Genomic DNA, 115,343 nt, shown 5'->3' with positions numbered 1-115,343 from the left:
ATGTGCCCTCAACGCTCTACAGCTACTCCTTCACGCCGGATGCCGCCTGGAGCAGGGTCTTCGCCGGACAGCAGGAGATCCTCGCCTATCTGCGGGCGACGGCCGAGCGGTTCCGGCTCGGTGACGTGCTGCGCTGCGGCGTCGAGGTGCTGGGGGCACGATGGGACGGGCCGGCCGGCCGCTGGCTGCTGGAGACCAGCGACGGGCCCTACAGCGCGGCGGTACTGGTCCTGGCCACGGGCCCGTGGCACGTCCCGCGCCGCCTTGAGGTGCCCGGCATCGAGGACTTCGACGGTCCCGTGTTCCACAGCGCCCGGTGGGATCACAGCGTCGACCTGACCGGGCGGCGGGTGACCGTCGTGGGCGGCGGCGCCTCCGCCGTCCAGATCGTCCCGGCCATCGAAGCCCGGGCCGCGACCGTCAACCTCGTCCAGCGCACACCCCAGTGGGTGCTGCCCAAGCCCGATCTGCCGTTACCCGCCGCCTTCAACCGGCTTGTGGACGGCGTCCCAGGCGCTCGCGGTGTCCTGCGCGCCGGTCAGTACGCCCTGCAGGAGGGCTTCGGCTATGCCTTCCGTCACCCGCAGGCCGCCCGTCTCCTCGAGGCGGGGGCCCGCGCACACCTGCGCCTCGCCGTCCGTGACCGGCAGCTGCGGCGGCACCTGACGCCTGACTACCGGCTGGGCTGCAAGCGCCTGCTGACGTCGAGCACCTTCTACCCGGCCCTGTCCCAGCCGCACGTGCGTCTGCGTCCGACCGCCGTGAGCGCCGTACGCGGCAACGAGGTCGTCGGCGCAGACGGCACCACCGTCCACACCGACGTGCTCATCGAGGCAACGGGCTTCCGCGTCGGCGAGCTGCCGCTGGCCAAGACTCTGTACGGCATGAACGGTCAGACACTCGACGAAGCATGGGGCGACGAACCGCAGGCGTACCTGGGCACCACCGTGAGCGGCTTCCCCAACCTCTTCCTGCTGCTGGGACCCAACCTGCTCGGCGGCTCCACGTCCGCGATCACCATTCTGGAAGCACAACTGACGTACCTGGTCGCCGCCCTGGCCCACCTCGACCGAGGCGGCCATCGCGCCCTGAACGTCAGGCCGGCCGCACAGGCCGCGCACAACGACGCCGTGCAGGAGGCGCTCGAGAGCACGGTCTACAACACGGGCGGCTGCACCAGCTACTACTTCACCTCCACCGGGCACAACACCTTCGCCTGGCCGTGGTCAACCGGGCAACTCGTACGCAGCCTGAGCCATTTCGACGCCGACGCCTACACCGCCGACGCACCGGACCGCCGGCTTCCCCTCCCCGCTCAGTCGAGGCCGCAGCCTGGAGACCGTACGGCAGCCGCGAACGCGGAGCAGCCATGACGCGGAGGCGAGCGGCACGGGCCGACCCTCGCCGTCCGGCTTGGTGTCTGAAGTCGTAGGCGCGGCCGAGATGGCCGTCCTCGGTCAGGAAGCCCACTTCGGGTCGGTGCGGACCTTGCCGAGAACGCGTGTGTGCGCTGATGTTGAAACGGGTTCGTTGGATCTTCACGAACGAGTGACCTGCGGCGGCGGGTCTGAGCGGACAAGTCCCAGGAGATTTACCAGAGTTGACGGTGATACGTTCATGGACATGCCGATGGGATACCTGGCGACGACCGCGCTCTTCACCTGGTGCACTTTCTTCGCCGTTGTCGCGCCACGCCGGCCCCGGCCACTGGCGACCCTGAGTTTCTGGTTCGGCCTGGGCCTCAACGAGGTGCCGTTCGTGGGCATCTACGTCTTGGTGGCCTCCACGGCACTGGCCGCCGCCCAAGGCGATCTGAATTCGGCGGGCGCCAGGGTGACGGCCGTGGTGGCCGCCGTCGCCGCCGTCGGCCTCGCTGTCTCCGCCTGGCGGGGCCTGCGCACAGATCAGGTGGTCGGGCGCGCTCTTGAGCAGGGCCTCGGGGCCGGCTGGCGGGATCGTGTGCGCGTACCGCTGCGCCGCCATCGGCCCTGGGCCCGCATCCTGCTGCTGCCGGGCCCGATGCGGCGGCGTGACGTGCAGCGGATCCCCAACATCCGCTACGGGGACGCCGGGCGCCGGAATCTGCTCGACATCTACCGCCGCCGCGACGCACCGCAGAACGGGCCGGTCCTGATCTACTTCCACGGCGGCGGCTACACCGGCGGAGCGAAGAACCGCGAGGCCCGGCCCCTGCTCTACCAGCTCGCCGGCCAGGGGTGGGTGTGCATCAGCGCCAACTACCGGCTGCGGCCCCAGACCACTTTCCCCGGCCACCAGATCGACGCCAAGAAGGTCATCGCCTGGGTCCGCGAGCACGCCCCCGAGTACGGCGCCGATCCGTCGAGGCTGTTCGTGGCGGGCAGCTCCGCCGGCTCCAACCTGGCGTCCCTGTGCGCGCTCACGCCGAACGACCCGAAGTTCCAGCCCGGATTCGAGTCGACCGACACCTCGGTCACCGCGGCGATCTGCCTCTACGGCTACTACGGCCACTACTTCGGCGATCCTCCGGACGAGCCGCCGCCCCCGCTCCAACCACAGGGATACATCCACCCCGGTGCGCCGCCGTTCCTCATCGCCCACGGCACCAAGGACGCGCTGGCGACCGTCGAGGGCGCCCGGAACTTCGTCGACCAGCTGCGCCGCACCTCCGGCAGCCCCGTCGTCTACGCCGAACTGCCCGGCGGGCAGCACGCGTTCGACGTCTTCCACTCCCCGCGCTTCGAGGCAGTCGTGGACGGCGTCGAAGCCTTCGCCGCCTGGGTCCTGGCCGCCTCGCAGCGCACTCCCGACTCAACCCGCTAGGTCGTTTCTGATGGCTCTTGCCGGGTGCTGGCCGGCGCCGCAGGCGGAATCCAGCTCCGGGGAGGAGATCAGCAACAGCCGGCCGGCTCCCTCGGACGCCGTGCGCACCGTCGCCGGCGCATCGGCGAGCGTCGCGATCCGCGGCCCCGCCGGGATGACGCACCGCGCCCACGACACGGTCGGCGGGGTACCGGGCCGGCAGCCGGTCGACGACCAGCCGTCCGAAAGCCCCGGAAGCGGCCGACACGACAATCATGCACAACTCCCTCACCGCGCGGCAGCGCCCGCCGGCATGGCGGTTCGCGCCCTCCCGCCCGAACGTCCGGCCCACCATCGGCGACCGGCGAAACACGCGTCAGAGCCTTTTCGGCCCCCGCCCCGGCCCCGGCCCCGCCCTGGCCTCCTCCTCCGTCTTCGAGGTCGATGCAGATGCCGATGTCGAAGGGGTTGGGACTCGGCTCAGCCCCCGGACCTAGGTCGGTGACCCGATGTGCGCGCGGCCGGAAACATGTTTGGCTGCTGCCATGACCGAATTCAGCGCGACCGAGCGCGCGTACCTGATGTCGCAGCGGCTGGGGCGCCTCGCGACGGTCGACCCGTCGGGGCAGCCGCAGGCCAATCCCGTGGGGTTCTTCCTGCAGGAAGACGGCACGATCCTGATCGGCGGGTTCGCCATGGGGCAGACGAAGAAGTGGCGCAATCTCCGCAAGAACCCGAAGGCCGCACTCGTCGTGGACGACGTCGTGAGCCTGCGGCCCTGGACCGTGCGCGGCGTGGACATCCGAGGAGAGGCCGAACTCCTCACCGGCCCGCACGAGCTGGGTCCGCACTTCAGCGAGGAGGTGATCCGCATCCACCCCAGGCGGATCCACAGCTGGGGCCTCGAGAACTAGGACTTGTCCGGTCGATCATGTGCGGAGCCAGATGGTGAGGGCTGCGGCGGTTGAGGTGCCGAGGTAGACGTAGCGGCGCTTGTCGTACCGGGTGGCGACGGCCCGGTGCTGCTTGAGGCGGTTGATGGCCCGTTCGATGGTGTTGCGTTTCTTGTAGCGCTCTTCGTCGAAGGCCGGCGGCCGTCCGCCGCGTGAGCCTTTGCGCAGACGGGCGGCCTGACTGTCGGCTTTCTCGGGGATGGTGTGCCGGATGCCGCGGCTTTGCAGGTACTGGCGGCAGGGCCTGTTGCTGTAGGCCTTGTCGGCTGCGACGCTGTCCGGCTTCTTGCGGGGCCTTCCCGGCCCCGGCTTCGGGACGTGAATCTTCTCCAGGACCGACTTGAACTGGGTGCAGTCCGCTCGCTGGCCTGGTGTGACGACCAGCGAGAGCGGGCGGCATCGGCCGTCGGCGCTCAGGTGGAGTTTGGTGGTGAACCCGCCGCGCGAGCGGCCCAGGCCCTCATCTCCAGCACCACCTCCACCAAGCGGGCGACGAGGCTCTGCCACGGCGTTTCGCCCTGGTGTTCTGGGACTCCGTCCCCCTTTGAAGCGGGGGCCGGCGGCGGGTCGGTGCGGGCGCCGGCCGCGTGCTGATGAGCCCGCACGATGGTGGAGTCGACCGAGATGTCCCAGTCGATCTCACCCGCCGCGTCAGCTGCGGCCTGGACCTTCTGGAGCAGGCGCTCCCATGTCCCGTCACCCGACCACAGTCGGTGGCGTTCATAGACGGTCTTCCACGGCCCGAACCTTTCGGGCAGGTCACGCCACTGCACGCCTGTCCGAACCCGGTGCAGAATGCCGTCGATCACCTGCCGATGGTCCCGCCACCTGCCACAACGCCTGTTGCTTACCGGCAGGAACGGCCGCAGCCGTTCCCACTCGGCATCCGTCAGATCACCCCGGCCCATGTCTACATCAACGACCCGGACAAGGAAGTAGTCACATGATCGACCGGACAAGTCCTAGCCGCACCCCCCTCCTGAGGCACGGGTACCGCTCGTGTGATGCTGGCGCAATGACCGATCAACCCGAGGTTGTCATCGTCCGCTGGCCAGGTCAGGGCCCTGCATCGACCCGGCCGGCCGAGCTGCTGGCGGCCTACCACCTGCGGACGCAGGCCGAGAAGGGCGCCGCGGTCGTCGATGTGGACGCGCTGCCGGACCGCTACCGGACAGAAATCCGCGACCCGCGGGCCGCGTTCGCCGACGACACCGTGCTGATCGCGCTGAGCGGCGACACAGCAGTGGGCTGCGTGGTGCTGACCGCCCCCGCCGACGGACGCTCAGAGATCAAAAGACTCTGGACGGACCCGGCGTTCCGCGGCCGCGGCATCGCGTCCGCCCTGATCGGCGCCGCGCTCGCGCACGCCGCGGGGAATGGCGTCGGTACGGTACGGCTGTCGGTATGGGAATGGCGGACGGATGCCATCGCCCTGTACGAACGGCTCGGCTTCACCGTCGCCGAGTCATGGGAGACCCGGGACCGGCTGTTCTGCATGGAGCGCACCGTGTGAGAGACGACTGCCGCAGGGCGCCCCTTGCCACCGGCACACCGGACGCCGCCACCCGCACCGAACGCGCAAGACCGCGCCGCCCGTCGCGCAGGTCGCGCAGCGCCTGACGCATCCGTACGCCCGCCCGGCAGGGAAGACGACTGCAGGGCTCCCGTTTCGTGCATCCCCCGAACCGGGACGGGAGCCCGCCCGGTCGGTGAAGGGGGCGGGAATGCCGGCCCGGTCGGCTGTGTTGTGCAGGACGTGGTCGTGAAGGGGGAAGGGGACAGTGTCCCCGGGCCTCACCTATTGCCTGCGGGGACGATCGTCCGGCTGAAGCCCCGCAGAGCCTTTCGCCGCGCAGGCGACCGCCCCTTCACGACCGCACCCTTCGTCCCGGCCCCGGCAAGTCGCCTCCTGGCAACGGACATTGACGGGTGTGAGCAGGCTGCGCGTCTACTACAGGGCGGTGTGGGCCTTGACTGGCGCTGAGGTGGAGCACCACCGGGGAGCGGTCTGACACGTCGTTGCCGTGCGCGTGAGTGCTCAGCACGGGCAACCGGCTGCAGGTGACCTGCTCGCCCAGGCGCAGCGCGGGGAGAAGATCGACCCCCGCGCCTCCGCTGCCGCGAGATCACCCGGCCGACCTGCACCACGGACGCCACCGCCCGCAGACCGTCCCTGCACGCTCCCGGAGCGTGACCGGCACCGCATGACCGGCACCGTATGACCCACCCCCGGAGCCGGTGTGACGGAGGCCATAATTCCTGTTGGCCGATCTTGGAATGCGTGGGCATGTGCCACCGCTGCACTGCTTGTGGGCCTTCCCTGCCTTGGGGGGCGTACCGGGCAACGGTGGCCGGCGCGAATGGCCACAGGAGCAGGACATCTCGTGGTCCCGCCTGCTCCGCCACGATCCGGACCGCCGCCCGCGAAAGGTACTTCCGCTCCATGCCTCTGGCCCTGCTGGCCCTTGCCCTCGTCGCGTTCGGTATCGGTACGACCGAGTTCGCCACGATGGGGCTGCTGCCCCAGATCGCCGACGGGGTCGGCGTGTCCGTGCCGCACGCCGGCAACATCGTCTCCGCCTACGCGCTCGGTGTCGTCGTCGGGGCCCCGCTCCTGACGGGCGTCGGCGCGCGCATCGCCCACAAACGACTCCTGCTCCTGCTGTCCGCCCTGTTCGTGATCGGCAACGTCGCGTCCGCCCTCGCACCCGGCTTCGGCCTGCTGTTCGCCGCACGCTTCCTGGCGGGCCTGCCCCACGGAGCACTGTTCGGCGTGGGCGCCGTCGTGGCCTCCCGGCTGGTCGCCCCCGAACGAGCCGGGCGGGCCGTGTCCAGGATGTTCCTCGGACTCACCATCGCCAACATCATCGGCGTCCCGGCCGGCACGGCTCTCGGACAGCAGCTGGGCTGGCGCTACGCCTACTGCGCCGTCGCCGTCATCGGCCTCGTCGCGCTGGCCGCGCTGGCCGCCTTCGTCCCCCATCAGCCCCGCAGCAACCAGGCCGGCATCCGGCACGAACTGCGCGCCATGGGCAACAGACAGGTCGCCCTCGGTCTGGCCACCGCCGTCGTGGGATTCGGCGGCTTCTTCGCCGTCTACAGCTACCTGGTGCCGATCCTGACCCACCTGACGGGCCTCTCCGACTCCTCGACCACCTGGGTCCTCGCCCTCTACGGCACCGGAATGACGCTGGGCACGCTCATCGCGGGCCCGCTGACCGACCGCGCCCTGCGCCCGACTCTGTACGGGGGACTGGCCCTGCTCGGCGCGTCGCTCGTGACGTTCTACTTCACGGTCCACAGCACCGTTCCCGCCCTGGTGACACTCGCCTTCATGGGCGCGATGGGCGCCCTCGTCACCACACCCGTGCAGATGCTGCTCATGGCCAAGGCGAAGAACGCCCCGACGATGGCGGCGGCCTCCAACCACTCCGCCTTCAACCTGGCCAACGCCGGCGGCGCCTGGCTCGGCGGCCTGGCCATCTCGGCCGGGTGGGGCTGGGCCTCGCCCGCCCTGGTCGGCGCGACCCTCGCCGCCGCCGGCCTCGCCCTCGCCCTCCTCGCAGGCTTCACCGACCGCGGGACCGGACCCTCCGAAATGGTCACTTCATCGGCAGCCGAGACCCCGACCGAAAATCCGACCGAGGCGCGCCAGATCCCGACGGCCTGACAACGCGTGCACGGTGGCGCGGCACCGGGCCAGGAGGCCACAACGAGTCCTGGCCCACGGGGCCGTGGGGCAAGAGGTCCGCACAGCAGAGGGACCCCGGCGCAGGAGCCCCCGGATCGAAGAAGCCGAGATCAGCCACGGGCACCGAGCCGGTCACGGGGATCCGGTCAGAGCACCGACAGCAGGGTGGCCACCATGGTGACAACCGCGCAGACCGTGAGGGTCAGGCCCAGACAGCGGAGCCGCAGTTGCCGGTAGCGGTGTTCGTACTCGGCACGCAGCGCCAGGCTTCGGGCGGCGATGCGCTCGAGGTCCCGTCGGGCGCGTCGCAGCCGGTCGGCAGCGTAGTGGCCTTCGATCTCCGTGCGCTGCGACGTCGTCAGCCACTCCATCGGCCGGACGAACTCTCGCGCACGCTGCTCCGCTTCCGAGATCTGGGCCTGCCACAGCAGGTATCCCTCCACCGTGTTGCCTAGTTCGCTTGCGGCTCTCCGCTTCGGCAGGCCGTTCACCGGGTGCCTCGGCCGGTCAAGCGCGGACGCCGTGGGCCTCGGCCTCGGCGATCGCGATATCGGGGTGGTGCAGGTCGAACGCCGGGGATTCACTGCGGATCCGCGGCAGGGTGAGGAAGTTGTGGCGCGGCGGCGGGCAGGAGGTGGCCCACTCCAGGGAGCGGCCGTAGCCCCACGGGTCGTCGACGCCGACCGGCTTGCCGTACCTGGCGGTCTTCCACACGTTGTAGAAGAACGGCAGCATCGACAGGCCCAGGACGAACGAGCTGATCGTCGAGATCGTGTTCAGGGCGGTGAAGCCGTCGACGGCCAGGTAGTCGGCGTACCGGCGCGGCATGCCCTCGGCGCCCAGCCAGTGCTGGACGAGGAAGGTGCCGTGGAAGCCGACGAACAGCGTCCAGAAGGTGATCTTGCCGAGGCGCTCGTCGAGCATCTTGCCGGTGAACTTCGGCCACCAGAAGTGGAAACCGGCGAACATCGCGAAGACGACCGTGCCGAAGACGACGTAGTGGAAGTGCGCCACCACGAAGTACGAGTCGGACACATGGAAGTCCATCGGCGGCGAGGCCAGGATGACGCCGGTCAGACCACCGAAGAGGAACGTGACGAGGAAGCCCGTCGCCCACAGCATCGGTGTCTCGAAGGACAGTGAGCCCTTCCACATCGTTCCGATCCAGTTGAAGAACTTCACGCCCGTCGGCACGGCGATGAGGAACGTCATGAAGGAGAAGAACGGCAGCAGCACCCCGCCGGTGACGTACATGTGGTGCGCCCACACCGTCACGGACAGACCGGCGATCGAGATGGTCGCGGCGACCAGACCCATGTAGCCGAAGACCGGCTTGCGGGAGAAGACCGGGATGATCTCGGTGACGATCCCGAAGAACGGCAGGGCGATGATGTAGACCTCTGGATGGCCGAAGAACCAGAAGAGGTGCTGCCACAGCAGGGGCCCGCCGTTGGCCGCGTCGAAGACATGGGCGCCGAACTTGCGGTCCGCCTCCAGGGCGAACAGCGCGGCCGCCAGGACCGGGAAGGCCAGCAGGACCAGGACACCGGTCAGCAGGACGTTCCAGGTGAAGATCGGCATCCGGAACATCGTCATGCCGGGCGCGCGCATGCAGATGATCGTGGTGATGAAGTTGACCGAGCCGAGGATGGTGCCGAAGCCGGAGAAGGCCAGACCCATGATCCACATGTCGGCGCCGAGACCCGGGCTGCGGATCGCGTCCGACAGCGGGGAGTAGGCGAACCAGCCGAAGTCGGCCGCGCCCTGCGGGGTGAGGAAACCGGCGACGGCGATCAGCGAGCCGAACAGGTAGAGCCAGTAGGCGAACATGTTCAGCCGCGGGAAGGCGACGTCCGGCGCGCCGATCTGGAGCGGCATGATCCAGTTCGTGAAGCCGGCGAACAGCGGCGTCGCGAACATCAGCAGCATGACCGTGCCGTGCATCGTGAACGCCTGGTTGTACTGCTCGTTCGACATGATCTGGATGCCCGGCCGGGCGAGCTCGGCGCGCATGAGGAGCGCCATGACGCCACCGATCAGGAAGAACGCGAACGACGTGGTCAGATACAGCGTGCCGATGGTCTTGTGGTCGGTGGTCGTCAGCCACTTCACCACGATGTTGCCGGGCTGCCTACGCCTGACCGGTAGTTCGTTCTCGTACGAGTCCTCAGCTGCCTTGGCACCGTGGGGTTGGGGTTCGTCGAGGATGCTCACAGGTCGTCCGTCTCTCGATGCGCGCGGTCCGCTCACGCCATGCCGTCAGTCACGCGCCATCCTTGCCGGACGAGGGGCGGCGTCCACGCCCGGAGCAGTCAACGGGCGGCCGATCGTGTGACCGAGACACCCGGACGGAGCAACCATCCCTCCGCGCGACCGTCGAAGAACGCGTCGACGCCGTCCGGACCTGCTCGGACGCAGGCCGGTGCGGGCGCGATGACACGCAGCCGACCGCTCGGCTCCGGGTCGAGCCACACCTGGCCCGCAGTTCACCGCCACGCGTCCTGGCGCCCCCGCTCCCACGCCGCGACAGGGCTCCTGGACAGCTCCGGCTGGCAATTACTGGCTTCGGGCCCGCTTGAACGTCATGGGCACTCGTGCCGGCGGTTCCGCCTGACGCTGATCTACTGGGGGAATGCGCCGGCGAGGCGACGGCAGTTCACGGTGTATCGCCGGCATCGCGTTCGGGTTGGTCCGCGCGGGTGTGGGCGTGGGCCGCATCGCGCCGGCGTACCACCGCGAGCACCAGGAACGGGTCGTGTCGGCGTGTATCGCCGAACACGGTGTCGAGCACTGTCCGCCTGTGCGGACCGCCGCCGTCACCAAAACAGCCGAGCGGCAGGGAATGTTCGGGCACATGCTGAACATGTATCTCGACGGGCTTCGGAACCGGCGTTCGAGATCTGGCCGGACTGGAGTGAGCGGCACAGCTCGGAGGCCGTCGTTGCCGACGCGCAGGGCGAGGTGTGGGCCTGGCAGGAGAGCGTGCACCACCGGTGGAACGAGCTGTACGACTCATCGGTGCGCTGGACACTCGTCCATGTCGGACTGATCCTGGTCGGCGGCTGGTTCGTACTGCACTTCGGGAGCGAGTTGCTGATCGAGGGGCCCAGTCGGTACACCGAACCGGCCGAGCGGTTGGTCGCCACGTACGGCGGGGTGCGCATGGCAGGGATGGCGGGGATGGCGAGTTCACCGGTTCGCCCACCCTGAAGATCCGCCCTCGCGGGCGAGCCGTGAATCCACCGACCGTGGTGTTCCCGGCCGCCGGCCCGCGCTGCGCCGCTCCGGCGGCCCATTCCACGACGGATTGCGCGAACTCCTCCGGCACCTGCTGGGCAGCCGGCGAAGATCCACCGATGAGTTCCGCCGGCAGCGCCGGTCTACCACGACGTACGCCACCGAGACGCCGACTGGAGACCCACCATGACGAATCCCGCGCACCCCGGCCGCATGCTGTTCGTGAACATCCCCGTAGCGGACCTCGAACGCAGCAAGGCGTTCTTCGCTGAACTCGGGTTCAGTTTCCACCCGAACTTCACGGACGAGACCGCCGCCTGCATGCTGGTCGGCGAGCAGGCCTTCGTCATGCTGCTCAGCCGTGAGAAGTTCGCGCAGTTCACGAAACTGCCGATGGCCGATCCCGCCACGCACACGCTGGCGCTGTACTGCTTCAGCGTGTCGTCCCGGGATGAGGTCGACACGGTCAGCGCCGCAGCACTCGCGGCGGGCGGCTCCGAGGCGGATGGCGCCGAGGACTACGGCTTCATGTACTCGCGCAGCTTCTTCGACCTCGACGGCCACGGCTGGCAGGTCATGTGGATGGACCCGGCGGCGGTGGAGCAGGGCCCCGAGGCGTTCGCGGCCGCCACGCAGGACGCCGACGCCGACGCACACGCCTGACCTACCACCGCGTAAGGCACGTGGTGGGGCGGCATGCTGCGGACGGCGGATCGGCTCACGCTCCTGGTACTCGGCACAGTGGCTGTCGGCGGGCCGCCCCTCCCCGGGGAGCAGGGCTGCACATGACGATGTTGATCATTGCGCCCAGTCGAGGCCAGAGGTCGGCCGAGTGGGTTTGTAGGTGAGAGTTGAGGCCAGATGTTGTTGGGTTCTGACTCAAGTGCTGTCGGCGACAGTTGATGTCGGTGAGTTTTGACTCCACCGGGGGGCCTTGCGGTGGGAGTATCTCGGAGTGCATCAGCTAGCCCTGGGTGGCTCAAGTGCCGCTTTAGGGGGTCGAGTTGTACGCGGCGATCCGCCATGGCGCTCGGTTCGAAGGGCTGTCCAGCAGGGCTTTGTCGGCCAAGTACGGGGTGGGCCGCAGGACGGTCGCGATGGAGCTGGAGTCGGTGTGGCCGGCGCCTCGCAAGCAGAATCCACCCCGGATCTCGCGCCTGGATCCGTTCAAGGCGACGATCGACCAGATCCTGCGGGATGACCTGGACGCGCCGCGCAAGCAGCGGCACACCGTCAAGCGGGTCTTCGACCGGCCGATCGACGAGCACGACGCCCGGGGCGTGACCTACTCGATGGACGGCGCCTACATCGCCGTGCGGCGTCCGGAGATCCGGGTGGAGGAGGGTCGGGGGCCGCCGCAGGCGTTCGTGCCGCAGACCCACCGCCCAACATCATCGAAGCCGGCACCGACTCCTACCGTCTGGCCGCCACCCGCGCCCGCGCCGAACAGCAGGCCGCCCGGCCGCCGCGGGCGGACGAAGGCGGCGCCGTCCTACGGGGTCGGGCACGTCGGCGCCCTTTTGCCCGTCCAGGTGAGCCCAAGGCTTCGGCTGACGAGTCCGCGGCGCCGTCCCGAGAGACGCAACCGCTCAGATCGCCTCCTATGCGACGGGAATAGGGCGGCGGTAGGTACGCTCGCGCCATTGCTTCGCCTCCGGATCCCACGTGAAGGCGACACGGTATCCGTCTTCACGTACCGTCGCGGCGATCCAGTAGCCGTCGTGGTCCCAGCGGATCGTCGCGGTCGTGCCGGGGCGCCGATCGGACTCGGTGAGCGGTGCATCCGCGGCGCACAGCTCTGGAAGCTGAGCAAGCGCCTCGGGTTCGACGGCTACCTTCATCTCGACCAGCCACCCGTCCTCGGTACGCAGGTGGATGAGATCCACGACGTCGGCAGGATCGTCGAGACTCGCTCGCGCCTGTCGATGAATGAACCGGTGCATGATTTCACGCGTCCCCGAGCCCATCCCCTTGGCCAGAGCGTTCCCGAAGTAGGTGGAGATCGCCTGCAGGAACGGCGTTGCTGTCATCGTCGCGACGATGAGCACGATGTCCGACAACTCGGCAGCGGGTGATGCGGGTTGGTCGCTGCCGGGTCTGTCCTCGGGAAGTTCTGGTGGCTCGTAGGTGCGTTCGCTGCTCATGATCCCCTGCTTGATCGCCGACACTTGTCACTCGTCGAGCACCCAGGGTATTCAGGGCCGTCTCCGATGCCTCGCGCTCACGCGAAGTGTTACCGCCTCACGGTGCTCGAACTCGCCCTGCCCGGGATGCGACTGCGTCAGATCAGTCACAACGTATCTCTGTCGTCGGGCCGTTCGGCGCAGACCGGCGCGATGCCCCCGGCCGGTGCAGGGCCATCTTCAGGGGCCGGCACATCAGCGCGCCGAGGAGGCTGATGCTGACCAGCACGAGACCTGTGAGCGGGGCACCTCCTGTGGTGAGGCTCCAAGTGGCGAGCAGTGGGGCGGCGGCCGCCGGGTACACCCACCTCAACCTCGACGGCACCGTGATCCGCACCGACCGCGCGGCCGCCTCCGGCCCAACAAAGCTGACCTCTGGTGGTCCGGCAAGCACAAGCAACATGGCGGGAACGTGCAGGTCATCGCCGCTCCGGACGGCTGGCCGCTGTGGGTCTCCCCGGTCCGGCCGGGCCGTGAACACGACACTGCCTGCGCCCGTGCCCACGGCCTGGTCGACGCCCTGAACCGGCTCGCCGCCACCCTGGGCATCCCCACCCTGGCCGACCCCGGCTACGAGAACGCTGCCGACGGCCTCCGCCATCCCGTCAAGAAGCCCAAGGGCGGCGAACTCATCGAAGATCAGCGCACGTTCAACGTCGCCATCCGCGTCATCCACGGCGTGGCCGAGCGCGCCAACGCCCTGCTCAAGGTCACCTTCAAGGCCCTGCGCCGGGTCAGCCTCGACCCCAAGGCGATCACCCGGATCGCCCGAGCCGCCCTTGTCCTGCTCCAACTCGAACACGGCCGTACCGCATGAAAGTTGATCACAATCTGTCACGAGGCGTTTCCGAGAAGGGTTCATTGTGCTGCACAGCCTGGACACCCGAGGGGCGATCCGGCTGCGCTGCCCAGCGGCCGGGCGTCGCCCTCGGTGAACTGTTCGCGCCGCGGCCGACTCTGCCCCCCCACACCACGTCGCTCCGGACCACCGCCCGCTGTGATCAACCTTGCCGACAGCCGCACACGCGCCCCGCACCTCAGCCGACCCCGCGGATTTCGCCCCATGGCTTACCCGACGCATCACCTGCGGACGGGATGCACTCGCGAGTTCCAGAGTTCAGAAACACGATCTGCCCCGGCACGGGCTCAATCCGTCGCAGCGGGCCCGCCAGGAGAGCGACACCACTGACCAGCAGCATCACGAAACTGCGGACAGAGCCTTGAATTCCCCCGCTCTGGCGTCGGCCAGACCTGCTCGCCCGGTTCCCCCTGTCGATGCCGACGGCAGCCCGCCCTGCTGCCGGCCGGCGAATGGACGGCTTGGTTGGATGACCCCATGACGGATTGGTCGCAGTTGAAACACGCGTACGGCACCGCCGAGGACATTCCGAAGCTGTTCGAACGGCTTGGCACCGAGCCCAACGACGAGGCCTGGAACGACCTGTGGTCACGGCTGTGCCATCAGGGGAGTGTCTACTCGGCGAGCTTTGCTGCCCTCGCTCTCCTTGCCGATCTGGGAGGCGAGACGGACAAGGACGGCGACAACGCACTGCTCCTGGCCGGAGCGATCGCCGCTGCTGCCGATGAGGAGACCCTCGATCGGCACGACACCCTGATCGAGCGACTGCGGACTCTGGCCCACGCCCGGATCCGCCGCCCCGCGGAGCCCGCCTCCTACGTCTATCTGCTGCAGACCGTTATGGCGCTTGACGCTGTTCCCGTCTGGTCCTCGGCCCTGGAGGGCTTGGTCGACGGGACGATCGCGGTGTTCTGCCCCGCATGCGAGAGGGGGGTGTTCGTCTCCCTCTGCGAGGCCGGATACTTCTCCGCCGTCGGCGACTGGGAGCCCGGCGATCCGGATGGCTCGCCGCTTCGCGCAGCCGAGCCGGACGACTTGTCGGGCCCAGCGCGCGTGCTGTACGACGCGGCCGGCGAGGCCGGTGTCGACACGGTCGCGCTCGCCCTCACCTACCTGTTCGGTGAGGGAACGTGCGGTGAGTGCGGCGCCGAGTTCTCGATCGCCGAGCAAGTCGCCGAGCAGTACTGACACGCCTCGCGAGCAGGCGGGCCAGCGATCGCCGCCTGCCCGGCGCCCGCCCCGGGGAAGAGAGCGACCCACCGGCTCTGGTCGGCGGATCCCGACGCGCTGCGCTCCGGGATGCTTCCCGACGACGACGCATGCCGTGGTCTGGAAGCCGAGTGGCACGACAGCGTCGAGGTGGTCGACTGTGGTACCAACCTGGAAAGGATCTCCTGCCCACAGTGCGTTTCGCAGCTCACCACAAGATGGTGGGTGGCGGCCGTCTCGGAACGCTACGACGAGGGCTTCGCGACGCCGCTGGGGTTGGTTCCCTGTTGTGGTGTCGAAACGTCGCTCAACGAGCTGGTGTACGACTGGCCGATGGGGTTCGCGCGATTCAGGATCGAGGTCTTGTATCCCGACCGGGGACGGCTGACCGACAAGGAACTGGCCTCCCTCACCACCGCGCTCGGGCATCCCCTACGACAGATCCTCATCCATATCCAGGGAATTGCTGCCTGGCGTACAGGCGGCACCGGAGCTCCTGGCCGTGGGGAAGGCATCGCGCACCGGGGGAGTGGGAGCGGCGGCGGGAGGCCCCCGCCTGCTCCCGCAGTACTTCGGCGTCCTCCCGGCGCACCGCGGCCTCGGGTACGGCCGGGCCCTGTGGCGCGCGGCGATGCACTGGGGGTACCGCCACGGCGCCGCGTACCAGCTGCTCCAGACCGAGGTGGGCGGCACCTCCGACCGCCTGTGCGCGGGCGAGGGGTTGACGTCCCTCGGAGTCGTGAACCAGCAGGACGCGTAGGCGGCTTCCCTGGCGGGCCACGTCTTCGGCATCTTGCGACGGCCAGGTCCCCGGCTACTCCAGCCGGGACTACACCGACAGCACCGGCCGGCGCGGCAGCTCCGCCTCCATCATGATCAGGTTCAGTCCTGCGGGGTGAGCAGGACGATCGGGATTTCGCGGTCGGTCTTCCGTGCGTACTCGTCGTACAGCGGGAAGATGCGCGCCATCTGGAGCCAGAGGGATTCACGCTCGGCCGGGGTCGCGACCCGGGCGCGAGCGGTGAACCGACGGCCGCCGACCTGCACCCCGACACTCGGGTCCGCCCGGAGGTTCTTGAACCACGCCGGATCCTCGTCGGCACCACCCTTGGAGGCGACGACGACGAAGTCCTCGCCTGCGGTGCCGTAGATCAGGCACGTGCGGCGCGGAATGCCGCTCCTGCGTCCGGTCGTGGCGAGCACGAGCGTGTAGACGCCGTTCGACTCGTGTCCCTCGGTGCCACCCGAGGCCAGATACGTACGAGTCTGCTCGGCGACCCAGTCCCATTGCGAGTCGGTGGCGTGGTCAAGGTCATCGGCGACAGCCATGACGGACGGTCCTTTCTGGAGCGGAGGCCTGGTAGGGATCGTGCTGACTGGTGATGAAATGCAGTTGAGCCTCTCCACCGGCCCGATGATGATGCGGTCGGGGCCGCGGACGTAGCAGTACCGGCAGATGTCTCCGTACTACGCCACCTCGCCCACGGGTTCGGCGCCGTGGGAGCGCAGGCGAGCGGGCGGCTGCGCTTCACTCGGGGCTGGACCGCGGTGGGGGCCTTCGGTGACGTTCACTTCGGCTGCGTCAACTGTGGTAGATCATCTTTCCCCCCGTGTCATGCGGCCCGTCGTGGCCGCTCGTGCCCCTGGGACGGAGCCGGCACGGTGTTCTCGACATCACCACGTCCGTGATGGGGGGGCAGGTGTCCTCGCGGAGGTCGGGGCGGCGAGGGACAGCACATGGAGGGCGGGCACGGCGGCGATGCGGGACAGGTTCCGCGTGTCGGGGACTGCTGCTGTCCTCTGGCGGCGATCTGGGAATCGACCTTGTCCAAGCGGTTCGGTCGGTAACCGGGCTGAGCGCATGGCGAGGCAATCAGCTCCTTGAAGTCGCCCCGACGACGGTCGTCGACCGGACATGGTTCGAGGATGCAACGGAAGCGGTGAGGCGCCTCACCGCAGCGGGTGCTGGAGCTCAGTTGCAGTGCAGGTGGTGTGAGTGGGTGATGTCTCCCGAGTCCAGTTACCCGCAATCAGGTGCCCGCGATCCGGAAGAACGTGCAAGGGGACGCGCTCGCGGCGCTCGCTTCGATCCGATGGACCGCCGGTGCCGAGAGGCCGGTTACTGCCGAACCGTACTTGTGGTCACGATGTCGATGGCCACTTGAAGCGGAGTCTCCGCTGTCCCCAGCAGAGCCCGGGTGAGGGCGATCGCCTGGATGATGCTCACGCCGCGCTCGGCCAGCAAGGCCTGGACAGCCTCCATCCCGTCATTTTCGAGGACCGGTCGGGACTGCTCGACCAGCGTGACCCAGCGTGCGGCCTCCTCGGGGCGTAGTCCGGCGACGTGGTCGAACATGGCCTCTTCTTCCCGTGCTGAGTCGATGGGATGACTCACGTGCCGTCAGAGCTGATCGCCGCACTCAGGACTTGCACGAGCGTCACCGAAGTGAAGGTGGTCGAACTGGAACAGACCGATCCCTGATCTGATCCGCTGAAAGATACTCGGCGCGGGGTTCGGAGCAGCTGATCGAACGGCTGCTCCGAACCCCGGGCCGGTCAGTTGACGGTCAGGACCGCCGTGTTGTTCGTGAGGTCCGGGTCGAAGTCGAAGGGGGGCTGGCCGAACTCGCCGAACGAGGGGTGGATGCTCACGGCGCCGGTCGCACCGGGCACCACGGTGTCGACGCGCACGGAGAACGCGAACGTGCGCTGTGTGTCCTCCAGCACCCAGTACCGCAGGTCGCAGTCGTAGCGCGGGGCGCCCGTCTGCTTCGGGTAGTAGCCGCCGGCGAGGGTGCGCGGGTAGCAGCCGGACGGCACGCCGGTGACCTTGGTGCCCTCGGGCACGATCAGCCGGACCTCGGCGACCGGGTCACCGGAGCCGAGGTGTGCGAACCAGGCCGGGCCGTTGTTCTTGAACGTGAGCTCGGCCGTGGCAGTCTCGCCCGCCGCACCGGAGATGGAGTCACCGGTCACGGAGAAGTCCGCGGTGTTCTCCGCGCCGATCTGGAGGGCCACGTAGTCGTTCCCGGAGTCGATGTCCTGGGCGCCGTCGCCCGGCTCGACGTCGATGTCGAGCCGCTCGTTCAGCGCGCGCGGGGCGAGTCGCACCGTCAGCGGCTCGGGCAGCTCGAAGGAGTCGCCCGGCGCCAGCACCCGGTCGAACGTGCAGATCGCCATGCTCGACGGTGGGTAGTCGTTGCCGTCCGTCACGGTGTAGGTGCAGGTGTCGTACCGGGTCAGATCCGTCAGGCCGTACGAGGCGTACAGCTTGACGGTGAACCCGTTCGCGCTCTCGTTGCCGTTGTTGGTGATCTTCAACGGGATCGTCCGCTCGTCGCCGGGCTGACCGCCCTCGATGTCGGCGATGGGATCGATGGTGAGGTCGGGCCCGGTGCCGACGGTGAGCGTGGTTTCGGAGCTCTCGTGCGGCGCGGTGAGCGTGCCGTCGGGGCCGCCGGTGGCCGTCGCCTCGTAGGTGATCCTGCCCTGTGCGCCGACTGCGGCGCCGTCGGCCGCGCGCACCGTCAGGAACACCTGGTTCTCGTAATCCCCATCGATCACGGGCACCACGGGAACGTCGCACACCGCACTCGTGCCGCTCGGCGTGCAGTTGTCAGGCCAGGTGACCTCGGCGACCCCCGCGAGGCCGGAGACGTCGATGGTGAGCCTGCCGTCGGTCACCGTGAAGTTCGCGTTGTCGTGGTAGATGCCGACGCCGAGGGGGCGGGACTGCGGCTGACCGCCGTCGATGCCGAGCGGCAGCGTCTGCTCGTACGGCTCGTCGATCGACAACTGGTCGGTCTGCGGCGGGTCGTCGTCAGCGAACGCGGGCGCGGCAAGGCCGGCAGTCAACAGGCCGACCGCCACCGCCACGGCGGCGCCGGATCTCAGGCGTAACGGGCGTCCAGCAGCGAACAGTCTCATTGCTACCCCCAAGGGTGTGATCACGCGACTGACGCGCCGACAGCCCCGGCGCGCACCGGCAGGATCATCACATGCCACGGCAGCCCGCCGCGCCCGGGTTTTCCGGCCCTGTCGGAGAACGGAGCCGGGACGGGGAGCTTCAGAGGTGGTGCCTCGAGCGGTGCTCGCCATGACAAGCTGTGCTTTCCACTGCCCAGTCCCAGGAGGTCACCATGGCCGCAGAGTCTGCATTGCCCGAGGGCTCGGAGCCGGTTGACGGCGAGAGCCGTGCCCTCTCGCCCGACGACGACGGTCAGTACGACTTGAAGCGCAAGTTCCGGGAGGCCCTGGAGCGCAAGCGGGGTAAGCAGGCGGACGCCGCCGACGTCGCTGCGAACACCGACACGTCGAAGATCCACGGCGCGCACGGCCCGGCCGCGAGTCAGCGGTCGTTCCGTCGAAAGAGCGGTGGCTGAGTCCCCAAAGGGCGGTGGCTGAGTCCCAACGGTCCATAGACGGAACTCGGCAGGTTCAGGCGACGGCTGCGAGGTTATGGGGCCGAGTCCCGCTGGGCTTCGACGCCGCCGTGCTCAACGCCGCCGTGTTCCACGCCCACACACCGCTTCAGCCGAATTTCGCCGGGGCGACCGCGTCCGCGCTGCCCTCCCCGTCCCGGGCAGCCCGGCCGGCCTCGCCGCCGAACCGACCGTGTACGTACGCGATGCACCTGGGCACAGTCACCTGCGGCGACAAAGGGAGACGGGCGGGTCCGGCGACGGTGGCACCGTTCGGGGTCGATGACATGGCGCCGATGACACGGCGCCGATGACCTGGTGCTGCTCGCGCCGGTCACTTCCGTTCCAGCGCGGCCAACCGCAGTTCAAGTTGGTCGACCCGGTGACGTAGCAGGGTGACCTGCGCTTCCAGGCTGACTTCCCGCTCCGCCCTGCGCTGAATGCGCGGTGACGCGGCGGCGCGCTCGATCACCGCGTCCAACTGGACCAGGCGTTGCGGCCCGTTGGGGCCGTCCACCAGCCGGGACCGGATCTCGCCATTGCGATACCAGGACCGCAGGGCGGAGCGGGAAACGCCGGTCTCCGCTTCCGCCTTGGCCAGTGTGACCCAGGGTGTCTCGTCCAGCCGCTCGAACAGCTCCAGCTCGTTCTGCCAGCGCGCGAGCCGGCCCTCCCAGTCCGACGGTGTCTCCATCGCACCCTCCCTTCAGCATGGTGACCCTATCAATAGCAGTGTATTGACAGGGTTGAGACCATAGAACCATGTCATTTGAAAGGTTCACGGTGGAAGCCCGCAAGGTGGTCGTCACGGCTCAGGAGGAGGCGAGGCTGCTCAGGCACCACTACATCGACACGGAGCACATCCTGCTGGGGCTGCTCGACGCGCCCGACAGCACGGCGGCGAAGGTCCTGCACCAGCTCGGGTACGACAAGGAGACGGCGCAGGTAGATATCGCCGCGGTGGTCAAGCCCGGCACGCAGCAGCTGAGCGGCCATATCCCGTTCGCGCCGCGCGCGAAGAAGACGCTGGACCTCGCCCTGCGCGAGGCGCTGCAACTGCACCACACCTCCATCGGTACGGAACACATCCTGCTTGCCCTGGTCACGGAAGGTGAGGGGGTCGGCGCGAAGGTGCTTGCCGAGCGGATCGATCCGATCAGCAAGATCCGTGCCGCGGTGCTGGCGTCTTCGCAGGGATCGCAGGGATCGCAGGACGTCGCGGCCGGCCCATGGCCGACGGGTACGGCTGCCACCGAGGACACCGTGTCAGCCGCCAGCGCGCTGGCCGGTGGCGCACCGGTCGGCAGCCATCACCTGCTGGAGGCGATGCTGCGGGCGGAGAACAGTATGGCGGCCAAGGTGCTGCGCGAACTCGGGGTCGACCCGGACGCGGTCGCCGCCAAGATCGACGAGCTGGATCCCGAGACGACCACCGACGCGAACCCGGAGGAGGCCGCGGCGCGCAAGATGGAAATCCGGCTGGTCGACGACGAGGTGCACGTGATCCTGAGGGACCCGACGACGGTCACGATCGCCAAGAAGGTCACCGAGCTGTCCAACGGCCCGATCCAGGGCGTCGGGCCGGTGGCCGGCATGTTCGTCCCGCTCTGGCGGTCGACCAACCAGCTGCTGCTGCAGATCCGGCGTGTGCTGGAACCGGAGCCCGGAGAAGAGGACGGATCCGCCGCGAACAACGTGGCCAAAGTCGTGCGCACGGTCCTCGCGCCCCGGCTCCGCCGTTGAACCGGCTGAACAGCGGGCCGGAACCTGTCGATGGGACAGGCGAGAACGGGGGCGTGGTGAGCGACGACGCGACGGCACCGTTCTCGCCGGCGACCAGGGCGTCTTCTCATGCGCTTTCGCCGCGCCCACCGAGGCGCAGCCGACCGGGCGATCGGCAAGTCGGGGACGGCGTTCGGTGCCCCGCCGGGGGTGGCCCTCGCGCACGGGTCGCACTCTCGCGAGTAGTCCATGCCGTGAAGAGGAGACGATCATGACCAGCACCATCACCATCGTCGGAGCAGGCTTGGGGGGCCTGGCCCTTGCCCGTGTGCTGCACGTGCACGGCATCGACGCCGTCGTGTACGAACGGGAATCGTCGCGCCGAGCGCGCGGCCAGGGCGGCATGCTCGATCTGCACTCCGGGACCGGGCAGCGGGCGTTACGCGAGGCCGGTCTGATCGACGGGTTCCACGCGATCGCCCGTCGTGAAGGCCAGGACCTGCGCCTTCTCGAGCCGGACGGCACCCTGCTGCTGCAGGAGGACACGCCCGACGACGCCCCGCTCGAGCGACCCGAGGTCGACCGCGCCGATCTGCGCAACCTGCTCCTGGACTCCCTCCCCGAACACGCGGTGCGCTGGGGGCACACGGTGGAGTCCGCCGACCACGGCCTGCTGCGCTTCGCCGACGGCAGCAGTGCGACGTACGACCTGCTGGTCGGCGCAGACGGCGCGAACTCCCGGGTCCGCGCGCTGCTCACCGAGGCCCGACCGGCCCACACCGGCCAGAACGTCGTTGAACTCGGCATTGCCGACGTCGACCGCACCCACCCCGACCTCGCGGCGATGGTCGGGCGCGGCAACTACTGGGTGCTCGGCAACGGACAGTCCCTGTCGGCGCAGCGCAACGGCGACGGCCGCGTATGCATCGGCCTCAGCTTCTACACCGCCGAGGACTGGTTCGCCACCAGCGGGATCCCGTTCGACGACCCAGCCGCCGCTCGGGAGCGGCTGATCGACCTGTTCACGGGCTGGGACCCACGGTTCACCGCACTGATCGCCGCCTGCGACGACACGGTCCTGCCGCGGTCGATCACCACGCTCCCGGTCGGTCTGACCTGGCCGTCGATGCCAGACGTCACGCTGCTCGGCGATGCCGCGCACCTGATGCCGCCGGTCGGGCAGGGCGCCAACATGGCGCTGCTCGATGGCGCGCTGCTCGGCCTCGCGCTGGCCGCGCACCCGGACGACTTTCCGACCGCCGTCAGGGAATACGAGAGCGAGATGTTCGAGCGCACCAGTGCCGCCGGTCGGCTGTCCGCGTACGTTCAGGAAATCCTGGAGTCGCCGGACGCCAGCCAGAAGATGCTCGCGTTCTTCCAACCGGGCTGACATGCGTCCCAGTGGCGGACAGAAGTCAGAGGCCGGCCCGCGGGGGAGCTGGGATGTTCTCGTTGGTCCGGGACGACCGCAAGGATCTTCAGGCGGCTGCCGCCGGCGCAGGTCGTCCTTCGGCTCGCGCCGAACAGGTCACGCTCGCCGTGTGGTGGGTGGTCCTGGTAGGAAGTTCCTATGGGGGATCATCTCGCGGGAACGGTACGGCGGTTGCGGTTACGTGCGGGGCTGACGCAGGAGGCTCTGGCGGAGCGCTCGGGTGTTTCGGTCAGCACGATCCGCGGCGTGGAGACCGGTAAGCGCCGTAATCCGCAGCTCGCGTCGGTGCGTCAGCTGGCGGCGGCACTGGATCTGGGACCGGCCGAACTCGATGAGTTGCTGGCTGCGGCGGCGGGCACGACGGAGCCCTCGGCGGTTCCGGTACCGCGTCAGTTGCCCGCCCCGCCCGGGCCGTTCGTGGGCCGTGAGGACGAGCTGGGCCGACTGGATGCGGTGGTGCGGGCGGGTTCGGGCACGGCGGGCACGGTGGTCGTCTCCGCCATTGCCGGTGCCGGCGGGGTGGGCAAGTCGTGGCTGGTGCTGCACTGGGCGCACCGTAACGCCGACCGGTTCCCCGACGGCCAGCTCTTCGTCGATCTGCGGGGCTTCAGTCCGGACAGTGATCCGATGGAACCGGCGGTCGCGGTGCGCGGATTCCTCGACGCGTTGGGTGTCGAGCCCGGCCGCATCCCCGTCGCCGCGCATGCGCAGGCGGCGTTGTTGCGCAGCCTCGTTGCGGACAAGCGGATGCTGCTGGTGCTCGACAACGCCGCCGACACCGCACAGGTCACCTCTTTGCTGCCGGGCGGCAGCACCTGCACCGTGGTGGTCACCAGCCGCAACCGTCTGTCCGGTCTGGTCACGGGCCACGGCGCCCACCATCTGTCGGTGGACACGCTCACCGACACCGAGGCCCGCACGCTGCTCGCCGCCCGGCTCGGCACGGCACGCATCGAGGCCGAGCCTGCGGCGGTGGATGAACTGGTCGGCCGGTGCGGCGGGTTTCCGCTGGCGCTGAGCATCGTCGCCGGCCGCGCTCACACCGATCCGCACCTGTCGCTGACCGACCTGGCCGACGACCTGCGCGACGGCGCACTCGATGTACTCGACGACGCCGACCCGGCGGCGAGCCTGCCCGCGGTGCTCTCGCTCTCGCACCGCGCGTTGAGTGATGACGAAGCCGAGGTGTTCGGGCTGCTGTCGATCGCGCCCGGACCCGACATCGGCCTTGCTGCCGCCGTCAGCCTCACCGGCCGTGGCCGAAGCCGGACCAGGGCTCTGCTGCGCCGGCTGGAACAGGCATCGCTGATCGGCAAGGACGCGTCCGGTCGTTACCGTATGCACGACCTGATCCGCCGTCACGCCGCCACCGACCACCACCTGGCCGACGGCACACGCACCGCGGCGCTGCGACGGGTGCTGGACTTCTACACCCACACCGCGTACGCCGCCGACCGTCTCCTGGAATTCCACCGCGACCCCATCGAGCTCGCCGCGCCGGTGCCCGGCTGCCACCCCCAGGCGCTCTCCGACATCCCGGCGGCGATGGACTGGTTCGCGGCCGAGCACCAGAACCTGCTCGCCGCCCAACGCACGGCCGCCGCACACGCGTTGCACAGCACGGCCTGGCAACTGGCCTGGGCGCTGAACAACTTCCACTACCGGCGAGGACACCGCCACGATCAGCTCGCCGTGTGGAGGCTTGCGGTCGACTCCGCGGGCCGACTGCCCGATCCGGGCGCCCAGATCCTCACCCACCGGCTCCTGGGCCGCGCCCATGTCGTGCTCGGGCACCACCAGGAGGCGATCGAAGCCCTCGACGAGGCTCTCGCGCTGAGCAAGCAGCAGGACGACCCCGCCCTGCAGGCACAGGCGCACTACACGCTGGCATCGATCTGGCCGGACGGCCGGCGGGCGTTGGAACATGCCCGACGCGCACTGCACCTCTACCAGGGTCTCGATCAGCCCATCGCGGAAGCCAACGCGCGTAACGCCGTGGGCTGGTACGCCGCGCGTGTGGGTGAGTACGACACCGGCCGTGAAGACTGCCAGGCCGCCCTCGCCCTCTTCGAGGACCACCAGGACGTGGACGGTCAGGCGCAGACCCTGGACAGCCTCGGCTACATCGACCACCACAGCGGACGCCACCATGACGCCATCCGGCACTACCGCCAGGCCATCAGCCTCTACCGCGACCTCGACAACGCCTACGAAACCGCCGACACCCTCGACAGACTCGGTCATCCCCACACCGCCCTGGGTCACACCGACCAGGCCGTCGCGGTGTGGCGGGAGGCGCTGGAGCTGTACCGGCAGCAAGGGCGGGATCAGGAAGCCGAGCAGGTGGAGCGACAGCTCGACGCCCTCGGCCAACAGGACACCCCTGACAGCGCTCGCTGACAGCACGTGCAGTCGCACGCCCACGCAAGCGATCAACCGCAGCGCGGGACGGCTGCCGCCGCGCACACCACCACCAGCAGCCCGAGCAACGCTGGGCCGGGGACCGGCCTCGGGTCGCCCGGGGGCCGACGCGACCCTTGGCGGCGAGGTCGGGAAGCCGGCCCCCGGCCTTGACCCTCATCTCCAAGTTGCCGGGTCACCGCCGATGAAGCCGCGACCGCACGGCGAGTGGGTGACGAAGTCGATGCCGACCTGCTTCATTCCCTCGCTCGATTTCAGCTACGTGCCCGGGGCGGCGTTGTCCCGGGATCGGTGCCCGCCGGATTCGTCAGGATCGCGCTCGCGACGACGTCGAAGAGGTGGTCGGCGCGTGGGGCGAGGGAGGGTTGATCGCTGAGCCACGCGAGCCCTGCCACCAGAGCGAACAGATCGGTGCCGTCAATGTCGGTCCGCGCTGCGCCCGACGCCTGGGCACGGGCAAGGAGCCGGGCACCGGCCGCGCGCAACGTGACGCACGAAGCGTGGAGCGCGGAGTCGGTGTCCTCGATGGCTGCTGTCATCAGCGCGGTCACTCCCTGGTACTCGGTCGTCCATGCGACGCAGTCGCGTAGCCACGAAACGAGGGCATCCTCGGGAGAGCTCGACGTCTCGAGCTCTCCTGCCTTTGCCGTCAGCCCGTTGAAGCTCGTGCGGAGCAAGGCCTCGAGCAGCGCCTCGCGCGTCGGGAAGTGACGCAGCAGCGTCGCGAGTCCGACGTCGGCCCGGCGCGCGATGTCGCGCATGGACACGTCCGATCCTTGCTCGGTGATGGCGGTTCCCGCGACTGCGAGCACGTGGTCGCGGTTCTTCCTGGCGTCGGCCCGCATCTGTCCCTCTTGACTATCCGGATCAGTGGTCCATATATTCGGATCAGTGGTCCACTTATATGGAGCGCTGATCCGGATAAGCCTATCCCGCGGCGCGGGCAGGAGAAAATGATGCCGATACACACGATGAGGGCGGTCCGGCTGCATGAGCACGGCGGTCCGGAGGTTCTGCGCTACGACGAGGTGCCGATTCCCGAGCCGGGGCCCGGTGAGGGGCTCGTTCGCGTTCACGCGGCCGGCGTCAATCCTCCCGACCGGTACCTGGGCGGCGGGCTGACCAGGATGCCCGGGGAGACGGCATCGACGGTCAGACTGCCGGTGATTCCGGGGACGGACGTGTCGGGCGTCGTCGAGGCCGTCGCCGCGGACGTAGACGGCCTCGCCGTAGGTGATGAGGTCTTCGGCCTTCTGCGATTTCCCGGCTTCGACGGCAGCGCATACGCCGAGTACGTGGCCGCGCCTGCGGCGGACCTCGCACGCAAGCCGACCGGCATCGACCACGTGCAGGCCGCCGGGGCACCCATGGCCGGGCTGACGGCATGGCAGTTCCTGATCGAGGTCGGACATGGTCACCCCTCGCCCTTCCAGGAGGCGCCGCATCGCCCGACGGCGCTCGACGCCGACACGACGGTGCTCATCAACGGTGCCGCGGGCGGCGTGGGGCATTTCGCGCTACAGCTGGCGAAGTGGAAGGGCGCACATGTCATAGCGGTGGCATCGGGCGCGCATGAATCGTTCCTGAGGGAACTCGGCGTCGACCGCTTCATCGACTACACCAAGCATCGTCCTGAGGAACTCGTGCACGACGTCGACCTCGTTCTCGACACCGTCGGCGGACCCGAGAGCAAGCGATTCCTGCGCACGCTGAAGCGCGGTGGCGCCCAGTTCCCCGTGCTCCCCGGGGACTTCGACGAAGACGAGACCGCGAAGCTGGGCGTCACGGTCTCGAGCGCCCAGGTTCGCTCGAACGGCGCGCAGCTTGCGGAACTGGGGCGTCTGCTCGACGAGGGCGGGGTCCGTGTCGCGATCGACAGCACGTTCGCGCTCGCGGATGCCCGAGCAGCGCACGAGCGCGCCGCCCGGGGGCACATCCAGGGCAAGATCGTGCTCACCACCGCATACGACCGCTGACCCAATGAGCGGCACGGGCCCTGATTGCCCAGTCCGGATGGGTGGTTGAGCGGGTGTGCGCCGGCCGACGTCACCGTCGGCAGAGACGCCCCGACAGCACATCCCGCGAGCAACGTTTCCCGCACGCTCGTCGTTGGCGCTCACGCGATGGGTGCTGGGGTGTGCCTTCCGGTAGCGCCTCGTGCGAGTGCCTGTTCTGCCTGCGCGAGTCTGCGGATCGCCCGGACCAGTTGACTCGGAGGAAGCGTGTACGGCAGGCGGATGTTGCGCTCGAACGCACCCCCGATCCCGAATCGAGGTCCGGCCGCGATGGTCACTCCGTGGTCGGGCGCGATGGCTGCCAGCCGTGAGCTGACGGGCTCGGGGAAGGTTGCCCACAGCGTCACACCGCCGGCCGGTTGCAGGACGTGGACGTCCGGTAGGTGCTCGGTGAGTGCCTGTCGCAGGACGTCACGTTGCGACCTGAGTTGCTGGAGCGTGTCCGGCCGCTGGGTCTGGTGCTCGTTCAGGAGGACGGCTGTGGCGAGCTGTTCGACGACGGGGGTGCCGAGATCTGTCGTGGGACGGGCCTTTTCGACGCGTTCCAGGAGGGAGGGCAGCGCGCGGATCCAGCCTGTGCGCAGGCCGCCCCAGACGCTCTTGGACACAGAGCCGATGCTGATGACGGCCGGCATGTGCAGCGCGAGGGGCTCGGGGCCCGGAACGTCCAGAGCCAGATCGGCCATGGTCTCGTCGACGACAGTAGGACACGCGAGACCGAGCCGTTCGCGCACGCGAGTGGGCATGCACATCCCGGTCGGGTTGTGAAAGTCGGGTATCAGGTACGCCAGGTGCGCGGCTTGCCCTGCTGCTTGGAGTTGCTCGGTGTCCCAGCCGGAAGACGTCACGGCGACGGGGAGGAGTCGGGCGCGCGCTTGAGTGAATGTCGTGATCGCGTGCGGGTAGGTCGGATGGTCGATGAGGACCTTGTCGCGTGGCGACAGGAGTACGCGCGTCAGAAGAGCGAGCGCGTGCTGTGCGCCGTTGGTGATCAGGACGTGATCGGGCCGGGTGGGCAGTCCTCGCCGCACATACCAGTGGGCGACTGCTTCGCGCAGCTCCGCGGTGCCGTACCGGTCGTAGCCGTGCCGCTCGAAGTGTCGTGGCAGCTGTTCGAGAGCGCTCGCGAACGCGGCGTGGAGGATTTCCACGGGCGCGGCCGGCGCGGCAAAGGACAGGTCGAGGGTCTCCGTGTCCGTGCCGACCGGGGGCTCGGACGTGGTGCTGTCGGGAAGCCGTACCGTCGCCCTGGTGCGCGGCTGTGTGGCGAGGTATCCGTGCTCGACCAGCGTGCGAAACGCGGTGCCGACGGTGGTCCTGCTGGTGCCGAGCGCGGCGGCCAGGTCACGCTCGCTCGGCACGGCGACACCGAGAGGGAGGCGTCCGTCCAGGATGAGCAGACGCAGCCTGTCGGACAGACGTTGATGCGCCGGCCCCGGCCCCTCCTGCCAGGCCCCCAGCATCCGCGCTACCGCGTGTGAGCTGATTTTCACCGAACCAGCCTAACCAATCTGGCTATGGAATCCAGTGCCAGATCACCCGCAGGCTCGCCCCATGGCACCTCGTCCTTCCACGGCACGCACCTCCGTCCCGGCTCGTCACGACCCACCCGTGCTACCGCGCATGAACGCATTCGCCCAGGTCCGGGCGGCCCGAAAGGCACGTCGGATCGCTCAGCTCCTGCTCGGCCTGACGGGATACGGAGCCGCCGTCATGCTGCTTGTCCGGTCCGGGCTCGGCGCGGCCGGTTGGAACGTGCTCACAGAAGGCACCGCCACATCCCTCGACATCTCGTTCGGTTGGGCCACGAACCCGATCTCGCTGGTTGTGCTTGTCGCTTGGATCCCTCTGCGAGAACTGCCCGGGCTGGGCACGCTCCTCAACGTTGCGATCGTCGGCTTCGCCGCGGATGCCACCGCGACTGTGCTCCCCAACCCAGAGGGGCCACTCGCCGAGATCGGCTATCTCGCCCTCGGCCTTGTCGCTCTGGCATTCTTCGACGCGCTCTACCTCGGCGCGCAGTTCGGGTCGGGACCTCGTGACGGCATCATGACCGGACTCGTTCGGCTCACCCGCCTACCCGTAGCCCTGGTTCGCACCGGCATCGAAGTCGCTGTTGCCTGCGCCGGCTGGCTTCTGGGTGGGACGGTGGGAGTCGGCACCGTGCTGATCGCACTGTGCATGGGGCCCCTCGTCGGCTGCTTCCTGCCACGGGTGGCGGTTCGCCTTCCTGTCGTCTCCGCACCCTGAAGGCTGAGGTGGCCTCGTCGAACGCTGTCGGTTCCGCCCGATTGGACCGAGTGCACCACCATGAGCGGACTCAGGATCGTCGGGGCTTGTGGGAACGGTCGGGGGCAGCCCACCTGGGCTGCCCCCGACCGTTCCCACACGACTACCAGGGAACTTCCCCGTTTTCGTCCTGGAACGTTCCCGTCGGACCGGCCGCGTCGAGCGTGGCGAGACGCACGACGACCCTGGCACTCTCCTCAGGCGTCCTTCCGATTCCGAATGCCGCGGTCAGGTCGGTCGCGGTGGTACCGGGCTCGACCGCGTTGAACTTGATGCCAGGCTGGGACTTGGCGTACTGGACCGTGAGCATGGTGGCTGCGGACTTCGACGCGGAGTAGAGCGCCAACGGCAGGTTGAACTCCGGCCGGTCCGGATTGGTCACGGCCCAGAAGGACCCGGCACTGCTGGAAACCGTGACCACGGTGGGGTTCGAGGACTTGCGGAGCAGCGGAAGCGCCGCTTCCGTGACGCGCACGATTCCCACCGCGTTGGTGTCGAAGGCCCGGAGTGCCGTGGGGCCGTCGGCGGCCCCGTGCCCCAGGATGCCCGCGTTGTTCACCAGGACGTCGAGCCGGCCCTCGGCCGAGTCGATCGTCGCCAGCGCGCTGCTCACCGATGCGTCGTCGGTCACGTCGAGCTGCACGAATCGTGCGCCGAGCGCCGCTGCTGCCTTCTCGCCTCGTCCGACATCCCGCGCGCCGATGTACACAGCGTGTCCCGACGCCAGAAGCTGTCTGGCTGTCTCGAAGCCGATGCCCTTGTTGGCTCCGGTGATCAGTGTGATGGGCATGCGTTTCCTCACGAGTTATGTGGCTCAAGTGGGCCGTTGGTGATGGACGGACTGCTCTTTGATTCGCTGAAAACGGCGTACTCGACGATCTCGAACGAGGCGCCGGTGGGAGTCACGCCGAGCCATGTACGTGGTTGCGCCTGTCAGATCCGGTTCAGCCCGCCGTCGACGTACAGGCTCGAACCGGTGATGAAGCTGCTCTGCTCGGAGGCGAGGAAGGCCACGGCGGCGGCGATCTCCTCCGGGCGCCCGACCCGACCCGGCGGCATGCGCGTCGCCAGGGCGAGGTAATCCCACGTGAGCGCTCCTTCGACTTCTGTAGCGATCACTGCGGAAGTCGAACGTTAGCACTTCTGCAGCGATCGCTGCGGAAGGTAGGCTGTGGAGGTGGAGACGAAACAGAGCGGCCCTGTCGGCCGGCCGCGAGGATTCGACGCTGACGAAGCTCTCGAGCGCGCCATGCTGGTTTTCTGGAAGCACGGCTACGAGGGGGCCAGCACGGCCTGCCTGACGAACGCGATGGGCATCTCCACCACCAGCATGTACGCAGCCTTCGGCAACAAGGAGAAGCTGTTCCGCAAGGTCCTGGAGCGCTACAGCGAAGGCCCGAGCGCATACCTGGCACGAGCGTTGGAGGAGCCGACCGCCCTCGGCGTCGCCACCGCGATCCTGGCCGGCACCGTTCGAACCACCACCCGCCCGGCCCAGCCCCACGGATGCCTGGGCGTCCAGAGCGCCTTGGCCACCAGCGACTCCGGGCAGGAAGTCCATGACCTCCTGGTCGCCTGGCGCGCCAACGGCTACTCCTGTATCCGGGAGCGGTTCCAGCGTGCCGTCGACGACGGCGACCTGCCTCCGCAGACCGATCCGGGGCTACTGGCCCGCTGCCTCACCACCTTCGGCTACGGCCTCGCCGTGCAGGCCGCGAGCGGTGTCCGCCGCGACGAACTTCAGGAGATGGCCGACGCCCTCCTACGTAACTGGCCACTCACCTGAGGGCCGGCGGGCATACGTCTTTCGGCCGTGGTCGGAGGGCCACCTGCACTCGTCTGACTGCCGAAGGGCGGCCGTCCCGATGGTGCTTGAAGAGCGCCCCGATCCACTGAAGCCGTGACAGTCACGGCTGCCTGGCGAGCCGCGCCGCCCGCGCGCAGATTCCGGAAGCCCGGTGTGTCGTCTCGGGCCCGTCGAGGCCGGGCGGTGGGAGACGGCGGCGAGTGCTTCTCCCTCAGATCCACGCCGCCGAATCGGTGTTGCTGATCGCGCGACGGCTGGAAGTCGCCGGATCGAACCGGTCGCAGATCCCGGTGGCAGCCGGGCGGAGGCTCTCAGCATCCACGCCGGGGCAGCCGCATGCCTCCCGTGGGGAGCCGGGAGGCGCGGCGGGCCCTGTCATCCGTGGCAGACGGCAGGGCCCAGCAAAGGGATTCTCGCCCCGGGGGAGGCGGAACCCGCACCTCACCATGCACCACAAACCAGCCAGTGGCATAGATCGCGGCCGGAACTGGATGTACGGCTGCTCAAACGGGCCTCGGCCGGCGGCTTGGGGCAGCGACGAGGTCACAGACACCGATCGGGCCTGGGTTGCCACCCGACGGCGCCCGCCGGCCCAGGTACCCGGCGGGCGTACGGCCGTCGTATGCCACCGGCCGCGTGTGCTGTCTGTGTGCGTGTTACTCCACCGGTTGGGGTTCCGGTTCGTTCTCGGTCTGTGCCTCGCCCGCGGGGGGTTCGTCGTCGACCGGGGTCTTGACGGATTCCAGGAGGAGCTGGGAGACGTCGACGACCTGGATGGATTCCTTGGCCTTGCCTTCGTTCTTCTTGCCGTTGACGGAGTCGGTGAGCATGACGAGGCAGAACGGGCAGGCGGTGGAGACGATGTCGGGGTTGAGGGAGAGGGCTTCGTCGACGCGCTCGTTGTTGATGCGCTTGCCGATCCGCTCCTCCATCCACATCCGTGCGCCGCCGGCGCCGCAGCAGAAGCCGCGTTCCTTGTGGCGGTGCATCTCCTCGTTGCGCAGGCCGGGGACGTTGGCGATGATCTCGCGCGGGGGCGTGTAGATCTTGTTGTGCCGGCCCAGGTAGCAGGGGTCGTGGTAGGTGATGAGGCCCTCGACCGGGGTGACGGGGATGAGCTTGCCCTCGTCGATGAGGTGCTGGAGCAGCTGGGTGTGGTGGATGACCTCGTAGTCGCCGCCGAGCTGCGGGTATTCGTTGCCGAGGGTGTTGAGGCAGTGCGGGCAGGTCGCGACGATCTTCTTCGCCGACTTCGGCTTGCGTGACTCCTCGGTGACGTTGCCGTCGTCGTCCGTCTCCTCGCCGAACGCGGCGTTGAGGGACATGACGTTCTCCATGCCGAGTTCCTGGAAGAGGGGCTCGTTGCCGAGGCGGCGGGCGGAGTCGCCGGTGCACTTCTCGTCGCCGCCCATGATCGCGAACTTGACGCCCGCGATGTGCAGGAGTTCGGCGAAGGCCTTGGTGGTCTTCTTCGCGCGGTCCTCCAGGGCGCCGGCGCAGCCGACCCAGTACAGGTACTCGACCTCGCCGAGGTCCTCGATGTCACGGCCGACGACGGGGATGTCGAAGTCGACCTCCTTGAGCCATTCCAGGCGCTGCTTCTTCGCCAGGCCCCAGGGGTTGCCCTTCTTCTCCAGGTTCTTGAGCATCGTGCCCGCCTCGGACGGGAACGCGGACTCGATCATCACCTGGTAGCGGCGCATGTCGACGATGTGGTCGACGTGTTCGATGTCGACGGGGCACTGCTCGACGCAGGCGCCGCAGGTGGTGCACGACCACAGCACGTCCGGGTCGATGACACCGTTCTCTTCGGCGGTGCCGATCAGCGGGCGTTCGGCCTCGGCGAGCGCGGCGGCCGGCACCCCGGCCAGCTGCTCGGCGGAGGCCTTCTCCTCGCCTTCCACGGTCTTGCCGCCGCCGGCCAGGAGGTAGGGGGCCTTGGCGTGCGCGTGGTCGCGCAGCGACATGATCAGGAGTTTGGGGGAGAGCGGCTTGCCGGTGTTCCAGGCGGGGCACTGCGACTGGCAGCGGCCGCACTCGGTGCAGGTGGAGAAGTCGAGCAGGCCCTTCCAGGAGAACTGCTCGACCTGGGAGACGCCGAAGACGTCGTCGTCGCCGGGGTCGGCGAAGTCGATCGGCTTGCCGCCCGACGTCATCGGCAGCAGACCGCCCAGCGCGGTGGCACCGTCGGCGTTGCGCTTGAACCAGATGTTCGGGAACGCCAGGAAACGGTGCCAGGCCACACCCATGTTGGTGTTCAGCGAGACCACGATCATCCAGATGAACGACGTCGCGATCTTCAGGCCGGCGAAGAAGTAGGTGAGGGTGTGCAGGGTGGAGGTGCTCATCCCCTCGAACCAGGCGAGCAGCGGGTAGGAGACGAAGAACGAGGCCTCGTAGTGCTCGACGTGGTGCTGGGCGCCTTCCAGGGCGTGCAGCACCACGATGCACACGCCGACCGTGAGGATGACGTACTCGACGAAGTAGGCCTGACCGGTCTTGGAGCCCGCGAAGCGGGACTTGCCGCCCGCGCGGCCGGCCCGGCTCAGCTGCCGGACGGCGATCAGGGTCAAGATGCCCAGCGCCGTCATCGTGCCGAGGAACTCGACGAAGACGTTGTAGGGGGTCCAGTCGCCGATGACCGGCAGGAGCCAGTCGGGCTCGAAGAGCTGGCCGGTGGCGTTGACGATGGTGAGCAGCAGTGTGTAGAAGCCGACAGCCACGAACCAGTGCGCCACCCCGATGACACCCCAGCGGTTCATCCGGCTGTGGCCGAGAAACTCCCGGACCACGGTGAGGGTGCGTGCGAGGGGGCGGTCCGTTCGGGTCTGGGCGGCGACGGGCTGGCCGAGCCGTATGAAGCGGTAGATCGCCAGGACGGCCTGGCCGAACAGCGCTACACCGACCACGATGAGGACCAGCGACACGATGATCGCGGCGAGTTGCATGGGCGGACTCCTCGAACTGCGAAAACGGAACTACTAAGCGGTAACTTAGGTGGTTCGGTCTGAGACTACCCACTTCCCGCGCCGCGCTGTAGCCGGGGGGTGTGGTGATCTGCGTCGCTCAGCGGCCCGCCCCGCGCGCATAACGCACCTGCTGTCGGCGGGAGTTGGCGCGGCGGATCGGGCGGGCGCCCGCGGCCGGCTTGTCAGCGTTCCCGGCCCGTTCGCCGCGCGCCTGACCCCCGGCGGCGGACGCCTGTGCCTGTGCCTGTGTCTGCGGATATCAGCGAGGTCACGGCCCGCTGTGAATGAGGCCGGCCCACAAGTCGGGGCGGTTGGGATGCTCGGCACGCAGCTGGCGGATCACGCGGTGCAGGGCCAGGGCGGCGTCATCGGCGGTCGTGCCGTCGGGCAGATGCTGGTAAAAGGCACGCGCGGCTCCCGCGGCGATGGTGTCGTTGAGGGGCCAGAGGGTGGCGACGACGTGCCGGAAGCCGGCCAGATGGAACGCGGAGGCGAGATTGATCGATTCGTTGGCACCCAGTCCTCGATCTGCTGTCGAACAGGCGGAGAGGTAGGCGAGTTCGGCGCTCCGGAGCCGGAGGCGGCTGATGTCGGTGACGGTGATCACGCCGTCTTCAAGGTGGATTGCGCCGCCGGCCGGCGCGTTGAAATCGGAGACCGCATGGCAGGCGAAGTGAGCCCAGGTGGTTGCAGGCAGCGCGGCGCGTACGGCAGCGACGGTGGCGGCGGAGTCGACGAGCATGTGCGGGCCGGGCCGGGAGGCGTGCAGGTGCGCTGCCTCGGCCACAGTGCCCGGGAGCCGGGGCAGGCCCGGTGTGTGTTCCAGCGCGACGGTGAGCTGCCGTCGGGTGCTCGCGACAGGTCGGCTGTGGGCGTGGGCGAGCACCCGCAAGGTCGGCGCGTACGACGAGACTGCGAGGTCGAGGCTGCCCGGCCGGCCGGGCAGGCCCGCGGCGTGCCAGGGGAAGAGACCTAGCAGGCCGGTGGGCACCCACCACACCCGGTGGGCTTCGGGACCGGGCGGGCCGAGGGCCTCGAAGACCCGTTCGGCCGTGGTGGTCCACAGCCAGGCGAGGAGGTCGCGCAGGACCCGGCGCCGGCGCAGTGCGCCGGCGAGTGACGGCGGGTCGCTGATCACGCCGAGGAGTGAGGCGACCCAAAACAGTACGCCGTCGTTGCGCAGGCCGGGCAGGGCGACGACGATCGGCTCGGCGTCGCCGGTGACGATGATGGCATCGCTGCGGTGCTTCCCCGAGTTGATCAGGACCGCTGCTCCAGCCGGCACGGATGATCGCAGGTCGGTGAAGCGGGGCGGTTGCAGGAAGCGCTCGAATCCCGCCGTCGTCCGGATCTGTTCCAGCAGCCGCTGATGGTCGGCCCACGTTCCCGGCCGGCTCGCTGCCCCGACGGCGTCGAACTGCCGCCGACTCCGGTCGAACGCGCGGGCCAGGCCCGGTTGAGCCGCGGCGAGGTCGGTCAGGTCGGACCTGGTGTCGAGCGCCGACGAGAGCAGTACACCCCGGCCGGCCTCGGCGATCTCGACGGCGCCCCGGGGATCCGATCCGGTGATGTGGGCCGCTACGGCTTCCTCGGTGAGGCCGAAGTGGTTGCGGAGCCGTGGTTCGTTGTCGTACCAGTCGTTGGCCCGGGGGGCGGTGGTGGGCAGCAGGGCGACTGCCGCGTCGAGCAGTTCCACCGCGATGTCATGGTCACCCATGGCGTGGGTGAGGGAGCCGAGGGCGAATCCCGCGTACATCCGCTCGGCAGGTTCGCCCGTCTGCCCGGACCGCCATTGCTCGGCCAGGGCAGCCACCCGGCCGTGGTCCACCTCGCCCGCGGCGGTGTCGTGGAGATCCTGGTATGCCTGGGCCAGGTTGGCCAGCCACCGCAACCGCAGCCGATCGGCTACCGGGCCGCTCCCGGTGGCCAGGGCCTGTTCGGTGGCCCGGACGGCCTTGCGCAGGTCGTAGGCATTGCCGGTGACATCGAACCTGGCGTGCCAGGCGGAGCCCTGCGCGGCGACGATCGGAGCCCGGGCGGGATCGTCGTGGGCGAGCAGCCGAAGAGCCCCGTCGGTGAGGTCGATCGCCGAGGCGATGTCTTCCGGCGTGCCGGTCAACCGGGCGCGGCTCACGAGCGCTGTCGCGAGGTTGGACTTGACCGCCGCCCGGTCGTGATCGGTGAGTGCATCCGCGGCATCGGCCAGGACGCGTTCGAGCACCTCGATCGCCGAGTCCAGGTGGGCGGGCCGGCGGCCGGATTCCGAGGCGGTGATATGGATTCCGGCGGTCTCTGCCGTCAGCCAGGCGTGCTGCGGATGGTCGGCGGTCAACCCCGCAAGTACCTGATCAGCGTGGCGGAGCGCCGAGTCGAGGTCCCGCGTGACGCCGGTCTGCAGGAAACGCCAGGCGTAGGTCGAGGCCAACTTGGATCGGACAGTCCGCGAAGGCCGAACTTCCAGGATTCGCTCACCGAATTCGATCGCCATGCCGATGGTGTCGGAGTCGGTGGCGGCTGTGTCGACGCATTTCGCGAATTGCGTGAGGATGAAATCCGGAAGCCGGCTGTTCTCCGGAGTTGCCCGAAGGGCCTGTTCGCTCAACTCGATGGCCCGCCGCAGATCCTCGGCGGCTCCAGTACAGTCGAACAACACCCAGCCGGCCATGCTGAGCTGCAACAACAGCGAAGTCTGCTCGGGCCATCCGGCAGGTGCCGCGCCGACAACGCGCAGACCGATCTCGATGCTACCGGCCAGTTCGGCGTGGTCTCTCGTCGCTCCGAACAGCGTTTGGCGGACGTAGCACAGCTTGAGCCCCAGTGTGCCGAGCAGTTCCGTGTCGTCGGGGAAGGCCGCGAGTGCCCGGTCGGCGCTACTCGCGCACGCGTGCAGGTAGGTCAACTCGCCGGTGTGTTCGTACGCGTCATCGTAGGCAGTCGACAGGTCGGCAAGCATGTCGTCCCGCTCCGGATGCACCGCGTTCGTGGCGCTCTCGCCCAGTTCGATGGCTCGGCGCAGATCCTCCCAGTCCCTGTGTGTCCCGAACCGCAAGCGGTAGGCGACGGCGAGATTGCCCACCGCGGGGACGTAGCGCGGATCGTCGGGACGAAGGGCAGTGAGCAACAGTTCACCCCCTTCGACCGCGAGGTGTAGATCCTCGGGGTCCTCCTCGCCGGCCGCCGTATGCTGGAACCGCAGCCGATGAGCGACGGCGAGCAGGCCGACGAGCTGGACCTCCTCCTCCGGATTCGTCTCGCCGTGCGACGAACAGATCACGATCGCCGCCTCCACGGCGGTCAGGTCACCGCTGTCCTGGACGCTGCGAAGCAGTCCGGCAGCGACCGAAGCCTGCACGCGGGGATCGGCCCGATGACCGGGAAGTATCGTGAGCAGATCTGCGGGAACGGTCCACTCCTCGAAAGGGAATTCGGCCAAATAGACGATCGCGCGGGCTAGTTCGCCGGGATCGGACACCTCGAACGGGGCGTGCTCGTAGCGCAGAAAATGCCACCACCCCAGGAGATAGCACGCGTTGCGGAAACGCGATGACTCCTCATTCGTCGGAGAACACGAATCGGTGGGTTGGGCGCCCAGCCATACTCGTTCGGCCACAACACAGGCAGCCTGTTCGAGAATGTCGTCCTGGTTACCGAGGGAGCGATAGCGCTCGATCCGCTGAGTCAGATCGGTGGCGTCGCGCCAGAAATCCATCGTCCTCCGGTCGTCGACGGCTGGTCGAATCCGACGTCAGGTCCCGTCAGGATACGGTCGTGAGGCCGCGCTGAAAGGGGAATTGGCAGGTTTTCCGCAACGCCGCCGCGGCGGTGGGCGAGGGTCATACGATGGAACATCGCCGAGGGAAGCGGGGTGCCGGTGGAGGCAGCGGAGCGGGATGCCCTGAGCGCCTTGTGTGCCGAGTTGCCGGAACTGCGCGCTGAATGCTCTCAGTTGTCCGAGGAGCAACGACTGCTGCTCAGGCGCATCGAGGACCAGGCGCGGGCACGGCGCCCGGTTCTTCCCCTCCTGAGAATTCTGCTGGGAGCCGATCCGGATGAGACCAGGCAGGCGTTGAGCAGCGGGCTGCCTGCCGCCGGTCCGGGACAGGCCGCCGAGGAGCGGTTCGAGTGCCCCGACGGGGCTTGCGCACGTGTGGCGTTCAGCCCGTACCCGGCCGGTCCGGTTCCCCGATGCCTGCTTACCGGCCGGCCGATGCGCGGGCAGTAGGGCCGGTGGAGAACTTCTTTCAGGAGCTGGGCAAGAAGCTGGCCGAAAAGTGGGTGAGCCTGCTGCTCCTTCCCGGTCTGCTGTTCGTCGCTGCGGCACGAGCGGGAGCCGCCCTTTCCCAACGAGACGCCGTGGACCACGAACTCCTGCTTCGCACGGCGTCCGACACGATGGCTGCGCTCGCCCGGATGCCGGTGACGAGCCGGGTCGTCGCAGCTGTCGGCTTGCTGCTCGCGGCTGCCGGCGTGGGTCTGGCGGTCCAGGCACTGGCCGGAGTGACCCAGCGGATCTGGCTCGGCGCATGGCCACGCCCGTTCGCGCCGGTGCGGCGCCGACTGGTCGCCCGAAGATTCCGGCGTTGGCACCAAGAGGTGGCACGCAGGCGGGAGCTGGAACGGTCGCATCCCGGTGAGTCGCGAAGCAGGGAACAGCAGAGCCGGATCAACGCGGCGGCCGACCGAATCAATCGGCTGGCACTGGCCGAACCTGCCCGGCCCACCTGGATGGGGGACCGGATCCAGGCCGTCGAGCAGGTCGCACTTCACCGTTCGGGCCTTGACCTGGCGTTCGCCTGGCCCCGGCTCTGGCTGGTGCTGCCCGACACGGTGCGGGGCGAGATCACGGCCGCCCACGCCGGGTTCGCGCGCGCTGCCGCCATCGGGTCCTGGGCGTGGCCCTACTTCTTCCTGGGGGCTGTGTGGTGGCCCGCCGCTCTCATCGGCGCGGTGATCGGAACCACAGGCTGGGCCCGGGCCCGCGCGGCTGTCTCGGACCTGTCCGCCCTGTCCGAGGCCGCGGTCGACCTGCACGCCCGAACACTGGCCACCGCTCTTGGTATCAGCGCGGACGCAACCGGCCCGATCACGATCGCCGAGGGCGAGCGGATTACCGCGCTGGTGCGCAAGGGGCGCTGAGCCGATAAGTGGGACCAGTGATCGCCCGGACAGGTCCCAGTAGCTGTCGTAGCTGGGCCTACCGTTCGGCCGGAGACGCCGACGATGGTGCCGCCCTTCGTCGTCGAAACGCTGACCGGCTCCAGCGCAGCGGGGATCGCTCCGTCGGCGAACAGTCGCTTGCCGGTGCCGATGATCACCGGATGGATGGTCAGCCGGTACTCGTCGACGAGGCCGTGCCGCACGAGAGTCGGGCCGCCCCGCACGACGACGACCTGCGTGCGGCCGCGGTGGACTCCACCGCGGGCACCGGCGTTGAGGCAATATGACCTTGTGGCTCACATATCCGAAACCCATGACGGCGCCGCCGACCGGGTACGGACCCGTCTGGTGGCGTTCGGCGCCGCGATGGTGACCGTCGCCGCGGGGCTGGGACTCAGGGCGGGGGTGTCCGGGGACGTGGCCAAGTACGGTGGAGACGCGCTGTACACCGTCCTGCTTCTCACCCTTGTCGTTCTGGTGGCGCCGCGAGTCACGCGACTGAAGGCCGCTGGAGGCGCGCTGGCCGTCAGTTGCGCAGTCGAGTTCCTGCAGCTCAGCCAGGTGCCGGCAGAACTCGCGCAGAGAAGCACCCTTGCCCGCCTGGTGCTCGGTTCCACCTTCAACGCAATCGACCTGTTCTGGTACGCGGTCGGCGCAGTCATGGGCTGCCTCATCCACGCCACGGTGGGTTCCCTCTCCTCACGCCGAGGGCGCGGGCATGCGAGGCGAGGGTACTCAGGACGATGCGCGGGGCGGGTCCGTCGTCGTCCTGCGGATCCATCACGGCCTGCGGACTTCAGCCGTGGCGAGAAGCGCGGCCGCCGAAACACATATCGGTGACCTTCTTCACTGACACAGAGACTCCTGTCGTCCGTATTCGTTGACAGGACAGCGGCCAGGCACGCTGGACGAAGGTGAGTGCCTGGCGGAACACAGGAGAGCAGGCGCGCATGAACCCCAGTGCTCACATCGAGGCCGTCTACGCACAGGTCTGCCGGCGCAACGCCGGTGAGACCGAGTTTCACCAGGCGGTGGGAGAGGTGCTGCACACGCTGGCGCCGGCCTTGCAGGCGCATCCGGAGTACGTCGACGCGTTGATCCCCGAGCGGCTGTGCGAGCCCGAGCGACAGCTGATCTTCCGGGTGCCGTGGGTGGACGACGCCGGGCGGGTACAGGTCAACCGCGGCATTCGGGTGGAGTTCAGCAGCGCCCTCGGCCCCTACAAGGGCGGTCTTCGCTTCCATCCGAGCGTGAACCTCGGCATCGTGAAATTCCTGGGCTTCGAGCAGATTTTCAAGAACGCGCTGACCGGGCTGGCGATCGGCGGCGGCAAGGGCGGCTCGGACTTTGATCCCAAGGGTCGCAGCGACCATGAGGTCATGCGTTTCTGCCAGGCGTTCATGACCGAGCTGTACCGGCACCTGGGCGAGCACACCGACGTCCCCGCCGGGGACATCGGTGTGGGCGGGCGCGAGATCGGCTACCTCTTCGGCCAGTACAAGCGGATCACCAACCGCTTCGAGGCGGGAGTGCTGACCGGCAAGGGCGTCACCTGGGGCGGCTCCCAGGCCAGGACCGAGGCCACCGGCTACGGCGCGGTGTACTTCGCGCAGGAGATGCTGGCCACGCGTGGACAGGGTCTCGACGGCCGCAAGGCCGTGGTCTCCGGGTCGGGGAACGTGGCGGTCTACGCGATCGAAAAGGTGCACGCGCTGGGCGGGTCCGTAGTGGCCTGTTCGGACTCCTCCGGCTATCTGGTCGACGCGGACGGCATTGACCTGGAGCTGCTGAAGACGGTCAAGGAGGTACGGCGGGCGCGCCTGTCGGCCTATGCGGAGGCCAAGCCCACGGCACGGTTCTCCGACCGGGGCTCGGTCTTCGACGTGCCCTGCGACATCGCGCTGCCGTGTGCCACGCAGAACGAACTGGGCGGCCAGGAAGCGGGGGTGCTGGTGAAGAACGGCGTTCTGGCCGTCGCCGAGGGCGCCAACATGCCGTGCACCCCGGAGGCGATCGAGGTCTTCCGTGAGGCGGGCGTCCTGTTCGGTCCCGGCAAGGCCGCCAACGCGGGCGGCGTGGCCACCTCCGCGCTGGAGATGCAGCAGAACGCCTCCCGCGACGTGTGGACCTTCGAGCAGACCGAGACCCGTCTGGCAGCCGTCATGCGGGGTGTCCACGACCAGTGCCGCACCACCGCCGAGATGTACGGAGGCACCCCCGACGACTACGTCCTGGGCGCCAACATCGCGGGCTTCCTGCGGGTGGCGGAAGCGATGACGGCCCAGGGCGTCGTGTAGCGCGGGCCGTCGCGCGGTACGCCGTGCGCAGCGCGCATGAGGCGCGCGGCGTACCGAACGGCACCCAGTGATCACGGTGAGCCTCTCTGTTCGACAGTGACCTCCGGGACGGCGCCTGGAACCGCGCGGCCGTCCTGTTTCCCGCACCATCGTGCTGGCGTGCCGTAGGGGAGAACAGCTCACGAACCGTTCACGTGTGACCGGTTCCCATACCGTTCGGCGCGGGAGCCCACCCGGCGTGCCGGCGTGCCGGCCAACTCGTCGGGGAGAGGACGGGAGTGGGGCCGCGGCGACACTTTTGTCAGGTCAGTGGCGGAGGGGTGGTCAACTCGCTGACGAGTTGACGGAATTCGGTGCGCTGCCGGGAGGTCCTGAACGCGGGCCTGGTCGACGAGTTCTCGATCACGCTGTCACCGGTGCTCTTCGGCGTCGGCACCCGCCTGTTCGACGGCGTGGACGCGTCCGGGGTGGCGCTGGAGCCGGTCCGTTCGCAGCCGTCGTCGCGGGTGACGCACCTGACCTACGCCGTGCACCCACGGTAGCCGAACACCCGGCTGCACCGCGGCGACCCGAGCGGGCTGCGGTACTGTCCACACCGTCGGATCACCGGGAATGATGCGCACGCCCGGCGGGAACCGGAGGCAGGCCGCGGAGAGTTACCCGGGCTCCTCCTGCGGGAGAGCGCGGCTGTTGATCGCGTCGGCGATGGCGTAGGCGGTGCGGACGAAGGACTCTGCCTGCTGCTCCGACAGGTTCCGCGCGGAGGTCTCCTCCAGGGCCCGCCACATGGCTGCCAGGGGCTCGCGCATGGCACGGCCCTTGTCGGTGAGGTGGACCACCATGACGCGCCGGTCGTGTTCGGCCGGCTCGCGGACGAGCAGGCCGGCGTCCTGCATGCGGCGTAGGGACTTGGAGACGGTGGAGTGGTCCAGGCCGACGCTTTCGAGCAGCTCGGACTGCGTCTGGCCATCCCGGTCGAGGAGCTGCATCAGCAGCAGTTCCTGTCCGGGATGCAGGTCCATCTCGCGGAGCATGGCGCCGGCGCGAGCCCGATGAGCGCGCGCGAGCTGGAAGATCGCGTAGCTCATCGGCCCCTCGCTGGCCGTAGTGGGGTTGCGGGGTGTCGGGGCGGGCACGGGCATGAGTTCGTTCCTCAGACGGTGTGGGTGGGGTAGTCGGTATAGCCGGCCACTCCGCCGCCGTAGAAGGTCGCCGGGTCGGGGGTGTTCAGCGGCGCGTCAGAGCGTAGCCGCTCGACCAGGTCCGGGTTGGCGAGCGCGAGGGCGCCGACGGAGACAAGGTCGGCCGTGCCGTTGTCGACGTCCTTGGCGCGGGTCGGCAGGTCGGTGCCGGCCCGGTTGAGGATCAGCGTGGTCGGCCACAGCGCGCGCAGGGTACCCAGCAGCTCCTCGTCACCCGCGTGCAACACGTGGAGGTAGGCGAGGCCCAGCGGGCTGGGGGCGCGCAGGAGAGCCGGATACAGCTCGGCGGTGTCGGACTCGGCGATGTCGTTGTAGGGGTTGCCGGGGGAGATGCGCAGGCCGGTGCGGTCGGTGCCGATCTCGCCGGCCACGGCAGCGGCGACCTCGACGGCGAAGCGGATGCGGTTGTCGAGGGAACCGCCGTAGCGGTCGGTGCGCTGATTGGTGTTGTCGGACAGGAACTGGTGCACCAGGTAGCCGTTGGCGCCGTGGATCTCCACGCCGTCGGCGCCTGCCGCGACGGCAGCCGCCGCGGCGCGGCGGAAGTCGTCGACGGTCGCCGCGACCTCCTGCGTCGACAGAGCACGGGGTTCCGGCATCTCCTGGGGCCCGGACGCGGTGAACATCGCGCCCTGCGGCCGGATCGCCGAAGGGGCCACCGGCTGGCGCCCGTGGGGGGTGTTGTCGGGGTGGGCGATGCGTCCGGTGTGCATCAGCTGGATGACGATCCGGCCGGCGGCCGCGTGCACGGCGTCGGTGACCTTGCGCCACCCGGCGATCTGCTCGTCATTGTGGATGCCGGGGGTGAGGAGGTAGCCCTGGCCGTCGGCGGAGGGCTGGGTCCCCTCCGTGATGATGAGCGCGTGTGAGGCCCTCTGGGCGTAGTACTCGGCGTTCAGCTCGGTCGGTACGCCTTCAGGTGTGGAGCGGTCACGGGTCATGGGGGCCATGACCAGGCGGTGCGGCAGGGAGATGTCGCCGACGGTGGTCGGTGTCCACAGGGAATTCAGCATGCGAGGTCCTTCGGTGCGGCGATGGCCAGGTGGTCATCGGGATGGCGACGGGTGTGGTGGGTGCCGTGACGGGCGTGATCAGCCGAGGGTGAGGACGAGCTTGCCCCGGACGTGTCCGGCGTCGCTGACCTGCTGGGCCGTGGCGGCCTCGGCGAGCGGGTAGGTGCTGACGGTGGTGACGACCTTGCCGGTCGCGGCATCCTGCGCCAGGGCGGCCAGGCGGGTGGCCGAGCGGTCCTGGGTACCGCTGGCGAAGGTGATGCCGAGCTGGTGCGCGCGGAAGTCGGCGATGGTGACGATGCGCTCCGTGCCGCCGCGCAGGGTGATGGAGTCCTCCAGGGCCCCCTTCCCGGCCAGGTCGAACACCGCGTCCACGCCGTCGGGGGCGAGCGCCCGGACCCGCTCGACCAAGCCCTCGCCGTAGAGGGTCGCGGTGGCGCCGAGCGAGGTGAGGTAGTCCTGGTTGGCAGGGCCGGCGGTGCCGATGACACGCGCTCCGCGGGCCGTGGCGAGCTGGACCGCCAGGGTGCCGACCGCTCCGGCCGCGCCGTGCATCAGCACGGTCTCCCCGGCGGTGACGTCCAGCAGGTCCAGGACCCGCTCGGCCGTCTCGCCCGCCACCGGCAGCGCGACCGCGTGCTGCCAGTCGAGGCCGGCGGGCTTGAGGGCCACGGTGGTGGCCAGCGCGTACTCGGCATACGAGCCGGTGTCCGACCAGCCCAGCACCTCATCACCCACCCGCACGTCCTGCACGCCCTCGCCCAGGGCGTCCACGAGGCCGGCGAGCTCGTGACCGGGGACGGAGGGGAGCGGCGTGGGGAACACGGCCTCCAGTGCCCCGGAGCGGATCTTGCCGTCCAGCGCGTTCAGCCCGGCTGCCTTGACGCGGACGCGGATCTGCCCGGGGCCGGGCTGCGGGACCTCGATGTCCGCCTCGCGCAGTACTTCCGTGCCTCCGAAACGGTCGAACAGGATGGCTTTCATGACGACTCCTCTCGTGTCACCACCCATTTAGGTGGCTGGACACATAACCAACGTAACAGCAAGCATGTGGCTAGCCAAGTATTTGCTGCCGCTCGGGTGACTGTGCAAGATCGGTTGTGGTCGTGCGCCGGTCTCCTCGGGGCGACGGACGAAGCGGGAGGCGCCCGCCGGAGCCGTCCAGCGCAGCCGGGGGTCACCTCGCCCCCGAACCCCGCGGCGGCGCCGGGCAGATGGCGGGTCGGCGGGACCGATGGCCGGACCGGAAAGGCCTTTGCGTCGCAAGGTCCTGAACCCCACAGGCATCGGCGCGGACCGCGGCCGCCCCCAGGGGCCGGCCCTGCTGGAGGACCTGGAGCCCGACGTCGCCGACGCCCCGGACGTCAACGTGTGGCTCCGCGGCGCCTGGATGAAGCCCTTCGCGCTGGCCCTGCTGGGGTGCAGCGGCGCGGCCGCGGTGGGGGCGGAGCGGGCGCACGCCGGCCACCGGCAGGTCGACGAGCACGCCCTGGTTTCCCACCCGGCCGTCCAGCGCGTTCCGCTCGTCCTGAGTCTCAGCGAGGCCGGACGGCCCGCGGAGGCGCTGAGGGGGGCGAGCGCGCTTATGCCGAACTGGTTGCCGCCGATTCGGTCGAGGGTGTGGATGGCGGTCTTCCTGGGCCGTGCGCAGTGGCTGGCCGGGCATCCTGACACCGCCCGCCGCTGGTGGGCGGAGGATGCCGCGCTGGCCCGGTCCATCGACCACCGCGGATCACCGGTCATCACACCGGTGAGATGCTGCTGTTGACCAACGGGGTGCGCGCGCCCTCGCAGCGGGCCCGCGCGACCGCGGCCCGGCCTGCGGCCGCCGAGGCACGGCGGAGCTGGCCACCGCTGTGGCCACGGCCGCGCTGACGGCCCGCGAGCGGGAGATCACGCTGCTCGCCGCGGCCGGCAACGCCAGCAAGGACATCGCCAAGGCCCTGGCGCTGTCGGTGCGCACGGTCGACAACCACCTCCACCACGCCTACACCGAACCGGGCGTCACCACGCGGCGCGAGCTGGCCCGGCCCCTCGCGGCCGCGCCCCCGGTGCGGGCCCGGACCGGGGGCACCGTCCCACGTAGAACGTCGCAGAACCGTCGTGGAACCCACGGAGCCCCCTCCCCGGTGCCCGGGCGCAGTCGCTGCCGGTCGTCGCTGGTCGGCGCGCTGCCACGGTTCTACGACGGGGGCGCGGGGAGCGGTTGAGGACTGCTCAAGCCGGGGCGGGGCGGCACCGGCAGCGTCTCTCCCATGAACATGCCAGTCGCGAAGTGATGGGGGAAAAGCATGCGCAAGCCGATCTTGTTCGCGGCTCTGGGGGCCTCGGCCTGGTGACGGCCGGCCCCGCGGCCGCCGGCACTGCTGACGTCGACAGTGCAGGCTCCGGCTCGGCCGCCCCGACGGTGATCGACGTGACGTCGGTGTCGCAGATCCCGACCGCAGGAGAGGGCCTCGCCGCCTCCCCGGCGGGGAACAACGCGATCTTCCGGCTGATCATGACCAACAACGAAGGCGGCCAGTGCCTGGACGGGGATGCCGACACTGCACGATCTCCGCGGGTCAGGCAGGCTCGGGGAGGTGACCGAGGTGCTCGATGACGCGTTCGCGCAGAAGGAGATACTCCTCCCAGCGCCGAGGAAGGGGCCCAGGTGGACGTTTGACGACTCGGGCCGCGGTGACGGTCTGGCCATCCCGGAACTGTTCGCGCGTCAGGTCAAGTTCCACACCGCTGGGCAACCGATTCCACCAGTGAAATCCGTGTTGTTCCCCGCCGCAATGGACTTCCCCGACCATGAGGTCGCCACCGAAGATGTCGTTCACTATCAAGGCGGTGATGTCACAGTGACCCCACGCCGGGTTGCCGGGCTGCCAGCCGGCGCGGGCGAGGTCGTCCGGGGAACAGGTGTCAGCGGCCCAACCGGCCCGCAGGGCCTTGTCGATGACCAGCAGGTTCCAAGGGATCAGGCCGACGGCATCGCAGTCGGCACTGACATCGGCAGATCGCCGGGGAGACACCTCTTCAGATGCCGGCCCCGACTCGAACTGCAGATATCGGCGCAAAGCCTCCCGTCCTCCCGGAACGAAGAGCAGGTGATCGACGACCTCGCACAATTCGGCCTCTGTCGTCCAGCCCCACCAGGCGATCTCATCCGGGTCCGGGATCAGGGGTTCAGTCACGACAGCCTCATGCACCCCAAACCACACGGGGCTGATCCCCTCCCGGCAAAGGAACTTGAACATGAAGCGCACGAGCACACGAACGCCCAGCTCTTCGGACAGTTCCCGGGCCGCGGCTTCCTCGTACGACTCACCCACCTCCACGGCGCCACCGACCATCACGTCGTAGTGGCCAGGGAACCGGGACAGCGTCTCGGACCGCCGCAACACCAAGATCCGCCCTGCCCGATCACGGCAGATCGTCGTCGCAATGCGATGCGGCCAGTGCTGACGCTCCGCCTCGCCTCGATCGACGACTCCCAACACGCGGTCCTGCTCATCCACATGCTCCACCAATTCGCTCACGGAGGCACGATCTCAGTCCCCACTGACAGTGCGGCCCCAGGAACACGAAGTTCTGAGACCGGAGGAGGGGAATGTCCTCATCGCATCTGAGTCCTTGCGGCTGGGGACGCTGATGGAATGCCGGAGGGATGCCGCGGGACAAGTCGGGGGTGTCGGGGCGTGGGTGCAGGGCCGCGAATTCGCCGGGGCCGAGAGAGCCGGGGAGAAACGCCGGGGCGATTTGCCGACGCGCGAGTGGTGCCCGTGTCGAACCCCACGCCGGCCAGCGCGGTCGCGAGTCCGGGGACCTCGGGGAACCATGCCGCCGGCAGCGCCGCCGCCCGGGACGCCACGGCAGGCTCGGGATCCCGCAGCCAGGTCAGGAACGAAGGCGCGTGGCGCTCGGCCGCGTGGCGGGCGTCGGCGGCCCGGCGCATGGCCGCGGGATCGGCGACGTCGGCGACGGACAACGCGGCCAGCTGGCGGGGGAGACCGCTGACCACAGCCGTTTCGGCGGACCTCCGGTACACCGCTTCGTGCACCACAACGTACGCGCCTGTGTGCGTTCGTCGGTGCGTGGCGCCTCGTCGTCCGACGGGAATGTCGCCCCGAACTCCTGTGGCCTCATCTGCTGGCGGCGACGGTCGTCGAGTCCAGCGATACGACAGGCTCGCCTCGTCGGACACGCGGCGACTGCGTTGGGCGCAGTCCTCAACGGGGGGCTGTGACCGGCAGACGGCCGTTGCTCACCAATTGCGGGTGGCGATCAACTCCTCCACGTCCGCATCCGCGAACCCGTAAGCCGACGCGACAAACCAGAAGTCCTCAGCGATCTCCTCGCGAGCCACCGTCTCGATCTCGCTCCCTGCCGCCTCGAACTCCGCCTCCAACAGGTTGAACTCCTCCGTCGCGGCTTGTGTGAGCACGTACAGGGCCGCCACGTCCGACGGCTCCTCAGCCTCGATCCGCTCGCACAGCCGCAGCAGAATCGCCTTGCCCTGGTCGACGACGTGATCGGGGAAGTACGTGTCCGCGTACAGGGGCCGCAGAAACGCCCGTCCTGCTACCTGCTCGTTGGTGATCGGCATAGCGCCCCCGGCCTCGTAGATGAACCAATGAGCCGATCATGCACCGGGCCACTGACAGTCATGCTCTGCCCGCCGAGCTCTCGGTCACGACGACCTTCCGCCCGACGAACCCGCCGGGACCACCGGTCCGCACATCGTCCGCGGACATACCCGATGACCAGGGACGATGCGGAGTCCGGGGGCGGGGGACGCGCATGGCCGTCACTCCAGGAGCGCGCAAACGGCATGGTGTCGGTGTCGAGCGGCACCGGGTGATGCTTCGTCTCCTGGAAGGGCGAGGGGGGATCGTGTCCGACGTCGATCAGGAACTGCCACGCCGTCAGTGCCGACGATCCACGCGGGCATGGCCTGTCCGTCGGCGGCGCCCGCACCCGGGGCGGGCAGAAGGTGCGCCTGCTCGCCAAGGACGGACCGGCCGCCGCCGGATTGGAGTGGCACCGCGGGCGCAACGCGTCACTTCCGCCGTGAGGTAGAGGACGCCGACGGCCGGCCCCGTCGCTCGATCAGCTCCTCAGGGCGCCCACGACCCGAGCACGTTCTTCATCGCATCCGTCATCGCGAACTGCAGCAGCGGGCCGTAGGTGATCCGGCCGACGCCCAGACGGCGGAAGCGCTCAAGATCGTGCCTGACGGGATGGGCCGTGGAGTTCACGGGAACGGCCACGGCGCCAGTCACCGCCGCGAGCAGGTCGTCGTCGTCCTGAATACCCACCGGGTAGACGCTGTCGGCGCCGGCCTGCTCCAGGGCCCGCAGTCGCTCGATCGCCTCGTCGAGGACGCCGGAAGCGTCCTTCGCGTGCAGGAAGAGGTCGGTGCGCCCGTTCACCCAGACCGGAACTCCGGCGTCGTCAGCTGCCGCGCGCAGGCTGGCGATGTAGCTCGCGTGCTCCTGTGTGCTGCGCATGCGGCCGCCGTCCGAGTGGACGGTGTCCTCGATGTTGAGACCGGCGCCGCCGACCTCGATGAGGCCGGCGATGAGATCCGCGGGCTTCTGTCCGTATCCTGCCTCCAGGTCCACGGACACGGGGACGTCGACCGCCGCGATGATCGGCCTGACGACGGTGAGCACTTCCTCGAAGGTCTGCCCCTCGTGGTCGTCGGCTCCCCGGGAGTCGGCGAGCGGATGACTGCCGACCGTCAGCGCGGCGAACCCGACGGCGGCTGCCGTCCGCGCGGACCAGACGTCCCAGACGGTCGGCAGCACGAGCGGCTTGTACTCGGAGTGCAGCTGCTTGAGGCGTTGAGCGCGTTCAACAGTGGTGCGAAAGTCCATGTCAGGGACGCTACACCTGGATGCCACAAATAACGTGCCGGCGGGACGCCGCCCGGTGACGGAAAGACGCAGTCTGGTCCCACCACTCAAGCCCGGTCCGTCTTCGGTGACGGCGCGGGCTTGCCTGCGGTGATGGCGCAGGAACAGGAGTTCCTCGACCACGATCAGTGGGCAGATCTGGTCGTCTCCATCTCTGCTGTTCGACGCATGTTGATCGACATGATGCACTTCCCCGTCCGTCCTGCCCTGCCTGGCGGAGGGTGCGCGGTGGTGACCTCCCGCTCGGCTGCGAACGGTTGCCGCTGCTGCGATCCGGTGTCTGCGTCAGTACCCGCCGCCGGAGCCGCCGGAGCTGAATCCGCTGCCATAGCCGCCCGTGCCGCTGGTGGCGCTGCCGCCACTCGGGTTGCCCCGGTCGGTGGGGCGCCGGGTTGGCGGGGAAGGCGGCGGAAGCGACGTGAAGGTGGCGTGATCCTCGCCGAACAGCTCCCGCCAGCAGCGCTCGAAGCTCACACCGCCCAACTCGCGTTCCGTCTCGGCGAGCGCGGCGTCGTCCCAGTGCAGCCGGTCCGGATGCAGGTCCCTGAGGGCCTGCCGCAGCTCCGGGAGGTTGACACACGGCCTGTCCTGTCGGGTGGCCGACACGCGCTCGTCGCTGTGGGGGACGTCGTGCCGGAAGACATACGCGGTGCTCCATTTCTTCCTCGTCACCACCGACCAGCCCCAGATCGGCCGTTCGGCCAGCTCCGCTGCCCGCCGTCGGGCCTGCGCCTCCTCCCGGGCATCTTCCCGTGCCCGTAAGCCCGCCCGGTCGTGCTCGGCCCACACCGCATGCCAGATTTCCCGGCTGACCGGCTGGTAGGCCTCGCCGGCCTCCCGCACCGTCTGTTCGTAGCGCACTCGCACCCTCCCCCAGGCTCGCAGGGCGCGGCGCTCGGCGACGTACCTCCAGCGTGGGACGGACCCCACGCCCTGGTGGGCTGCCACCAACTCAGCGCTGACTGCGTCTACGGCGCCGGCGTAGGCGAGAGCGGCCTCGACCCAACGACGGCAGGTCTCCGGCGTGCACGAGGCGAGGTCTCCGGCATTGTCATGCGGTCCCCAGGTCTCAACCAGGAAGAAGGGTGCCGGACTCATTTCGTCGAGCAGACTGTCGGGCCAGTGCCGGTGGACGCGGACCTTGTGGTCCCGTGGGCTCACCGGTTCCTGGTCCTGCTGCCGGGGCATGGACGGCGTGTAGCGGGCTGGATGTGGCAGTGCCAAGTGGCTCATCGGCTCACCCCCGTGATTCCGTCTCCAGGGTGCCCGCAGCACCGTCGGCGAGGCAATGCCCCCGGGCTCCCGGGCTGTGGCACGCCACGGTCGGATCGCCTTCCGAAAGACCCCCTGACCGGGGCCTCCACCACCGACATCACGGCACCGGTGCCGATGCCACAGGGTCCGCGTCCAGTTCCTCGCTGACCGCGCCGTCCGCCGCCCTCGACAACGTCATTCCGGCCGGTGCACGACGCAGTCGGGCGACACCGATCCGTCCCTGGTCGAACCTGCCGTAGAGGACCCCGTGGCCCCGGCGGGTGGCCCGGTGGCCCGGTGGCCCACGCCTGCCGTGCCGGAGCGGACCCGCCACTCGGGACCACGGTCTCGCTGTCGTCCGACCGGAGGGACGGCGCCTAGCGCACGGCGCCTCCGACGCCCGGGGAGCGTACGTCGGCCAGTGTGGTGGCCAGGGACCGCCAGACGTGGGTGGCCAGATCGAGGTTGTGGGCGTCCGTCGCCTGCTGCCCGAGGCGACGCAGGGCCGCGACCCCCTGGTCGACCCGGCCCTCCAGGATCATCAGACGGCCCTCCAGGACCGCCAGCCGTACCCGGTCCCCGTGCGGCAGCCGGAGTTTGCCGTCCGGCGGCAACGCGCCGCACAGCGTCCGGGCCTCGTCCAACCGGCCCTGGTGGAAGGCGAGATGGGCCCTCAGAGCGCGTACCTCCTGCAACTGGATCGGGGTGCCGATGAGTTCGAGGACCACGTCGGCCTCGCCGAGCCACCGCTCCGCCGCCGCCACGCACGGCGGTGACATCTGGAGCGCGGCGGCCGTCGCCGCCGTACGCAGCCGGGTCCACAGGATCAGGTCGTCGCCGCCCCGGAGCATGGCCAGCGCCCGCTCCAGCCGGGACCAAGCGGTCCGGTGGTCGCCCCGCCGATCGGCGACCACCGAGGCGGTCCACAACGCCTCGGCGGTGGCCTGGGGAGACGTCGTGGGCAGCAACTCGCTCTCCAGCTCACATACATGGCGCTCGGCCGCTTCCAGTCGGCCGAGCCCGGTCTCGACGGCGATCAGGACCGTCCGGGCGGGCATGACGTCGGCGGCCGGCAGCCGCTCGGCGCGTGCGACGGCGAGCGCGTTGACGGCGACCGGTTCCGCCGCCCGTGCCTTGCCCAGGGCGTACAGACAGCGCGCGTACTGCACATGGGACCGCACCCTGAGGTCGGGTGCCGCGATCAGTTCGCTCAGTTCGATCAGCTCGCGCAGATGACCGCGCTCCTGCTCGAAGTCTCCCTGGCCGCCGCTGATCCGGCCGAGCAGCCACAGCGCCTGCCAGCGGCCGAAGGGGTCGTCGTGCTCGTCGTCGCGCACCGCCTGGAGGAGATCGGTGGCGCTGTCCGTGCCCGGTGGTGCCGAGGTCGCGGCGGCGAGCGCGCGGCTCAGGCAACCGCCCGCGCGCGGCTCGGTCAACGCGGTGACGTCCACGCCGAGTTGCTGTGCCAGATAGCTGACGGTTCGTTCGGTGGGCCGGCGTTCGCCCGACTCCAGACGGGAGAGGTATCCGGTGGACATGCCCTCACCGACGACCGCGGCCTGGCTCAAGCCCCGCTCGAGCCTGAGCTTCCTCAGCTGCCGGCCGAAGTGCGGCTGCGCAAGCATTTCGCCCTCTGATCCCCTGAGGTCCTTTTGAGTCTTCTGATCGCCCCGTGTTTTCGAGGCCGCGTCCGGAAGTTGCCCATACTTTAGGGAGGCTTGGCAATGGGGGCAACACGGTTGCGCACGCGAGGTTTCTCCTGTCATTTGCCATGGCTCCCTGCGTACCGAGTTTCGGAACGGCCGGGCAGGGACCCTGTTTGGCTGAAATTGCCCCATGGCCAAAAGAGTTGGCAATGGGCACGGCCGGATAGGCAAACACTTGCCAGGCGGGTTGTCCGGCCATAGCCTCCGAGTTGCCGACCTGATGTGATATCGCCCCGACCCGGTGGCGGCCGCGCGAAAGTGACGCGTGGACAACGTTGTCTCGCGGGGTTGCCGGAAAGGGCGGGGTGCATCGAAACCCCCATGTACAGAGGGAAAGACGGTATGTCCGTGGTGACCCCAAGCATCACCGCCTCATCCACCACCGTCGTCAAGGCGGGCGCCGGCGTGAACCGCCGCCGCACCTACACGGCCCATGTATGTCTGAAGGGCATGACCATCACGGCCGCGGAAGCCGATTTCGCGGCACAGTTCGGGGCGAGCCCCGGCCAGATATGCGACCGCACGCTGAGCGATCTGCTCCGGGCAGGCACGCCCGAGGTGCTGCGCCATCGTTTCACCGACCTTTCCGAGGGCCGCACGAGCTGGTTCACCGAGCGGGTGGCCGGCCGGCACGACAGCGGCCGTGTCTTCGTCGCAGACCTGACGGGGACAGCTGTCACCGGCGCGACCGGGCCGGCCGGACTGGCCCTCCTGCTGAGCCCTCTGGGGGCGGCGGGCGAGCCGTACCCCCGCGAACTGACGCTCAGCGAACTCGACGTGCAGGTCCTGGAGGGCGTGGCGGGTGGTGCGTCGACCGTGCAGCTGGCCGGCCGCCTGTACCTGAGCCGTCAGGGCGTCGAATACCGCGTACGCCTGCTGCTGCGCCGTTTCGACGCTCCCAACCGGCCCGCCCTGGTGGCCCGCGCCCACGCGCTCGGGCTGTTCGCGCCGGGCCAGTGGCCCCCACGGGTACTGCCGGAGCTCATCGAGTAACGGGCACGACGGGGGACACACGGCGGGCGGTGGCCGTCGGCGGGCGATCCCGCCGACGGCCACCGTCGCGTCCGTCCCGGGGCCCCGGCGGGCACCGTGCGCCCGTCGGGGGCGAGGTCCGGTGCGTGCTCCGTCGTGCACCTGCTCGAAGCGTTCGGGGGAGTGCCGGCCGGCCTCCTCGTGGGGCGTGCAGCCGGGCTCCGGGCGGAAGCGGAGTACGGGCGTGCCGGGCGGCGCGACGGGACGCCTGCCGCCCGCCGGGGCTCCAGAACCCTTCTCCCCGGTCCCGCCGCGTCGCCGTCACGCCCGGACACTCCGCACGGACCGCCTCCTCCGCCGCGCGTCCGCGCGCGGCGGATTTCGCTCGGCTCGGCCGCAAGGCACTGCCTCCGGGCACGGCAGGGTCCACAGGACGGGCGTCAAGCCGCCGAGGGCTGCCAGGCCTCCCGGAAGCGCAGTCGGGCGCGATGCAGCCGGGACCGTACCGTGCCCACCGGCAGTGACAGGACACGTGCCATCTCCTCCTCGTTGAGGCCGTAGGCGCGCAGGGTGAGGACCTGCCGGTGGGACATGGACAGCCGGTCCAGTACATCGCTGATGTGCACGGCGTCCAGCGGGTTCGCCTCCTGCCCCGGCTCGACCCGCTCGTACGGCCCCTCCTCACCGGCCCGTTTCACCGTGCGCACGGCCTCGCGGACCGTCACCGAACGCACCCAGCCGTAGAACGCGGTCGGCTCCCGCAGGGTGCGCAGACCCCGGTAGACGGCGAGGAGCGCCTCCTGCGTGGCGTCCGCGCCGTCGTCGTGCGTGATGGACCGGCACAGTCGTGCGACGTACGGGACGATCCCGGTCAGCAGTTGGTTCATGGCCTGTTCGTCGCCGGCCTGGGCGCGCGGCAGCAGCGCCAGGGGCGTGGGGATGTCGCTGACGTTGCTCATGTCGGCGCAGGGCTCCTTACGGTGGCCGGTGAGGTGCGGTGCGGTGGGCCGCCTCAGCCCGCCGCCGTGGGGACGGGCTCGACGGCGGCGGCGCAGGCGTCGAGCACCGCACCGACCCCGTCGCGGAAGGCCCGGACGAACTCCGGGCTGAAACAGGCGGTGAAGTACGGGAACTCGATGGCCAGCCGTCCCTCGAACGAGACGACACAGGCCATCACCGGGCTGCGCCCGGCCGCCGGGAAGTACTGCTCCCGTGCGGGCACCAGCCGGACGTCGGTGGCCTCCAGGCCCTCCGGCAGCCGGGGCCCCGGGACGACGCCCATGTTCGTGGCGATCACCGTCGCCAGTTGCAGCGTGGGGTTGCGCGGGATCTCGGGCGTGATCCGCATCTCGTGGTAGGGGCCGTCACCCGCGACGAAGTCGCCGAGCCGGGAGTGGACGGTGCGGGCCAGCTCGACCGGGTCCGACTCCGGGGCGACGTCCAGGGCCTGGAGGTGGCTGGTGACGGCGGGCACCATCACCAGGGCGGGCACCGGCGGTGACAGCCGCGAACGCAGATCGACGGGGGAGAGGCAGCGCAGGGCACGCGGCTCCCCGCCGGGCAGACGCCGGCGCGCCGTCGTGAGCAGGGCCGCGGCGACCAGGGCGTGCACGGTCACGCCCGCCGTGCGGGCGGTGCGGCGCAGCCGGCCGGTGCGTTCCTCGTCCAGCGTCAGCCGGCACACCTCGATACGGCCCTCGACGGCGGACGGATCCGTGACGTCGTACGCCACCAGCTCCACCGGGTGCCGGCGCGCTTCGTCCACGCGCCGCGCCAGGTACGCGGTCGTCGCCGCCTCGTCCACCTCGGGCAGCAACTCGCTCACGGGCACCGCCCAGCCGGGGGTGCCGTCCACGGCGCCGGGCCGCTCCTCGCCCTCGGCCAGGGCCCGGTACCGTTCCCAGATCTCGTTGTGCAGGGCGATGCCGCTGTGTCCGTCGACGACGGTGTGGTCCACCGAGAGCACGAACAGGTGGCCGTCTCCCTCGGGCGTGCTCACCAGGACCGCCCGGCTCAGGGGCCCGCCGACGGACAGAGGCGTGTTCAGCTCCGTGGCGTAGGCGTCCTCGGCGGCGCCGGTCCGGGTGCTCAGCCGGGGGCGCGCGGCCTCGTCCAGCAGGTCCAGCGCGTAGCCCTCGCCCTCCGGGACGATGCGGGTCCGCAGCGCCGGATGCGCCTCGGTGACCGTGTCGAACGCGGCCGACAGCGCCTCGATGTCGAGACGGCCGCGCAGGGTGCAGGAGAGCACCGCTCGGCTTCGCTGCCCGACGTACAGCGTCTCTACCGGACACAACGCACGGCGCATGACCCAGGCCCTCTTTTCGTCCGCTCATTCCCGGAAGCCGCGTGCCGACCATCGGTCGGCGCCGCGGATCCGGCTCAACGTCCTTTCGAGAGTGCACGGTCGGGCCGGTGCGAATCCAGCCGATGCGGTGCGCCCGGGGAAAGTCTCGTGTTTTCCCTAAAGTTCGTCGCGGGCGCGGCTATCCCGGAACCCGCTTTCTTTAGGGAAAAACCTGAATTCCGTCCGCGGGGCCGGATCGGGCTTGACCGGGTTCGCCCGGAGGCCCCAGCGTGAAGACCTCGTGAACCGGCGGCGGGCCGAGATACGGCCACGTCCCCGGAGCGCGGTCGTGAATGCCGGCCCGGTGGGCCGGGGCCGCTTCCTTGTCAGACCGACCGGGCTCTTTCCGGCCGGGCCGTTACGGCTTGCCACGTGAGGGTTGTGCTATGTCACTCCACGAGGAGTCTCTCCCCGAGGACGAACGTCGACCGCTGTCCGGCGCCCAGGAAGGCCTCTGGTACGCGCAGCGGCTCGCCCCCGACAGCGCCGCGTACAACACCGCGGAGGCGGTGGAGATCCACGGCGGCCTGGACACCGCTCTGTTCGAGGCGGCGCTGCGCCGCACGGTCGGCGAGGCCGGCACCTTCGCGCTGCGCTTCCTCGACACCGACGACGGCCCCCGCTGCCGTCCGGCACCGGACGCCGACGACTGGCCGCTGCACCGCGTCGACGTGAGCGACGCCGCGGACCCGGAGGCCGCCGCCTGGAAAGTGATCCACGCGGACCTCCGGACCCCGGTGGACACCGACAAGGGCCCGCTGTTCGCGCACACCCTCCTCACCCTCGCCGCCGACCGACACATCTGGCTGCTGCGGGCCCACCACCTCCTGCTCGACGGCTACAGCTACAAGCTCCTCGGCCGCCGCCTGGCCGACGTCCACAACGCGCTGGCCGAGGGCCGCGACCCCGGCCCCGGCGGCTTCGCGCCCGTCGGCCGGCTGCGGACCGAGGAGGCCGCCTACCTCGCCTCCGAGCGCCGTGACCGTGACCGCGACCACTGGACCCGCCGCCTGGCGGACCTGCCGGAACCGGCCCGCCTCACCCGCCGCACGGCCCCGCCGCGCGCCCCGTTCCTGCGCCACACCGTCGAACTCGGCCCCCTGGACGCCGAGGCGCTGTCCGCCGCGGCCGCCGGCCTGGGCATCACCCGCGCCAACCTGCTCGCCACCGCTCTCGCCGTCTACCTGCACCGCATGACCGGCACGGACGACCTCGTCCTCGGCATGGCCACCATGAGCCGGCTCGGCAGCGCCGCCCTGCGCACCCCGGGCACCGCCTCCGACGTGCTGCCCCTGCGCGTCACCGCCCGACCGGGCACCCCCTTGGCGGAGTTCGCGCGCACGGTGGCCGACGAGCAGGCCGCGTTACGGCGGCACCAGCAGTACCGGGGCGAGTTCATCCGCCGCGACCTCGGCCTCATCGGCACCGGGCGCCGCCTGCACGGACCCGTGCTGAACATCGTCCCCTTCACCGAGGAACTGGACTTCGCCGGCAGCACGGCGACCTGGCACCACCTGTCGGGCGGTGCCGTGCACGACCTCCAGATCAACGTCCGGCCCGGCACGCTGCCCGGCGCCCTCTGGCTGGCCTTCGACGCCAACCCCCACCTGTACGAGGCGGACGAACTCGCCCTGCACGGCGAACGGTTCCTCGCGCTGCTGCGCCGGCTGGCGCAGGCGGCGCCCACCACCGCGCTCGCCGATCTGGACCTGCTGCTGCCCGGCGAGCACCCGCGCGGCCGGCCGGTACGCGAGTTCCCGGTCACCGGCACGCTCACCGAACTGTTCGAGCGGCAGGTGCACGCCCGGCCCGGACGGATCGCCGTCACCCACGAGGGCGCACACCTCACCTACGGGCAACTCAACGAAGAGGCCAACCGGTTGGCCCGGCTGCTCGTCGAACGCGGCGCGGGACCGGGCCGGACGGTGGCCCTCGCGCTGCACCGGGGCCCGCGGCTGCTGCCCGCCCTGCTGGCGGTCCTCAAGACCGGAGCCGCCTACCTCCCGCTGGACCCCGCCCACCCGGCCGAACGCCTGCGCCTGGTCATGGCGGACGCGGCGCCCGTCCTCCTGGTCACCGAGGGCGGCCTCGCCGCGGACCTCGGCGGGGACGTCACCACCGTCGTCCTGGACGAGCCCGCCGTCACCGCCGACCTCGCCGCGCGCCCGTCCGCCGACCTGACCGACGCCGACCGCGGCGGACCGACCGGCCCGACGCAGATCGCGTACGTCATCCACACCTCCGGCTCCACCGGCCGCCCCAAGGGCGTGCCCGTCCCGCATGCCAACGTGGTCCGGCTGTTCGCCGCGTCGGCCGAGCACTTCGACTTCGGCGCCGACGACGTGTGGACCCTCTTCCACTCCTACGCCTTCGACTTCTCCGTCTGGGAGATCTGGGGCGCCCTGCTGCACGGCGGCAGGCTCGTCGTCGTGCCGTACACCGTCAGCCGTTCCCCACGGGACTTCCTGCGGTTGCTGCACGACGAGGGCGTCACCGTCCTCAACCAGACACCGTCCGCCTTCGAACAACTGGTGGACGCCGACGAGGAGCCCACCGCCGCAGCGCTGCGCTACGTCGTGTTCGGCGGGGAGGCGCTGCGTCCAGAACGGCTGCGTCCGTGGACCGCCCGGCACGGCCTCGACCGGCCGGCCCTGGTGAACATGTACGGCATCACCGAGACCACCGTGCATGTCACCCACCACCGCCTCACCCCGGAGGACCTGACGGACCCCCGCCGGGGCAACGTCGTCGGCACCCCGCTCGCCGACCTGCGCGTGTACCTCCTGGACCCGCAGGGCCGGCCCGTGCCGCCGGGCGCCGTCGGCGAGCTGTACGTCACCGGCGCAGGGGTGACCCCCGGCTATCTGCACCGCCCCGAACTGACCGCCGACCGCTTCCTGGACGACCCCCACGGCCCGCCCGGCAGCCGCATGTACCGCTCGGGCGACCTGGCGCGGTTCCGCGCCGACGGCGCCCTCGACCACCTCGGCCGCGCCGACCGGCAGGTGCAGCTGCGAGGCTTCCGGGTCGAGCCCGGCGAGATCGAGGCCGTCCTCGCCGAGCACCCCGGCATCGCCCGCGCCGCCGTCGTCGTGCGCCGTGCGGACCACGGCGCCGAGCAGCTCGTCGCCTATCTCGTGACCACCGGTGAACGACCGCCCGCCGCGGCCGAGGTGCGCGCCCACGCGGCCGCCCACCTGCCCGAGCACATGGTTCCCGCCGCCTGTGTGCTCATGGACACCCTGCCGCTGACCGCCAACGGCAAGCTGGACACCGACGCGCTGCCCGCACCCGACCTCACCGGTGCGGCAGCCGGCGCCCGCCCCGCAAGCACCGAACAGGCGCTGGTGTGCGCCCTGTTCGAGGACGTGCTGAAGCTGCCCCGGGACACCGTCGGCATCGACGCCGACTTCTTCGACCTGGGCGGCGACTCGCTGCTCGCCACCCGGCTGCTGGCCCGGCTGCGCCACGGGTCCGGCACCGACGTGCCGATCACCGCCCTGTTCGAAGGTCCGTCGCCCGCCGCCCTCGCCCGGCTCCTCGACGGCCGCCCCGGCACGGCTCCCGGCCGGCCCGCACTCGGCGAGCGGCCCCGCCCGGAGCGCGTCCCGCTGTCCTGCGCCCAGGAACGCATGCGGTTCCTGAACCGGCTCGACGGCTCCACGGCGACGTACAACATCCCCCTCGTCGTGCCGCTCGGCGCCGCCGCCGACACCGAGGCGCTGCGTGCCGCGCTGGGCGACCTCGCCGATCGGCACGAGATCCTGCGCACGGTGCTCGCCGACCACGAGGGCACGCCGTACCAGCGGATCCTGCCGGCCGGCGGGCCGCGCCCGCCGCTGCCCGCCGTCGACTGCCCCGCCGACGAGATCGGCGCGCACCTGGCCGCGGCCTCCCGCCACCGCTTCGACCTCACCGGCGAACCTCCCCTGCGGGCCTGGCTGTTCGGCACCGGTGAGGACCGGACCCTGCTGCTCCTCCTGCACCACAGCGCCGCCGACGGCTGGTCCCTGCGGCCCCTCGCCGACGACCTGACCACGGCCTACGCGGCACGCCGCGCGGGCGCCGCCCCGGCGTGGGACGCGCCCCCGGCGCAGTACGCGGACTACGCGCTCTGGCAGCGCGCCCTGCTCGCCCCCGGGCCGGACGGTACGGGACATGCCGAGCGGCTCACCGCGCACTGGCGGCAGGCGCTGGCAGCGGCACCGCAGGAGTGCACCCTGCCCGTCGACCGGCCCCGGCCGACGGCACCGCGCGACGGCGCCCATGTCACCGAGCACGTACCCGCCGCCCTGCACCGCGACCTCACCGGCCTCGCCGAGCGCGAGGGCAGCAGCCTGTTCATGCTGCTGCACGCCGCCGTCAGCGCCCTGCTCACCCGCTGCGGAGCCGGCGAGGACATCGTGCTGGGCGTCCCCGTCGCCGGGCGCTCCGAACCCGGCCTGGACGATCTGATCGGCCTGGTCACCAACACCCTGGTGCTGCGCGCCGACACCTCGGGCGACCCCGCCTTCCGTGAACTGCTGGCCCGCGTCCGGCCCGGCGACCTGGCCGCGCTCGGCCACCAGGAACTGCCCTTCGACCGGCTGGTCGACGAACTGAACCCGCCCCGCAGGCCCGGCCGGCACCCGCTGTTCCAGGTCATGCTCGCCCTTCAGAACAACGAGCCCGCCGTGCTCCGCCTCGACGGGCAACCGACGCTGCTGCGGCCCACCGCCACCGGCACCGCCAAGTTCGACCTCTTCGTGGACGTCCTCGAACGGCACACCGCCGACGGCATCCCCGACGGCCTGGACCTGCACATCGAGTACGCCACCGACCTGTACGACCCGTCCACCGCCGAGGAGTTCGCCCGCTCGCTGGGCCGGCTGCTCGCGGCCGTGAGCGCCGACCCGGACGTACGGCTCGGCGCGCTCCCGGCGCCTGCGCCGCGCACACCGGCCGAGGCACCCGGCCCCGACACCGCAGGTCTGACCGAGGCGGCCCGGTCCGTGCCCGGCATCCGCGACGCCGTCGCGCTGCCCGCCGCCGACGGCGGACCGCCCCGGCTGTTCGTGGTACCGGGCCGCGCGGAGGCCACCGAGGCCGTCGAACGCCTGCTGGAGCGCACCGGCACCACGACCGTCGGCGTCACCGCCGTCAGCACCCTGCCCCGCGATGCCGACGGAGCCCTCGACCCGGCCGCCCTCACCGCCCTGCCCGCCGTCGACCGCGCCGCCGCCGGGGCCTGGCAACAGCGCCTCGCCCGCGTCACCGGTGTCGGCGCCGCCGAGGCAGTGGTCGAGGACACCCCGCGGGAACTGGCCCGCAGGCACGCCGCCGCCCCGCGCCGCGCCGCGCCGGCGTCCGACGGCGGCACCCGTGGGGCGGCCGGGACACGGCCAGCCCTCAGCGAGGGCCCCGAGCAGGCCGAACCCACCGTGGCCACCTGGGCCCAGGCCCTGGTACGGGCCGCCGACCACGCGCGGGGCGACATCGTGCACGTCCACCCCGACGGCAGCGAGACCCGCCGTGACTACGCCTCCCTCGTCCCCGAGGCCTCCCGGGTCCTCGCCGGACTCCGGCGTGCCGGACTGCGCCCCGGCGACCAGGTGATCCTCCAGTGCGACGCCGGTGAGGACTTCCTCGCGGTGCTGTGGGGCTGCATCCTCGGTGGCTTCGTCGCCGTACCGCTCACCGTGCCCGCCTCCTACGACACCCCCTCGGCCGCCCTCACCAAACTGGAGGGCATCTGGCGGATGCTCGGCCGGCCCTGGATCGTCTGCTCGCCCGCGCTGGAGGCGGGTCTGCGCGACCGGATCGGCCGCGACGGCGGGTCCGGTCTCCGGCTGAGCACGGCCGACGCCCTGCGGGACGCGCCCGAGGACCGCGACTGGTACGCCGCGCGGCCGGACGACCTGATCCTGATGCTGATGACCTCGGGCAGCACCGGCCTGCCCAAGGCCGTGCGGCTGACCCACCGCAACGTGCTGGCCCGCTCCGCCGCCACCGAGGCGATGAACGGACTCGGTGCCGACGACGTGACCCTGAACTGGATCCCGCTCGACCACGTCACCGGCGTCGTCATGTTCCACCTGCGGGACCTCTATCTGGGCTGCCGGCAGATCCACGCGCCCACCTCCTGGATCCTCCAGGACCCGCCGCGCTGGATGGACCTCGCTCACCGGCACCGGGTCAGCGTGACCTGGGCCCCCAACTTCGCCTTCGGGCTGCTCGCCGGACAGGCCCCGCGCTTCGCGGACCGCGACTGGGACCTGACCCCGATGCGGCTGGTGATGAACGCCGGCGAGGTCGTCGTGGCCGCCGCCGCCCGCGGCTTCCTGCACGCGCTGCGGCCCTTCGGACTGCCGCAGGACGTGATGCACCCCGGCTGGGGCATGTCCGAGACCTGCTCGGTGGTCACGGACGCGGTGCTGCCCGCCGAACCGCCCGGCACCGACGAGACGTTCGTCAGCTGCGGCCTGCCCTACCCCGGCTTCGCCATGCGCGTCGTCGGCGAGGACACCACCGTGCTCGCCGAGGGCGAGGCCGGCCGGCTCCAGGTCCGGGGCACCTCCGTGACCGGCGGCTACCACGACAACCCGGCGGCCAACGCCGAGGCGTTCACCGACGACGGCTGGTTCGACACCGGCGACCTGGCGTTCCTGCGCGACGGCGAGCTGTTCATCACCGGCCGCGCCAAGGACGTCATCATCGTCAACGGCGTCAACCACTACAGCCACGAGATCGAGACCTGCGTCGAGGAACTGCCCGCCGTGGTCCGCAGCTTCACCGCGGCCTGCGCGGTCCGCTCCGACGCGTCCGCCGCCACCGACGAACTCGCCCTGTTCTTCCACCTCGCCCCCGTCCCCGACCGCGCCGCAGCGCTGCGGGAGATCGCGGGCAAGGTCACCCGCGAGATCGGCGTCAGCCCCGCCTTCCTGGTCCCGGTCGGCCCCGGCGACATCCCCAAGACCGAGATCGGCAAGATCCAGCGGACCAAGCTGCGCAAGAGCTTCGAGGCGGGAGACTTCGACGACGCCGTCCGTGAGGCTCACCTGCTGCTGGGCACCGCCGCCACCCTCCCCGACTGGTTCCTGAAGCCCGTGTGGCAGCCGGCCGCCCCTCGCGCCCCGCGCGTCCTGCCGCCGGGCCGGCACACCCTGGTCCTGGCCTGCGACGGCCCCGGGACCCACGGCCTCGCCGACCGCCTGGCCGGGGCCCTGCGCGCCGACGGCGCCCGCTGCACCGTCGCCACGGACGGACCGTCCTACGAACGCCTCGACGCCGCCCGTTACCGGATCCGGCCCGCCGAGGACGCCGACCACACGGCGCTGCTGCGGGACCTGGCCGCCGACGAGCGGCCGGTCGACGCCGTCGTCCACCTCACCGCCCCGCACGGCGGCGACGCGGCCCCGGACGAATCGGCCGCCCGCACCCTGCTGGCGCTCGCCCGGGCGCTCGGCACCCGGCCGGCGGACCTGCTCCACGTGACGGTGGACGCCCAGGCGGTCGGCGCGGACGAAGCGCCCTCCCCGGCCCAGGCCATGGCCGGCGCGGTCCTGAAGTCGCTGCGGGAGGAGTCACCGGGGCTGCGCTGCGTCCACCTGGACGTCGAACGGGACACCGACCCCGTACCGCTCGTGACGGCGGAAGCCGCGCAGCAGCCCGTGGACACCGAGGTGGCCCACCGCGGCGGACGGCGTCACGTGCGCCGGCTGGCCCCGCTGCCCGAGGCGCCCGACCGCAGGGAGCCGCCCGCCACCGACGGCTTCCACCTCGTCAGCGGAGGGCTCGGCGGAGTCGGCGGTGCGCTGACCGCCCACCTGCTGGCGACCCCCGGCGCCCGCCTGCTCGTTCTCGGCCGCAGTCCGCTGCCCGAGGACGACGGAACGCACCAGTGGCTGCGGGAGCTGGGCGACGTGCGCTACGCGTGTGCCGACGTCACCGACGAGGACCAGGTGCGGGCGGCGGTGGACGGGGCCACCGAGGCCTGGGGCGTCCCGCTGACATCGGTCTGGCATCTGGCCGGCGCACTCGTGGAGCGGCCGGTCGGCGACCTGGACCCGGACGCCTGGCGCTCGGCGCTGGACGCCAAGGCGCACGGCGCCTGGACCCTGCACCGGGTCAGCGCGGACCGTCCGGTGACCTCGTTCGTGCTGTTCTCCTCCGTCAACGGCTGGTTCGGCGGCGCCATGAACACCGCGTACGCCGCGGCCAACGCCTACCTCGACGCGCTCGCCCAGCACCGCCGCGCCCGGGGCCTGCCCGCGCAGAGCCTGGCCTGGAGCATGTGGCACGAGCGGGGCATGAGCAGCGGGTACGGCCTCACCGCACTCACCGAGGCACGCGGCTACCGGGTACTGGACGCGGCCGCCGCGCTGCGCTCCCTCGACCTCGCCCGCACCCTGGACGAACCCCATCTGCTGATCGGCGCCGACCGCACCGCCCCCTGGGTCCGCAGCCATGTCGCCGAACCGGCCCGGCAGGTACGGCGGCTGGCCGCCCGCGTCGCGCTGGAGGAGGGCGCCGACCTCGGCGCCCTGCACCGGGCGGCTGCCGACGCCGCCGGCGTCGCCCCCTGGGTGCTGCGCGCCGCCGGCAGCGCCGAACGGCCGGAGGCCGCCGACGACACCGGGGGACGGATCCACGCCCTGGAACAGCGGCTCGCCGAGCTGTGGTGCGGGGTGCTGCACCGCGACCGGGTCGGCCGGGACGAGAACTTCTTCGACCTGGGCGGCAACTCCCTGCTCCTGGTCGGCGCGCAGAGCGCCGTCAACCAGGAGTTCGGCTGCGAGCTGACCGTGGTCGACCTGTTCGCGCACCCCACCGTGCGCGACCTGGCCCGCCACCTCGCCGGCCGTACGACGGCCCCCGGGGCTCCGACGGACGCCGTCGGGGACCCGCCGAGCGGGCTGGACCGGGCCAAGGAACAGGCACGACGGCAGCGAGCGGCCCGGGCCCGCCGCTCCGCACGGAACGGAAAGGGCCAAGGCCATGCATGAGACCAACGGGCCGCTGGACACACCGGAGGAGGACCTGCCGGCCGTCGCCGTCATCGGCATGGCCGGCCGGTTTCCCGGCGCCGACGACCTCGACGCGTTCTGGGACAACCTGGCCGCGGGCCGCGAAGCCGTACGACCCGTCACCGACGAGGAGTTCCTGGCCGCCGGCGGCGACCCGCGCGACCTGGACGACCCGTCGCTGATCCGCATGGCCTCCGTCGTCGAGGGCATCGACCGCTTCGACTCCGGATTCTTCGGCTACCTGCCCGCCGAGGCCGCCGTGGTCGACCCCCAGCAGCGCCTGCTGCTGGAGACCGCCTACCACGCCCTGGAGAACGCGGGCTGCCTCGCACCCGGCACCGATCACGGCACCTTCGGTGTGTACGCGGGCGCCGGCGACAGCCGGTACTACCCCGCCCACGTCCACCCCCGCCACGCCGGACAGCCCGGATCCGTCGAGCTGGTGCACGCGGCCACCGCCAACTCCCTGGGCACCCTCGCCCCCCGCATCTCCTACGAACTGGGTCTGACCGGCCCCAGCGTGTCCCTCCAGACGGCCTGCTCCACCGCGCTCGTCGCCGTGCACACCGCCTGCCAGGACCTGTTCGACCACCGCTGCGACACGGCCCTCGCCGCCGCCGTCTCCCTCAACCCCTCGGCGGCGCTCGGCTACCGGCACGTACCCGACGGGCCCTTCTCGCCCGACGGACACTGCCGGGCGTTCGCCGCGGACGCCGCCGGCACCTCCTCCGGGGACGGCGTCGGCGCGGTCGTCCTCAAACGGCTGGCGGACGCCCTGGCCGACGGCGACCGCGTCCGGGCCGTGATCCGGGGCAGTGCCGTCAACAACGACGGACGGCGCAAGGTCGGCTTCAGCGCGCCCAGTTCCGCCGGACAGACCGAGGTCGTGCTGGCCGCGCAGGCCCAGGCCATGGTGGACGCCGACAGCATCGGCCTGGTCGAGGCGCACGGCACCGCGACGCGCCTCGGCGACCCCATCGAGGTGGCCGCGCTCACCGAGGCGTTCCGGGAGTCCACCCGACGGCGCGGTTACTGCGCGCTGGGCTCGGTGAAGACCAACATCGGCCATCTGGGCGCGGCGGCCGGCATCGCCGGGCTCATCAAGGCGGTCCTCGCCCTGGAACACCGGCAGATCCCGCCCAGCCTGCACTTCGACCGGCCCAACCCGCTCATCGACTTCGCGGCCGGACCGTTCCGCGTCCCCACCGCGCTGGAGGACTGGCCCGCCGCCGGCCACCCCCGGCGGGCCGCTGTCAGCGCCTTCGGGATCGGCGGCACCAACGCCCACGTCGTCCTGGAGGAGGCCCCCGCTCCCGCGCCCGTACCGCCGCGCGCCCCCGAGGAAGGCGGCCGCCTGGTGCTGCCGCTGTCCGCCCGGACCGCCGGCGCCCTGCGCGGCCAGGCCGAGGCCCTCGCCCGCCAGCTGGAACGCCGCCCGGGCCTGCGCCTGGACGACGTGGCGCACACTCTGCGCACCGCCCGCCCCGCCCTGCGCCACCGCCTGACGGTCAGCGCCGCCTCCCGCGAGGAGGCCCTGTCCGCCCTGCGGGCCGCCGCTCCCGCCACCCCGGCCGTGCCGGACGAACCCGCCCGGGTGGCGTTCCTGCTGCCGGGCGGCGGCACCCAGTACCCCGGCATGGGCGCCGAGCTGTACCGCGACCAGGACGTCTACCGCGACACCGTGGACGAATGCGCCCGCGTCCTGCGCCCCGTCCTCGGCACCGACCTGCGCACCTCCCTCTTCGAGGGCGCACCGGCCGACCACACCGCCACCTTTCTCGGCCTGGTCGTCACCGAATACGCCCTCGCGCGCACCCTGATGGCCGCCGGGGTCCGCCCCGACGCGCTCATCGGCCACTCCCTGGGCGAGTACACGGCGGCCTGCCTGGCCGGGGTCATCGACCTCGCGGACATGCTGCCCCTGGTCACCGAACGGATCCGGCTGATCAGCGGGGCGGGCGGAGCGACCGTCAGTGTGGCGGCCCCGGCCGAGGAGGTACTGCCGCTGCTCGACGAGGAGTTGTCCCTGGCCGCGGTGAACGGGCCCGCCGCCTGCACCGTCGCCGGATACGAGGAGGCCGTGGCCCGCTTCGAGCGGGAACTCGCCCGCCGGGACCTCCCGTTCCGCCGGGTGCGGATACCGGCCGCCGCCCACTCCCACGTCCTGGATCCGGTGCTGGAGACGTACGAGCGGCACTTGCGCGGCGTCACCCTGCGCCCGCCCCGCATCCCGTTCGTCACCAGCGTCACCGGCACCTGGATCACCGACGCCCAGGCGACCTCCGTCCGGCACTGGCTCGACCACACCCGCCGCACCGTGCGGTTCACCGACGCCATCACGGCCCTGTGGGAGCGCGGGCGCCCGGTCCTGGTGGAGATCGGACCGGCGGACACCTTGACCGGACTGGCCACCGCCCAGCTGGACCCGGACACACCGGTGACGGTCACCACCATGCGGCACGCCAAGGCCGACGCCCGCGACGGCTTCGTCCTCGCCGAGGCGCTGGGCCGGCTGTGGAGCGCCGGTGCGGACACCGCGCTCCCGCCGGTGCCGGGCACGCCGGTGCCGGTGCCGCTGCCGCCGTACGCCTTCGAACGGCGCCGGCACTGGATCGACGCCCCCGGCGCCCGCTCCACCGCGTCCGACACCCCGGACACGGTCCGGGACGAACCGCACCTCGCACCCCGGCCCCGGCTCACCACCGAGGCCGTGCCGCCGCGCACCGAGCGGGAACAGGCCGTCGTCCGGCTGTGGGAGCAGACCCTCGGCATCGGCGGCATCGGCGTCCACGACAACTTCTTCGACCTCGGCGGCGACTCCATGCGGGCCGTCCTGCTGGCGGGCCGGCTGCGCCGGGCCGGAGTGCTCGACGTACCCGCCGCCACCCTCCTGGCCGAGCCGACCGTCGCCGGGGTCCTCGCCGCCACCGAGGACACCGACGACCAGCGGTCCGGCGGCACCGCGAACGCCCTCGCCCCCCTGCTGCCGCTGCGCCGCGAGGGCGGCGCCGCACCGCTGTTCTGCGTCCACCCCGGCGCCGGCGTCTCCTGGCGCTACACCGGCCTGCTGCCCCACCTCGGCGGCGACCAGCCGGTGTACGGCATCCAGGCCGCCGGTCTCGACGGCACCCGGCCGCCCGCACCCTCCGCCCCGGCCATGGTCGCCTCCTACGTCGACCTGGTCCGCGAGGTCCAGCCGCACGGCCCCTACCGGCTGCTGGGCTGGTCGTACGGCGGCTTCGTCGCCCACGCGATGGCCTGCGCGCTCCAGGAACAGGGGGAGCGGGTGGAACTCCTGGCCATGCTGGACGCCCCGCAGCCCTACGCCGGCGCGTACGACGCCGGGACGGCCGAGCGCCAGGTGGCGGCCCTGCTGACGCGGGTGGCCGGCCTGCCGGTGCCCTCGGACGGCGAACCGCCCGCGGTGGCGACCGTCCTGGACCGCATCGACGCCAAGGTCACGGCGGATCCCGCCGGCTCTCCGGTCGACCGCGCGCAGGCCGCCGCCGTCGCCGACGTCATGCGCAACAACCTGCGCCTCGCGCCCCGGTTCGAGCCCGGTGTCTTCCACGGGGACGTCCTGTTCTTCAGCGCCGACGACGAACCGGCCACGGACTTCGCCGGCGACCTTGCCGTACTCCCCGGCAAGGCGGACGCCTGGCGGGCCCAGGTGCGGGGCACCCTGCACGACCACCGGGTGCCGTGCGGGCACTACGAGATGACCGAACCCGAACCCCTCGCCCTGATCGGCACGGCGGTCGCCAAGGCACTGCGCGGCACCGCCGATCCCACCGCGCCCGTAGCCGTTCCGCCCCCCGGGGGCCCCGACCGTCCAGGAGACCCCACATGACCGTGACCGCACCCCAGGACCTCTACGAACTCGGTGACGCGCCCGAACCGGGCACCGTGCCAAGGAAGATGTACGCCTCGCTGATCCGCCGGGAGCGCTACGGGGAGCCCGTCGACGCGTTCCGCACCGAGGTGGTCGACGTCCCGCCGGTCCGCCGTGGCCAGGTGCTGGTCAAGGTGATGGCGGCCGGCGTCAACTACAACAACGTCTGGGCGGCGCTGGGCAAGCCGCTCGACGTGATCGCCGCCCGGCAGAAGGCCGGTGCGGTCGAGGACTTCCACATCGGCGGCTCCGACCTGTCGGGCATCGTGTGGGCCGTCGGAGAGGACGTCAGGGGCGTTCGGCTCGGGGACGAGGTCGTCGTGCTCGCCAGCCGCTGGGACGAGTCGGCCGAGGACATCCGCCTGGGCGGTGACCCGGCCGCGTCCGTCAGCCAGCGGGTGTGGGGCTACGAGGAGAACTACGGCTCCTTCGCGCAGTTCGTGGTCGTGGACGACTACATGTGCCACCCCAAGCCCGCCCGGCTGTCCTGGGCGGCCGCCGCCTGCTACATGGCGACCGCGGCCACCGCCTACCGGCAGTTGTTCGGCTGGGACCCGCACACCGTCCGGCCCGGCGACCCGGTGCTGATCTGGGGCGGTGCCGGTGGCCTGGGCAGCATCGCCATCCAGCTCGTCCGGCACGTCGGCGGCATCCCGGTCGCCGTCGTCTCCAGCGAGGAGCGCGGCGCGTTCTGCATGCGGCTCGGCGCCGAGGGCTGGATCGACCGGCGCGACTTCGACCACTGGGGTCGGATGCCCGACACCTCCGACGACGCCGCGATGAGCCGCTGGCTGTCCGGGGCGCGGGCCTTCGGGCGGCGCTTCTGGGACGTCCTCGGCGAGCGGCGCAGCCCCCGGATCGTGCTGGAGCACTCCGGCGCCGACACCGTCCCCACCTCCGTCTATCTGTGCGACAACGCGGGCATGGTCGTCATCTGCGGCGGCACCACCGGCTACAACGGCGACGTCGACCTGCGGTTCCTGTGGATGCGGCAGAAGCGGCTCCAGGGCTCGCACGCCGCCTGCGCCCGCGAGGCCCGTGAGATCACCCGGCTGATCGACCAGGGTGTCATCGACCCGTGCCTGTCCCGGACCTTCGGTTTCGAGGAGATCGGTCTGGCCCACCAACTCATCCACGAGAACCGTCACCCGATGGGGAACATGGCGGTCCTGGTCAACGCGTCGGAGTAGAGCGTGCGGTGGCCGGGCCGTCCGACGGCCGGCCCGGCCACCGCCCCTCCGACCGAAGACCCGCGGTCCGGCCCCGGCACGGCGAGCCGGCCCGCGAGGGACTCGGCATCGGCCGGGCCCGGCCACCGGGGGAGCGGTGGCCGGGCCCGGCGCCGGCGGTCGGGGAGGCCGCGGGGAGGTGCGTGCCCTCAGGTCCGCAGCAGCTTCTTGACGATCTTCCCGGCGGGGTTGCGGGGCACCTGCTCGATGAACTCCACGCCCCGCGGCCTCTTGTAGGGGGCGAGCAACCCCGAGATGTGGCCCAGCAGTTCCCGGGCGCCGGTGTCCGGCTCGGCCACCACGTACGCCAGCGGCACCTCGCCGTAGTCCTCGTCCGGCGTCCCGACGACCGCCGCGTCCCGTACCGCCGGGTGGCTCATCAGGGCGCGCTCGATCTCCGAGGGGTAGACGTTCTGGCCGGCCCGGATGATGACGTCCTTGGTGCGGTCCACGAGGTGGATGCGTCCCGCCTCGTCCACGAACCCCAGGTCCCCGGTCCTGATCCACCCGTCGAGGTCGATCTCCCGCGTGGCCTGCGGATCGTTCCAGTAGCCCTGCATCACACCGGGTCCGCGCACCACGATCTCGCCGATCTCGCCGCGCGGCGACTCCGTCCCGTCCGAGCCCACCGCGCGGGCGGACATACCCGGGATCACGCGACCGCAGGGGATGCGGGCGGCGCCGTCCCCGGGCGAGGGGTGCTCGTCGGGGCCGAGGGTGACGAACGGGCCGCCGACCTCCGTCATGCCGTACACCTGCCGGAAGCCGCAGCCGAGGCGCCGTACGGCCTCCTCGTACACGTCGAGCGGCATGGGGGCGGCGCCGTACAGGATCTCCCGGAGCGTGGACAGGTCGGTGCGGTCCGCGCCCTTGGCCTGGAGCATGAAGCGCACCATCTGCGGGACCATCCACATGTGGGTCGCCCGGTGCCGTTCCACCGCGGCCAACGCCCGCTGCGGGGTGAAGCCCGGCATGAGCACGATGGTGGCGCCCGTCGCCATGTAGGTCAGGGACACCACCATGCTGCCGTGGTACAGCGGGCAGCAGTTGACCATCACGATGTCGTCGGTGGGCCGGGCCTGCACAAGCCAGCCCAGGGCGATGGCGCGGAACGAGGCGCTGTCGACCGTGACGCCCTTGGCCCGCCCGGTGGTCGCCGAGGTGTGCAGCACGGCCACCGGATCGGTGTCGGCCACGAGCGGCAGCTCCCGCCGCGCCGCCACACTGCCCAGTGCCTCGAAGGCCGGCTTGTCGAACGCCATCGTGATCCGCACCGAGGCCGGTAACTCCGGCTGGCGGTCGAGCAGTTCGGACTCGCCGAACACGGCGACCGCGCCGACGCGTGCCACGATGTCGGCGACCTCGGGCACGGCCAGGCTGTGGTTCAGCGGTACGAACAACGCGCCGAGACGGGCCAGCGCGAAGTAGGTCTCCAGCACCTCGATCCGGTCCTTGGAAAGCACGGCGACACGGTCACCGTGTTCGATTCCCAGCTCCGCGAATCCCCGCGCGAGTTCGAGCGTACGGTCGTGGAAACCGGCCCAGGTGACCGCGCGCCTCTCGTCGACGAGTGCCGTACGCCCGGGAAAGCACTGCCGGTTGCGTTCCAGCAGTTGCGTGAGCCACATCAGGCACCGCCACCGGCACCGGTCGCGGACCGCTCGGCCACGAAACGTTCGTAGTCGGCGATCGTCTGCAGCTTCTCCATGTCGTCCGCGGTGATCTCCACTCCGGCCCGCTGCTCGACCAGCAGCACCAGCCGCACCAGGTCCCCGGAGTCGATGCCGCTCGCGGCGAGGTCGAGGTCGTCACCGACCTGCCCGGCGTCGGCGAACTCCTCCGTGCCGGTCAGCTCGACCAGCAACTCCCTGACGGTGCTCATGGTTACCCCTTTCGCCCGGCAGGCCGACCGCCGAGCGGATCGCGTCCTTCACCTGTCACCCGAACAAGAGGTCCCCGCGCCGAACCGCAATCCCCGCACCCCCGCGTGACGTTTGTCACGCGCCCCGTCCGGCACGCCGGGGGATTGCGGGTCTCCCGCACGGCCTCTTTCCCAGACGGAGGCCGCGCCCGATCCACCGGGCGAGGCGGGCGCAACGGCGCCCGGGAAGCACCGAAGGAGTGATGCCAGTGCCCAGGCGAGGTGTCCGGTCCAGGGGCGTGTACGTCCGCGCCTCCCCGGCGCGGAGCGGCCGGGGAGGCGCGGCATGAGCGTGGTGGGGTCCGCCGACACCGCGGACGTCGGCGAGGACGAACCGACGGCGAGGTTCGAGGCGCTCGTCGGCGCCGGTGAGGCCGTCGAACCGCGCGACTGGATGCCCGACGGCTACCGCCGCATGGTGCTTCGGCAGCTCGCGCAGCACGCCCACTCCGAGATCATCGGCATGCAGCCGGAGGGCGCCTGGCTCACCCGGGCGCCCTCCCTGCACCGCAAGTCGGTGCTCATCGCCAAGGTCCAGGACGAGGCCGGCCACGGCCTGTACCTGTACTCCGCCGCCGAGACGCTGGGCGTGGACCGCGCCGACCTGCTGGACGCCCTGCACCAGGGGCGCCAGCGCGCCTCGGCGACCTTCGACCACCCCGCGCTGACCTGGGCCGACACCGGCACCATCGCCTGGCTGACGGACGGCGCCGCCGTCATCAACCAGGCCCCGCTGTGCCGTACTTCGTACGGACCCTACGCACGGGCCATGCGGCGCGTCTGCCAGGAGGAGGCCTTCCACGTACGGCAGGGCTACGACCTGATGCGCGCCCTGTGCGAGGGGACACCGGCACAGAAGGCGATGGCGCAGGACGCGGTGGACCGCTGGTGGCTGCCGGCCGTGGCGCTGATGTTCGGCCCGCCCGACACCGAGGCGGGCGGCGCCGACGCGCGCACCGCGGCGGTTGGTGCCGCGGTCTCGCGCCGCGCCATGGCCTGGGGCATCAAGCGGCACACCAACGACGAACTGCGCGCGCGTTTCGTCGACAGCTGCGTCCCGCAGGCCGAACGCCTCGGCCTGACCCTGCCCGACCCGGCGATCCGCTGGAACGAGGAGAGCGGCCACTACGACTTCACCCCGGTCGACTGGGACGTCTACCGGCGCGCGCTGGGCGAGGACACGCACTGGGCCCGACAGCGCGTGGCCCACCGGCGCGCGGCGCACGAGGACGGCGCCTGGGTACGGGAGGCCGCCGCCGCGTACGCGGCCCGCACCCGGGACGGCGACGGGGCGGCCGACCAGGACGCCGGTGCGCACGGGCACGACCGCACGGAGGTACGGGCATGAGCGGCGGACAGTCGGAAGGCGCCCCGGCGGCGCGACCGGAGGGCGTCCCCGCGTCCTGGGAGGTCTTCCTGCGGCCCCGGCGCGGACTCTCCCACCAGCACGTGGGCTCGGTACGCGCCTACGACCCGGACACCGCCCTGCTCAGGGCGCGTGACCTCTACACCCGCCGGGGCGACCCGCTGTCCCTGTGGGTGGTCCGCTCGGACGCGGTGCACACCGCCTCCCCGGACGAACGCGACCCGTACTTCGCCAACGCACGGCACAAGCCGTACCGGTACCCCCAGCAGTTCGTGCCGCTGACGACCGAGAGGAGCCCCGACGGTGGCCACGACGACTGAGCGGGCGGCCGCCACCGAGGCGGACGGCCGCACCGACCCCCGGCTCGCCGTCCAGCTGCTGCGCCTCGGCGACGACGCCCTCGTCCTCGGCCAGCGGCTGTGCCAGTGGATCACCCGGGCGCCCACCATCGAGGAGGACCTGGCGCTCTCCAACATCGCCCTCGACCTCGTCGGCCAGGCCCGGCTGTTGCTCACCCTCGCCGGACGCCTCGACGGCACCGGACGCGACGAGGACGACCTCGCCTTCGCCCGGACCGACCGCGAGTTCACCAACGCTCTGCTCACCGAGCTGCCCAACGGCGACTTCGCGGCCACCGTCGCCCGGCAACTCGTCTACACCCATTACGCCGTGGCCTACTACGGGGCGCTCGGCGGCTGCACGGACCCCGAACTGGCCGCGTTCGGACAGCGGGCCGCCAAGGAGATCGCCTTCCACCGGCTGCACGCCGACACCTGGACCGAACGCCTCGGCCTCGGGACCGCCGAGAGCGCCCGCCGCATGCAGGAGGGCCTCGATCACGTGTGGCCGTACACGGCGGAACTCTTCGACGAGGACGACCCGGTACGCGACCTCGCCGCCGCCGGAACGGCCCCCTCGCCCGCCCCGCTGCGCCCCGGATGGGAGCGGAGCACGACAGAGGTGATCACCCGGGCCGGACTCACCGTACCGTCCCCCCGCTGGCGGGCCCGGGGCGGCCGAGCGGGCCTGCACACCGAGGAGTTCGCGTCCCTGGTCGCCGAACTCCAGTCGGTGCGCCGCCAGTTCCCCGGAGGTACCTGGTGAACGGCGGCACGGCCCTCGCGGCATCGCAGGTCCGCGCCCGGGTGGAGGCGGTGCCGGACCCGGAGCTGCCCTTCCTCGCCCTCGGCGACCTCGGAGTGATCGGCTCGGTCGGCCCCGCTGCCGACGGACGTCTCGAGGTGGAGTTCACCCCCACCTACCTGGGATGCCCGGCACTGGCCGCCATGGCCTCCTCGATCCGCGACGTCCTGACGGACTGCGGACACCCCGACGCCCGGGTACGGCAGGTGCTGTCCCCCGTGTGGACGACGGACCGCATCACCGCGGCCGGCCGCGCCAAGCTCGCCGCCCACGGCATCGCCCCGCCCACGCCCGCACCGGGGGACGGCCCGGTCCTCGTCCGGCTCACCGGGGTGCCCTGTCCGCACTGCGGTTCCCGAGCCACCCGGCCGCACAGTGCGTTCGGCCCCACCCGCTGCCAGTCGATGCTGCGCTGCACCGCCTGCCGCGAGCTGTTCCCCCACCTGAGCGCGCTATGAGGACGCGTCCGAACCCCGTCCTCGCGACCGACGGCGCCCGCCGGCGCACCGGCTGGCACCGGCTCCCGGTCACCGCCGTCCAGCACCTCACCGGGGACGCCGTCGCCGTCACCCTGGACGTACCGGACCCCCTCCGCGCCATCTTCGCGCACCGGCCCGGCGAGCACGTCGTCGTCCGGCACCGCCGCTCGGGCGAGGAACTGCGCCGCAGCTACTCGGTGTGCCCGCCGCCCGAGGAGCCCGGCGCGCTGCGGCTGGTGATCAAGCGGGGCGCCCCGGACGGCTTCGGCGCGTACGCGCTGACCCGTCTGGCACCCGGCGACCGCCTCGAACTCTCCGCGCCCGCCGGGGCCTTCGCCCTGCCCGAGCTGCCCGGAGCCCACCACGTGCTGATCGCGGGCGGCTCCGGCATCACCCCGCTCGCGGCCATGGGCGCGAGCGCGCTGCGCACGGACCCCACGTGCCGGGTCCACCTCGTCCACTCGGTGCCCACGGCCGCGGACGCCCTGCTCGCCGACGAACTCGCCCTGCTCAAGGACGCGTTCGTCGACCGGTTCACCGTGCTCCACATACTGACCCGCGAAGGACGCCCGCCCCTGGGCGGCCGGATCGATGCCGAGGGCCTGCCGCGGCTGCTCGCCGCGCTGGACATCCGGCCGGGCTCGGACACCACCTTCGCCCTGTGCGGTCCGGCCGGTCTGATCGCCACCGTCCGGCGGGTGCTGACGGACGCGGGGGCCGACCCGGCCCTGGTCCGCTCCGAGCTGTTCGCCCTCGGCGACACCCCGCCGCTCCCACCCGTACCCGGCACCCCGCCCGGGCCCGGTGCGCCGCGCACCCCTGAGGGCACCCGGGTCACCGCCCTCTACGACGGCCACCGCCGGGTCGTCACCGCCGGGCCGCGGGACCCCGCTCTTCTCGACGCGCTGCTGCGCGACCACCCGGACGTGCCGTACGCCTGCCGCGAGGGCATCTGCGGCAGCTGCCGCGCCAAGGTCCTCACCGGTGAGGTCGCGACCGGCCCCCAGTACGCCCTCGACGCCGGGCAACTGGCCGCCGGCTACACGCTCACCTGCCGCGCCAGGCCCCTCGGCGGCGAGGTCACCGTCGACTTCGACGCATGACGGCACCCGCCCCGGCCACCACCCACCCCAGCAGAAGGAGAACGCGATGACCACCCCCCTGCGGCACGCGGGCAGGACCGCTCTGGTCACCGGCGGCAGCCGCGGCATCGGCCGGGCCGTCGCCCGCCGGCTGGCCGCCGAGGGCGCCCTCGTGGCCGTCCACTACGGACACGACCACGAGGCGGCCGAGCGCACCGTCAAGGAGATCGAGACCGACGGCGGACGCGCCTTCCCGGTCCACGCCGAACTGGGCGTGCCCGGTGACGCCGACACCCTGTGGACGGCCTTCGACCACGCCCTCGCCGGGCAGGAGGCCGCACCCGGCCTGGACATCCTCGTCAACAACGCCGGCATCACCGTCCCGCGCCGGATCGCGGACGTCACCGAGGACGACTACGACCGGGCGTTCGCTATCAACACCAGGGCGCCTTTCTTCATCATCCAGCGCGGTCTGGACCGGCTGCGCGACGGCGGCCGGATCGTGAACGTCTCCTCGGTCGCCACGCGCGTCGCCTTCCCGCCGATCATCGCCTACACCATGACCAAGGCCGCCCTCGACTACCTCACCCTGGCCCTCGCCCAGGAACTGGGACCGCGGGGCATCACGGTGAACAGCGTCGCGCCCGGCTACACCGAGACGGAGATCAACCCGACGCTCGCCGTCCCGGAGATCCGCCAGAGGTACGAGGCGGCCTCCGTGTTCGGCCGGCTCGGCGCCCCCGCGGACATCGCCGACGTCGTCTCCTTCGTGGCGAGCGACGAAGCCCGCTGGGTGACCGGCCAGTGGATCGACGCCTCCGGCGGTGTCCACCTCGGCCCGTGAGCCCCGCGCCCGTCCCGCCGCGCCGCCCGCGGCAGCAACAGGAGGCCCTCACCATGAACGACGGCACGTCCGCACCGGCCCGGGCCGCGGACGACTCACTCACCCGGCCCTTCGACGGTGCCAGCCCTTACGACGCCTATGTGCACGCGTCCGTCCTCAACAACCTTCAGCAGCCCCTCACCGAGGCGCCCGACGAGATGGGTTTCGTCGTCACCACCCAGGTGATGGAGCTGTGGTTCACCCTGATCGTCCACGAGTGGCGCAGCGCCGGCACGGCCTTCGCCAAGGACGACCTGGACGCCGCCATGGACGCCCTGACACGCAGCCGCCGCGCCCTGACCGCCCTCAACGCCGCCTGGGCGCCCCTGGCCGCTCTGACCCCCGCCCGCTTCAACGGCTTCCGAGCCGCGTTCGGCAAGGCCTCGGGCTTCCAGTCCGCGATGTACCGGCAGCTGGAGTTCCTGCTCGGCGACAAGTCCGAGGCGATGCTCCGCCTGCACCAGGGCGACCCCGTCGTGCACGAGGCGCTCAGCGACACCCACCGCCAGCCGTGCCTGTACGACGAGGTACTCGGTTGTCTGCACCGTCGGGGGCTGCCGGTTCCGGAGCACGTCCGGGAGCGCGACGTGAGCGCGCCCTACACATCGGACCCGGGCGTCGTGGAGGTGTGGCGGCTGATCTACTCCGGCCCCCAGCACCATCCGCTGCTCGTCCTCGGCGAACTGCTCACCGACATAGCCGAACTCGTCCTGCGCTGGCGCTTCGACCACGTCATGGTCGTCCGCCGGGCCATGGGCACCAAGAGCGGCAGCGCCGGCTCCACGGGCCTCGCCTGGCTCGAACAGCGCGCGAACCGGCCGGTCTTCCCGGAGCTGTGGGAGGTGCGCGGTGGGGTCTAGGGTGATCTCCGCCTTCGCGGCGGAGGAGGAGAAGCGGGTACTGAGCCTGAAGCCGGTGCTGGCTCCGGCGCACGGCCGCTACGGCGACCACCCGCACCAGGTCTACGACGCCTGGCCGGCCGGGGACCCCGGCGCCCCCCTGGTGATCCTGCTGCACGGCGGCTACTGGCGCTACGACCGCATGCACCTCACTCCTTTCGCCGCCTACCTCTTCGAGCAGGGCTTCGACGTGCTGCTGCCGGGCTTCCGCCGCTCCGGCGGGGCCGGCGGCCATCCCGAGACCTTCGACGACGTGGCCCGGATCGTGGACACCCTTCCCGGGGGGCGGCCCTACGTCCTGGCCGGCCACTGTTCCGGCGGCCATCTGGCCCTGTGGTGCGCGGCCCGCGGCCTGCTGCCCGACGGCTCCCGCTGGCACACCGGCACCCTCCCGACCGGCGTGCTCGCACTCGCCCCGATCACGGACCTCACCGCCACCCGCCGGGACGGCCTCAGCAACGACGCGGCCCTGCAACTCCTCGGGGGAGAGGCCGTGTTCGAGGAACGGCTGCCCGCCGTCGACCCCCTCACCCTGCTGCGCGGAGCCGGTACCACCGGTGTGCCGACGGTGCTGCTGCACGGCGCCGTGGACGAGGAGGTCCCGCTCACCCAGTTCACCGACTACGCGGCCGTGCACGCGGACCTGAGGACGGTCGTGCTGCCCGGCACCGGCCACTACACCCTCATCGAGCCCGGAGCCCCCGGAGCCCGCGCGGTCGCCGACACCCTGTGGGAGATGTCCGCCGGCTTCGCCGCACCGCGCGACGGCACCGACCCGGCCACCGCCCCCCGCACCGATTCCGGCACCGCCCCAGGGAGGGCCACGCATCCATGACCGCCGCCACTCCGCTCGCAGACCGGGCCGCCCGTGCCGACGCCGAGGATGCCTTGGCCCGGCTGGCCGAGCGGTTCGTCCTCCCCGAGGGCGTCGTCTACCTCGACGGCAACTCCCTGGGCCCGCTGCCCGCCGCCGTCCCGCCCGCCCTGGCGGACGTCGTGGCCCGCCAGTGGGGCACCGGCCTGATCGGCTCCTGGAACGACAGCGGCTGGTGGGACGCGCCCCTGCGGATCGGTGACACCATCGGCCGCCTCGTCGGCGCCGCGCCGGGGCAGACGGTGGCGGGCGACTCCACCAGCGTGCAGCTGTTCACCGCGCTCAGCGCGGCCACCGCGCTGCGCCCCGACAGGCCCCTGTTGGTCACGGATCCCGGCCATTTCCCCACCGACCGCTACCTCGCCGACGCGGTGGCCCGACGCGGCGACGCCCTGGAGGTGTGCCGGATACCCCCGGCCGACCTGGAGAAGTTCCTCGCCGAACAGGGCTCCCGGGTGGCGGCGGTCAGCTACTCACCGGTCGACTTCCGCACCGGCGAGCTGTGCGACATGGCGGCGCTGACCGAGGCCACGCACCGGGCCGGCGCGCTCGCGGTGTGGGACCTGTGCCACGCCGCCGGGGCGATGCCGCTGCACCTCGACGCCCTGGAGGTGGACCTCGCCGTCGGCTGCGGCTACAAGTTCCTCAACGGCGGCCCCGGCGCACCCGCCTGGCTCTACGCAGCACGCCGTCACCACGATGCCCTCGACACCCCGCTGACCGGCTGGAACGGCCATGCGAGCCCCTTCGCCATGGACCGGGACTACACACCCGCCCCGGGCATCGCCCGCGCCCGTATCGGCACCCCGCCCATCCTGTCCCTCCTCGCCCTGGAGGCGGCCCTCACCGTCTTCGAGGACGTAGATCTGGCACAACTGCGGGCCAAGAGCGTGTCGTTGACCGAGTTCTTCCTGACCTGTGCCGAGGAACTGCTCACGCCGCTGGGCATCACCCCGGTGACACCCCGGGACGCGGCCCGGCGGGGCAGCCATGTGTCCCTGCGCCACCCGCACGCCCTCGGCCTGACCCGGGCCCTGGCGGACCGGGGCGTCGTCATCGACATGCGCGCCCCCGACCTGCTCCGCTTCGGCGTCAACGCGCTCTACACCACCCACACCGAACTGCTCACCGCCGCACAGCGCTTGAGCGCCATCGTGCGCGAGTCGTCCTACGACCCCGCACCCTCACGATCGGGCCCGGTCACCTGAACCTGACCCGGGTTCTGCCGCCCGAGCGGGCGGCGGGAGGCGCCTTGGAGCCAGCCGCATCGGGCTGCCGACGATCCGCATGGGCAACCAGGCGACGACCACACCGCGATCGGCGTCGAGCGCGTCGACGCCGATCCGCGCCACCTTGCGTGACGGCATGTACAGGACCGGCGGACAGTCGTCGCTGTCCAGACCGGCGGACCGGGCGAACTCGGTGTTGTGCACCGGACCTGGGCGGAGCACCGCGGACCGTGACCCCCGTGCCCACCAGCTCCGCGCGCAGACCTTCGCTGTAGCGCTGCACGAACGCCTTCTCCCCGCATCACCGGCCTGGCCCGACGGCGGGAAAAAGCCGCTGACGGACCCGACGGACCTCGACCCGGAGGCGCCGGCGAGCTCGGCGGCCAGGTCGCGGATCTGCTTAGCTGGTCGGTCGACGTCACAGCACGGATCCCGCCCGCCGACGGGATGGTTCGGGTGGTCACGGTTCGGGGCGGGCGTCGACGAGTTCGGGCTCCAGCCCGTCGCTCACCTCGGCGTGGTCCCGGCCGATGTCGGCGCGCCAGGCCTCGAAAGCCCAGGCGGTGAGGGCGACGACGGCCAGGCCGAGCAGCCAGCCGCCCACCACGTCGCTGAACCAGTGCACGCCGAGCGCGACCCGGGTGAAGCCGACTCCGAGCACCGACAGGACGGCGGCGCACCAACACAGGGGCCGCCAGGCGTGCGGCACCAACGGAAGCAGGACCAGCAGCAGGACAGCGAACGACGTGGTGGCCGTCATCGCATGACCCGACGGGAAGGAGAATCCCGGAGCGTGCGCCACCGGATCCTCCAGCGACGGCCTGGCCCGCTCGACCACCGTCTTGACCAGTAGTCCGATCAGCCCGCCGGCCACGGCGGTCACGGCGGACCAGGCGGCCAGCCGCCACGCCCTGCGGTACACCAGCCAGAGGGTCAGCAGCGCGACGGCCGTCCGCAGGACGGCCGGGTCCCAGACCCAGTCGGACAGGAAGCGCAGGAATCTGGTCCACGCCGGGTGGGTCACGGCCGTGTGGTGCAGTCGCTGAGCGGCGCCCGAGTCCAGGCGGCGCAGCGGCTGCCACTGGCCCTCGACGAGGACGAGCAGCAGCGCGAAGGGCACTGCGGCGACGGCCGCGACGGCTGCCGCCGCGAACAGCCGGACGCCGAATCTGCGGTCGGCCGCCCGGCGACGACGGTCTCGGAGGTTCTGGACCGCGGCTCGCACAACCATTTCAGACTCCAGGATCGGGTTCGATCGGACCGGCCCGCAGGGCCCGCGCCGCCTCAAGCTGCGCAGCGAACGCCAGCCCGAGGAAAAGGGCGATGGAGGTCAGATAGGCCCACAGCAGCAGTGACATGAAGGCGCTGAGCGGGCCGTAGACCGCGTCGAAGGAGCCGCTGATCCCCAGATACAGGCTCAGCAGCCAGGTCAGCGTCGTCCACAGCACCAGGTACACGGCGGCGCCGAAGGCCAGCCAGGTGTATCCGGGTTGTCGGCGGCGGGGCGAGCGGCGGAAGATCACGCTGGCCGAGATGAGCGCGAGCAGCAGCCCGAAGGGCCAGCGCAGTATCTCCCAGGCGCTCTGGGCGGCGCCGTCGAGTCGGTAGACGGTCACCGCCGCGGACGCCAGGTCGCCGCCGGCCACCATGACGATGAACCCCAGTCCGAGCGGCAGCCCGGCACTGACGGACATCACCAGACCGCGCAGGTACTTCTGCCCGAAGGGGCGGTCGCGCTCGTTGCCGTAGATCCGGTTGGCGCCGCGCTCCACCTGGCACATCGCGGTGGTGGTGTTGACCAGTGAGAAGAGCAGACCGAACCAGAGCGCGACCTGCGCGCCGTCGCCCGCCGTGCGGCGGCTGCGGTTCAGCGCGTCGTCGACCACGTCGGCGCTGGGACCCTCGGCGATCCGGTGGATCGTCAGCTCGGCGAGGCGACCGATGTTCTCGGTGTGCAGCGTGGTGGAGAGCCCGACGAACGCGATGGCCAGCGGGATCACCGACAGGACCGTCTGAAGGGCGAGCGCGCGGGAATGGGTGAAGCCGTCGGCGTACCGGAAACGGACGAAGGAGTCGCGCAGCAGGGCCCAGCGGCCGTAGCGGCGCAGTGACGCCAGCGCTTCGTCGGCGGACAGTTCGTCGCCGGTCATGTCACGGGTCTCGGGGACCTTGGTCGCGGTACCCATGTCACGCACCTCCAGCGGGCAGCAGCACCGTCAGCGCGCCCGGCCTGACCTCGGCGGTGAGCCGGCGGCCCGGTGCCACGGGATCGCCGTCGAGCTCGCGGGACTGTGTGGATTCGAAGGTCAGTTGGGCCCGGCGGAACGTGAAGAACTCCACCGGTACGCCGCTGCCGTCGTCCCGCGTGGTGACGGTGTCCACGGCTGACGGCCGGGGCGCGTGTGCACCACCGCGCAGCAGCGTCGCCAGCGCACGTATCCAGCCGCCGACACCGCGCGGGTCGAGGACCAGCAGATCGAGCTGACCGTCGTCGGGGCGAGCGGCCGGCAGGAGCGTCGTCCCGCCCTGAACGGTCCCGACGTTTCCGATGAGCACCATGCGGGCCGTGCGGCGCAGGGCCGGCGCGTCGTCGAGTCGGACGGTCAGCCGCATCCGCGGGGTGCGCAGTGTGCCGATTCCGGCCAGTACATAGGCGGGCCAGCCCAGGACGTACTTGGCGCGGTCGTCGGTGTGCTCCATGATCTCGGCGTCGAGACCGGCCCCGGACATGGCGGCGAAGTGGGTTGCGGTGAGGCCGTCACCCTCGATGCGGCCGAGGTCGAGGCGGTGCGGGGCGCCCGACAGGGCGGCGTCGAGCGCGTCGACGGGGGAAAGCGGCAAGCCGAGGTTGCGGGCCAGCAGATTGCCCGTGCCGCAGGGCACGACGGCCATCGGTACGCCGCTGCCGGCCAGAGCGTCCGCGGCCGCCCGCAGGGTTCCGTCACCACCGCAGACCACGACCAGCCGGGCGCCGTCCCGGACCGCGCCGGCCGTCTGACCCGTGCCCGGATCCTCCGCCGTGGTCTCGATGAACACCGGTGCGCGGTGACCGTGTCCTTCGAGGACCCCCCGCAGTGCCTCGCGGTCGGCTTCGCCGGTCACCGTGGGGTTGAAGATCACCGCGGTCCGGCCCGGGCCCGGTGCGCCCGGGCCCGTCCCCGCGCTCGCGAAGGACGGGGTGGGGTTCGCCTCTGCCGGAGCGGTCACGGTCCCGTCGGTGAACAGGGCGCGGCCGACGATCAGCAGGGACAGGGTGCCGTTGACCAGTCCGCCCACGACGTCCGTGGGGTGATGCATGCCCCGGTAGAGGCGGGCGACGGCCACCAGCACCGGCACGAGAAGCAGCAGCGCGCCCACGATCCGCCGCCACGGCCCGCGGAGCCGGGACAGCGCGAGCACCGCCAGTCCGCCGTAGAGCGCGGTGGCCGCGCCGGTGTGGCCGGACGTGTAGCTCGAGGTCGGCGGGGAGGCGTCGAGGCGGTGCACCTCGGGTCGGTGGCGGTCCACCGACTCGGTGATGACCAGGAACACCAGCGACTGGAGTGACACGGCCACGGCGAGGAAAGCCGCCTGACGCCACATCGGCAGACGGGGGAGCAGGATCAGGCCCGCGCACGCCAGGACGGCGACGGCGATCACCGTGAGGGTGTTGCCGGCCTCCGACCCGAGCAACGACAGGGTGGTCAGGGTGCCGGTCCGGGCGTCCTCGAAGCCCTCGTTGACGTCGTCCTCGACCGTCATCGGCCACAGCCCGCGGGCGGGCCCGGTGATCAGCAGCCCGAATCCCACCATCAGCGCGCCCTGGCAGACCGTCAGCGCCGCGATACGCGCGGCGGTTCGGCCGGTGCCTCGGGGCAGCGGGAACGAGCGGCCGGTCCGGGCGGCTCCGGGTCTCCCATCGGGCAGCTCGGCCGGTCTGTGCGGTACGGCGGTCGGCATCAGGTCTCCCACGGGTCGGCGCGATACGGCGGTGTCGGCCAGTACGTCGGGGCCGATGCACCGCCGTCTGCCCCCGATGTCACCGCGCAGACCAGCCGATGGGTGACTCGACCTCGGTGAGGCCCCTACCGCTGTGGCTGTTGCTCCCGGTTCGCCCTCCCTTGTGATCATGCTGGAGAGGGCCGGTGCGGACCTTGCGGTGTCCCCACCGCCTGCGGAAGCCCTTGCCGCCGCCCGCTCCCGCCACGGGCCGAACCGGCCCCAGCGCCGCGGCCCGCCGGCTGTTTCCCGTACGGGGGCGGCCTTGGTCGTCCCGCGTTCTCCTGGCGCTGCGTGTCCCCGTCGACCGTCACTCCGCGAAGCGGTCGTCGGTATGGGCCCGAGGGCTGCTGGACGGTGGATGCCCTCCCGGCTTCGGTTGGTTCCTCATGGTGATCTACCGGACACCGCGTCGACGAGGACGCTGCGGGGCGGTGTCGACCGGGGCGTGTCGGTGGACTCGAAAGCGGTGCGGGCACACCCGCCGCACCGCCGGCGCGAGGAAGGCGCGGACCGCACCCCGTCCCTCCGGGGGCGCTGGGCGGTGCACCGCGTCTCGCACCGACCCAGCGGGGCAGTGGATCACACCGCCAGAGTTTTCGGTAACGTGAGGTCATGAGCCATCCGCACCCAGAACTCAAAACCGCCCCGCCGCTGCCCAAAGGTGGGCTGAGGGTCACTGCCCTGGGCGGCCTGGGCGAAATCGGTCGCAACATGACGGTCTTCGAACACGCCGGCAAGCTGCTGATCGTGGACTGCGGTGTGCTGTTCCCGGAGGAGAACCAGCCCGGGGTGGACGTGATTCTGCCCGACTTCACGTCGATCCGGGACCGCCTGGACGACATCGTGGCCGTCGTACTCACCCACGGCCATGAAGACCACATCGGGGGCGTGCCCTATCTGCTGCGGGAGCGGAGGGACATCCCTGTCGTGGGCTCGAAGCTCACCCTCGCGTTCCTTGAGGCCAAGCTCAAGGAGCACGGGATCAGGCCCCGCACGGTGCGCGTGCGCGAGGGTGATCGGCGCGGCTTCGGCCCGTTCGACTGCGAGTTCGTCGCCGTCAACCACTCGATCCCGGACGGGCTCGCGGTGGCCCTGCGGACCGGCGCCGGCATGGTGCTGCACACCGGCGACTTCAAGATGGACCAGTTCCCCCTGGACGACCGGATCACCGACCTGCGCGCCTTCGCCCGCCTCGGTGAGGAGGGTGTGGACCTGTTCCTCACCGACTCCACCAACGCCGAGGTCCCCGGCTTCACCACCTCCGAACGCGAACTGAACCCCGCGATCGAACAGGTCATCCGCACCGCGCCGCGCCGCGTGATCGTCTCCAGCTTCGCCAGCCACGTGCACCGCATCCAGCAGGTCCTGGACGCCGCCCACCAGCACGGCCGCAAGGTGGCCTTCGTGGGGCGCTCCATGGTCCGCAACATGGGCATCGCCCGCGACCTCGGCTACCTCAAGGTCCCGTCGGGCCTGGTCGTGAACGCCAAGGAGCTGGAGAAGCTCCCCGACCACAAGATCACCCTGGTGTGCACCGGCTCCCAGGGCGAGCCGATGGCCGCGCTGTCGCGGATGGCCAACCGCGACCACGCGATCCGCATCGGCAAGGGCGACACCGTCCTGCTCGCCAGCTCCCTCATCCCCGGCAACGAGAACGCCATCTACCGGGTGATCAACGGCCTGACCCGGTGGGGTGCCAACGTCGTCCACAAGGGCAACGCCAAGGTGCACGTGTCCGGTCACGCCAGCGCCGGTGAACTCGTCTACTGCTACAACATCGTCCGACCCCGCAACGTCATGCCCGTCCACGGCGAGTTCCGCCACCTGCGGGCCAACGCCGACCTCGCCATCCGCACCGGCGTCGACCCCGACCGGGTCGTCATCGCGGAGGACGGTGTCGTCGTCGACCTCGTCGACGGCCGCGCCTCCATCACCGGCAAGGTGCCCGCCGGGAACGTCTACGTGGACGGCATGGAAGTCGGCGGCGCGACCGAGGCGTCCCTCAAGGACCGGGTCACTCTCGCCCAGGAGGGCGTCATCACGGTCGTGGCCATCGTCGACGCCGACACCGGTGCCCTCGCCGAGGCCCCCGACTTCCTGGCCCGCGGCTTCGTCCACGACGACACGACCTTCGAGCCGGTCATCCCCGTCATCGAGAAGACACTGGCCAACGCCGCGCAGGAAGGTGTCGGGGACGCTCACCAGCTCGAACAGCTCGTCGCCCGAGCCGTGGCCAACTGGGCCTTCCGCACGCACCGCCGCAGGCCGCTGATCATCCCCGTCATCATCGACGCCTGACCGGGCCCGGGGTCCCCGCGGCCCCGGGGTCCCCGCTCCCACGCCAGGGCGGATCATCCGTCGCGGCGCCGGCAAGGGTGCCCCTACATTTACGCACGTCAGAAAGGTCAACGGATGGGCCTGCGCTTCGAGGAGATCGACTGGCAGCCGACGCCGATCGGCGAGATCAGTCTGCGGCGCAGGCGCCACCCGGTCTCGGGGGACGACGTGTACGAGGTGAAGCTCGGCGACGAGTTCCTGATGTCGAGCCTCTTCACCGCCGGTGAGATCGCGCTCGCGGAACTCGGACTGGCCGAGCTGCCGAACACCGAACGGCCCGAACTGGATGTAGCCGTCGGCGGACTCGGGCTCGGCTACACCGCCCGGACGGCCCTGGGCGACCCCCGGGTGCGCTCGCTGACCGTGATCGAAGCGCTCGCCGAAGTCATCGACTGGCACCAGCGCCACTTGGTACCCCTCGGAGTCGAGCTGACCGCGGACGCCCGCTGCCGCCTGGCACACGGCGACTTCTTCGCGCTGGCCGCCGACTCCCGCGGTCTGGACCCCGAGGCCCCGGGCCGCCGCTTCCACGCCGTCCTGCTGGACGTCGACCACTCACCACGCCACGTGCTCCACCCACGCCACGCGGCCCTCTACCAACCCGCCGGGCTCCGTGCCCTCGCCGGGCACCTCCACCCCGGCGGGGTGTTCGCCCTGTGGTCGAACGACCCACCCGACACGCAGTTCACCGCCACGCTCACGGAGGTTTTCGCCCAAGCGGCGGCCCATGTCGTCGACTTCGACAACCCCCTGCAGGGCGGTACCTCGACCAACACCGTCTACGTGGCCCGCAGAGCACCGGGCACACCGTAGGACGACGGCCGGGCCGGGTCCGGCGATGTCGCGCGGCCACTCGAGCCGACCCGGGCCCGTGGCTACGGCCGACGCCGCCCGCGCCGTGCCCGAGGTCGGCGAGCACGGCGGCGACGCTGTCGCCGTCATGCGTGCGTTCGCGTTCGCCCCGGCGGCGGAGGCGGTGCTCCGCCCGCTGATCGACGGGCGGAGCGTGGGCCCGGCCGCGCTCGCCGACACGGCCGGCCTCGCCTCGGACGACGTTCCGCTGCTTCCCGGACGTGCGTAGCAGGTGGCGGCCCGTCAAAGCCTGCCCCGAGCCCCCCTCCGTCGCCGACGGGGGTGCGCGGATGTCGGGATGCCACCGGAGGCCGTGCCGGATGTCCTGCCGAAGAGGAGCCGGCGGACCGTGGCGAAGCATGGGTGAAGAGCCCTCGGTCACCACCATTGCCGACGGCAACACGCCTCGCTATGTTAATGCAGAATCACATCCGTGCGGCAAGATGTGTCACGCATGGACCAATCAACTGACCTGCATTTCAAGGAATCTGGCACCACCTAACCCTCTCAGGGAAGCAGGTAAGTCAATGAAGAATCTCAGCAGACGAAAAGCTCTTTCGCTCGGTGTCGCGCTCGGCCTCGTGGGCGTGACGAACCCCGGGCAGGCGTGGGCGTCGACGGGCTCGGTGACTGGAGCCGCCGCGGGGACCGGTCCGGAATGGATATGGGACGACGCGGCCGACCCTCTGATGGCGTCGATGCTCGACAACGGCCACGTGCCGGCGATCAACACCGCATGGGCGTCGTGGGTGAACAACAACGACCCCCTGCCCACCGGCGTGCCGGCTGAATTCACCGCACACCTGCGGCAGGTCAACCGGCTGCCCTCCTGGGCCGACCCCGCCAAGCTGGCCCGCGCCGCCGACTTCAACCGGCGCAGGGACACCTACCTCTTCATGCTGTACGGCCTCGGCAGCGGAATCATGAGCACCGTGATTCCGCGCGAGGCCAAGAGCGTCTACTGGTCCGCGGGCGGCGCCGACATGCAGGACCGCGCGGCCAAGACGTTCACGTTCGGCTACGACCTGTCCCAGCTGGGAGCCTTCGAGCCGACGGGACAGTTCGTCGTCACCGCCAACAAGACGCGCGTGGTGCACGCCGCGGTCCGTCACCTGCTGCCGCAGTCGCCGCACTGGCGGGCGGTCGCCGACGAGAGCGTCCCGATCAGCGCCGCCGACATCCTGGTCACCTTCCACAGTCTGGGCACCTACGTATACAGGAAGCTGCTCGACTGGAAGATCCCGTTCCCGGCCGCGGACCAGGAGGCGTTCCTGCACTCGTGGCAGGTCGCCGTCCACCTGCTCGGTGTGCCGGACGAGCACATACCCCAGACCTGGGCGGCCGCCGAAAAGCAGTCTGCGCAGGTGCTCACCCCGATCCTCACCCCGTCGACCGAGGGCATCGCCCTGGCCGAGGACCTGCTCGGACTGACCGCACAGATCGACCTCGGCGTCACGCGCGGGTTCCTGAACGAGTTCGTGCGCTATGTCCTCAGCGACGAGGTCGGCGACTGGCTGGGACTGAAACGTGACTACGCGTCGGCGGTCCTGGTCCGCACCGCATGGCCGGCGTTCATCCTCTTCCGGGAGGGGCTGTCACCCGTCATGCCCGGCACCTTCTACATGTTCGACCAGTTCGTGCGCGCCCTGGGCATGCTGTTCCTCAACAAGGGCTCCTCGGGGACCACCACCCCCATCACGATCCCCACCGGAAACAGGGCAGGCTGAGCCGTCCATCCGACCCCGCCGCCCCGCGGCAGACGGGCCGAGGGGCGGGCGGCAGGGTGACTCTGAGGCAGCCCCTCGATCAAGGCCCGGGTGCGCGCTTCACGACAAGGCGCGTGCCCCTGCCGGATTCTGACGGCCGTTCAGATACCCAGAGCGCCCAGGACCAGAGCGGTCACGGCCTCACGATGGTCAGGGCTGTCCTGCCAGCGCAGTCTGCGTCCCGCCTCGACCACCACGCCGAACCCCGCGTGCACCAGCACCCGGGCCTGGCGGGGGTCCAGCTCCGGACGGGCCAGCCGCAACTGCTGCTCCCAGACGGCGATGTGATCCCGCTGCGCGAGGACCACGGGGCGCCGCAGTGCGGCCGGGAGACCGGCGAGCTCGGCCTCGGCAACGCTGTTGAGCTCGGTGTATTCGAAGCTGTAGGCCACGTACGTGGCTGCCAGCGCGACGACGGCGTCGTGCGGGCCGACCACCTCCCGCAGACTCTGCTCCACACCCTGGGCCAGCAGCCCGGCCGCCTGAAGGCATGCTGCCGCCAGGATGTCGATCTTGCCGGGGTAGTGGCGGTAGAGAGCCGACGGGGTCAGTCCCACCGCCTCCGCGATCTGTCCGTTCGTGACGCTGGAGAATCCGTCCCGGGCGAACAGCGGCACGGAGGCCGCGAGAATCTCCGCGCGTCGCGTGCGCGGTACGGGCCGGGCGGGCAGCTCCACGGGGCGCGCGCCCGGACGGCGCGCCGCGGGATCACTCGCGGCCACGCCCAGTGCGGCCGCCAGCAGCAGCTCCTCGGCCCGGCGCCCGGCGATGGAGGTGTGATGCATCGTGATGGACCCGATCGCACCGAGGGCCGCCATGGCCCGCAGGCGCTCGTCAGGCAGTGGGCGCTCGCGCTGTACCGCCTCGTCGACCCGCTCGACGAGGCGACCGAACTTCGCCCCGAGACGCCGGCGGTCCTCGCGGTTGAGGTACCGGGCCTCCCATCGGTACACGCCGCCCGACGCGCGATGAGCGACGGTGATCCGGGTGATGGCGGTGAGCACATCCACCAAGGTCGCCCCGGACGGCACCTCGTCGAGCGCCGCGACCAGTCCGTCCACCATCACATCGGCGCACTCGGCGAACAGCGCGTACTTGTTCGGGAAGTGCCGGTACAGAGCGGCCGCGGAGATACCCACGGCGGCGGCGACTTCCTCCATCGACGCCGTGTGGTAGCCGCGTTCGCTGAAGACCTGCCCGGCCGCCCCGACGATGAGCTGCTTGCGGTTACGCGGCCGAGCGGCCGCGGCCGAACGGGCGGATGGGGAGGCGGAGGCCATGCGGATGAGTCAACCACACGCTGTCAGGAGGCCGGGTTCCCTCGGCGCGAACCGCTCAGGACGTGACGTCAGGATCACTTCCCAGGTGACTGCGGTCCCGTGACGCGAACGGCTCGCGCCGGCGGTCGGCGCGGCAGGCGGCTGTCGGTATTCCGCCGGGGGAACGTCGTCTGCCACCGCTGTTCCGGGTGTCGGAGCGGCGGGTCAGTTGAAGGTGAGCACCGGCTTGATCACGCTGCCGTCCCCCATGGCGGACCGGTGGTCTCGACCAGGTAGTGCGCGCCCCCGCTGATGAGGTCGCGCAACGCCGCCACCAGACCGTCCCCGGGGGCCAATGCCGCCTTGGCGCCGAGTTCGGTGGCCAGGGCACGGCGGGAGGTGACCGGGTCGACGGCCACTATCGGGTTCGCAAGTGCTCGAAGCGGAGTTGACCGAGCAACATCACTCTCCTGGCTGGCTAGCGACCGCTCAGTACGTTCCCGGTGGGCGGCGGTTTGCCCACCGCGCACAGAGAACGGAAGCCGTCAGTCGGCACTCCACCGACCTTCCCGGCACAGCGCGGCGGGCCCGGTGGAGGGCGAGCGAGTCATTGAACCGACGGGGACGGGTCCCGGTCTGTTGGCCGCCATGCTGCTCGCCGACCCGGGCGACGCCATGGTGCGCAGGGATCGCCCCGGCCCCTGGTTGTCGCGCAAACGAATCGGCGGACGGACCGGAGGATCCGGTCCGTCCGCCGATCGGGACGAACGACGGCGTCAATCCGTCAGTTGAGCGTCCACTTCTGGTTGGTCCCGCTGTTGCACGTCCACAGGTCGATCTTGGTCCCGTTGGAGGTGCCGTTGCCGACGGCGTCGAGGCAGAGCCCGGACTGGTTGTTGGTGATGGTGCCGTTGGAGTTGACGGTCCACTTCTGGTTGGAGCCGCCGGTGCAGTCCCAGATGATGACCTTCGTGCCGTTGGCGGTGCCGCTGTTGTCGGCGTCGAGGCACTTGTTGCCGTAGACCACGAGCTCGCCGCGCGACGTGGACGTGAAGGTCTGGTTGTGTCCGCCGACGCAGTCCCAGAAGGTGAGCTGGGTGCCGTTGGTGATCGAGTTCTTGGCGATGTCGAGGCAGCGACTCGAGCCCGCCCCGATGATCGCGTTGCCGTCGGTGCCCGCGATGCCCTGAAGGAAGAGGGCGTCGAGATTGGGCGACCAGGCGCCGCTGTTGGAGAACTTCATGGTGTTGGTGCCCTTGGCCATACCGACCAGAACGGAGACGGTACCGGGAGTGGACCAGGAGCCGGTGGGCGGGAACGCGACCACCGTGGGCTGCTGGCCGTTGACCTGGAGCGTCGCCTTACGGGCGGTGCTGTCGCCGTTCACGTAGGCGATGGTGGCGAGCTTCACGCCGGAGGCCGAGGCGTTGATGCTGTTGAAGGTCAGGGTGTTGGCGGAGCCGTTGCCGATCCAGTCGACCAGCGAGCCGCCCGAGCAGTTGGCGCAGGAGTCTGTCGCGGCGGTACCGGCAAGGGTGTTGGACGAGGACTCCGCCTCGTAGGTGGTGCCCGAGGCCTCGGTGCCGGAGACGGTGAGCAGCACCGCTTCGCCGGCCGGGACGCCTGCGGTGTAGCCCGTCGCGGAGCTGCCCGCGTTCGTCGCCGTCCATACGTCGCGCACGGAGGCGGAGGCCGTGGCCAGGCCCAGGTCGGACCAACGGGCTGTGATGGAGGCGGCGGAGGAGGTGCGGTTGAGCAGCAGCACCGCACGCTTGCCGGTGCCCGAGAGAACCTTGCTGTAGACCTCCAGGCCCTTGGTGTCCTCGGCGACCTTGACACCCTGGAGGCCGCGGGCGTCCTGGTCGATGGCGATGACCTCGGGGTTCTTGAGGATCGACGCGGTGGTGGAGCTCATGGTGGTGAGATTGTTTCCGGCCAGCAGCGGGGCGCCGGAGATCGCCCACAGGCCCATGTGCGTGCGGTTCTGGGCGGCGGTGAAGCCGCTTATGCCGACCATCAGCATGTCCGGGTCGTTGTAGTACCCGGTGTGCTGGGACGAGGGGTGCAGTGTCTTGTCGAAGTTGGCCAGCATGTTGGCCGCGGACGGGCTGTTGCCCCAGAAGAGGATGTCCGTGCTGGTACGCCACATCGGAGCCGTGCCCGCGCCCCAGTTCCACGGGTTGCCGGTGCCCCACTCGCAGAACGACAGGACCAGCTCATGGCCGGTGATCGCGGCCGCGGCGTCGTTGGCCGCGCTGATTGCCTTGTAGGTGGCTTCCTGATCGAGGCCCTCCGCGTTGCCGCCGCACCAGTCGATTTTGACGAAGTCGTAGCCCCACTCCTGGAAGGTCTGCATGTCCTGCTGGTAGTGGCCCTCGCTGCCGGTGTTGGGCGCCGCAGGCCTGGTGGTGGGGTAGTAGTAGCCGCAACCCTGCTTGCCCGCGTCGGTGTAGATGCCCGCTTTGAGGCCCTTGCTGTGGATGTAGTCGGCCATGGCCCGCATGCCGCCGGGGAACAGGCTTTCGTCGGTGACGATCTTGCCGTTGCTGTCGCGGGCTCCCTGCCACCAGCCGTCGTCGATGTTCACGTACTTGTAGCCCGCGGCGGCCATTCCGGACGAGACAAGCGCGTCGGCCTGGGCCTTGATGGTGGTGTAGTCGATGCTGCTGGCGAAGCTGTTCCAGGAGGCCCAGCCCATCGGTACCGACGGAACCGCGACCTGGTTGGTGGTCACCGCGACCGGCTCGGTCCGGCCGAGCTCCGCCGAAGGGGTCAGGCCACCGCCCATGGCCACAAAACCGGCGAGAGCCAGGCTGAGGACCAACGTCTGGACGGCGAGACGTCTTGCCCAGTGGGTCACGGCGGTTCTTCCTGAAGACACGGAATCAACCCTTTCCTGATGCGGATGGACGACAGCGGGTGCGGCTGTATGGGCAGGAGCCTGGATCAGGTGCATGCCAAAAAGGCGGACGGGTGGGGGAGGGTGTCGATCGGCTGATGGGGAATGCGGCCCGCAGGTCCGACAGGGACGCGTGCGCTGAGCGCACGCACGGAGCCGACTCCTCCTTCGTGAGCCGAAGAATGTTACCGTTCACATCCTCTCGGTTCGTGGAACTCGGCGACAGGCGGAGTGGCGGAGAAGGTGCTGCAGGGCTTGTACCAGAAGCTCCTACGAGGCGAGCGTCTCAAAACGGAGTCCCTACGCGCCCCGATATCGGGCGTCGAAGCGCCAGTGACGCAGGAGGAAGTGTGAACGGTAACATCTGACCCCCGCAATACTCCGCGTGGAATTTTTCGCTCGGCTTCCTGTGCGGCGAGGCCGGTCAGCAAGCGTCCCGGGCGCGCCGACCTTGGTCTCGGCCCGGCGAAAGACATCAGCACTGCTGTGGGTACGGTATGGCCGTCGAGCCCGACGCCGAACGGTGACTCCGTACCCCTCCAGCCAGGTCGGCCAGTACCGACGAGGAGCCGTCCCCATCATGCAGGAAGCGACGCCCGCCCCCCGCTCCGGCGGGGGACCGCAGGTTCCGAAGACCGTCAGCATCCGGGACGTCGCCATGCAGGCGGGCGTGTCCCACCAGACCGTCTCCCGGGTCGTCAACGGCCACCCCCGGGTCAAGGACTCGACCCGCGCCCGGGTCCTGGACGTCATCGCCGAAATGGGCTACACGCCCAACCGGATGGCCAGGGCACTGGCCGGCGGCGCGGTGCGATCGGTGACCGTACTGACCTCCGACACCTCCTTGTACGGCGCCTCGGCGACTCTGAAGGGCATCGAGGAGGCGGCGAGGGCGGCTGAATTCGCGGTGGGGATCAGCGTGCTCGACGCCGGCTCGGCCCAGCAGCCCGCGGATGTCGCGGCCCGGGTCAGCCGACCGGGGGAGGCGGTGCTGGTGATCGCCTTCGACGCGGCGGGCGTACGGGCATGGCAGGCACTGCCGACCGGGTTCCCGGCAGCGGCGGTGGTGGAACGGCCCGAGGACGGCAGCCCAGGCGACCGGCCCCAGCTCTGGCTGGACGACCGGGCGGCCGCGGCTCAGGCCACCCGCTATCTCATCGGCCTCGGCCACGAGAGCGTGCACTACCTGGCGATCCCCTCCTCCACCACGCGCATCGGCCAGCGCACCGAAGGCTGGCGCGACGCCCTGCGGGCGGCCGGCAAGCCCCGACCGGAACCCCTCGACGCCGGCTGGAGCCCTCGCTCCGGCTACCTCATCGCCCGCTCACTGCTGGTCGACCCGTCGGTCACGGCCGTGCTCTGCGGGAACGACGACCTGGCACTCGGCGTGCTCCGCGCGGCCAGGGAGGCGGGCCGTGACGTGCCGGGCGACCTCAGTGTGGTGGGCTTCGACGACGCCCCCCATTCCGCCTACGCACACCCCGCCCTGACCACCGTCCGCCTCGACTTCGAAGGCCTCGGCCGGGGCTGCTTCGGTCTGCTCCACCGGCTTCTCGAGCCCGATACCGCTCCGCCCCTGCCCCTGTGGGCCGAGCCGGAACTGATCGTGCGGGAGAGCAGCGGCCCGGCCCCGATCCGGCGTGACCGGTCCTCCGAGGGCTGAACTCGCCGGCCGGCCGAGTGTTGTGGACGGCCCGGTGCCGTGCGGCCGGTGTCAGCAGGTGCTTGGCGCCATCCTGTCGGCGAGGCGGTCGGCGAGCCAGGAAGTGGCTTCCGTGCTCGTCCGCGCGGCGGCGCCCACCGGACAGGGAGACCCCGCCGGTCGAAGTGACTCTCCCAGCCGCGCGCGCCGTTCGGCCGTGGCAGGGGTTCCATCATCTCGTCCGCGTCGGGAACCAGTGCGATGACCTGCGCGAATCTGCCCACGCCGACGTATGGGCGCACACGGTGAGCCGGCGGCGATCGCCCCTCCGAGATGGCGGGCGAGGAGGGCTTCGTCTTGAGTACGAGGAGAAAACAGCGTCGGAGGGCACCGATGAGTTTCGCCGTTCCCAGCCGTCCACCTCTTTGCAAGCGCTCAGAAGCGCAGAAGCCGCTCCGGAAGGGTGAGGAACATGAAGTACATGATCCAGATGAATGTGCCTGCCGCCCAGTGGGACACCATCATGTCCTCGTACTCCAAGGACGACATGGAGGCCATGTTCGCCCACATGAACTCTCTCAACGCGGACCTCACGTCCGCGGGGGAATGGGTGGACGGGCAAGGCCTCGGAGGCCCTTCGCTGGTCAAGACGGTGCGGGCCGGAAGCGACGGACGGCCGCAGGTGACCGACGGGCCGGCCGAGGCGGGACGCATCCTGGCCGGGTACTGGGTGGTCGACGTCAAGAGCGAGGATCGGGCCCTGGAGATCGCCGCACGAGCGTCGGCGTGTCCCGGCCCTGGCGGGAAGCCCGGCAACGACCCGGTCGAGGTGCACGTGATCCCCGGAGACCCGACGGCGGCCTGAGCCGCCGTCCGTGGCAGCGCCCGGAACCGGGTGACCTGCGTTCGTCGATCTCGCGGGCGCGGACCAGCCAGTCCACGGCCCCGTCCGGACCGAGAACGGCAGCGGCCTGGGGGCGGCAACGGTCGGTGTCGAGGTGCGCCCGGCTTGCCGACTGCGCTACTACGCCCCGCCGCCGAGCACTGTGCCGCCATGCTCCGTCCCGCCCTCGCCGACCTCCTCCAACCGCGCTCGGGGCTGTCCGGCCCGCTGCCGCTTTCGGCTCGGCGTGCTGCGCGCCGTCGTCGACCTCGCCGCCGGCACGCACGCACATGGCGGCATCCGTGCTCGAAGTCGCCTCTCCGAGTCACGGATGCGGCGCCGCGGCGCGAGCGGCCCCGGTCAGGGGACGCTCGCGAGGATCTTCTCCGCCACCTCGGCCGCCGCCCGTCCGCCGACGGGCTCCTCGGCCCCGGCCGCCGAAGGCAGGTCCTCGACGCGGACCGCCACGGCAACGCGCCGTCCGTCGCTCGCCTGCGCTGAGCCGATGAACCACGAGGCGGCCAGGTCGCCGTCACCGCTGGGGACCCACCCCGTCTGTCCACCGGTGCCCAGTGCCGCCTGCAAGGCGTCAGCCGTGCCCCGGGACATCGCCTGCCCGGCGGAACCCCCGTCGGCGGTCTCGGGGCGCTGCGTGGTGCCGTCTGCCGTCGTCACCCGTTCCACCAACTGCGGGGACACCAGCTGCCCGCCGTTGGCGACCGCGGCCGCGACTCGCGCCATCTCCAGCGGAGTCGCCCGGACGTCCCCGGCTCCCATCCCGGTCAGGGCCGCCTCGGGGGCCGTGGTGCTGTCCCCGGGGTAGCTGCTCTCGGCGACCGACAGGGGCACCTTGAGCGTGTCGTCGTCGAAGCCGAACTTCCGGGCCGCGGCACGGAGTCGGCCCTGACCGAGCTCGGCGGCCATCTTGGTGAACACGTTGGCGCAGGAGCGGCGCAGCGCCAGTCTGATGGAGGCGTTCTCGCACTGCGACGACGCGCCGGTCACCCGCGTCGTCGAGAGGGGGAGCACATAGGTGAGCGGGCTGACGGTGGCGTCGTCCACCGTTGTATAGAGGCCCTGGTCCAGGGCGGCGGCCGCGACGACGACGCTGAAGGTAGCCCCCGGCGCATCGGCCTGTTTCAGGGCCCGGTTGAGCATCGGTGAACGGCTGTCGGCGGTGGCCGACTTCCACGCCTGGGCGTCCTTTCCGCCTCGGCCGCTGAACTGCGCCGGATCGTAGGAAGGCGTACTCACGAGGGCGAGGAGCTTGCCGGACTCCGCGTCGAGCGCCACCGCGGCGCCCTGGCGGTCACCCAGCGCCTCGAACGCGGCCTTCTGGACGGCGGGTTCGATGGTCGTCACGACGTCACCGGGCGCGCCGGCGCTCAGCGAGTCGTCGTACAGGGCCTCGAGGCCGGTGCGGCCGTACGCCATCGACCGGTAGCCCGTGATGGGCGCGTAGAGGGGGCCGTTGGTGTAGGTGCGCCGGTAGGGGGCCTTCGGGAGGTTGGTGGGCTGCGAACCGGTGACGGCTTTCCCGCCGACGAGAATGTCGCCCAGCCCGCGTTTCGACGCGGGCGGGGAGGTGTGCTCCGCCGGGGACTTGTCGCCGGTGCCGGTGTGCGTGTCCTGGCTGCAGCCGCTCGTCACGGTGGCGAGAGCAACGAGAACCCCCGAGACGCGAAGCGCCTCTCTCGTGGTCGTGTGCATGGCCGCATTCTAGGGAAATCGCCGAAGCGGGCGGTTAGTTGGGCCAGGTCGCCGCGCTCGCGGGCCCGCCGTGTCAGCATCTGCGCAGTCATCCTGTCAGATGGGGGCGGGGAGCGAGGAGCCGAGCTCGGGGACGCGTTCTTGCAGGGAGTTCCTCGCTTCTGCTCGCGCTCGCGTGATCGCGACGTGGTCTCCTGGCTGCGCGCCTCACCCCGATCGGAGCGCCGGGCGCAGCGCCCTGTGCTGCCCGCCTCGCGCAATTGATGGCTCGCATCGGGCCCTGATCGCTACGCTGGGGCAGGCCAAGGCCTGGGAGGGAGCTGGCAATGTCGTTCAGCTACTACGTCTACGTCAGCGACAGCAAGATCAACATGCTGTTGCCGCAGATCGAACCCAGGTCCGGGGCGAAACGCACGACGGAACTGGGCGTGAATCTCACGGTGCTGTCGGCGAAGCGAACGACAGAGGGCCCGCCCGACGACCGGATCGGCCGGCTGGAGACCGTCGTCGGATACCTGCGCGATCACGGTGATCTCGGCACGGTGGACGAACCGGGTCAGTTCTTCTGGGGATCGCTGCCGATGCGCTGGGGGGCGTTCCCCGGCGATCCCACGGCCTCGCTGGTCTTCTTCGGCGGGCGGAGCGGGGACACGGTCGTCGGGCTGGGCGGCTCCTACAGGCATGTGTGCGACTCCGTGCCGAACGCTGAGGCGCACGGGGTGGGGCGGTCGATGATGTCCTCCATGCTCGACGGGCTGGGAGTCACCTCGGACCTGGAGGACGAGTACGTCGCCGACGCGGTGGACGGCGACCTCGACCGGGCCGATCGCGCCGCACTCGCCCGGGTGCAGGGCGCCGTGACCGGCCTGCGGTGGCCGGCGCAGAACGTCGAGTTCGTGGCCAAACGCCTGCTGCACGGCGACAGCCCGGACGGCACGGCCAAGTCGGTGCTGCTCGGGACGCCGGTGTACGTCGCCATCGTCGACTGACGACGATGCGAGCGTGGCACCGCGGGGACCTGATCCTCGACCTCTACGAGGTCCTGGACGTGGTCCGCACCGGCGGCATGGGACTGGTGCACCGGGTCCGGCACCGCGGCTGGGACATCGACCTGGCGGTGAAGACCCCGCGCCGGGCCCTGGTCCGCTCGCCCGACGCGATCCGGGACTTCGAACGGGAAGCCGAGGTGTGGGTCGGGCTGGGCCTGCACCCGCACCTCGCGAACTGCGTGTACGTCCGCACCCTCGACGGCGTGCCACGGGTCTTCGCGGAATGGGCGGACGGCGGCAGCCTGGCCGAAGCCGTCCGGAGCCGGAGCCTCTACGGGAACGCCCCCCTGGCATCCCTGCTGGACGTCGCCATCCAGTCCGCGTGGGGACTCGACCACGCACACGAGAACGGGGTCGTGCACCAGGACGTCAAGCCCGCCAACGTGATGCTCACCCGGGACGGCACGGTCAAGGTCACCGACTTCGGCATGGCCCGGGCCCGCATGGTCACCGGGGAGGACACCGGGGACGCGGATCCGCTCGTCAGCCGCGGCGGCCTGACTCCCGCGTACTGCTCGCCGGAACAGGCGCGGTCGCCGGGCGGGCTCACGACGGCCACGGACACCTGGTCCTGGGCGGTCACCGTGCTCGAAATGTTCCTCGGCCGGCCACCGGACCCGGACGGGACCGCGGCGGGCGCCGTCCTGGACGGTTTCGCCCGCTCCGGGGCCCCGGACGCGATCCTGCCGATGCCGGGTGAGGTGGCGGATCTGCTGCGCGAGTGCTTCACCGAGGCGCCGGCCGCGCGTCCCGGCCGACTCGGGCCGCTCGCGGAGCGCCTGATCCGAGTCCACGAGCGGGAGGTCGGCCCGTACCCCCGGCGCGCCCCGGCGGCGGCCACCCTGCTCGCCGACGGCCTGTCCAACCACGCACTGTCCATGCTGGACCTCGGTCGCCGCGAGAGCGCCGAGGAGTTCTGGAGCCGGGCTCTGCGGGCGGATCCGCACCACCCGCACGCCCGCTACAACCGCGGGCTGCACCGGTGGCGGACCGGGGTGATCACCGACGCAGAGCTGGTCGACGAGCTGGAATCCGTGCGGTTCGGCGATCCGGGTGACGGCGTGGGGACGTACCTGCTCGCGCTGGTGCACCGGGAACGCGGTGATCCGGTCGCGGCGGCCGTGCTGCTGCGGGACATGGTCGCGCGGACGCCCGGCGACCCGCAGGCCGCCGCCGCGCTCTCGTCGGTCGAGCACGCACCCGCCCCCGCGCAGTCGGTTCTGCCGGAGGAGCACGAAGACCGGGTCACCGCCGTCGCGCTGACCCCGGACGGCCGGGTCGCGGTCTCGGCCGACCGCTCCGGCGGTCTGCGCATCTGGGACGTGCCGTCGAAGGAGTGCCGGCGACGGTTCGAGCTCGAGAAGTACCGGGCCTCGGCTCTGGCGGTGCGCGACGACGGACAGCTCGTGGTCGTCGGCGGGGACATCGGACGGGCGCTCGTGCTCGACCTCGAAGCCGCGGCCGGGTTCGAACTGCCCGGCCACCCCAGCTGGGTGGGCCTGGTCGCGCTGACGGCGGATCAGCGGCACGCGGTCACCAGCGGCTTCGAAGGGGAAACCGTCACCTGGGACCTCGAGACGCGCGAACCCCTGGACGTGCGGCAGTTCGAGAACAAGGCGGACGTCCTGGGCGCCCAGGGCACCCTGTGTTCCGTCGTCGATCACCGGCGCCACACGAACTCCGTGTACGACGTCCGCACGGGCGAGCTGGTGCACCGGTTCGAGAGCACCCGGATGGAGGCGTGGTTCAGCGGCGACGGCCGCCTCGCCGTGGTCGGCCTCGGCAGCACCGACGTCCGGCTGGTCGATCTGGCGTCCGGCGAACCCCTGCGGGAGCTGAAGACCGGCTACGGCCGGATCGCCGTCAACCTGGACGGCACGGTCGGCTTCTCCAGCGGCGGCCGCGACGAGCCGTCGCGGGTGTGGGACCTGAGCAGTGGCCGGTGCCGCCTGTCCCTGGACCCGACGCCCGACACCAAAGAGGTCGCGCTGAGCGCGGCCGGGCGAGTCGCCGTGACCGCCGAGGGGAAGTCCGTACGGGTGTGGCACCTGCCGCCCGCGGGGCCACCGGCCCCGTGGAGTTACGTCCGCCCGCACGAAGCCCCGGACGTCGCCGCCACCGCCGCCCGGGCGGCCGCGCTGCTGGCGGAGGCAACCACGCTGGCCGGCGCCGGGCGGCTCGACGAGGCGGCAGGCCGGATCCGTGCGGCTCGCGCGCTGCCAGGGCACCTCCGCCACGTCGAGCCGGTGCGCCTCTGGCGCCGGCTCGGCGCCCTGGGCCGCCGGACCGAGCTCGCCGACGCCTGGTCCGCAGGCCGTATCGTCCCGGAGGACGGCCGGTCGTGGGCGCTGGAGTTCAGCGGCCGCAGCCCCACCGCGCTCGCCCGCGCCGGGAACGCCGCCGAAGTATGGGTCTTCGACGTCGAGACCGGGCAACTGCTGCACACGCTCAGCCTGCACACCGGCCACATCAGCGCCTTGGCGATGACCGCCGACGGCCGGCTCGCGGTGTCCGGGGGCGAGGACGGCCGGGTCGTCGCCTGGCACCCGCGCGACAGGCGGATCGTCCAGCTGTTCACCAGCCCCCGCGACCGCGTGTACTACGTCGCGGTCAGCGAGGACGGCCAGGTGGCTCTCTCGGGAACCGCCGACGGCGTGGTCGCGGCCTGGGACATCGGCAGCGGTCGGACCATCGGGCGCTGGGAGGCGCACTCGGGGGCGGTGCTGGACGTGGCAGTCGGCGCCGATCGCCGCTACGGGCTCTCTCGCGGCCAGGACGTCAGCGTGAGGATCTGGGATCTGCGCGAAGGCGAACTCCGGTGGGTGCTGCGCGGGCACGACGAGTGGATCGGCGCCGCACGGCTGAGTGACGACAGCCGGTTCGTGGTCACCGGTGGCGCCGACGCCGCGGTGCGGGTCTGGCGGACCGCCGACGGACAGTGCGAGGTGGTGCTCACCGGGCACACGGACGCCGTGGTCGACGTCCTGCCGAGCCCGGACGCCCGGCGGCTGCTGTCCTGCTCGGTCGACGGCACCGTGCGGCTGTGGGACGTCCTGGGCGCTCGCTGCGTCCACGTCCTGGCCGGGCACACCGGCATCGTGCGGAGTCTGGCTGTCACACCGGACTTCCGGCTCGCGGCGTCCGGCGGGGAGGACCGCAAGGCCCGGTTGTGGGACCTCACGACCGGCCGGCAACTGCGCGCCTTCACCGGCCTCTCGGACGCGGTCACGCACGTCGCGCTGGCCCCCGACGGCGCCCTGCTCCTGGCCGGCGACGAGCACGGGCGCCTGCTCACCTGGGCCCTGGACTGGGAGTACGACTTCGGCTCGGCGACCGGTTCCCTGCGGCCGGAGGCCGAGCCCGTGCTCGACGAGCTGCGGGCCGAGGTCGCCGTTCCGCTGCCTTCCCGCGAAGACGACCGCCCGGCGCTCGTCGAGGCGTGCGCCCGCCTCGGCGACCGGCAGCGGCACGCCGTCTCCCGCACCCTGGACCTCGCCGGCGAACTGGACAAGATCCTTTCGCGCACCGATACCGGCTACCGGCTGTACGTGCGCTTCGTGGCCGAGGACGCGGCGGCCCGGGAGCCCACCCCCCTACCGAGCACGGCCGAACGACTCGCGCTGCTGCTGCGACCGGAGGAAGAGCTGAACAGGTCCGAGACGTTCTGGGCCGGCTACTTCGCCGGGCAACTGCAGGACGATCTCGTCACACTCGCCGAGGCCGCCCCGGTCCTGCACCGCGAGGGCGACCTGGCCGCGGCCGAGCACGCGTGGCAACTCGTCGTCGACGTCCGCTCCCACCTCTGGGACGCCGGGCACGTCGAAACCCAGGGCGCGATGCTCGGCTGGGCCGCGGTCCTCACCGACCTGCACCGGGAACCGGAAGCCCTGGCCCTGGTCCGGGCGGTGACCGCAGAGCGCGCACAGGACCTGGGGCCGGACGACCCGGCCACCCTGGCGGCGACCGCGGCGCTCGCGTCCCTGCTGTCGGCCGGCGGCGAGCACACGGAAGCGGAGCGGTTGTACGACGACCTGCTGCCCCGGCTCGTGAGGCGCTTCGGCCGCGACGACGGCCGGACGCTCGACGCCCGGGTGGGGCTGGCGCGTGTGCACCACCGGCTCGGGCGACCGGACGAGGCCGAGCCGGTCCTGCGTGAGGTGCTGGCGAAGTGGCGGCTGCGGCTGGGCGACGACCACCCGGACACGCTCGCCGTCCAGACCGAGCTGGACAGCGTGCGGGGGCCGGCGCAGGCGCCGGACAAGCCGGCGCGGTGGCGATGGAGGAGGCGGCGATGATCCCGGGTCGGTCCGGTACCGAAGCTCTGATCACCGGCAAGGTGTTCATGGGCGAGATCGGGGCGTTCTTCCCCGTGAGCATGACGTTGCGAGGCCACGAGTTCACGGCCGTGTTCATGATGCGCCCCAGAGAGCTAGGGCATCGGACGACCGGGCCCTACACGCCCGACCGGCCACCGGTCGACGTGATGAACTGGGCTCAACTGCGGACGGGGATGGGCATGGCGGGGCACTTTCCCCGCTTCCGGATCGAAGCGAGCGGCCGGTGGCCGCGCATCCACGTCGAACTGCTCGGCATCGCGGTCCGCGGGCTGATCGTGATGCCGGAGGAAGTGACCGCGGAGTCGGTGAACGCGCCTTACCTGGGCGAGTGGCAGGAGCAGATCTCTTCCACGGTGCGGATCGCGCTCGACTGGGTCGCCGGCTGGCTCACAGCCTGTCACCACCAGGCCGGCGGCACCGAGCCGTCGGTCGACATCGATCTGGTCTACCGGCCGGACGACGACTACGAAACCGGCCTCGCCCAGGTCGACGAGCGGGTGCGTGACCTCGTTCCGCCGGTGCGCCCGGTCCTCGAGTTGCGCTGGCGTTCCGTCAGCTCGGCCCAGCGCAAGGTCTTCATGAAGAATCTGAAAGGCGCCCGTAGGACCGGGACCCGGTCCGATCGGCGACTGAGCTACCGGATCGGCGGTATCGAGCTGGAAGTGCCGGCCTGAGGAAACCCACCGCGAACGTTTCCGACGTCCCGCAACATCCCGATGCCGAGCGCAAGTCGGATACTCCTGCGTGGGCGGACATGTCCTAAAGCCACCGACGCGCGGTGGAGCCACCTCCAGCGGCGCCACCGCACAGCGGCATGAGCGCGCACGTCCCTCGGTCACCAACCATGGGGCACGCATCACGTCATACGCCACCGCCCCTTCGTCTTGCGCGGGCCGGCCTGCGTCCTGCCATCAGCCGATCTTGTCCAACTCGGCGAGTTCCTCCTCGGAGAGCGACAGTCCCGCGCCGACGACGTTCTCGCGCAGGTGCGCCACCGACGAGGTGCCGGGAATGAGCAGGATGTTCGGCGACCGCCGCAACAGCCAGGCCAGGGCGACCGACATCGGCGTCGTGTCCAGCCGGGCGGCCACGGCGGAAAGCGCTGTGGACTGCAGCGGGGTGAAGCCGCCGAGCGGGAAGAAGGGCACGTAGGCGATGCCCTGGTCGGCGAGTTCGTCGATCAGCTCGTCGTCGTGACGGTGGGCGAGGTTGTACATGTTCTGCACACACACGATCGGCGCTATCGCCTGCGCCTCGGCGACCTGCTCCGTCGTGGCGTTGCTGACTCCGAGGTGCCGGATCAGACCCTGCTGCTGAAGTTCGACGAGGGTCTCGAAGGGTTCGGCGAGCGAGCCGGGCCGGGGCCCCTGAGCGTTGCCGAGCCGGAGGTTGACCACGTCGAGCGAATCGCGGTCGAGGTCCTCGAGGTTTTCGTGGACGGCGCGGCGCAGGTCCTCGGGCCGACGGGCCGGGGGCCAGCCGCCCTGCTGATCGCGGACCGAGCCGACCTTGGTCACGATGTGCAGCGATTCGGAACAGGGGTGCAGCGCTTCGCGGATCAGCTGGTTGGTGACGCGTGGCCCGTACGCACCGGCTGTGTCGAAATGGCTGATCCCGAGGCCGGCGGCCTCACGCAGTACCGCCAGCGCGCCGTCGCGGTCGGCGGGCGGGCCCATGACCCCGGGACCGGCGAGCTGCATGGCGCCGTAGCCGAAGCGGGTGACGGTGAAATCGCCGAGGGTCCACGTCCCGCCGGGCAGTGACGCGGAGGGTGTGTTCGTATCTTCGGTCATGCCGTCGATGCTCGCTCGCGGGCAGCCACCGCATCCAATACCGATACAGTGCCCTGTCATACCCGGTGGGTATCACCGAGGTACGTTGTGGCCATGGACACCTTGGAGACCCGCGAGTTGAGGTACTTCCTGGCCGTCGCGGAGGAACTGCACTTCGGCCGCGCCGCCGAGCGCCTCGGCATGGCCCAGCCTCCGCTGTCCCGCGCGATCCAGCAGCTCGAGCGGCGCCTGGGCGTCTGCCTGCTGACACGCAACCGCCGCGGCGTCTCCCTGACCAGCGCCGGAGAGATGCTGCTGCACGAGGGCCGCGCAGCTCTCGACGCGACCACCGCTGCCGCTCGCCGTACCCGTCGCGCCGGGGGCGCCGACAGTGCGGGCGGCCCCCGCAACCGCCTGGTGCTGGCGGTGAAGGCGGGCGCGTCTCACGAGCTGCTGCACAAGCTCCTCGACGCCTACGCGGCCGAGCCCGACGCTGCCGAGATCGAGGTGCTACCGAGCGGCACGTGTGAGCAGGAAGGGATGCTGCGCGATGGCCGCGCTGATGTGGCGCTCATGCACGCGCCGTTCAACTCCCTCGCCGGGTTCGACAGCGAGGAACTGATGACCGAGGGGCAGATCGCTGTCCTGCCCGCCGGGCATCCGCTGGCCGCGCAGCGAACTCTGTCCCTGGCCGACGTCGGCGAAATCCCCGAACTCCCGCTCGCCCGCTGGTCTCGCAACGGCACGTACCCGCCCGGCCCGGGCCCCGAGATCCACGACCAGACGCAGCTGGCCCAGCTGATCGCCCTCGGACGCACGGTGGCCGTCTTCCCCGAATCGGCCCGCGCCTGGCTATGGGCCGAGCACACCGCCGTCCCCCTGACCGACGCGCCCCCGGTCGTCACCCACATCGCCTGGCCCGCACACAGTCGCTCCCTCGCCCTCGCCGGGCTGATCCGCACGGCCACACGGCTGTGACCCGCCCTCGCATCCCATCGCCGCGACACACTGCCCGACCGCCGGCCCTCACGCCGGGTGAACAACCCGTGCGTCCCCGCTCGGTGGAGCCGGCTGCCGTTCGTCGAGACCTGGATGGTCGTCCCGGTGCCGATGGCGTACGAAGGGATGGCGAACCACGGGTCGATCAGCGCCTCGCCGCCGCTGATGTGGAGTCATAGGACGCCGGAGGCGGTGTCAGTCTGCTGAAGTATCCTTCCCGCCACCGCACACCTCCTGGGAGGACCAAGAGATTGACTGGCCTGTCTGCTTTCCCCCTGCCGTTTCGTGCTTCCCGTTCCGCATCGTTCGCGCCCCCGCGAACGCTGCGGGAACTTCAGATGATGCAGTGCAGCTCGCACATTCGGGCGAAGCCGGGGTGGTTCGACAAGATGAACGATGCCGGCATCGTCGCCAGGTGGACGCAAGAAGCGGTCGCCCAAGGCCTCACCGAAGCCCAGGTTCGCTACGTGCTTGCCGAACTCCTCCATTACGCCGCGCTGCGGGACGGACGAACCGGCGTTGAGGTGTCCGCGGTCGACGGTGTGTGGCACTCGGACACACTCGTCGACGACAAGCTGAGGTCCCGGCTGCGCGAGGCGGTTCGGGTTGTGGAACAGGTCCCCGAAACAGAACAGGACTGGCACCCCGGATCCGACGGTCAGGTACTGGATCTGGTTCATCCCTCGCTGTTCTGCCTGGTGAGAGGAGTGAGTGCTGCGCCCGACTGGGCTTGGCGAAACCCGACGGACCGTTACTCGAAGTACGAATTCTCTGAGAAATTCCAGTGGCTACCCACGGACGTCGACGTCAGCGACGACGGAGATGCCGTCTTCCGTTCGTACGTCAATAACGTCCACCCCGAGGCGCATCGTGAACTGGCCTCCGTTCTGCCGGAGTTGTTCGCATGCGTGCGCCCACTGCTGGAGAACGTGCTCACCGATCTGCGTCATCCGCGACCGCTGCGGATCGAGGCCGATCCATACGGGTGGTACGACTCGGAGCCGGAGTATCCGGACAAGTCCTCCTACAGTGATGATGGGGCCTACGCAGAAGCCGTCCGTGCATGGGAAGCGGCCCAGGACGACTGGTGGGAAAACCGCCGTCCCGTCATCCCGGACGCTCCGGCCTTCGCTCCGCCCGAGTTGCCCGATGCATCCGCCCGAGTCGACCTGCGAGGCCGCCGTCTCCAAGTCATCGTCAAGCTTGCCACCATTCATCTCACACCGGACAAGCCTGAGTACGCAGGGGGTTCCTGGCATGTCGAGGGGATGATGAACGAGCGGATTGTCTCGACCTGCATCTACTACTGGGACAGCGAGAACATCACCGAAAGCCGGCTCAGTTTCCGGGCGGCACTCGATGACCCACACTACGAACAGAACGACGACAACGGTCTGCGCGAGGTCTATGGCCTGGAGGACGAAGACGCACTGAACCAGTTGCTGGGTTCGGCATCGACCCCAGCGGGCCGCTGCCTGGCGTTCCCGAACATTCTGCAACACCGCGTCGGATCATTTCGCCTCACGGACCCCACTCGCCCGGGATATCGAAAAATTCTCGCGTTCTTCCTGGTCGACCCGTCGGAAAAGATCGTCTCGACATCCGATGTGCCACCGCAACAACCATGGTCCGATACCTCGACCATGACGCTTGAACAGGCCAAGGACTACCGCGACCAACTCATGCAGGAACGAAAGTTCTTCGTCGACGAACACAACGAGCAACTCTACGAACGAGAATTCTCCCTCTGCGAACACTGAACATCTCCTGCCCTCGACACGTGCTGCGCGGGGTGGGCTGCACATTCAATTTTGACATCTGCGTCGGGTACGTGGTCCGTGACCTGTACTCGTTCCGTGACCGGGGCGAGTGCAGGTGCCGTCCGGAAAGATGGGGTGTGCGGGGGCGGATCCGACCGACTGAGGCCTGTCCCGTAACTGTCGGCCCCGGATGAGATGATCATGGTGTGCCTGTGTGACCACGGCAGCCGAGTCGTACTGAACAGGTCCGCTCACCGGTCGGGCGCTGCTTCGGCGAGTTGGTCATCGCACTGCCCCGCGAGGGCGCCGACGCGGGACGACGGGGACGGCCGTGGAGTCTGCCGGTCGAGGACCGGTTACTGCTGGTCGCGACCTACTGGCGCACCAACTTGACGATGCGCCAACTGGCGCCGCTGTTCGGCGTTTCGACTTCATTCTGACTGCACCCGGGAACGCAGAAGATCGTCACACGAGCTCCTAGTTGATGATTTCGGCGCGGTCATCCAGACGGATTGCGGCCAGCCGGTCCCTCCACACCTGGAGGGCTTCGGGTGTCTGTCGCGTCCAGTCGGTGACCTCGCCGACGATCCGGAGCGGTTCCCTGCTGCGGAAGGAGCGGGTGGGATTGCCAGGGAACTTCCTGTCGGTGACGTTGGGATCGTTCTCGAACTCCCCAGTCGGCTCGACGGCATACACGCGCGGGGCGCGGTCGCCGGCGGCGAGTTCGGCGGCGAGTCCCGCGCCGTCGCGCAATGCGGTGAAGTAGATGTGGTTCATCACGATTTCGGGCCGGTAGTTGGAACGGAAACCGGCAGTGAGGTGATCTCCGACCTGCAGCTCGGCCTTCGTGCCGTGAAAGAACGGACCCTCGTCCAACGCCTCGTTCATCGCTGCAGGTTATCAAACCCAGCTGTTGTGACGGCGAGCAATCCACGATGGCTCGGACGCCGTTGTCGCACCCGCCATAGCAAGGATCATCTAGCCCTGCCGGTAGTCACGGCAGACCCTTCAAAGAAAAACGATTGACGCTGCGGTGCCATTCGTGAACCATTCCGGCCCGTGACGACGAGTACCGATCATGACCAGCCTGCCAACGGACCAGGCTCTCCGGCCGACCGCCCGCTCGCCCTGATCACCGGTGTGGGCCGCACCGTCGGTATCGGCGCGGGCATCGCCCGTCGGCTGGCCGCATCCGGCTGGGACATCGCCTTCACCTACTGGACCCCCTACGACGACCGTATGAGCTGGGGCAGCGAGCCCGGCGCGACCGAAGTGATCAGCCGGTCTCTGGCCGAACACGGTGCGTCCACCACCGCGATCGAGGCGGATCTCGCCGACCCGGATGCCCCGGCACGCGTCTTCGACGAGGTGGAACAGCGTATGGGCAGTGTCACCGCCCTGGTGATGAGTCACTGCGAGTCGTTCGACTCCGGGCTGCTTGACACCACCGTCGAGAGCTTCGACCGGCACTTCGCTGTCAACGCGCGCGCCACCTGGCTGCTCATTCGCGAGTTCGGACGCCGCTTCACCGCAGAACGGGGAACCGGCCGGATCGTCAGCCTCACCAGTGATCACACAGTCGGCAACCTGCCCTACGGGGCGAGCAAGGGAGCCCTGGACCGCATCACCCTGGCCGCCGCCCACGAGCTCGCCCACCTCGGCGTGACCGCGAACGCGATCAATCCCGGGCCGGTCGACACCGGCTGGATGCCCGAGGAAGTCCGGGAGCACTGCGTCCGCAGCACCCCGCTCGGTCGACTGGGCACGCCGCAGGACACCGCGCACCTCGTGGACTTCCTGTGCTCCAGAGAGGGCGAGTGGATCAACGGGCAACTGCTGAAGAGCAACGGCGGCCTCGCGTAGGCGCCCAGAGTCCGATCCTCAAGTGCACACGCTCGGTCAGGCAGACAGGGTTCGTTTGCGCAGGAGGCCGAATTGAGCTCGCCATCGTTCGCTGACGGGTGCTCCCTGATGCGCGTCGATGCGACCGGCCCTTCTGTGCGGCCACGGGCAGTCGCGCGCACCGACAGGGTTGGACAGCAGGCCACAGGGGAAGTCTCCGTCCCGCGGACCGTCGACTGCAGTGGAACCCCTGTGACGGAAGCTAACGCCGGCCGTGAGCAGGGGAACTTCAGGGGTGGGGTTGATGCATGGTGGAACGACGCATGTCGGTTGCGACCCACTGGGGCAGTTTCATCGCGGTGGTCGATTCCGGCCGGTTGGTGCGCATCGAGCCGAGAGGCGATGACCCCGCGCCGTCGCCTATCGGCCCCGGAATGGTGACAGCCGCCGACGACAGCGCTCGCGTGTTGCGCCCCGCGGTGCGCAAGGGCTGGCTGAACGGCCTGCCGCGCGCCCACGACACGGCCAGAGGCGCGGACGCCTTCGTGGAGGTGAGCTGGGACGATGCGATCACGCTGGTCAGCGATGAACTCCGTCGAGTGCGTTCACAGCACGGAGACAGCGCGGTGTTCGGCGGATCCTATGGATGGGCGAGTGCGGGCGGGTTCCACAACGCACAGGGGCAACTCCACCGGTTCCTGGCGTTGGGCGGGGGATACACCGACTCCCGCAACACGTACAGCACCGCGGCTTTGGAGGTCATCCTCCCCCATGTGATCGGCGGGCATCCGTGGAGCTACCAGTCCCGGATGCCGATGTGGGACGAGATCGCCGGGAACTGCGAGCTTGTGGTGGCGTTCGGAGGGCTGGCCCTCAAGAACAGCCAGATCAACCCTGGCGGGCTGGCCAGGCACCAGACGCAGAACCTGCAGCGCCGGTGTCGTGAGGCCGGGGTGCGGTTCGTGAACGTCAGTCCCCTCCGCAGCGACGTCGCCGGCTTCCTCGACGCCGAGTGGCTGCCCGTCATCCCCAACACCGACACCGCCGCGATGCTCGGCATCGCCCACACGATGCTGGTCAACGGGTGGCACGATGAGGACTTCCTTCGCCGGTGCTGCGTCGGGTTCGACCGCTTCGCCTCCTACCTGCTCGGCGAGCTCGACGGCGTCCCCAAGGACGCTGCCTGGGCAGCGAGGATCACCGGCATCAGTCGCGACGTGCTCACCGACCTCGCTCACCGCCTCACCACCCAGCGTTCGCTCATCATGGTCAACTACGCGGTGCAGCGGGCGGACCACGGCGAACAACCGATCTGGATGTCCGTCGTGCTGGCCGCCATGGCGGGCTCGATGGGCCGGCCTGGCGGCGGCTGGGGCGCGGGTTACGCGACGATGGACGCGACCGGCGTCGCCAAGGGCCGCCCCTCCGTGGCGACGATTCCCGAAGTTTCCAACCCCGTTGCGGAATTCATCCCGGTCGCAAGGATCGCCGACACCCTGCTGCATCCGGGGAAGACCATCGACTACGACGGCCGGCGCCTCACGCTGCCCGAGCTTCGCCTGATCTACTGGTGCGGAGGGAACCCGTTCCACCACCACCAAGATCTCCATCGGTTGACCCGAGCCTGGCAGACCCCTGACACGGTGGTGGTTCACGAAGCCTGGTGGAACACCACGGCCAAGTTCGCGGACATCGTCCTCCCCGTCGCCACCAGCTTGGAGCGCGACGACTTCGCCGCCGGATTCTCGGACCCCCACCTCGTCGCGATGCCGAAGGTCCGCGACCCGGCGGGCGAGTCGCGGACCGACCACCACATCTTCACCGCCTTGGCCTCCCGGCTCGGATACGAGCAGGAGTTCACGGAGTCGCGCTCAGAGATCGAATGGGTTCGACACCTTTACGAGCAGACGAGGGCCGGACTCGGCGACGATGCCGCCTTGCCGGGCTTCGACGACTTCTGGCGAAGTTCCACCGCTGAGCTGCCGGCGTCGACCGGACCGTTTCCCGGCAGCTTCGAGGAGCTCCGCGCAGATCCGCGGCGTTTCCCCCTGCCGACACCGTCGGGCAGGATCGAGATCTTCTCCGAGGAGATCGACTCGTTCGGCTACGACGACTGCGCCGGGCATCCGACGTGGTTCGAACCGGCGGAGTGGCTTCGTGCCGATCTGGCGGACCGATTCCCGCTGCACTTGATCTCGAATCAGCCCGCCTCGCGCCTGCACAGCCAGTACGACAACGGTGGCCACAGCCTCGGTTCAAAGATCCGTGGTCGTGAGCCCGTGACGATCAATCCGTCGGACGCCGCGTCGCGCGGCATCGAGAGCGGCATGATCGTACGCGTCTTCAACGACCGAGGTAGCTGTCTCGCGGGCGCGGTCCTGTCGGACGACGTCATGCCAGGCGTCGTACAACTGTCCACGGGAGCGTGGTGGGATCCGGTCCGGCCAGGCCTGAGCGGAACAATGGACCGCCACGGCAATCCGAACGTCCTCACGGCGGATCGGCCGTGCTCGCGCCTGTCCCAAGGGCCGAGTGCTCTCAGTGCGCTGGTCGACGTCGAGTTGTACGGCGATCCCCTTCCTGACGTGCTCGCCTTTGCACCACCGAATCTCGAACACTGACACGAAGACTGCCTGCCTCTTCGGGCACGTTTCCGTGTACGCCATCGCCGGCGCGCAACAGGCCGGCTCGGCCGCCTAGAGGCTCTCCACCTGCCGTTTGCGCTTGCGTAATGGAATGAATACTGTGCGCAGTCGTGACTGCACTTCAAGACCTCAAGTACGGCCAGTGGTTCAGGGGCGCCGACGTCGACGGCGACGGGTTCATCACCCAGCGGGACGTCCGAATGATGAGCGAGCGTTACATCGCCGCCCGCGGCACCACGCCGGACTCCGCGACCGCCCGCCTGCTCATCGAGGGGATGGACGGGTTCTGGGCGAACGTGATCGCCCCGATGGATCAGGACGGTGACGGGAAGGTCGATCTGCGGGAGATGACCGAAGGATTCAGGCGCGTCCTGACCGACCGGGCCCTGTACCCGGAACAGATCGAGCCGGTGACCAACTGCTTCTTCGACCTGGTCGATCTCAACGGAGACGGCAAGATCGACCAGGCGGAGTTCCAGCAGATGTTCGACTCGGTCGCCGGCGTTCCGGGCGTGGACTGCGCCGCGGTCTTCGCCGCTTTGGACCGGGACGGCTCCGGTGCGCTGGACCGCGCCGAATTCCACCAGGCGGTAACGGAGTTCTTCTACGGCGACGACCCGGACGCTCCTGCCAACCACCTGTTCGGCAGGGTCGCCGGCTGACGGCGCAGGATGCCGCCAGGGACGCCGCATGTCCACACCCTCGCCGGTAAGGGCATGCGGCATTTCCGGGTGTCTTGGGCGGCGCCTGATGGGCGACTCCGGCCGAGTGCGCCGTGTACGGCATGGGGGCGGATCGTGCGGACGATGGTGATTGCGCGGCGGCAGGCCGGCAGATCTGTCGTGGTGCCGCTGTCGAGGTCTCTCGTCGGCGACTCGAGGGCGTCGCTGGAGACCTACGGGGAGATGGCCCACTGCCCACGGCGCGCCCGCCGAGCGGACGCTGCGCCCCCACCATCGTTTTGATCCGGCGCTGATCGTGTCGACCTGCATGATGTCCTCCGTCTCGCCGCCACCCCGGTTCACGGAACGGGCGGGCGGCGAAGCCGACAGCGAGGCAACGCTCCATGGCCGTAAGCCGTCTCGTCAACCGAGATGGCGCTGAGTCGGTGGCCATCCGGAACGGAGCGAATTGTGTTGATCGGCTTGCTGACCGCCGTTGCGGCATCCGTCTGTTACGGCACAGGCTCAGTCCTGCAAGCCATCGGGTCCCGCAGGTCCGCGCGGAGCGGTGCGGCCACCACAGCCAGCACCCAGTACGGGGGGCCCAGCCTCGCCTCCACCGCGAAGGCCGCGATGACCTGGGAATTCGTCGTCGGTACCGTCCTGGACTTCGTGGGCTTCGCACTGGGCGCACTGGCTGCTCGGCTACTGCCCCTGTTCCTCTCGCAAACCGTGATCAGCGCCAACCTGATCATCACCGCCGTGCTGAGCGTCAGGCTCCTCCGTATCCGGCTGACTCGCGCCGAGTGGACGTCCATCGGCGTGGTCTGCGCGGCGCTCGTTCTGCTCGCGACGGCGGCGGGGGAGGAGGGCAGTGGACACGGCATCCCGATCGCCACGCACTGGTGGCTCCTGGCGATCTCGCTCGCCCTGATGGCGGGCGGCACGCTCGCGGTACGCCTCCTCGGTCCCCGCGCCGCGATCCTTGCCGGACTGCTGTCCGGACTCGGTTTCGGCGCGCTGGGCGTGGGCGTCCGGGTCCTGAACGGCGTCACCCCCTTCGATCCGGCCGCCCTGCTGACGGATCCCGCCCTGTACGCGATCGTGACGGCCGGCGTAGGTGGGATGTACCTGCACACCGTCGCCTTGCAGATCGGTTCGGTCAACGCGGCCACGGCGGCCCTGGTCGTCGGCGAGACCGTGTTGCCCGGCGTAATCGGCGTACTTTGGCTCGGCGACGCCTCACGGGCCGGTCTCGCCTGGATGGCGGTGCTCGGCTTCGTCCTGGCGGTGGCAGGCGCGGTCGCGGTTGCATGGTTCGGCGGACCTGCGGCGCAGGTGGAGGAGCAGCCGCAGCAGGCGGCAGAACTGACTCCCACGGGCTGAGCACTCGACTTGCCGGCACAGTGATGTAACGGCTGCGGCCGGCGCTTCTTGTCGGGCGCCGGCCACGCGACTGCGCCCTCATCAAGCCCAGCGAGCTTGCTGAGGCCCCTTGGGCCGTGCCGACGCACTGGACCGCTTCGAGGTAGTGCCAGGGCCTGGGCCGAGGTGCCAGTGGGTCCAGGCCTGGCCGGGCATCCGTGCCGCGGGCCTCGGCTGCCAATCAACCCGTCGCGGTCTCCCGGTGCTGGAGCCGGCCGCTTGAGCCCTGCGGGGGACCTCCGGACTCCCAGGGGCAGAGCCTCGTGATGGTTGTGGCAGATCGCGCCTTCAGAAGGCGATGCGGATCTTGAGGGCCGTACGGTCGTCCATGGCGCGGTAGCCGTCGGGCACCCCGTCGAGGTCCACGGTGCGGTCGAAGACCAGGCCGGGGTCGATCGCGCCGGACAGCACGTCCGGCAGGAGCTCGGGAATGTACGCGCGGGCGGGGGCGACGCCGCCGGCCAGCGTGACGTTCCGGTCGAACATCTGGGAGATGTCGACGCCGGCGCTGCCGCCGTGCGGTACGCCGACGTAGCCGACCGCGCCGCCGTCGCGGGCGATGGAGATAGCGGTGCGCATCGACTCCTCGGTGCCGACGGCCTCCAGCACGGCGTGTGCGCCCTGGCCGCAGGTCAGCTCCTTGACCGCCTCGATCGCGGCCTCTCCGCGCTCGGCGACCACGTCGGTGGCACCGAAGGCACGGGCGATCGCGGTGCGCTGCTCGTGCCGGCCCAAGGCGATGATCCGCCCGGCGCCGAGACGCTGCGCGGCGAGCACACCGCACAGCCCGACCGCGCCGTCACCGACCACGGCGACCGTGGCGCCGGGCCGGACCCGGGCGGCGACCGCAGCGTGGTGGCCGGTGCTCATCACGTCGGAGAGGGCGAGCAGGCTGGGCAGCAGCTTTTCCTCGTCGGCCGTCTCCTTGGGCAGCTTGACCAAGGTGCCGTCGGCGAACGGGACGCGGACGGCCTCGCCCTGGCCGCCGTCGGATCCGACCTCGCCCCAGAAGCCGCCCCGCGGGCAGGAGGTCTGCAGGCCCTCGCGGCAGTAGTCGCAGGTACCGTCGGACCAGACGAACGGGGCGACCACGAAGTCGCCCGGGCGCAAGTACCTCACCTCGGAGCCGACCGCCTCGACGATGCCGAGGAACTCGTGCCCGATCCGCTGACCGGCCGTGCGGGAGGCGACACCGCGGTACGCCCACAGGTCGCTGCCGCAGATGCAGGCGTTGACCACCCGCACGACGGCGTCGGTCGGCTTACGGACCACCGGGTCGGGCGCCTCCTCGATCCGGATGTCGTGGGGGCCGTGGATCACGGTGGCACGCATGAAAACGCTCCTGGACGCTCGGTGGACGGGCTGAGCAAGCCAGGGTCGCCGGACATGCGTTTCCGTGTCCAGCTACATCTCCTTCATCATCTCTTTAAGATGAGCTAATGCTCGATGTCCGGCGACTCGTCCTCCTTCGCGATCTGGCCGCCCACGGCACGGTGACCGCCGTGGCCGAGCTCCACGGCGTCACACCCTCCGCCGTCTCGCAACAGCTGCGGCTGCTGGAGGACGAGACCCGCACCCGCCTGCTGGAACGCACCGGCCGCTCCATCCACCTCACCGCCGCCGGCCGCCGGCTGGCTGAGGACACCGAAAGCGTGCTTGCGGCTCTCGAACAAGCCCGGAA

General features: G+C 70.7%; 86 protein-coding genes and 6 pseudogenes (2 of these 92 running past the window's edge). 54 read left to right on the top strand and 38 right to left on the bottom strand.

Annotation, left to right across the window (positions count from 1 at the left end; translation table 11 throughout):
- The 3 genes from OHU34_RS01810 to OHU34_RS01800 form a co-directional block, all read left to right on the top strand.
- On the top strand, window positions 1–1,373 hold the 3' portion of the coding sequence (locus OHU34_RS01810; RefSeq protein WP_405764219.1) for a flavin-containing monooxygenase. The gene continues 160 nt to the left of window position 1, outside the view; 1,373 of the gene's 1,533 nt are visible here — the last part of the coding sequence; its start codon lies off the left edge, out of view; its stop codon occupies window positions 1,371–1,373.
- 250 nt (window positions 1,374–1,623) lie between these two features.
- Window positions 1,624–2,802 carry an alpha/beta hydrolase gene (locus OHU34_RS01805; RefSeq protein ID WP_405764218.1) on the top strand — a complete coding sequence of 393 codons (1,179 nt, stop codon included), beginning with the start codon at window positions 1,624–1,626 and terminating at the stop codon, window positions 2,800–2,802.
- A 524-nt stretch (window positions 2,803–3,326) separates the two neighbouring features.
- Window positions 3,327–3,695 carry a PPOX class F420-dependent oxidoreductase gene (locus OHU34_RS01800; protein WP_142270516.1) on the top strand — a complete coding sequence of 123 codons (369 nt, stop codon included), beginning with the start codon at window positions 3,327–3,329 and terminating at the stop codon, window positions 3,693–3,695.
- A 15-nt stretch (window positions 3,696–3,710) separates the two neighbouring features.
- Here OHU34_RS01800 and OHU34_RS01795 read toward each other — a convergent pair.
- Window positions 3,711–4,642, bottom strand: a protein-coding gene (locus OHU34_RS01795) for an IS5 family transposase (protein ID WP_405764216.1) whose coding sequence is annotated in 2 segments (ribosomal slippage) — window positions 3,711–4,304 and window positions 4,307–4,642 — 930 coding nt in all. Because the reading frame shifts where the segments join, the coding sequence is not laid out codon by codon here.
- A 107-nt stretch (window positions 4,643–4,749) separates the two neighbouring features.
- Between OHU34_RS01795 and OHU34_RS01790 the strand changes: the two genes are divergently transcribed.
- A complete protein-coding gene (locus OHU34_RS01790) occupies window positions 4,750–5,247 on the top strand; it encodes a GNAT family N-acetyltransferase (RefSeq protein ID WP_405764215.1) in 498 nt (165 codons plus the stop codon).
- A 930-nt stretch (window positions 5,248–6,177) separates the two neighbouring features.
- Window positions 6,178–7,404: an MFS transporter gene (locus tag OHU34_RS01785; protein WP_230196809.1), complete on the top strand. Its 1,227-nt coding sequence runs from the start codon at window positions 6,178–6,180 to the stop codon at window positions 7,402–7,404.
- 167 nt (window positions 7,405–7,571) lie between these two features.
- Here the strand turns inward: OHU34_RS01785 and OHU34_RS01780 are convergent, their stop codons facing one another.
- On the bottom strand, window positions 7,572–7,868 hold the full coding sequence (locus OHU34_RS01780) for a cytochrome C oxidase subunit I (protein WP_405764213.1): 297 nt from the start codon (window positions 7,866–7,868) through the stop codon (window positions 7,572–7,574).
- Between the two features lie 64 nt (window positions 7,869–7,932).
- Window positions 7,933–9,639, bottom strand: coding sequence for a cytochrome c oxidase subunit I (ctaD, locus tag OHU34_RS01775; protein ID WP_405764212.1), 1,707 nt, complete (start codon window positions 9,637–9,639; stop codon window positions 7,933–7,935).
- 768 nt (window positions 9,640–10,407) lie between these two features.
- Here ctaD and OHU34_RS01770 point away from each other — a divergent pair.
- Window positions 10,408–10,635 (top strand): hypothetical protein, encoded by a 228-nt coding sequence (locus OHU34_RS01770; protein ID WP_405764211.1) that lies wholly within the window; start codon window positions 10,408–10,410, stop codon window positions 10,633–10,635.
- Between the two features lie 213 nt (window positions 10,636–10,848).
- Window positions 10,849–11,325 carry a VOC family protein gene (locus OHU34_RS01765; protein ID WP_200840135.1) on the top strand — a complete coding sequence of 159 codons (477 nt, stop codon included), beginning with the start codon at window positions 10,849–10,851 and terminating at the stop codon, window positions 11,323–11,325.
- Between the two features lie 938 nt (window positions 11,326–12,263).
- On the opposite strand, the gene OHU34_RS01760 is transcribed toward OHU34_RS01765, so the two are convergent.
- Window positions 12,264–12,830 (bottom strand): hypothetical protein, encoded by a 567-nt coding sequence (locus tag OHU34_RS01760; RefSeq protein WP_405764209.1) that lies wholly within the window; start codon window positions 12,828–12,830, stop codon window positions 12,264–12,266.
- Between the two features lie 296 nt (window positions 12,831–13,126).
- Here OHU34_RS01760 and OHU34_RS01755 point away from each other — a divergent pair.
- The 3 genes and pseudogenes from OHU34_RS01755 to OHU34_RS01745 form a co-directional block, all read left to right on the top strand.
- A pseudogene (locus OHU34_RS01755) lies at window positions 13,127–13,662 on the top strand (transposase family protein); the annotation flags it as partial.
- Between the two features lie 519 nt (window positions 13,663–14,181).
- Window positions 14,182–14,892: a hypothetical protein gene (locus OHU34_RS01750; RefSeq protein WP_405764208.1), complete on the top strand. Its 711-nt coding sequence runs from the start codon at window positions 14,182–14,184 to the stop codon at window positions 14,890–14,892.
- Window positions 14,893–15,454: 562 nt separating this feature from the next.
- Window positions 15,455–15,673, top strand: a pseudogene (locus OHU34_RS01745) (GNAT family N-acetyltransferase); the annotation flags it as partial.
- A gap of 122 nt (window positions 15,674–15,795) precedes the next feature.
- Here OHU34_RS01745 and OHU34_RS01740 read toward each other — a convergent pair.
- The 3 genes from OHU34_RS01740 to OHU34_RS01730 all read right to left on the bottom strand — a co-directional run bounded on the left by OHU34_RS01740 (window position 15,796) and on the right by OHU34_RS01730 (window position 18,768).
- Window positions 15,796–16,242 carry a nitroreductase family deazaflavin-dependent oxidoreductase gene (locus tag OHU34_RS01740; protein WP_142270525.1) on the bottom strand — a complete coding sequence of 149 codons (447 nt, stop codon included), beginning with the start codon at window positions 16,240–16,242 and terminating at the stop codon, window positions 15,796–15,798.
- A 790-nt stretch (window positions 16,243–17,032) separates the two neighbouring features.
- The gene (locus OHU34_RS01735) at window positions 17,033–17,269 is read right to left on the bottom strand and encodes a hypothetical protein (protein WP_405764206.1); all 237 of its coding nucleotides are present in this window, start codon (window positions 17,267–17,269) and stop codon (window positions 17,033–17,035) included.
- Between the two features lie 200 nt (window positions 17,270–17,469).
- Window positions 17,470–18,768 (bottom strand): CARDB domain-containing protein, encoded by a 1,299-nt coding sequence (locus tag OHU34_RS01730; protein ID WP_235034812.1) that lies wholly within the window; start codon window positions 18,766–18,768, stop codon window positions 17,470–17,472.
- 284 nt (window positions 18,769–19,052) lie between these two features.
- Between OHU34_RS01730 and OHU34_RS01725 the strand changes: the two genes are divergently transcribed.
- Complete coding sequence (locus tag OHU34_RS01725) at window positions 19,053–19,295, top strand: DUF5302 domain-containing protein (protein ID WP_142270529.1); 243 nt, start codon at window positions 19,053–19,055, stop codon at window positions 19,293–19,295.
- Window positions 19,296–19,668: 373 nt separating this feature from the next.
- On the opposite strand, the gene OHU34_RS01720 is transcribed toward OHU34_RS01725, so the two are convergent.
- Window positions 19,669–20,028, bottom strand: coding sequence for a hypothetical protein (locus tag OHU34_RS01720; RefSeq protein ID WP_020126282.1), 360 nt, complete (start codon window positions 20,026–20,028; stop codon window positions 19,669–19,671).
- Between the two features lie 68 nt (window positions 20,029–20,096).
- Between OHU34_RS01720 and OHU34_RS01715 the strand changes: the two genes are divergently transcribed.
- The 3 genes from OHU34_RS01715 to OHU34_RS01705 all read left to right on the top strand — a co-directional run bounded on the left by OHU34_RS01715 (window position 20,097) and on the right by OHU34_RS01705 (window position 24,888).
- The gene (locus tag OHU34_RS01715) at window positions 20,097–21,077 is read left to right on the top strand and encodes a Clp protease N-terminal domain-containing protein (RefSeq protein ID WP_405764203.1); all 981 of its coding nucleotides are present in this window, start codon (window positions 20,097–20,099) and stop codon (window positions 21,075–21,077) included.
- 250 nt (window positions 21,078–21,327) lie between these two features.
- The gene (locus OHU34_RS01710) at window positions 21,328–22,446 is read left to right on the top strand and encodes an NAD(P)/FAD-dependent oxidoreductase (protein ID WP_142270531.1); all 1,119 of its coding nucleotides are present in this window, start codon (window positions 21,328–21,330) and stop codon (window positions 22,444–22,446) included.
- A 180-nt stretch (window positions 22,447–22,626) separates the two neighbouring features.
- Window positions 22,627–24,888, top strand: coding sequence for an ATP-binding protein (locus OHU34_RS01705; RefSeq protein WP_405764201.1), 2,262 nt, complete (start codon window positions 22,627–22,629; stop codon window positions 24,886–24,888).
- A gap of 275 nt (window positions 24,889–25,163) precedes the next feature.
- On the opposite strand, the gene OHU34_RS01700 is transcribed toward OHU34_RS01705, so the two are convergent.
- The gene (locus OHU34_RS01700) at window positions 25,164–25,754 is read right to left on the bottom strand and encodes a TetR/AcrR family transcriptional regulator (RefSeq protein ID WP_142270533.1); all 591 of its coding nucleotides are present in this window, start codon (window positions 25,752–25,754) and stop codon (window positions 25,164–25,166) included.
- A 111-nt stretch (window positions 25,755–25,865) separates the two neighbouring features.
- Here OHU34_RS01700 and OHU34_RS01695 point away from each other — a divergent pair, with 111 nt between their 5' ends.
- Entirely contained in the window at window positions 25,866–26,885 is a 1,020-nt protein-coding gene (locus tag OHU34_RS01695; protein ID WP_405772118.1) for an NADP-dependent oxidoreductase, read from the top strand.
- A gap of 140 nt (window positions 26,886–27,025) precedes the next feature.
- Here OHU34_RS01695 and OHU34_RS01690 read toward each other — a convergent pair whose 3' ends face one another.
- On the bottom strand, window positions 27,026–28,417 hold the full coding sequence (locus OHU34_RS01690; protein WP_405764199.1) for a PLP-dependent aminotransferase family protein: 1,392 nt from the start codon (window positions 28,415–28,417) through the stop codon (window positions 27,026–27,028).
- A 130-nt stretch (window positions 28,418–28,547) separates the two neighbouring features.
- On the opposite strand from OHU34_RS01690, the gene OHU34_RS01685 reads away from it, so the two are divergent.
- Entirely contained in the window at window positions 28,548–29,174 is a 627-nt protein-coding gene (locus OHU34_RS01685) for a YitT family protein (protein WP_405764197.1), read from the top strand.
- A gap of 142 nt (window positions 29,175–29,316) precedes the next feature.
- Here OHU34_RS01685 and OHU34_RS01680 read toward each other — a convergent pair whose 3' ends face one another.
- Both OHU34_RS01680 and OHU34_RS01675 read right to left on the bottom strand, forming a co-directional pair.
- Window positions 29,317–30,003 (bottom strand): SDR family NAD(P)-dependent oxidoreductase, encoded by a 687-nt coding sequence (locus OHU34_RS01680; protein ID WP_405764195.1) that lies wholly within the window; start codon window positions 30,001–30,003, stop codon window positions 29,317–29,319.
- Between the two features lie 143 nt (window positions 30,004–30,146).
- A pseudogene (locus tag OHU34_RS01675) lies at window positions 30,147–30,281 on the bottom strand (SDR family oxidoreductase); the annotation flags it as partial.
- Between the two features lie 109 nt (window positions 30,282–30,390).
- Between OHU34_RS01675 and OHU34_RS01670 the strand changes: the two are divergent.
- Window positions 30,391–30,999, top strand: coding sequence for a TetR/AcrR family transcriptional regulator (locus OHU34_RS01670; RefSeq protein WP_405764194.1), 609 nt, complete (start codon window positions 30,391–30,393; stop codon window positions 30,997–30,999).
- Between the two features lie 677 nt (window positions 31,000–31,676).
- Here OHU34_RS01670 and OHU34_RS01665 read toward each other — a convergent pair.
- Window positions 31,677–33,968: a (Fe-S)-binding protein gene (locus OHU34_RS01665; protein WP_405764193.1), complete on the bottom strand. Its 2,292-nt coding sequence runs from the start codon at window positions 33,966–33,968 to the stop codon at window positions 31,677–31,679.
- A gap of 289 nt (window positions 33,969–34,257) precedes the next feature.
- Window positions 34,258–37,698 (bottom strand): CHAT domain-containing protein, encoded by a 3,441-nt coding sequence (locus OHU34_RS01660; protein WP_405764191.1) that lies wholly within the window; start codon window positions 37,696–37,698, stop codon window positions 34,258–34,260.
- A 518-nt stretch (window positions 37,699–38,216) separates the two neighbouring features.
- Between OHU34_RS01660 and OHU34_RS01655 the strand changes: the two genes are divergently transcribed.
- Window positions 38,217–39,125, top strand: coding sequence for a hypothetical protein (locus OHU34_RS01655; RefSeq protein ID WP_405772557.1), 909 nt, complete (start codon window positions 38,217–38,219; stop codon window positions 39,123–39,125).
- 39 nt (window positions 39,126–39,164) lie between these two features.
- Here OHU34_RS01655 and OHU34_RS01650 read toward each other — a convergent pair.
- Window positions 39,165–39,355, bottom strand: a pseudogene (locus OHU34_RS01650) (dihydrofolate reductase family protein); the annotation flags it as partial.
- Here OHU34_RS01650 and OHU34_RS01645 point away from each other — a divergent pair.
- From OHU34_RS01645 to OHU34_RS01630, 4 genes are all read left to right on the top strand, one after another.
- Entirely contained in the window at window positions 39,308–39,433 is a 126-nt protein-coding gene (locus tag OHU34_RS01645; RefSeq protein ID WP_405772555.1) for a hypothetical protein, read from the top strand. The pseudogene OHU34_RS01650 and the gene OHU34_RS01645 sit on opposite strands and share 48 nt — an antisense overlap.
- 4 nt (window positions 39,434–39,437) lie before the next feature.
- Window positions 39,438–39,986: a DUF2809 domain-containing protein gene (locus tag OHU34_RS01640; protein WP_405764190.1), complete on the top strand. Its 549-nt coding sequence runs from the start codon at window positions 39,438–39,440 to the stop codon at window positions 39,984–39,986.
- Between the two features lie 110 nt (window positions 39,987–40,096).
- Complete coding sequence (gene gdhA / locus OHU34_RS01635) at window positions 40,097–41,443, top strand: NADP-specific glutamate dehydrogenase (protein WP_230196819.1); 1,347 nt, start codon at window positions 40,097–40,099, stop codon at window positions 41,441–41,443.
- 353 nt (window positions 41,444–41,796) lie between these two features.
- Window positions 41,797–41,985, top strand: a complete 189-nt coding sequence (locus OHU34_RS01630; RefSeq protein ID WP_405764188.1) for a dihydrofolate reductase family protein — start codon at window positions 41,797–41,799, stop codon at window positions 41,983–41,985.
- Between the two features lie 114 nt (window positions 41,986–42,099).
- On the opposite strand, the gene OHU34_RS01625 is transcribed toward OHU34_RS01630, so the two are convergent.
- The 3 genes from OHU34_RS01625 to OHU34_RS01615 all read right to left on the bottom strand — a co-directional run bounded on the left by OHU34_RS01625 (window position 42,100) and on the right by OHU34_RS01615 (window position 44,642).
- Window positions 42,100–42,585 (bottom strand): MarR family winged helix-turn-helix transcriptional regulator, encoded by a 486-nt coding sequence (locus OHU34_RS01625; protein WP_142270543.1) that lies wholly within the window; start codon window positions 42,583–42,585, stop codon window positions 42,100–42,102.
- A gap of 11 nt (window positions 42,586–42,596) precedes the next feature.
- Window positions 42,597–43,658, bottom strand: a complete 1,062-nt coding sequence (locus tag OHU34_RS01620) for an alkene reductase (protein WP_405764186.1) — start codon at window positions 43,656–43,658, stop codon at window positions 42,597–42,599.
- Window positions 43,659–43,736: 78 nt separating this feature from the next.
- Window positions 43,737–44,642, bottom strand: a complete 906-nt coding sequence (locus OHU34_RS01615) for an NADP-dependent oxidoreductase (RefSeq protein WP_230196823.1) — start codon at window positions 44,640–44,642, stop codon at window positions 43,737–43,739.
- A 271-nt stretch (window positions 44,643–44,913) separates the two neighbouring features.
- On the opposite strand from OHU34_RS01615, the gene OHU34_RS01610 reads away from it, so the two are divergent.
- Window positions 44,914–45,426, top strand: a complete 513-nt coding sequence (locus tag OHU34_RS01610) for a hypothetical protein (protein WP_405764184.1) — start codon at window positions 44,914–44,916, stop codon at window positions 45,424–45,426.
- Between the two features lie 88 nt (window positions 45,427–45,514).
- Window positions 45,515–45,868 carry a helix-turn-helix transcriptional regulator gene (locus OHU34_RS01605; RefSeq protein ID WP_235034814.1) on the top strand — a complete coding sequence of 118 codons (354 nt, stop codon included), beginning with the start codon at window positions 45,515–45,517 and terminating at the stop codon, window positions 45,866–45,868.
- Between the two features lie 354 nt (window positions 45,869–46,222).
- On the opposite strand, the gene OHU34_RS01600 is transcribed toward OHU34_RS01605, so the two are convergent.
- The 6 genes and pseudogenes from OHU34_RS01600 to OHU34_RS01575 form a co-directional block, all read right to left on the bottom strand.
- Complete coding sequence (locus OHU34_RS01600) at window positions 46,223–46,627, bottom strand: hypothetical protein (protein WP_142270607.1); 405 nt, start codon at window positions 46,625–46,627, stop codon at window positions 46,223–46,225.
- 183 nt (window positions 46,628–46,810) lie between these two features.
- Window positions 46,811–47,050 (bottom strand): annotated as a pseudogene (locus tag OHU34_RS01595) (NUDIX domain-containing protein); the annotation flags it as partial.
- A gap of 860 nt (window positions 47,051–47,910) precedes the next feature.
- Entirely contained in the window at window positions 47,911–48,252 is a 342-nt protein-coding gene (locus OHU34_RS01590; protein WP_142270547.1) for a DUF5713 family protein, read from the bottom strand.
- A 511-nt stretch (window positions 48,253–48,763) separates the two neighbouring features.
- Entirely contained in the window at window positions 48,764–49,525 is a 762-nt protein-coding gene (locus OHU34_RS01585; protein ID WP_405764182.1) for an isocitrate lyase/phosphoenolpyruvate mutase family protein, read from the bottom strand.
- A gap of 324 nt (window positions 49,526–49,849) precedes the next feature.
- The gene (locus tag OHU34_RS01580) at window positions 49,850–50,752 is read right to left on the bottom strand and encodes a hypothetical protein (RefSeq protein WP_405764180.1); all 903 of its coding nucleotides are present in this window, start codon (window positions 50,750–50,752) and stop codon (window positions 49,850–49,852) included.
- Window positions 50,753–51,195: 443 nt separating this feature from the next.
- Window positions 51,196–52,443: a helix-turn-helix domain-containing protein gene (locus tag OHU34_RS01575; RefSeq protein WP_230194484.1), complete on the bottom strand. Its 1,248-nt coding sequence runs from the start codon at window positions 52,441–52,443 to the stop codon at window positions 51,196–51,198.
- A gap of 423 nt (window positions 52,444–52,866) precedes the next feature.
- Between OHU34_RS01575 and OHU34_RS01570 the strand changes: the two genes are divergently transcribed.
- Window positions 52,867–53,517: a LuxR C-terminal-related transcriptional regulator gene (locus OHU34_RS01570; protein WP_230194483.1), complete on the top strand. Its 651-nt coding sequence runs from the start codon at window positions 52,867–52,869 to the stop codon at window positions 53,515–53,517.
- Between the two features lie 419 nt (window positions 53,518–53,936).
- On the opposite strand, the gene OHU34_RS01565 is transcribed toward OHU34_RS01570, so the two are convergent.
- Together OHU34_RS01565 and OHU34_RS01560 are read right to left on the bottom strand one after the other, a co-directional pair.
- Window positions 53,937–54,455: an RNA polymerase sigma factor gene (locus OHU34_RS01565; RefSeq protein WP_142270554.1), complete on the bottom strand. Its 519-nt coding sequence runs from the start codon at window positions 54,453–54,455 to the stop codon at window positions 53,937–53,939.
- A gap of 53 nt (window positions 54,456–54,508) precedes the next feature.
- Window positions 54,509–55,801 (bottom strand): phthiocerol/phthiodiolone dimycocerosyl transferase family protein, encoded by a 1,293-nt coding sequence (locus OHU34_RS01560; RefSeq protein WP_200840136.1) that lies wholly within the window; start codon window positions 55,799–55,801, stop codon window positions 54,509–54,511.
- 425 nt (window positions 55,802–56,226) lie between these two features.
- Here OHU34_RS01560 and OHU34_RS01555 point away from each other — a divergent pair, with 425 nt between their 5' ends.
- Genes OHU34_RS01555 through ccrA form a run of 3 tightly spaced genes read left to right on the top strand, consistent with a single transcriptional unit; the run spans window position 56,227 to window position 69,927 of the window.
- Entirely contained in the window at window positions 56,227–64,824 is an 8,598-nt protein-coding gene (locus tag OHU34_RS01555) for an amino acid adenylation domain-containing protein (RefSeq protein WP_405764178.1), read from the top strand.
- Entirely contained in the window at window positions 64,817–68,695 is a 3,879-nt protein-coding gene (locus OHU34_RS01550) for a type I polyketide synthase (protein ID WP_405764176.1), read from the top strand. The genes OHU34_RS01555 and OHU34_RS01550 overlap by 8 nt, the downstream gene beginning before the upstream one ends.
- A 2-nt stretch (window positions 68,696–68,697) precedes the next feature.
- Window positions 68,698–69,927 carry a crotonyl-CoA carboxylase/reductase gene (ccrA, locus tag OHU34_RS01545; protein ID WP_142270609.1) on the top strand — a complete coding sequence of 410 codons (1,230 nt, stop codon included), beginning with the start codon at window positions 68,698–68,700 and terminating at the stop codon, window positions 69,925–69,927.
- Between the two features lie 188 nt (window positions 69,928–70,115).
- Here the strand turns inward: ccrA and OHU34_RS01540 are convergent, their stop codons facing one another.
- Both OHU34_RS01540 and OHU34_RS01535 read right to left on the bottom strand, forming a co-directional pair.
- Window positions 70,116–71,594, bottom strand: coding sequence for a class I adenylate-forming enzyme family protein (locus OHU34_RS01540; protein WP_405764175.1), 1,479 nt, complete (start codon window positions 71,592–71,594; stop codon window positions 70,116–70,118).
- A complete protein-coding gene (locus tag OHU34_RS01535) occupies window positions 71,594–71,848 on the bottom strand; it encodes an acyl carrier protein (RefSeq protein WP_020129830.1) in 255 nt (84 codons plus the stop codon). Before OHU34_RS01535 ends, OHU34_RS01540 begins: the two co-directional genes overlap by 1 nt.
- Before the next feature lie 325 nt (window positions 71,849–72,173).
- On the opposite strand from OHU34_RS01535, the gene paaA reads away from it, so the two are divergent.
- The 9 genes from paaA to OHU34_RS01490 are packed head-to-tail and all read left to right on the top strand — an operon-like array spanning window position 72,174 to window position 79,821.
- The gene (gene paaA, locus OHU34_RS01530) at window positions 72,174–73,235 is read left to right on the top strand and encodes a 1,2-phenylacetyl-CoA epoxidase subunit PaaA (RefSeq protein WP_230194479.1); all 1,062 of its coding nucleotides are present in this window, start codon (window positions 72,174–72,176) and stop codon (window positions 73,233–73,235) included.
- Window positions 73,232–73,573, top strand: a complete 342-nt coding sequence (locus OHU34_RS01525; protein ID WP_230194478.1) for a 1,2-phenylacetyl-CoA epoxidase subunit B — start codon at window positions 73,232–73,234, stop codon at window positions 73,571–73,573. The genes paaA and OHU34_RS01525 overlap by 4 nt, the downstream gene beginning before the upstream one ends.
- Complete coding sequence (paaC, locus tag OHU34_RS01520) at window positions 73,557–74,357, top strand: 1,2-phenylacetyl-CoA epoxidase subunit PaaC (RefSeq protein WP_142270561.1); 801 nt, start codon at window positions 73,557–73,559, stop codon at window positions 74,355–74,357. Before OHU34_RS01525 ends, paaC begins: the two co-directional genes overlap by 17 nt.
- Window positions 74,354–74,854 (top strand): 1,2-phenylacetyl-CoA epoxidase subunit PaaD, encoded by a 501-nt coding sequence (paaD, locus tag OHU34_RS01515; RefSeq protein ID WP_200840137.1) that lies wholly within the window; start codon window positions 74,354–74,356, stop codon window positions 74,852–74,854. Before paaC ends, paaD begins: the two co-directional genes overlap by 4 nt.
- Complete coding sequence (locus tag OHU34_RS01510; protein WP_142270562.1) at window positions 74,851–75,978, top strand: 2Fe-2S iron-sulfur cluster-binding protein; 1,128 nt, start codon at window positions 74,851–74,853, stop codon at window positions 75,976–75,978. Before paaD ends, OHU34_RS01510 begins: the two co-directional genes overlap by 4 nt.
- A 46-nt stretch (window positions 75,979–76,024) precedes the next feature.
- The gene (locus tag OHU34_RS01505) at window positions 76,025–76,801 is read left to right on the top strand and encodes an SDR family oxidoreductase (protein WP_142270563.1); all 777 of its coding nucleotides are present in this window, start codon (window positions 76,025–76,027) and stop codon (window positions 76,799–76,801) included.
- Between the two features lie 53 nt (window positions 76,802–76,854).
- Window positions 76,855–77,700, top strand: coding sequence for a tryptophan 2,3-dioxygenase (locus OHU34_RS01500; protein ID WP_405764171.1), 846 nt, complete (start codon window positions 76,855–76,857; stop codon window positions 77,698–77,700).
- Entirely contained in the window at window positions 77,690–78,574 is an 885-nt protein-coding gene (locus OHU34_RS01495; RefSeq protein ID WP_230194475.1) for an alpha/beta hydrolase, read from the top strand. Before OHU34_RS01500 ends, OHU34_RS01495 begins: the two co-directional genes overlap by 11 nt.
- Window positions 78,571–79,821, top strand: a complete 1,251-nt coding sequence (locus OHU34_RS01490) for a kynureninase (RefSeq protein WP_405764169.1) — start codon at window positions 78,571–78,573, stop codon at window positions 79,819–79,821. The genes OHU34_RS01495 and OHU34_RS01490 overlap by 4 nt, the downstream gene beginning before the upstream one ends.
- 481 nt (window positions 79,822–80,302) lie before the next feature.
- Here OHU34_RS01490 and OHU34_RS01485 read toward each other — a convergent pair whose 3' ends face one another.
- The 3 genes from OHU34_RS01485 to OHU34_RS01475 are packed head-to-tail and all read right to left on the bottom strand — an operon-like array spanning window position 80,303 to window position 83,781.
- On the bottom strand, window positions 80,303–81,073 hold the full coding sequence (locus OHU34_RS01485; protein WP_230194474.1) for a phosphatase PAP2 family protein: 771 nt from the start codon (window positions 81,071–81,073) through the stop codon (window positions 80,303–80,305).
- A 1-nt stretch (window position 81,074) separates the two neighbouring features.
- Window positions 81,075–82,028, bottom strand: a complete 954-nt coding sequence (locus OHU34_RS01480; protein ID WP_142270567.1) for a YihY/virulence factor BrkB family protein — start codon at window positions 82,026–82,028, stop codon at window positions 81,075–81,077.
- Between the two features lies 1 nt (window position 82,029).
- On the bottom strand, window positions 82,030–83,781 hold the full coding sequence (locus OHU34_RS01475; RefSeq protein WP_405764167.1) for a diacylglycerol kinase family protein: 1,752 nt from the start codon (window positions 83,779–83,781) through the stop codon (window positions 82,030–82,032).
- Window positions 83,782–84,435: 654 nt separating this feature from the next.
- Between OHU34_RS01475 and OHU34_RS01470 the strand changes: the two genes are divergently transcribed.
- The 4 genes from OHU34_RS01470 to OHU34_RS01455 all read left to right on the top strand — a co-directional run bounded on the left by OHU34_RS01470 (window position 84,436) and on the right by OHU34_RS01455 (window position 88,739).
- Window positions 84,436–86,121 carry a ribonuclease J gene (locus OHU34_RS01470; RefSeq protein ID WP_142270569.1) on the top strand — a complete coding sequence of 562 codons (1,686 nt, stop codon included), beginning with the start codon at window positions 84,436–84,438 and terminating at the stop codon, window positions 86,119–86,121.
- Window positions 86,122–86,235: 114 nt separating this feature from the next.
- Window positions 86,236–86,973: a spermidine synthase gene (locus OHU34_RS01465; protein WP_142270570.1), complete on the top strand. Its 738-nt coding sequence runs from the start codon at window positions 86,236–86,238 to the stop codon at window positions 86,971–86,973.
- Window positions 86,974–87,031: 58 nt separating this feature from the next.
- Window positions 87,032–87,241, top strand: coding sequence for a hypothetical protein (locus OHU34_RS01460; protein WP_142270571.1), 210 nt, complete (start codon window positions 87,032–87,034; stop codon window positions 87,239–87,241).
- Between the two features lie 298 nt (window positions 87,242–87,539).
- Window positions 87,540–88,739, top strand: coding sequence for an oxygenase MpaB family protein (locus OHU34_RS01455; protein ID WP_142270572.1), 1,200 nt, complete (start codon window positions 87,540–87,542; stop codon window positions 88,737–88,739).
- 140 nt (window positions 88,740–88,879) lie between these two features.
- Here the strand turns inward: OHU34_RS01455 and OHU34_RS01450 are convergent, their stop codons facing one another.
- The 3 genes from OHU34_RS01450 to OHU34_RS01440 all read right to left on the bottom strand — a co-directional run bounded on the left by OHU34_RS01450 (window position 88,880) and on the right by OHU34_RS01440 (window position 92,825).
- Window positions 88,880–90,058, bottom strand: coding sequence for a TetR/AcrR family transcriptional regulator (locus tag OHU34_RS01450; protein ID WP_142270573.1), 1,179 nt, complete (start codon window positions 90,056–90,058; stop codon window positions 88,880–88,882).
- A gap of 230 nt (window positions 90,059–90,288) precedes the next feature.
- Window positions 90,289–90,456, bottom strand: a complete 168-nt coding sequence (locus tag OHU34_RS01445) for a hypothetical protein (RefSeq protein ID WP_405764164.1) — start codon at window positions 90,454–90,456, stop codon at window positions 90,289–90,291.
- A 365-nt stretch (window positions 90,457–90,821) separates the two neighbouring features.
- Entirely contained in the window at window positions 90,822–92,825 is a 2,004-nt protein-coding gene (locus OHU34_RS01440) for an RICIN domain-containing protein (RefSeq protein ID WP_405772114.1), read from the bottom strand.
- Window positions 92,826–93,516: 691 nt separating this feature from the next.
- Here OHU34_RS01440 and OHU34_RS01435 point away from each other — a divergent pair.
- On the top strand, window positions 93,517–94,599 hold the full coding sequence (locus tag OHU34_RS01435) for a LacI family DNA-binding transcriptional regulator (protein WP_405764163.1): 1,083 nt from the start codon (window positions 93,517–93,519) through the stop codon (window positions 94,597–94,599).
- A gap of 451 nt (window positions 94,600–95,050) precedes the next feature.
- Complete coding sequence (locus tag OHU34_RS01430) at window positions 95,051–95,443, top strand: YciI family protein (RefSeq protein ID WP_230193513.1); 393 nt, start codon at window positions 95,051–95,053, stop codon at window positions 95,441–95,443.
- A 378-nt stretch (window positions 95,444–95,821) separates the two neighbouring features.
- Here the strand turns inward: OHU34_RS01430 and OHU34_RS01425 are convergent, their stop codons facing one another.
- Window positions 95,822–97,171 (bottom strand): penicillin-binding transpeptidase domain-containing protein, encoded by a 1,350-nt coding sequence (locus OHU34_RS01425; protein WP_230193515.1) that lies wholly within the window; start codon window positions 97,169–97,171, stop codon window positions 95,822–95,824.
- A 326-nt stretch (window positions 97,172–97,497) separates the two neighbouring features.
- On the opposite strand from OHU34_RS01425, the gene OHU34_RS01420 reads away from it, so the two are divergent.
- Genes OHU34_RS01420 through OHU34_RS01410 form a run of 3 tightly spaced genes read left to right on the top strand, consistent with a single transcriptional unit; the run spans window position 97,498 to window position 103,231 of the window.
- Window positions 97,498–98,160 carry a DUF7019 family protein gene (locus OHU34_RS01420; protein ID WP_230193516.1) on the top strand — a complete coding sequence of 221 codons (663 nt, stop codon included), beginning with the start codon at window positions 97,498–97,500 and terminating at the stop codon, window positions 98,158–98,160.
- Between the two features lie 5 nt (window positions 98,161–98,165).
- Window positions 98,166–102,515 (top strand): protein kinase domain-containing protein, encoded by a 4,350-nt coding sequence (locus OHU34_RS01415; RefSeq protein WP_405764161.1) that lies wholly within the window; start codon window positions 98,166–98,168, stop codon window positions 102,513–102,515.
- Window positions 102,491–103,231, top strand: a complete 741-nt coding sequence (locus OHU34_RS01410; RefSeq protein WP_142270577.1) for a hypothetical protein — start codon at window positions 102,491–102,493, stop codon at window positions 103,229–103,231. Before OHU34_RS01415 ends, OHU34_RS01410 begins: the two co-directional genes overlap by 25 nt.
- Before the next feature lie 237 nt (window positions 103,232–103,468).
- Here OHU34_RS01410 and OHU34_RS01405 read toward each other — a convergent pair whose 3' ends face one another.
- On the bottom strand, window positions 103,469–104,350 hold the full coding sequence (locus tag OHU34_RS01405; RefSeq protein WP_405764159.1) for an aldo/keto reductase family oxidoreductase: 882 nt from the start codon (window positions 104,348–104,350) through the stop codon (window positions 103,469–103,471).
- A 93-nt stretch (window positions 104,351–104,443) separates the two neighbouring features.
- Between OHU34_RS01405 and OHU34_RS01400 the strand changes: the two genes are divergently transcribed.
- The 3 genes and pseudogenes from OHU34_RS01400 to OHU34_RS01390 all read left to right on the top strand — a co-directional run.
- Window positions 104,444–105,307 (top strand): LysR family transcriptional regulator, encoded by an 864-nt coding sequence (locus OHU34_RS01400; protein WP_142270579.1) that lies wholly within the window; start codon window positions 104,444–104,446, stop codon window positions 105,305–105,307.
- Window positions 105,308–105,579: 272 nt separating this feature from the next.
- Window positions 105,580–107,088: a DUF4246 domain-containing protein gene (locus tag OHU34_RS01395; protein WP_405764157.1), complete on the top strand. Its 1,509-nt coding sequence runs from the start codon at window positions 105,580–105,582 to the stop codon at window positions 107,086–107,088.
- Window positions 107,089–107,351: 263 nt separating this feature from the next.
- Window positions 107,352–107,522: pseudogene (locus OHU34_RS01390) on the top strand (transposase family protein); the annotation flags it as partial.
- A gap of 43 nt (window positions 107,523–107,565) precedes the next feature.
- Here OHU34_RS01390 and arr read toward each other — a convergent pair.
- Window positions 107,566–107,976 (bottom strand): NAD(+)--rifampin ADP-ribosyltransferase, encoded by a 411-nt coding sequence (gene arr / locus OHU34_RS01385; RefSeq protein ID WP_142270581.1) that lies wholly within the window; start codon window positions 107,974–107,976, stop codon window positions 107,566–107,568.
- Between the two features lie 171 nt (window positions 107,977–108,147).
- Here arr and OHU34_RS01380 point away from each other — a divergent pair, with 171 nt between their 5' ends.
- The 4 genes from OHU34_RS01380 to OHU34_RS01365 all read left to right on the top strand — a co-directional run bounded on the left by OHU34_RS01380 (window position 108,148) and on the right by OHU34_RS01365 (window position 113,623).
- On the top strand, window positions 108,148–108,951 hold the full coding sequence (locus tag OHU34_RS01380) for an SDR family oxidoreductase (RefSeq protein ID WP_142270582.1): 804 nt from the start codon (window positions 108,148–108,150) through the stop codon (window positions 108,949–108,951).
- Between the two features lie 287 nt (window positions 108,952–109,238).
- Window positions 109,239–111,551: a molybdopterin-dependent oxidoreductase gene (locus tag OHU34_RS01375; protein ID WP_405764155.1), complete on the top strand. Its 2,313-nt coding sequence runs from the start codon at window positions 109,239–109,241 to the stop codon at window positions 111,549–111,551.
- 134 nt (window positions 111,552–111,685) lie between these two features.
- Window positions 111,686–112,237, top strand: coding sequence for an EF-hand domain-containing protein (locus OHU34_RS01370; RefSeq protein ID WP_230193521.1), 552 nt, complete (start codon window positions 111,686–111,688; stop codon window positions 112,235–112,237).
- A 471-nt stretch (window positions 112,238–112,708) separates the two neighbouring features.
- Window positions 112,709–113,623: a hypothetical protein gene (locus OHU34_RS01365; RefSeq protein WP_230193522.1), complete on the top strand. Its 915-nt coding sequence runs from the start codon at window positions 112,709–112,711 to the stop codon at window positions 113,621–113,623.
- A gap of 327 nt (window positions 113,624–113,950) precedes the next feature.
- Here OHU34_RS01365 and OHU34_RS01360 read toward each other — a convergent pair whose 3' ends face one another.
- Window positions 113,951–114,994, bottom strand: coding sequence for a zinc-dependent alcohol dehydrogenase family protein (locus tag OHU34_RS01360; RefSeq protein ID WP_405764153.1), 1,044 nt, complete (start codon window positions 114,992–114,994; stop codon window positions 113,951–113,953).
- A 107-nt stretch (window positions 114,995–115,101) separates the two neighbouring features.
- On the opposite strand from OHU34_RS01360, the gene OHU34_RS01355 reads away from it, so the two are divergent.
- Window positions 115,102–115,343 carry the beginning of a LysR family transcriptional regulator gene (locus OHU34_RS01355; protein ID WP_405764152.1) on the top strand. Its footprint extends 694 nt past the window's final position, so only the first 242 of its 936 coding nucleotides appear in the window; the start codon lies at window positions 115,102–115,104; its stop codon lies off the right edge, out of view.

The organism is Streptomyces sp. NBC_00080, from assembly GCF_045041255.1.
GTDB lineage: Bacteria > Actinomycetota > Actinomycetes > Streptomycetales > Streptomycetaceae > Streptomyces > Streptomyces coriariae.
The sequence above is the reverse complement of the archived record's forward strand: the minus strand, read 5'-3'. Positions and strand labels throughout refer to the sequence as shown.

Excerpts from the sequence above, each read along its gene's own strand:
- OHU34_RS01805 (WP_405764218.1), top strand. The coding sequence starts at position 1,624 with ATGCCGATGGGATACCTGGCGACGACCGCGCTCTTCACCTGGTGCACT.
- OHU34_RS01800 (WP_142270516.1), top strand. The coding sequence starts at position 3,327 with ATGACCGAATTCAGCGCGACCGAGCGCGCGTACCTGATGTCGCAGCGG.
- OHU34_RS01790 (WP_405764215.1), top strand. The coding sequence starts at position 4,750 with ATGACCGATCAACCCGAGGTTGTCATCGTCCGCTGGCCAGGTCAGGGC.
- OHU34_RS01785 (WP_230196809.1), top strand. The coding sequence starts at position 6,178 with ATGCCTCTGGCCCTGCTGGCCCTTGCCCTCGTCGCGTTCGGTATCGGT.
- OHU34_RS01765 (WP_200840135.1), top strand. The coding sequence starts at position 10,849 with ATGACGAATCCCGCGCACCCCGGCCGCATGCTGTTCGTGAACATCCCC.
- OHU34_RS01750 (WP_405764208.1), top strand. The coding sequence starts at position 14,182 with ATGACGGATTGGTCGCAGTTGAAACACGCGTACGGCACCGCCGAGGAC.
- OHU34_RS01740 (WP_142270525.1), bottom strand. The coding sequence starts at position 16,242 with ATGGCTGTCGCCGATGACCTTGACCACGCCACCGACTCGCAATGGGAC.
- OHU34_RS01735 (WP_405764206.1), bottom strand. The coding sequence starts at position 17,269 with ATGTTCGACCACGTCGCCGGACTACGCCCCGAGGAGGCCGCACGCTGG.
- OHU34_RS01725 (WP_142270529.1), top strand. The coding sequence starts at position 19,053 with ATGGCCGCAGAGTCTGCATTGCCCGAGGGCTCGGAGCCGGTTGACGGC.
- OHU34_RS01720 (WP_020126282.1), bottom strand. The coding sequence starts at position 20,028 with ATGGAGACACCGTCGGACTGGGAGGGCCGGCTCGCGCGCTGGCAGAAC.
- OHU34_RS01715 (WP_405764203.1), top strand. The coding sequence starts at position 20,097 with ATGTCATTTGAAAGGTTCACGGTGGAAGCCCGCAAGGTGGTCGTCACG.
- OHU34_RS01710 (WP_142270531.1), top strand. The coding sequence starts at position 21,328 with ATGACCAGCACCATCACCATCGTCGGAGCAGGCTTGGGGGGCCTGGCC.
- OHU34_RS01705 (WP_405764201.1), top strand. The coding sequence starts at position 22,627 with ATGGGGGATCATCTCGCGGGAACGGTACGGCGGTTGCGGTTACGTGCG.
- OHU34_RS01700 (WP_142270533.1), bottom strand. The coding sequence starts at position 25,754 with ATGCGGGCCGACGCCAGGAAGAACCGCGACCACGTGCTCGCAGTCGCG.
- OHU34_RS01695 (WP_405772118.1), top strand. The coding sequence starts at position 25,866 with ATGCCGATACACACGATGAGGGCGGTCCGGCTGCATGAGCACGGCGGT.
- OHU34_RS01685 (WP_405764197.1), top strand. The coding sequence starts at position 28,548 with ATGAACGCATTCGCCCAGGTCCGGGCGGCCCGAAAGGCACGTCGGATC.
- OHU34_RS01680 (WP_405764195.1), bottom strand. The coding sequence starts at position 30,003 with ATGCCCATCACACTGATCACCGGAGCCAACAAGGGCATCGGCTTCGAG.
- OHU34_RS01665 (WP_405764193.1), bottom strand. The coding sequence starts at position 33,968 with ATGCAACTCGCCGCGATCATCGTGTCGCTGGTCCTCATCGTGGTCGGT.
- OHU34_RS01660 (WP_405764191.1), bottom strand. The coding sequence starts at position 37,698 with ATGGATTTCTGGCGCGACGCCACCGATCTGACTCAGCGGATCGAGCGC.
- OHU34_RS01645 (WP_405772555.1), top strand. The coding sequence starts at position 39,308 with ATGGATGGTCAGCCGGTACTCGTCGACGAGGCCGTGCCGCACGAGAGT.
- gdhA (WP_230196819.1), top strand. The coding sequence starts at position 40,097 with ATGAACCCCAGTGCTCACATCGAGGCCGTCTACGCACAGGTCTGCCGG.
- OHU34_RS01625 (WP_142270543.1), bottom strand. The coding sequence starts at position 42,585 with ATGCCCGTGCCCGCCCCGACACCCCGCAACCCCACTACGGCCAGCGAG.
- OHU34_RS01620 (WP_405764186.1), bottom strand. The coding sequence starts at position 43,658 with ATGCTGAATTCCCTGTGGACACCGACCACCGTCGGCGACATCTCCCTG.
- OHU34_RS01615 (WP_230196823.1), bottom strand. The coding sequence starts at position 44,642 with ATGAAAGCCATCCTGTTCGACCGTTTCGGAGGCACGGAAGTACTGCGC.
- OHU34_RS01590 (WP_142270547.1), bottom strand. The coding sequence starts at position 48,252 with ATGCCGATCACCAACGAGCAGGTAGCAGGACGGGCGTTTCTGCGGCCC.
- OHU34_RS01585 (WP_405764182.1), bottom strand. The coding sequence starts at position 49,525 with ATGGACTTTCGCACCACTGTTGAACGCGCTCAACGCCTCAAGCAGCTG.
- OHU34_RS01580 (WP_405764180.1), bottom strand. The coding sequence starts at position 50,752 with ATGCCCCGGCAGCAGGACCAGGAACCGGTGAGCCCACGGGACCACAAG.
- OHU34_RS01575 (WP_230194484.1), bottom strand. The coding sequence starts at position 52,443 with ATGCTTGCGCAGCCGCACTTCGGCCGGCAGCTGAGGAAGCTCAGGCTC.
- OHU34_RS01570 (WP_230194483.1), top strand. The coding sequence starts at position 52,867 with ATGTCCGTGGTGACCCCAAGCATCACCGCCTCATCCACCACCGTCGTC.
- OHU34_RS01565 (WP_142270554.1), bottom strand. The coding sequence starts at position 54,455 with ATGAGCAACGTCAGCGACATCCCCACGCCCCTGGCGCTGCTGCCGCGC.
- OHU34_RS01560 (WP_200840136.1), bottom strand. The coding sequence starts at position 55,801 with ATGCGCCGTGCGTTGTGTCCGGTAGAGACGCTGTACGTCGGGCAGCGA.
- OHU34_RS01555 (WP_405764178.1), top strand. The coding sequence starts at position 56,227 with ATGTCACTCCACGAGGAGTCTCTCCCCGAGGACGAACGTCGACCGCTG.
- OHU34_RS01550 (WP_405764176.1), top strand. The coding sequence starts at position 64,817 with ATGCATGAGACCAACGGGCCGCTGGACACACCGGAGGAGGACCTGCCG.
- OHU34_RS01540 (WP_405764175.1), bottom strand. The coding sequence starts at position 71,594 with ATGTGGCTCACGCAACTGCTGGAACGCAACCGGCAGTGCTTTCCCGGG.
- OHU34_RS01535 (WP_020129830.1), bottom strand. The coding sequence starts at position 71,848 with ATGAGCACCGTCAGGGAGTTGCTGGTCGAGCTGACCGGCACGGAGGAG.
- paaA (WP_230194479.1), top strand. The coding sequence starts at position 72,174 with ATGAGCGTGGTGGGGTCCGCCGACACCGCGGACGTCGGCGAGGACGAA.
- OHU34_RS01525 (WP_230194478.1), top strand. The coding sequence starts at position 73,232 with ATGAGCGGCGGACAGTCGGAAGGCGCCCCGGCGGCGCGACCGGAGGGC.
- OHU34_RS01510 (WP_142270562.1), top strand. The coding sequence starts at position 74,851 with ATGAGGACGCGTCCGAACCCCGTCCTCGCGACCGACGGCGCCCGCCGG.
- OHU34_RS01505 (WP_142270563.1), top strand. The coding sequence starts at position 76,025 with ATGACCACCCCCCTGCGGCACGCGGGCAGGACCGCTCTGGTCACCGGC.
- OHU34_RS01500 (WP_405764171.1), top strand. The coding sequence starts at position 76,855 with ATGAACGACGGCACGTCCGCACCGGCCCGGGCCGCGGACGACTCACTC.
- OHU34_RS01490 (WP_405764169.1), top strand. The coding sequence starts at position 78,571 with ATGACCGCCGCCACTCCGCTCGCAGACCGGGCCGCCCGTGCCGACGCC.
- OHU34_RS01485 (WP_230194474.1), bottom strand. The coding sequence starts at position 81,073 with ATGGTTGTGCGAGCCGCGGTCCAGAACCTCCGAGACCGTCGTCGCCGG.
- OHU34_RS01480 (WP_142270567.1), bottom strand. The coding sequence starts at position 82,028 with ATGGGTACCGCGACCAAGGTCCCCGAGACCCGTGACATGACCGGCGAC.
- OHU34_RS01475 (WP_405764167.1), bottom strand. The coding sequence starts at position 83,781 with ATGCCGACCGCCGTACCGCACAGACCGGCCGAGCTGCCCGATGGGAGA.
- OHU34_RS01470 (WP_142270569.1), top strand. The coding sequence starts at position 84,436 with ATGAGCCATCCGCACCCAGAACTCAAAACCGCCCCGCCGCTGCCCAAA.
- OHU34_RS01465 (WP_142270570.1), top strand. The coding sequence starts at position 86,236 with ATGGGCCTGCGCTTCGAGGAGATCGACTGGCAGCCGACGCCGATCGGC.
- OHU34_RS01455 (WP_142270572.1), top strand. The coding sequence starts at position 87,540 with ATGAAGAATCTCAGCAGACGAAAAGCTCTTTCGCTCGGTGTCGCGCTC.
- OHU34_RS01450 (WP_142270573.1), bottom strand. The coding sequence starts at position 90,058 with ATGGCCTCCGCCTCCCCATCCGCCCGTTCGGCCGCGGCCGCTCGGCCG.
- OHU34_RS01440 (WP_405772114.1), bottom strand. The coding sequence starts at position 92,825 with ATGGGCGGTGGCCTGACCCCTTCGGCGGAGCTCGGCCGGACCGAGCCG.
- OHU34_RS01435 (WP_405764163.1), top strand. The coding sequence starts at position 93,517 with ATGCAGGAAGCGACGCCCGCCCCCCGCTCCGGCGGGGGACCGCAGGTT.
- OHU34_RS01430 (WP_230193513.1), top strand. The coding sequence starts at position 95,051 with ATGAAGTACATGATCCAGATGAATGTGCCTGCCGCCCAGTGGGACACC.
- OHU34_RS01425 (WP_230193515.1), bottom strand. The coding sequence starts at position 97,171 with ATGCACACGACCACGAGAGAGGCGCTTCGCGTCTCGGGGGTTCTCGTT.
- OHU34_RS01420 (WP_230193516.1), top strand. The coding sequence starts at position 97,498 with ATGTCGTTCAGCTACTACGTCTACGTCAGCGACAGCAAGATCAACATG.
- OHU34_RS01415 (WP_405764161.1), top strand. The coding sequence starts at position 98,166 with ATGCGAGCGTGGCACCGCGGGGACCTGATCCTCGACCTCTACGAGGTC.
- OHU34_RS01405 (WP_405764159.1), bottom strand. The coding sequence starts at position 104,350 with ATGACCGAAGATACGAACACACCCTCCGCGTCACTGCCCGGCGGGACG.
- OHU34_RS01400 (WP_142270579.1), top strand. The coding sequence starts at position 104,444 with ATGGACACCTTGGAGACCCGCGAGTTGAGGTACTTCCTGGCCGTCGCG.
- arr (WP_142270581.1), bottom strand. The coding sequence starts at position 107,976 with ATGAACGAGGCGTTGGACGAGGGTCCGTTCTTTCACGGCACGAAGGCC.
- OHU34_RS01375 (WP_405764155.1), top strand. The coding sequence starts at position 109,239 with ATGGTGGAACGACGCATGTCGGTTGCGACCCACTGGGGCAGTTTCATC.
- OHU34_RS01360 (WP_405764153.1), bottom strand. The coding sequence starts at position 114,994 with ATGCGTGCCACCGTGATCCACGGCCCCCACGACATCCGGATCGAGGAG.